The sequence below is a fragment of the Staphylococcus sp. aM genome (assembly GCF_052975125.1).
Genome location: NZ_CP121447.1, coordinates 1,211,101 through 1,326,443 on the forward strand (window position 1 = coordinate 1,211,101; position 115,343 = coordinate 1,326,443).

Sequence of the window (115,343 nt, forward strand, 5' to 3'; positions counted from 1 at the left end):
TACTAGTTACTCCTAAGTCACTAACACATATGGAAACACTAATAGACATAGGTGCGGATGCATTTGTTATTGGTGAACAAAAATTTGGTTTACGACTTCCAGGAGAATTTAATCGTGAAGATATGACAAAAGCTGTAACAATAGCACACAACAATAATAAAAAAGTGTACGCCGCAGTTAATGGTTTATTCCATAATTATCATTTAGCTGCATTAGAAGATTATATTCAATTTTTACATGAAATACGGGTGGATAGAATTATTTTTGGTGATCCAGCAGTTGTGATGTATGTAAAACAACAGTCCAATCCAATTCCATTACATTGGGATGCTGAGACATTAGTCACTAATTATTTCCAATGTAATTATTGGGGGAAAAAGGGAGCAACTAGAGCCGTCTTAGCAAGAGAATTAAGTCTTGAAGAAATTCTCAATATAAAAGCGCATGCCGACGTTGAAATCGAAGTCCAAGTGCACGGTATGACTTGCATGTTCCAATCAAAAAGAATGTTATTAGGTAATTATTACACATTCCAAGACAGACAAATGAAAATTCAACGTAGTGATAATCAAAATGATTTATTACTATATGATGAAGAACGTGAAAATAAATACCCGGTATTTGAAGATTACAATGGCACGCATATTATGTCTCCAAATGATATATGCCTTATAGAGGAATTAGAACCATTTTTTGAAGCAGGCATTGATGCATTTAAAATAGATGGTATTTTACAAACTGAAGAATATATAAACGTTGTCACACAACAATATCGTGAAGCAATTGATCTTTATAATGAAGACCCTGAGACATATGAAGATGAAAAATTTATGCTTGTAGACCCAATCGAAGAGATTCAACCAGAACATCGTCCATTTGATGAAGGTTTCTTATTTAAGCATACAGTATATTAGGAGGCTGAATCATGAAAACATTAGAAGACATTAAAGGTGCTTCAAAAACTAAAATGAAGATGCCAGAATTACTTGCTCCAGCTGGTAACTTAGAAAAATTAAAAATTGCAGTACATTACGGTGCAGATGCAGTATTTTTAGGCGGACAAGAATATGGCTTAAGATCAAATGCTGATAATTTTACTATGGATGAAATCGCTGAAGGCGTAGAATTTGCAAATCGATATGGCGCAAAAATATATGTTACAACGAATATTATTGCACATGATGATAATATGGAAGGCTTAGATGACTATTTAATGAACCTTGAAGCTACAGGAGCTACAGGGATAATTGTTGCTGATCCACTAATTATTGAAACATGCAAAAAAGTAGCGCCAAAGTTAGAAATACACTTATCTACTCAACAATCATTATCTAATTACAAAGCAGTTGAATTTTGGAAAGAAGAAGGTCTTGACCGAGTTGTTTTAGCACGTGAGACTGGTGCGATGGAAATGAAAGAGATGAAAGAGAAAGTTGATATTGAAATTGAAGCCTTTATTCATGGAGCGATGTGTATTGCGTATTCAGGAAGATGTACATTAAGTAATCATATGACTGCACGTGATTCTAACAGAGGTGGTTGTTGTCAAAGTTGCCGTTGGGACTATGATTTATTACAAGTAGACGATGATGGAGAATTAGATCTATTTTATGAAGATGGTGAAGTAGTTCCATTTGCAATGAGTCCTAAAGATTTAAAATTAATCGAATCTATTCCACAAATGATGGATTTAGGTGTCGATTCATTAAAAATAGAAGGACGAATGAAATCAATTCATTATATAGCAACTGTTGTCTCTGTTTATCGTAAAGTCATTGATGCTTATGCTGAAGACCCAGAACATTTCACAATTAATCCAGAATGGTTAATCGAATTAGATAAATGTGCTAATAGAGATACAGCACCTGCCTTTTTTGAAGGTACACCAGGTTATGAAGAGCAAATGTTTGGAGAACAACAATCTAAAAAATCACCATATGATTTTTGTGGCTTAGTATTAGACTACGATGAAGCAACGCAAATCGCTACTATCCAACAAAGAAATAACTTTAAACCAGGACAAGAAATTGAATTCTTTGGGCCTGAAATAGAAAGCTTTAAACAAATTGTAGATACAATTTATGATGAAGAAGGCAATCAACTTGATGCTGCACGTCATCCATTGCAAATTGTACAAATTAAAGTCGATCGTCCAATCTTTGCGAACAACATGATGAGAAAGGAAATCGGGTAATGACACAAACGACGATTATAGGGATTGCTGGAGGCTCTGGTTCTGGTAAAACAACTGTCACAAATGAAATTATGAAAAATCTAGAAGGTCATAGTATTGCATTATTAGCGCAAGACTATTATTATAAAGACCAATCACATTTAACTTTTGAAGAGCGTTTGGAGACAAACTATGATCATCCATTTGCATTTGATAACGATTTGTTAATTCAAAATCTTAAAGATTTAAGAAATGGTAAAGCTGTTGAAGTACCAACTTATGATTATGCAAGTCATACTAGAAGCGAACAAACAATTGCATTTGAACCTAAAGATGTTATCATCGTAGAAGGTATCTTCGCTTTAGAAAACAAGACGTTACGTGATATGATGGATGTTAAAATATATGTCGATACGGATGCAGATTTAAGAATATTACGTCGCCTAAAAAGAGACACTCATGAGCGTGGACGATCTATGGATTCAGTTATCAATCAATACTTAAATGTGGTGCGCCCTATGCACGAACAATTTATTGAACCAACTAAGAAACATGCTGACATCATTATTCCAGAAGGTGGCAGTAACAAGGTAGCCATTGATATCATGACTACTAAGATTCAATCTTTAGTTAGTAAACAATAGTATTAAAAGTAAAGGAAGATGACATAATGGAAAATCAAAAACAGTATCCAATGACACAAGAAGGATTTGAAAAGCTAGAACAAGAATTAGAAGAATTAAAAACGGTTAAAAGACCAGAAGTAGTAGAAAAAATTAAAGTTGCACGTTCATTTGGTGACTTATCTGAGAACTCCGAATATGATGCAGCAAAAGATGAACAAGGTTTTATTGAACAAGATATTCAACGTATTGAACATATGATTAGAAATGCTTTAATCATCGAAGATACTGGCGACAATAATACTGTTCAAATTGGTAAAACTGTGACTTTTGTTGAATTACCAGGTGATGAAGAAGAAAGTTACCAGATTGTGGGTTCTGCCGAAGCAGATGCTTTCAAAGGTAAAATTTCAAATGAATCTCCAATGGCATCAGCATTAATCGGTAAATCATTAGATGATGAAGTCCGCGTACCATTACCAAATGGTGGAGAAATGAACGTTAAAATTGTTGATATTAAATAATTAAAATAGCTATAAACATTGCAAGCATTGTTATTTTACAATGCTTGCTTTTTTATGTGGAAAAATACTTAATCTATACTTCGATTTTAGTTTGAGCAATAGAAAATGACATAATTAATAGCGACAAAAACAAAAGATTATGATTAAATAGAATATAGAAAATTTTGTATAATTAGTTTTATTGTTGAAATGAGCAATTTTTTGTTTATAGGGACAAATTGGTTATTAACAATAATTCGAATTACTTATTAAACATATATACAATGAAAATGATACAATAGAATGGTACAACAACTAAGTCCTATATAAAGGGGAGGAATTGGTAAGTTGGAAACAAGATTGATTAATGAACAATCACTAATGATTTATTTCGAAAATGAAATTAGTGAAAATACATATGAAAAAGTAAATAAGACAGTACAATATATTCAGAATCAAAAGCACAAGGATATTATTGATATTGTCCCATCTTACAGAGCTATTTTAATTACATTCGATAATATGAGTATCGATGGCACTAAATTGATTGAAAATTTAGAACTTAGTCAAATTTCGGACACAAATCTAAATAATCAGAATCAACGCAAGATTATTACCGTACCCGTTGTATATGGTGGAGAATTTGGTCCAGATTTAGATGAGGTTGCGTCTTATAATAATTTGACAAATGAAGAAGTGATAGATATACACACACAACAAGCTTATTTGATCTATATGCTAGGCTTTATGCCAGGGTTCCCATATTTAGGTGGATTAGATAAGCGCATTCATACACCACGTCGTTCTGAACCAAGAGTTAAGATTGACGCTGGTTCAGTAGGTATTGCAAATAACCAAACGGGGTTATATCCACTAGATTCACCGGGAGGTTGGCAAATTATTGGACGTACACCATTAAAAGTTTTTGATTTAAATAGAGATCCAATGACGATTTATGAGGCTGGCGATTATATTCAATTTAAGGCCATTACACAAAGTGAATACGACCAAATTGTATCAGATATTAATGATGAACATTTTGAAATAGATAAGTGGGTGACGTACGAAAATGAGTATTAAAATTTTGAAACCAGGTTTATTTACTACTGTTCAAGATATTGGTCGTAAAGGTTATATGAACGTTGGGTTTTCAGAAGCAGGTGCACTTGATCAGCATCATTATCAAATTGCATCTCATCTCATTGGCAATAATGGCCCAGCATTGGAGTTTACAATTATTGGTCCAACGATACAGTTTTTACAAGAGAATTCATTTACAATAGCAGGTGGTCGCTTCAATGCAACGCTCAATGGTGACGCAATCGAATCTCAGATTATATATGGTGTGAAACCAGGTGATATATTAGAGATTGGTAATGCGATCACAGGTGCTAGAGGGTATATTACGTTTGGACAACCACTTGATATACCACTAATTGCTGACAGTTATTCGACACACACAAGAAGTAAGATGGGTGGATACAAAGGACGATCTTTAAAGAAAGACGATGTTATTCAAACAATTGAGCACCCTTCTTATAAGAAAAATATTGGACGTGCTTCTCAAATTAATCTTGCAAATAAAGATAATGTAATACACATCATTGAAGGACCACAAATTGCATCATTTTCTGAGGAAGCAAAATCAAAATTAACTGAAAATGAATATGTAATTTCAGAGATGTCAGATCGTATGGGTTTCCGTCTTAAAGGAGAAAATATTGCACCTGAAGAAAGTGCCGATATTATTTCTGAGCCTGTAGCATTAGGTAGTATTCAAGTGCCTAATGATGGTAATCCTATCATTTTACTTAATGATAAACAGACTGTTGGTGGTTATACAAAAATTGCTACAGTTACACAATTAGGGTTAAATCTATTAGTTCAATTTCAACCAGGTGAGTCGATTCGCTTTAAATGGATATCAGTAGAAGAGGCTATAAATGAAACAAATCAATTTAATAAACAGTTTAAAGAAGAATTAATGAAAATAAATAGTCAGCCGCTATACGACATGAAAAGTATGAGAAGAACATCTAGAAAATTAGCGAATCTGATGAAAGGAGAATTTTAACAAATGAATACCAAAAAAATAGAAGAGATTATTAAATTAGTAAAAGCAAATGATGTTAAAAAATTTAAATATAAGGATTTTGAAAATGAAATAGAGTTAGATTTCACAGAAAGTCAAGTTATATCTCAAGCGCCTTCCGTTTCACAAGGCCCAAGCAGTAATTCAAATCAAAATGCTCAACAAGATACACAAAGTACAGATATTCAAACTGAAGAAAATGCTATTAAATCACCTATGGTCGGAACATTCTTTTTACAAGATAGTAAAGAATTAACTGAACCACAAATTAAAGTTGGAGACAAAATTGAAAAAGGTGACGTGATAGGTTTTATAGAGGCCATGAAAGTAATGAATGAAGTGACGAGTGATATTGCTGGAGAAGTGGCTAATATTGCTGTAGAACATGGTACAAATGTTGAATATGACCAAATATTAGTGACTTTGAAGTAAGGAGGCTTACATGATGTATCGATGTTTAATTGCAAACAGAGGGGAAATTGCTGTAAGGATTATTCGTGCCTGTAGAGAAATGGGTATCGAAACCGTAGCAATTTATGCTAAAGGAGATGAAGATAGTCTTCATGTAGGGTTAGCAGATCAAGCTATATGTATTGGTGAAGCAAACCCTCTTGATAGCTATTTAAATATTCCAAGAATAATTGGAGCCGCTGAGGTAAGTGGTGCAAATGCAATACACCCAGGTTATGGCTTTTTATCAGAATCAACTTCATTTGCTGAAGCAGTTGAAGATAATAATATTCATTTTATAGGACCCAATAAAACTACTATGGAAATGATGGGAGATAAGATAACCGCTAGACAAACAGTAGATGGCGCTGGCGTACCAGTGATACCTGGATCTACTGACGAAGTAAAATCAGTAGAAGAAATTGAAGAACTTGCTAAAGATATTGGTTATCCTGTTGTTTTAAAAGCTGCTAGTGGCGGTGGTGGTAAAGGTATACGAATTGTTAAAGAACGTGAACAATTAGCTAAGGCATTCAAAGAAGCCAAAAGTGAAGGGGAAAAATATTTCAACGATAATCGTGTATATGTCGAAGCATTTATACCAGTTGCTAAACATGTTGAAGTACAAATTATTGGTGATGGTAAAGATAACTTTGTGCATTTAGGTGAACGTGACTGCTCAGTACAAAGAAAAAATCAAAAATTAATAGAAGAATCTCCATGTGCTGCACTTACAGAAGAAAGACGAGAACGAATTTGTGAAGATGCGGTTAAAGTAGCAAAAGCATCAAAATATAGAAGTGCAGGAACAATTGAATTCTTAGTTACTGAAGATGCACATTATTTCATTGAAATGAATGCGAGAATTCAAGTAGAACATACAGTAACTGAAATGCGTGCGGATAGAGATTTATTAGTCGCACAACTTTATTTATTACAACATGATGAGTTACCGTTTAAACAAGAAGATATCAGATTTAACGGTCACGTCATTGAAGCTAGAATAAATGCTGAAAATCCGGAAAAACAATTCCAACCTACACCGGGTAAAGTTAATGCTTTGCATTTACCACAAGGTTTTAACGTCAGAGTAGACTCTCTGCTTTATCCAGGTTACAAGGTTTCTCCTTACTATGATTCATTAGTAGCCAAAGTAATTGTTAAAGGTGCGGATAGAAGTAGTGCAATCCAAAAATTAAAAGTGACGTTAGATGAAATGGTCATTGACGGCTTTACAACGACTGCTGATTTCTTATATGCAGTACTCAATTATCCTGCATATGCAGATGGTGATGCTAGGAATGTAGATATAAAATTCCTAGAAAAACATCAAATTATTAAAGGGGTGACTTTATAATGCAAATAGACTTAAATTGTGACTTAGGAGAAGCATTTGGTAACTATTCTTTTGGTGGAGATAAAGACATACTTCCACTAATCACTTCAGCCAATATCGCGTGTGGATTCCATGCTGGAGATGCCAATGTGATGAATGAAACGATTCAATTAGCAAAAAGACATAACATTGGCATTGGAGCACATCCAGGTTTACCTGATTTACAAGGCTTTGGTCGTCGTAAATTAGATATGTCACCTGAAGAAGTATATAACATTGTAGTTTATCAACTAGGGGCGCTAAATGGCTTTTGTCAGATTCATGATGTGAAAATGAATCATGTAAAACCACATGGTGCATTGTACCAAATGGGTGCTAAAGATAAGTCAATTGCAAGTGCGATTGCACAAGCAGTGTATGACTTTGATAAAACGTTGGTATTTGTTGGTTTGGCTAATACATTACTCATATCAGAGGCTAAAAAATTAGGCTTAAAAACTGCATCTGAGGTTTTTGCAGACCGTCGTTATGAAGATGACGGCCAACTTGTTAGTCGTAAAGAACCTGATGCTGTGATATCTGACTCTGACGAAGCATTAAATCAAGTCGTTAAAATGGTAACAGAAAATAAAGTTATATCTAAAAATAATAAAGAAATCACACTTCAAGCAGATACGATATGCGTTCACGGCGATGGTGCGCATGCTTTAGAATTTGTAACTAAAATTAGGGAAAAATTAACGAAAGAAGGCATTGATATTCAGTCCTTATAGGGGGTTCTAATATGGGAGAAAAATTATCATCAAACAATAATGGGAAAGCAACATTCACTAGAAATCATAAAAGATTATTGCTAGGATCAGTTTTCTTAATGGCAACGTCAGCTATTGGACCTGCCTTTTTAACTCAAACGGCAGTATTTACAGCACAATTTTATGCTAGTTTCGCGTTTGCGATTTTAATTTCTATATTAATAGATATAGGTGCACAAATTAATATCTGGCGAGTTCTTGTTGTTACTGGCTTAAGAGGACAAGAGGTATCCAATAAAATTGTTCCTGGTCTTGGAACAGTTATCTCTGTTTTAATTGCATTCGGTGGATTAGCCTTTAATATTGGTAATATCGCCGGTGCAGGTCTAGGACTAAACGCTATGTTTGGTATAGATGTAAAATGGGGTGCAGCGATTACTGCTATCTTTTCAATTTTGATTTTTGTTAGTAAAAGTGGTCAAAAAATTATGGATGTCGTATCTATGATTTTAGGTGTCGTTATGATATTAATCGTAGCATATGTCATGGTTGTATCTAATCCACCATATGGAGATGCCTTGGTACATACTTTCGCACCTGAACATCCAATCAAATTAATTTTACCTATAATTACATTAGTGGGTGGAACAGTAGGTGGTTATATTACATTTGCTGGAGCACACAGAATTTTGGACTCTGGTATCAAAGGTAAAGAATTTTTACCATTTGTTAACCATTCAGCTATTGCAGGTATTTTAACTACGGGTGTGATGCGTACATTATTATTCCTAGCAGTATTAGGTGTTGTTGTAACTGGTGTTACTCTTAGTTCTGAAAACCCACCAGCGTCAGTGTTTGAACATGCTATAGGACCTATTGGGAAAAATATATTTGGTGTTGTTATTTTTGCAGCAGCAATGTCTTCAGTAATCGGTTCAGCTTATACTAGTGCTACGTTCTTAAAAACAATGCACAAATCACTTTTCAACAAGAATAATTTAATTGTTATTACATTTATAGTTATTTCAACAATCATTTTCTTATTCATTGGTAAACCTGTAAGTTTACTTATAATCGCAGGTGTGATTAACGGTTGGATTTTACCAATTACACTATCTGTCATTTTAATTGCAAGTAGAAAGAAATCGATTGTTGGCGATTATAAACACCCTACATGGATGTTAGTATTCGGTATTGTAGCTGTTATCGTTACAATTTTAACTGGTATCTTTTCATTACAAGATTTAGCAAGTTTATGGAAAGGTTAAATAATAGTTTTTGTTTAATAACTAAATAATTAATGGGCGTTAATACAATGAGGTCCTGATAAAAGTAAATAGGATTATAGATGATTAAAAAGTCAAATGTTAAAACTTTGACTTGGTATAGTTAACCTATTAAACAATCCTATTTTCGGAGAACTGTTTTGTCTCAGTTCGAGCGATGAATTACTTTGTCATGTCTCCTCATAGTATTAGCGCTTTATTTTTGTAATATATAGGTAGCGTTTTTAATGCGAGTAGTATCGTTGAAATTATGAAAATGTGATAGAATAACAAATGCTAGTATAATATAAGTAAGGTGGGACAATAATGATTGGTATTATTGGTGCAATGGAAGAAGAAGTTGCCATTTTAAAAGATAAATTAGTGAATTTAAGTGAAATTACAGTTGCACATGTTAAATTTTATACAGGTGAACTTAATCATAAAGAAGTTGTCATTACTCAAAGTGGTATAGGTAAAGTCAATGCTGCAATTTCAACAACACTACTCATCGAAAAATTTAATCCTAAATACATTATCAACACTGGTTCTGCCGGTGCATTAGATGAAAGTCTAGAAATTGGTGATGTATTGATCAGCAATGATGTGACGTATCATGATGCTGACGCTACTGCATTTGGATATGCATTAGGACAAATTCCGCAAATGCCTGAAAAATATGAAGCTAATGAACAATTATTAAGTGAAACTGTTGAAGTGGTTCAACAACAACATTTAAATGCTAAAACAGGTTTGATAGTGAGTGGCGACAGTTTTATAGGTAGTGCAGAACAACGTAAATTAATAAAATCACGATTTACAGACGCTATGGCAGTTGAAATGGAAGCAACAGCAATTGCACAAGTATGTTATCAATTTAAAGTTCCTTTTATAATCACAAGAGCAGTATCTGATTTAGCAAATGGTGAAGCGGATATGACGTTTGAGGAATTTTTAGGTAAGGCTGCAGTTTCTTCAAGTGAAATGGTAGAATTATTAGTAAAAAAATTATAATAAATGAGTAAAGGTGACAGATTAATGGGTATTATTAAAAATTATTTTATGCCTAATGCATATGTTAAATCAGTATTCGAAATAAATATAGATAAATTAGCAGACACAGGTGTAAAAGGTATTATTACAGATTTAGATAACACGTTAGTAGGTTGGGATGTTGTGGCACCTACTGAACAAATAAAGCAATGGTTCAAAGAAGCAAGAGAAAAAGGGATTCAAATTACAATCGTTTCAAATAATAATGAACAACGTGTAGGCGAATTTTCAAAAGATTTAAATGTGGATTTTATTTGTAAAGCCAGAAAACCGATGGGAAAAGCATTTAAAAAAGCAATTAGTCAAATGAATATAAAACCTAATGAAACAGTTGTCATTGGCGATCAAATGTTAACCGACGTTTTTGGTGGTAATCGTAATGGTTTATATACAATTATGGTAGTACCTGTTAAAAGAACAGATGGATTTATCACTAAATTTAATCGACTCATTGAAAGAAGATTATTAAATCACTTTAAAAAAAAAGGTTATATCAAGTGGGAGGAAAATTGATTGAGTGAAGAATTAAAATGTATAGGTTGTGGAGCACCTTTGCAATCAGAGGATAAGAATGCTCCTGGTTATGTTCCAGAACACAATTTATTTAGAGAAGATGTTATTTGTAAAAGATGTTTTCGTCTAAAAAACTATAATGAAGTTCAAGATGTGGGCATGGACAGCGATGATTTCCTTAATTTACTAACAGGTTTATCTGATAAAAAGGGTATTGTAGTAAATGTTGTAGACGTTTTTGATTTTGAAGGTTCATTTATCAATGCGATTAAGCGAATTGTAGGTAATAAAAAAATTATCTTAGTCGCTAATAAAATGGATTTACTTCCAAAACAAATTAATCATCGTCGCGTAAAAGAATGGTTGAAACGTGCCGCTAAAAAATATGGACTTGAAGCCGAAGATGTTGTACTTATTTCTGCCGAAAAAGGGCAAGGCATCGAAGACTTATTATATTCAATCAATAAGTATCGTGACCAAGAGGATGTTTATATTGTCGGTACGACTAATGTAGGCAAATCAACATTAATTAATAAACTTATCGAATTAAGTGTAGGTGAAAAAGATGTTGTTACAACATCAAGATTCCCAGGTACAACTTTGGATATGATTGATATACCATTAGATGAAAAGTCCTTTATGTTTGATACGCCAGGAATAATACAATCTCACCAAATGACTCATTTTGTAACTGAAAAAGAATTAAAATTAATTATGCCTAAAAAAGAAATAAAACAACGTGTATATCAATTAAATGAAGGCCAAACACTGTTTTTTGGTGGTTTAGCGCGAATTGATTATGTTTCAGGCGGTAAAAGACCTTTAATATGCTTCTTCTCTAATGAGCTAAACATACACCGAACAAAAACTGAAAAAGCAAATGAATTATGGAAGAATCATATTGGCGATTTATTAACACCCCCTCATGATCCTAGCCAATTTAATATGAGTGAAATGAAAGCAGTTCGTTTAGAAACTGGTAAAGAGAAAAGAGATGTAATGATTTCTGGTTTAGGCTTTATAACGATTGATGCTGGTGCAAAAGTGATTGTTAGAGTCCCTAAAAATGTAGATGTCATCTTAAGAAATTCAATTTTATAGGAGGGATAAACGTGAAATTTGCAGTAATTGGAGATCCAATTTCACATTCCTTATCACCACTAATGCATAACAAAAATTTTGAGTCGTTAGATTTAAAATTTACTTATGAAGCTGTTAATGTTCCAATTGAAAATTTTAAACATATCAGAGAGATTATTGAAGAAAAACATTTAGATGGTTTCAATATCACTATTCCACATAAAGAAAGAATTATACCTTATTTAGATGAAATTGATGCGCAGTCATCTTCTGTTGGTGCAGTTAATACTGTATTAATTCGTGACGGAAAATGGATAGGTTATAATACAGACGGGATAGGTTATGTTACAGGCTTAAAACAAGTATATAATGATTTAGAAAATGCTTATATTTTAATATTAGGTGCTGGCGGTGCTAGTAAGGGAATAGCGAATGAACTCATTAAGTTTGTTAATACCAAATTAACCGTTGCTAACCGTACGATGAAACGCTTTGAGACATGGGATTTAGAGGTCAATCAAATTTCACTCGAACAAGCGGAATCACATTTAGATGAATTTGATATTATCATCAATACTACACCTGCAGGTATGGATGATAATCAAGATATACCTATTGATTTAAAATACTTAAACCCAGAGACATTAGTAAGTGATATTGTATATATACCATATAAAACGCCTATTTTAATAGCAGCAGAGAACAAAGGTAACCCAATATATAATGGTTTAGATATGTTTGTATATCAAGGAGCTGAAAGTTTTAAAATTTGGACTGGATTACAAGCAGATATAAAGACAATGAAAAAATCAGTTTTAAACAAACTAAAAGGAGTTAAATAATGTTAACAGGAAAACAAAAAAGATATTTACGTAGTTTAGCACACAATACTGATCCCACTTTCCAAATTGGTAAAGGTGGTATTAATGAAAATATGGTAAATCAAATTGATGAAACACTAGAAAAACGTGAGCTAATTAAAATCCATGTTTTACAAAATAATTTTGATGATAAAAATGAACTTGCAACTACATTAAGTGAAGCTACTAATTGTGAAATTGTTCAAGTAATCGGGTCTATGATTGTCTTGTATAGAGAATCCCAAGAAAATAAAGAAATCACTTTACCATAATGCCCAAAAAAGTAATTCTGTATGGTGGACAATTCAACCCGATTCACACTGCACATATGATGGTAGCAAGTGAAGTATTTCATAAAATTCAACCGGATGAATTTTATTTTTTACCTAGTTATATGGCACCTTTAAAAGATCACAAAGATTTCTTGGACGCACCCCAACGAATTAAAATGATTGAATTAGCCATTGATACACTAGGATTTGGTAAAATTAGCTATGAAGAGATAGAAAGAAAAGGACAAAGTTATACGTATGACACGCTTTTATCTCTAATACATTCACAACCCAATTCAGATTTTTATTTCATAATAGGAACCGACCAATATAATCAATTGGATCGGTGGTATAACATCGACGAATTAAAACAATTGATTACCTTTATTGTTGTTAATAGAGAAAAAGAAGTACAACAGGTTGAGGATAATATGATATCTATTACAATTCCACGTATGGATATTAGTTCCTCTATGATACGAGAACGTATTAAAGCTAAACAATCTATTCAAATATTAGTTCCTCAAAGTGTTGAACATTATATTCGAGAGGAAGGATTATATGAAAATTGAAAATGCTAAAGAATTAGTAAAAGCAAAATTACCTGAAAAACGATATAAACATTCATTAAGAGTAGCAGAGACAGCAGTAAAATTAGCAGAGATTTATGATGGAGATAAAGATAAGGCTGAGTTAGCTGGTGTCTTACATGACTACTGTAAATACGATGATTTAAGTACAATGTATCAAGTGGTTAGACAATATGAATTAGAATCTGATTTATTAAGCTATGGTGGCGAAATACTACACGGACCTGTTTGTTCTGCAATAATGGAAAATGATTTTGATGTTAAAGATGAAGAAGTTCTTTTAGCAATCAAATATCATACAACTGGTCGTCAACAAATGACTAAAACTGAGAAATTAGTGTTTATAGCCGACTATATAGAACCTGGTAGAAAGACCCCAGGAGTTGAAGAAATAAGAGATATGGCATACAATCAAGGTAGCTTAGATAAAACAATTTATGAAATTTCTAAGCGTACAGTGTTGTTTTTAATTCAAAAAGATATTACGGTTTATGGCGCTACGATTGCTTGTTTAAATTATTATAATTATAGTGATGAAAGAATAAAGGATGATTAAATGAACTCAGACAAATTGTTAAATATTGCTGTAGATGCAGCAGAAAACAAAAAAGCAGAAGATATTATTTCTCTTAATATGCAAGGAATTAGTGATATGACAGATTACTTTGTAGTTTGTCACGGAAATAATGAACGTCAAGTACAATCCATTGCTAGGGCTGTAAAAGAAGCAGTTCATGAACAAGATATTGATGTGAAACGTATGGAAGGCTATCAAGATGCAAGATGGATACTTATTGACTTAGCCAATGTGGTTGTTCATATTTTCCATAAAGACGAAAGACCTTATTATAATATCGAGAAATTATATCAAGATGCACCAATTGAATCATATGGACAGGTTGTTCACTAATTATGTCTCAATATGAAGAAATGAGCTTGGTATATGATCAGCTTACTCGAGATCAACCTTACCATTTATGGTTCGATATAGTTCAATATTATGCACACAATCATCCCGATATACTTGATATTGGATGTGGGACGGGTACACTTACATGCATGCTAAATGAATTAGGTAACATTCACGGTATGGATATTAGTTCTGATATGTTGGCAATTGCTTCTCAAAAGTCTAATCAAATAAATTGGTTAGAAGGCGATATGACACGCTTTGAGTTAGATCATCAATTTGATATCATAACTATATTTTGCGACTCATTAAACTATTTGCCTACTTTTGAAGATGTAGAAAACACATTTATACATGTCTATTCCCATTTAAAAGAGGGAGGATTATTAATCTTTGATGTTCATACTGTAGAAAAAATGAACACGCTATTTAATAATCAAAGTTATATCGATGAAACTGATGATTTGTATTTAGGTTGGGATGCAATTAGAGGTGAAGAACCTTTAAGCGTATATCATCAAATGTCCTTCTTTATTGAACATGAGAACGGTTTATATCAACGATTTGATGAAGAACACTACCAAAGAACATTTGAAAAATCGGTTTATTTAAAATTATTGGACCAATGTGGTTTCAAAATTATTAAAACATTTACCGATTTTGATATGAATTCTGATAATGAACAAGCAGATCGCTTATTTTTTATAGCCCAAAAATAAATTTAAATAAAGTAAAATCACTCTGGCATGCGTTAGTTAGTATGAAAGGGTGATTTTTTGTTATCTAAATTAAATCAATTTAAAACTTACATAGGCAACAACAAAATGTATATTATTATTGGTGCACTGATAATATTTTTGTTGTTACTTTATATTATGAATTCAAATCAATCGGACGATAAATCAGCTTATATAGAATCTACAACTCACAGTTATGTCGATAAAGACAAGCAAAATTTAAAAAAAATCAAATATGGCAAAATCGACTAATAAAGAGGAAGGAAAGAAAGATAATCAAGTTATATATGTAGATATTAAAGGTGCAGTGAGGCATCCTAATGTATATAAAATGAATAGTTCGGATAGAATGATTGATATTTTGAATAAAGCTCAATTATTAAAAAATGCCGATACTAAGCAACTCAATTTTTCAGAAAAACTTATAGATCAAAAGTTAATATACGTACCTGAAAAAGGGGAAACAATTGCTAAACAAGTGCAAAGTCAAACTCAACAGACAAGTGGAGATGGAGCTAAGACACCTATTAATTTAAATTCAGCCACAGAAGAACAATTAATGAAAGTACCAGGTATTGGCCCATCTAAAGCAAAAGAAATCATTGAATTTAAAAATCAAAAAGGATCATTTAATAGTATAGATGACTTGAAAAACATCAAAGGTTTTGGTCCAAAAACATTCGAAAAACTCAAAGAATATTTTACTGTTTAATCATAATTGCATTTGCAATATCGTTTTAAAATGATTAAGCTATAATTATTATTTTAATTATGTACGATGGAGGCACAGAACATCATGGAGAGAATCAAATGGGAAGAATACTTTATGGCACAAAGCCACTTGTTAGCATTAAGATCAACTTGTCAAAGATTATCAGTAGGTGCCACGATTGTGAAAGATAATCGTATTATCGCTGGTGGTTACAATGGTTCAGTTGCTGGTGAAGTTCATTGTATAGATGAAGGGTGTTTAATTGAGGATGGACATTGTATTCGCACTATTCATGCTGAAATGAATGCATTGTTACAATGTGCAAAACAAGGTGTTTCTACAGAAGGTGCAACAATTTATGTTACACATTTCCCTTGTTTGAATTGCACTAAATCTATTATTCAAGCTGGTATTAAAACTATATACTATGCAGAAGATTATCATAATCATGAATATGCTATGCAGTTATTAGATCAGTCTGGTATAGAGTACAAAAAAATACCTTTCTCACCTGAATATGTAGCTCAATATTTAACACAAGGCTAAGTCATTGTTTTATATTGCATTATCTTTTTTAGTAGGGATTCTATGGTTTTCTAACCGTGTATTCTCTACTTTTATATTATGTTGTCTTTTATTTATACTAATGCGTAAGAAATTATTGAAAAGATATGTTTTAGCCGTATTTATCTTCATTTTAATAAGTTTGGTCACATTAAACACTTCTAATGATAAAAAGTATCAAGAAGAACAATATCTATATAAAAATAGAATCATAATCGATAATGTGTCTATTATTAAGTGGAATAAAAAATTGGTGTCATATAGGGGGATTCTTAGCTGGAAGGGAAACAAATATAAGTATATATATAAAACCAAAGATATAAATAAACCCATAAATATCGAAAATCAAACCTGTTTGATAAAAGGTGAATTCTCTTTAAACAATACTTCTCAACCATTTATATTTATTAGCCAAGTCGATTTAAGCAGTTGTCAATCCAACAAGACTCTTTCTTTTATAACTAATTATCAAAGTTATATTCATAATCAAATGCAAAAGTCTCATAATATTTATTATGATCGAATATTAGCCTTAATATCCGGAGATACTAGTGTATTAAATCCAATTTTTATAGAAGATGTAAAAGAAATAGGTATTTATCATTTACTTGCAGTAAGTGGTTCACATGTAGCTGCAATAATATATTTGATATATCAGATATTTGTTAGATTCAATACGCCCATTATTATCATTAAGTCAGTACTTCTTATACTTTTACCTCTTTATGCTTTATATACCGATTTTGCCCCTAGTGCGGTTAGAGCTATTTTAGCTGCTATCATTTTACTTTTACTTCCTAAATCTTTAAAAATAAATCCACTTGAATTGTTGTCTATCGTTTTTATTTTAATGTTTTTTATTAATCCACAAATAGTCTATGATATTGGTTTTCAATTTTCATTCCTCATTTCACTATTTCTAGTGATATCCTCACCTTTATTAAAACAATTATCCGGATTAAAACTAATAATTGAAGTTACATTTATTGCACAACTTGGTGCCTTACTCATTAGCATCTATCATTTTAATCAAATACAATGGATTGGTTTAATTTCTAATTTAGTTTTTGTACCTTTTTATAGTTTCTTTATATTTCCATTAGCTATTCTGTTTTATATTCTTTCTCATTTTACTATTCATTTAAGTATTTTAAATGCTATTATTAGCGTTATTTTTAAATTACATGATTGTTTAGTATCTATATTTTTAAAGTTAAAGTATCTAAGAATTTTTGTACCAGACCTTAGTACAATTAGCTTAATTTTTATTATGATATTCACATTTCTATCTTTGTTTTTATTTGTTAAAAAGCATTTTATTAAAGCTACGCTTATTATATGTATGGGTATTTTTCTTATCATATATTACTCTAGTAGTACTGAAGGGCAATTAACTATGTTAGATGTCGGACAAGGAGACAGTATATTATTTCAAACTGATAGTAAACAAAATATTATGATTGATACTGGAGGGAAACGATCGGAAAATCATAAGCAACCTAACTTTAATATTTCGAAGTACAAAACAATTCCGAGTTTAAAATCAAAAGGTATTTCTAAAATAGATTATCTTATTATTTCTCATCCTCATCTCGACCATATGGGGGAATTACCCTATTTAGCATCTCATATTAATATTAAGAACATCATTTTATTTAAAGATAGTTTTTCTAGATCAGAATTATATAATATAGAGAAAATCAGTAATACCAATCATATAAATGTATTAGACGCTAATCGATTACATACACTAAATTTAAAAGATACAACACTTCGATTTTTGGATACATATATAAAAGATAGTGATGATAAAAATGAGCAGTCCATTGTTATCCTTTTATCATATAAACATAAAAATATATTGTTAACAGGTGATATGACTATTCAAAACGAAACGTTACTTCTACAACGTTATCAATTACCTAAAATTGATATTTTAAAAGTAGCACACCATGGTAGTAAAACGAGTAGTTCTTCGAATTTAATTGAGTTGATCAAGCCAGAAATCAGTCTCATATCGAGCGGTAGAGGTAATAAATATCAATTACCTAATCAAGAAGTGATTCAAAGACTATACGAAAATGGTAGTAAAGTATATGATACTCAAATAAATGGAGAGATAACCGTTAAGCTAAATTCAGATTTAAATATTACTACGAATCAAACTAATTAAATGACTAGTGATTGATGCTTGTATCATGATATAATTTTATAATGTGAACTAATTTGAAAGGGTGTAATATATGTCTGATAATATCATTACGGTATATGGAGAAGTGCCAGACCTAGTAGAGAAAAAAAGTTCTGAAATGATCAATAAATACTTACAGACAGAGAAAGACGACTTTAATTTTATAAAGTTTAATTTATACGAAACAGAAATTACACCAATCATTGAAGAAACTTTGACTATGCCGTTTTTTTCAGACAAAAAGGCTATTTTAGTTAAGAATGCATACGTATTTACTGGAGAAAAAGTAACTAAGGAATTAAATCAAAATACTGACCAATTAATAGAATTCCTAGAGAAATATGATGGTGATAACCTTATAATATTTGAAGTTTACCAAAATAAATTAGATGAGCGAAAGAAACTAACTAAAGCACTTAAAAAAAATGGTCAACTTAAAAAAGTAGAGCAAATGTCTGAAGAAGAAATAAAAAAATGGATACAGTCTAAACTGAATGAGAATTATAAAGATATTAAACAAGATGCACTTAATTTGTTTATAGAATTAACAGGAGTTAATTTTAATATTGTTTCTCAAGAACTAGATAAACTCATGTTATTTTTAGGTGATAGACCTACAATCAATAAAGATGATGTTCATCAAATTATTAATCGAAGTTTGGAACAAAATGTGTTTTTATTAACTGAATATATTCAAAAGCGTCAAAAAAACAAAGCGATTCAATTAGTTAAAGATTTAATAAATATGAAGGAAGAACCAATTAAATTACTTGCTCTTATTACAAGTAATTATAGGTTGTATTATCAATGCAAGATTTTAAATCAAAAAGGCTATAGCGGGCAACAAATTGCTAAAACAGTCAATGTTCATCCTTATAGGGTTAAATTGGCATTAGGTCAGGTCCGTCATTATCAATTGGAAGACTTATTGAATATCATTAATTCTTGTGCTGAAACCGATTATAAATTGAAATCTTCATATATGGATAAACACCTTATATTAGAATTGTTTATTTTATCATTATAACTATGAGTTTAAATACCTATACACAAATAAAAGCTAGTTCAACCAAATAGGTGAACTAGCTTTTATTGATTATTATTTGTTAGCGCTCATCAATTGTGATTTTACGCGGTCAGCTTTGTTTGAGTGGATTAAGTTGCTTTGAGCAGCTTTATCTAATTGCTTAATTGCAAAGCTTACTAATTCATTTTTGTTATCGGCATTTGTCTCAATAGCTGATTTCGCACGTTTAACTGCTGTACGCATAGTATTTTTCTTAGAAATATTACGCTCTTCAGCTGTTTGAGTTGTTTTAACACGTTTAACTGCAGATTTAATGTTTGGCATTACTGTCACCTCCTAAAAGTGAACTAACTTATCAAATTTAATTATATTTGATTACAACAAGAAATATTTTATCAAATGTACTAGCTTTGTGCAATCATTTATTTAATGCGTATCTTAATGAATGAATATCACATTATAGTATTGGAATTAAGTTCGTAACACTTTATAATAAAGTATGCATTAATAATACTTAAACCAATATAAGTATTAGTTTATCAAAGTAATTGATTTATTTAAACGTTTAATTAGAAGTTTGCAATTGCAATTTAAAAACGTTATCATATCAAAGATATACAAATACGGGTTACTAATATGAAAGTGAGAAGGATACAATGGATAAGCAAGAACGTTTTAATAGAAGAGAGAAAATTAGAAATTTCTCCATTATTGCTCATATAGACCACGGTAAATCTACTCTAGCAGATAGAATCCTTGAAAATACAAAATCAGTTGAAACAAGAGATATGCAAGATCAATTGTTAGATTCAATGGATTTAGAAAGAGAACGTGGTATTACAATTAAATTAAATGCTGTACGTTTAAAATACGAAGCTAAAGATGGAGAAACATACACATTCCACTTAATTGATACACCAGGGCACGTCGATTTTACATATGAAGTATCTCGTTCATTAGCAGCATGTGAAGGAGCTATTTTAGTTGTAGATGCCGCTCAAGGTATAGAAGCACAAACTTTAGCTAACGTTTATTTAGCTTTAGATAATAATTTAGAACTATTACCTGTAGTTAATAAAATTGACCTACCAGCAGCTGAACCTGATAGAGTTAAACAAGAGTTAGAAGATGTGATTGGTTTAGATCAAGACGATGTCGTTCTAGCTAGTGCCAAATCTAATATCGGTATAGAAGAAATTCTAGAAAAGATTGTTGAGGTTGTACCAGCACCCGATGGTGATCCAGATGCACCATTGAAAGCTTTAATTTTTGACTCTGAATATGATCCTTATAGAGGTGTAATTTCATCTATTCGTGTTATAGATGGGGTAGTCAAAGCAGGGGACAAGATTAAAATGATGGCTACCGGTAAAGAATTCGAAGTTACTGAGGTTGGAATTAATACACCTAAGCAATTACCAGTCGACGAATTAACTGTTGGTGATGTTGGCTATATTATTGCTAGTATTAAAAATGTTGATGATTCGCGTGTTGGTGATACGATTACACTTGCAAACCGACCTGCTGAACAACCATTACAAGGGTATAAGAAAATGAATCCAATGGTTTATTGTGGACTCTTCCCAATTGATAATAAAAATTATAATGATTTGCGTGAAGCACTTGAAAAACTACAATTAAACGATGCTTCATTAGAATTCGAACCTGAGTCATCTCAAGCACTTGGATTTGGCTATAGAACTGGATTTTTAGGTATGTTACACATGGAAATCATTCAAGAAAGAATCGAACGAGAATTTGGAATTGAATTGATTGCGACAGCACCATCTGTAATTTACCAATGTATCTTAAAAGATGGTTCAGAAGTTACAGTTGATAACCCTGCGCAAATGCCTGAACGTGATAGAATTGAAAAGATATACGAACCATACGTTCGTGCAACTATGATGGTGCCGAATGATTATGTTGGTGCAGTTATGGAACTATGTCAACGTAAGCGTGGACAATTCGTTAATATGGATTATTTAGATGACATTCGAGTTAACATTGTTTATGAAATTCCATTATCTGAAGTAGTATTTGATTTCTTTGATCAACTTAAATCCAATACAAAAGGATATGCTTCGTTTGACTATGAATTCATTGAAAATAAAGAAAGTGACCTAGTTAAAATGGACATATTGCTTAATGGTGAAAAAGTTGATGCATTAAGCTTTATCGTGCATAAAGAATTTGCTTACGATAGAGGAAAAGCATTAGTTGAAAAACTAAAAACATTAATTCCAAGACAGCAATTTGAAGTTCCAGTACAAGCAGCGATTGGTCAAAAAATTGTTGCACGAACAAACATTAAATCCATGGGTAAAAATGTACTTTCTAAATGTTACGGCGGAGACATTAGCCGTAAACGTAAATTATTAGAAAAACAAAAAGCCGGTAAAGCTAAAATGAAAGCTGTTGGTAACGTGGAAATTCCGCAAGATGCATTCCTTGCAGTACTAAAAATGGACGAAGAATAATCTTGAAATTGTAAACACTTATTTAAATTTGTGTTAGATATAAAAAGCTAAGTATTTGAACTGAGGTGGGAAAAGAATGATGTTTCTGAAACTAATTCTATCCCGCCTCTAATTTTTTATAATTTTAAACCATAATTTTGGAGGAGTTAAAGTGACAATACAAAGCGCATATATTCATATACCTTTTTGCGTTCGCATATGTACTTACTGTGACTTCAACAAGTATTTTATCGATAAGCAACCAGTTGATGAATATTTAGATGCATTAATTTTAGAGATGGAACGACGTACCCAAAATGCTAATACGAAATTAAAAACAATGTATGTAGGTGGAGGTACTCCAACAGCTCTCAATATAGACCAATTAAATAAATTCTTATCAGCAATTAATAGAATTTTCACTATTGAAGGTGAATTTAGTTTTGAAGCGAACCCTGATGAATTAACATTCGAAAAAGTAAAATTACTTAAAGCATTTGGTGTGAATCGAGTATCTATGGGAGTACAAACATTTAAACCTGAATTGTTAGAAATTCTTGGAAGAACACACAAAACAGAAGATATCTATGATGCTGTAAGAAATGCTAGAGATGCCGGGATCGAATCTATTAGTTTGGACTTAATGTATCATTTACCTCAACAAACCTTAGAGGATTTTGAAAAAAGTTTGAATTTAGCTATGAAAATGGATATTGATCATATCTCAAGTTATGGATTAATTCTAGAGCCCAAAACTCAATTTTATAACATGTATAGAAAAGGTCATTTAAAATTGCCTAATGAAGATTTAGGCGCAGAAATGTATCAGACTTTAATGCATAAAATTGAAGACTCAAAATTCCATCAATACGAAATTTCAAATTTTGCTATAGAAGGTCATGAGTCAGAGCATAATAAGGTATATTGGTTAAATGAAGAATACTATGGTTTCGGAGCAGGAGCGAGTGGTTATACAAATGGCGTACGTTATACAAATGTAAATCCTGTCAATCACTATATAAAAGCTATTGCTAATCAAGAAGAACCCATATTAACAGAGACACGTCCAACTACAAACGAACAAATGGAAGAAGAAATGTTTCTAGGATTAAGGTTAAATTGCGGTGTTAACAAAAATAAATTCAATGAAAAATTTAATACAACGATCGACCGAATATTTGGTCAAACTATTATTGAGTTAAAAAATAGAAAGTTAATTGAAGAAACTCAAGATTATATTTATCTAACCGAAAGAGGAAAAGTCATTGGTAATGAGGTTTTTGAAGCATTTTTATTAAATAGTTAAAATAAATTTAAAATTCTAGAGCTTTAACATTGACTTACTTTGACCAATTTGATAAATTATAATTAGCACTTGAGAGAAAAGAGTGCTAATGAGGTGAAAACATGATAACAGATAGACAATTAAGCATTTTAAATGCAATTGTTGAAGATTATGTTGATTATGGACAACCCATTGGTTCTAAAACACTGATCGATCGTCACAATTTAAATGTAAGTCCTGCGACGATACGTAACGAAATGAAACAACTTGAGGATATGAATTTCATTGAGAAAGTCCATACTTCCTCGGGACGTTCACCATCTGAATTAGGTTTTAGATATTATGTTAATCAATTATTAGAACAAACATCTCATCAAAATTCAAACAAAATTCAACGTTTAAATCAATTAATGGTTGAGAATCATTATGATACATCATCTGCTTTGTCTTACTTCGCAAATGAATTATCAATGATGTCTCAATATGCAACGTTGGTTGTTCGTCCTAATCATAATCAAGATATTATAAATAATATTCATTTGATTCGTGCTAATACACATTTAGTGATTATGGTTATCGTATTTTCATCAGGTCATGTTGAAAATGTGCATCTAACATCCGAACTACCTTTAACCAATGATGAATTAAATAAAATATCAAACTTCTTGTCACAACAATATGATGAGTTAGTTAAAGGTCAGATTGAAGAGATAGATAGATTTGCACAAGATCAAAATGAAGCTCATTTTATTAAACAACTAATTAAAATGATGAATTTACACATTTCCAATCAAAGTAATAGCATTTACATGGGTGGAAAGGTTAAACTGATTGATGCATTGAATGAATCAAATGTATCTTCAATTCAACCCATCCTGCAATATATCGAATCAAATCGAATTGTAGAGCTATTAGATGATATATCTACATCTCATATCAATGTAAAAATTGGTAAAGAGATAGATGAAAATTTAAGCGATATATCCATCGTAACAACTCAGTATCACTTTGATGAGAAACTCAAAGGTCAAATTGCGGTTATTGGACCAACTGCGATGCATTATCAAAATGTGATTCAATTACTCAACCAAATTTGGTAATGTAATTAGAATTGTATTGGAGGGCACAAAATGACAGAAAAAGACGAATCAGTGAAACAAAATGCTGAATCACAAACAGAAGAAACAACAGAAAACAACTCTGAAGAAGCATCTAATTCAGTAGAAAACACTGAATCTAATAATTCGCAAGATGTTGAAACAAATGAAGAAGCGACAAAAAAGGATGCTTCAAATGAAGATGATGAAAATGTAGATCCAAAAGATCAAGAAATTGAACGTTTGCAACAATTAGCAAATGATAATGAAGAAAAATATTTAAGATTATATGCAGAATTCGAAAATTATAAACGTCGAATTCAAAATGAAAACAAAATCAATAAAACCTATCAAGCTCAAGGCGTCTTAACTGACATATTACCAACAATTGATAATATTGAACGCGCACTTCAAATTGAAGGAGATAATGATTCATTTAAATCACTTCAAAAAGGTGTTCAAATGGTACATGAAAGCCTATTAAGAGCTCTGAAAGATAATGGTCTTGAAGAAATTGAATCTGAAGGTCAATCTTTTGATCCAAATGTACATCAAGCTGTAGTTCAAGATGATAATCCTGAATATGAATCAGGTGTTATCACACAAGAATTACAAAAAGGGTACAAATTAAAAGATAGAGTATTAAGACCATCAATGGTTAAAGTAAACCAATAAAAATTGGCGAAAAAACATTGAACAAAATGATTAATCAAAATGGAGGAATTTTATTATGAGTAAAGTAATCGGTATAGACTTAGGAACAACAAACTCTTGTGTATCAGTATTAGAAGGAGACGAACCAAAAGTAATTCAAAACCCTGAGGGTGCACGTACTACTCCATCAGTAGTTGCATTTAAAAATGGCGAAACTCAAGTTGGTGAAGTAGCTAAAAGACAAGCAATCACTAACCCAAATACTGTACAGTCAATCAAACGTCATATGGGTACAGATTATAAAGTAGATATTGAAGGTAAATCATATACACCTCAAGAAATTTCAGCAATGATTTTACAAAACTTAAAAAATACTGCTGAAAGTTATTTAGGCGATAAAGTTGAAAAAGCTGTAATTACAGTTCCAGCTTACTTCAATGATGCTGAACGTCAAGCAACTAAAGATGCTGGTAAAATTGCTGGATTAGAAGTAGAACGTATCATTAACGAACCTACTGCAGCAGCATTAGCATATGGTTTAGATAAAACTGAACAAGATCAAAAAGTATTAGTATTTGACTTAGGTGGCGGTACTTTCGACGTTTCAATCCTAGAATTAGGTGACGGTGTATTCGAAGTACTTTCTACAGCAGGTGATAATAAACTAGGTGGGGATGACTTTGACCAAGTTATTATCGACTACTTAGTTTCTGAATTCAAAAAAGAAAACGGTGTAGATTTATCACAAGATAAAATGGCATTACAACGTCTTAAAGATGCAGCAGAAAAAGCTAAAAAAGACTTATCAGGCGTATCTCAAACACAAATTTCATTACCATTCATCTCTGCAGGAGAAAGTGGTCCATTACACTTAGAAATCAACTTAACTCGTTCAAAATTTGAAGAATTAGCAGATTCATTAATTAAACGTACAATGGAACCAACTCGTCAAGCTATGAAAGATGCTGGATTATCAAATTCTGATATCGATGAAGTAATCTTAGTTGGTGGTTCAACACGTATTCCAGCAGTTCAAGATGCAGTTAAAAAAGAAATTGGTAAAGATCCACATAAAGGTGTTAACCCAGACGAAGTTGTTGCAATGGGTGCAGCAATTCAAGGTGGCGTAATCACTGGCGATGTTAAAGACGTAGTATTATTAGACGTAACGCCATTATCATTAGGTATTGAAATTATGGGTGGTCGTATGAATACGTTAATTGAACGTAATACAACAATCCCAACTTCAAAATCACAAGTATATTCTACAGCGGCTGATAATCAACCAGCAGTAGATATCCACGTATTACAAGGTGAACGTCCAATGGCGTCAGACAATAAAACACTTGGTAGATTCCAATTAACTGATATTCCACCAGCACCACGTGGTGTACCTCAAATCGAAGTGACTTTCGATATCGATAAAAACGGTATTGTTAACGTAACTGCTAAAGACTTAGGTACTAATAAAGAACAAAATATTACAATCCAATCAAGTTCTTCATTATCAGATGATGAAATCGATCGTATGGTTAAAGACGCAGAAGAAAATGCTGAAGCAGATAAAAAACGTCGTGAAGAAGTAGACTTAAGAAACGAAGCAGATAGTTTAGTATTCCAAGTAGAAAAAACAATCAATGATTTAGGTGAAAATATCGGTGAAGATGATAAGAAAAATGCTGAAGATAAAAAAGATGCATTAAAATCAGCACTTGAAGGTGAAGATATCGACGATATTAAAGCTAAAAAAGAAGAGCTTGAAAAAGTTGTTCAAGATTTATCAGCTAAAGTATATCAACAGGCTCAACAAGCACAACAACAAGCTCAAGGTGCAGCTGGTGAACAAAACCAAGATAGCACTGTTGAAGATGCAGAATTTAAAGAAGTTAAAGATGACGAAGATAAAAAATAATATCTAATTCAATTGAATTAACTTCTTGCAAAGCTATTAAAAAAGTCAAAGTCAATTGCACATTGGCTTTGGCTTTTTATTTGGATAGTTAATATGAATTAGTTAAACTAATCTTGTTAGTATAAAAAGGAGAGGTTACTGTGGCCAAAAGAGATTATTATGAGGTCTTAGGAGTAAGTAAAGGTGCTTCTAAAGACGAAATTAAAAAAGCTTACAGAAAATTATCGAAAAAATATCATCCCGACATCAATAAAGAAGAAGGCGCAGATGAAAAATTTAAAGAAATATCTGAAGCATATGAAGTGTTAAGTGATGATAATAAAAGAGCAAATTATGATCAATTCGGACATGCTGGCGCTCAAGGTGGTTTCGGTAGTCAAGGCTTTGGCGGAGGCGACTTTGGCGGATTTAGTGGAGGTGGCTTCGAAGATATTTTCAGTTCATTCTTCGGCGGTGCCTCAAGACAACGTGATCCTAATGCACCACGTAAAGGTGATGACCTACAATATACGATGACTATCACATTTGACGAAGCAGTATTCGGTGGTAAAAAAGAAATTTCAATTCGCAAAGATGTCACTTGTCATACATGTGATGGTGAAGGTGCAAAACCTGGAACTAATAAGAAAACATGTAGTTATTGTAACGGAGCAGGATCAGTTTCAGTAGAACAAAATACGATTCTAGGTAGAGTTAGAACAGAACAAGTTTGTCCTAAATGTGAAGGTAGCGGTCAAGAGTTTGAAGAACCATGTCCAACATGTCATGGTAAAGGAACTGAAAATAAAACAGTCAAATTAGAAGTCACTATCCCTGAAGGTGTTGATAATGAACAACAAATACGTCTTGCTGGCGAAGGTTCTCCAGGTGTTAACGGTGGTCCTAGTGGCGACTTATATGTTGTTTTCAGAGTTAAACCTTCTGAAGTATTCAAACGTGATGGCGATGATATTTATTATGATTTAAATATTAGTTTCCCTCAAGCCGCATTAGGTGATGAAGTTAAAATCCCTACTTTAAATAGTAATGTCGTATTAACAATTCCTGCAGGTACACAAACTGGAAAACAATTCCGCCTAAAAGATAAAGGTATTAAAAATGTACACGGATATGGACATGGTGACTTATTTGTTAATATTAAGGTGCTAACACCAACTAAAATGACGGAACGTCAAAAAGAATTAATGAAAGAATTTGCAGATATAAATGGTGAAGAATTAACTGAGCAACCATCTAATTTTAAAGATAAAGCAAAAAGATTCTTTAAAGGAGAATAAAAATAATGAATTGGACGGAACTATCAATCGTAGTAAACCATGATGTTGAATATTTGGTTACAGATATACTAGAAAATTATGGATCAAATGGAGTAGTTATAGAAGATTCCAATGACTTAATCAATCCACCAGAAGATAAATTTGGCGAGATTTACGAATTAAATAGCGAAGATTATCCATCAGAAGGTGTTAGATTAAAAGCTTACTTTAATGAAATGACCTTTGATGATACAATGCTATCTAATATAGAGAAGGACATTTTATCGCTACAAGATATCGATCAGAACATTTTAAATATTTCACATCAAACAATTGCAGAAGCAGATTGGGAAAATGAATGGAAAAATTATTTTCATCCTTTCAGAGCATCTGAAACATTTACGATTGTTCCTAGTTGGGAAACCTATACTAAAGAATCAGCAAATGAACTTTGTATAGAATTAGACCCTGGAATGGCTTTTGGTACTGGAGATCATCCCACAACAAGTATGTGTTTAAAAGCAATTGAGCACTTTGTAGAGCCTCAACATTCTGTAATCGATGTAGGTACTGGGTCAGGTATTTTAAGTATTGCAAGTCACTTGATTGGTGTTAAAAGAATTAAAGCTTTAGATATCGATGAGATGGCAGTCAATGTAGCCAAAGAGAATTTCGAAAAGAATCATTGTTTAAACGCGATCGAAGCAGTTCCTGGCAATTTGTTAAAAGATGAAAAAGAACATTTTGATATAGTTATTGCAAATATTTTAGCTCATATTATTGATGAAATGATAGAAGACGCTTATAATACAGTCAATGAAGATGGTTATTTTATAACTTCCGGTATTATTGAAGAAAAATACGAAGATATTGAATCACATATGAAGCGTGTAGGTTTTAAAATTATTTCAGTTCAACATGACAACGGTTGGGTTTGTATCGTTGGTCAGAAAGTGAGTGACTAATTTGCAAAGATATTTTATCAATCAAAACGCTGATGAAAGTCAGCGTTTTTTTATTACAAATAAAGAAGATATACATCATATTAAGAATGTGATGAGACATAGTGAAGGCCAACTGATAGTCATCACATTTAATGATCAAAATGTCTATACATGTAAAATCATCCATTTAGCAGATCAAGAAGTAGAAGTTGAATTAATAGAAAAGCAAGATATTGATACTGAGTTACCGCAGCATATTACGATATGCAGTGGGTTAATTAAAGCAGATAAATACGAATGGATGATTCAAAAGGCAACTGAACTAGGTGCTAGTGGATTTATAGCTGTTGAAATGCAACGTTCTATAGTTAAATTAAATCATACAAAGGTGTCAAAAAAGCTTGAAAGATGGCAAAAAATTATAAAAGAAGCGGCTGAACAAAGTTATCGATTAACTATTCCACATATCAGTTATCTATCGAATTCAAAGTCAATTTGTGATATTATAAATCAGTATGATTATGTCCTTGTTGCTTATGAAGAAGAAGCTAAACATGGTGAAATCAGTCATTTTAAGCATATGTTAAAGCAATTTAAGCCACAAGATCGTGTATTACTTATATTTGGTCCTGAAGGCGGACTATCTGATGAAGAAGTGTCAATGTTAAAATCTCATTCACAGTTAGTTGGTTTAGGACCAAGAATTTTACGGGCAGAAACAGCGCCATTATATACATTAGGCGCATTAAGTTATGAAAAAGAATTAATGGGGTGAACAATATGTCCACAGTTGCGTTTCACACTTTAGGTTGTAAAGTTAACCACTATGAAACAGAAGCAATTTGGCAATTATTTAAGGAAGCAGATTACGAGCGAGTTGATTTTGAAACAAATGCAGATGTATTTGTTATCAATACTTGTACTGTAACTAATACTGGTGATAAAAAAAGTAGACAAATCATTAGAAGAGCAATCAGAAAAAATCCAGACGCTGTCGTTTGTGTTACTGGTTGCTATGCGCAAACATCTTCAGCAGAAATTATGGAGATTCCTGGCGTAGATGTCGTAGTAGGAACACAAGATAGACATAAATTACTAGATTATATAGATGAGTTCCAAAAAGAACGTCAACCAATTAATGGTGTAGGTAACATCATGAAAAACCGTAAATATGAAGAATTAGATGTACCATACTTCACAGATAGAACAAGAGCATCCTTAAAAATACAAGAAGGTTGTAATAATTTCTGTACATTCTGTATTATTCCATGGGCACGTGGTTTAATGAGATCAAGAGATCCTGAAAAAGTTGTAGAACAAGCTACAACATTAGTTAACGCGGGTTATAAAGAAATTGTTTTAACTGGTATCCATACAGGTGGATATGGTCAAGATCTTAAGAATTACAACTTAGCACAATTATTAAGAGATTTAGATCAAGTGGATGGTTTAGAACGTATTCGTATTTCTTCTATTGAAGCAAGTCAACTGACTGATGAAGTCATTGATGTCTTAGAACGTTCAAACAAAATCGTAAGACATTTACATGTACCGTTGCAATCTGGTTCTGATACGGTTCTTAAACGTATGAGACGTAAATACACTATGGAACATTTCTCTGAAAGAATTACTAAACTACATGAAGCATTACCAGATGTTGCAATAACGAGTGATGTTATCGTAGGTTTCCCTGGTGAAACTGAAGAAGAATTTCAAGAAACGTATGACTTTATTGTTAAACATAAATTTTCTGAATTACACGTTTTCCCATATTCATCTAGAATTGGAACACCAGCAGCAAGAATGGACGATCAAATTGATGAAGAAATCAAAAATGAACGTGTTCACAAATTAATTGCATTAAGTGATCAACTTGCAAAAGAGTATGCTTCAAAATTTGAAGACGAAGTACTAGAAGTTATTCCTGAAGAAAAAGGCGAAAAACCAAATACATTAGTAGGATATGCTGATAATTACATGAAAGTAGAATTTGAAGGTTCTGAAGATTTAATTGGTCAAATTATTAAAGTAAAAATTCAAAAAGCTGATTATCCTTTAAACTACGGGAAAGCTATCCGTATCGTAGAACATGCAACAAATAAATCAGAACATGAAGTACTAGTTTAATTATTTTAAAAATATAAATTTTAGTAATTGACCGGATATTGGAGATATATTATACTAATTAAAGCATAGTTTTACCTATGCACTTGAATATATAAATTTCCGTTGATATTTGGAGGGAGGGAAATACAGATGTCTAAAACAGTAGTACGTAAAAATGAATCACTTGAAGATGCTTTACGTCGATTTAAGCGTTCAGTTTCAAAAAGTGGTACTATCCAAGAAGTACGTAAACGTGAATTTTACGAAAAACCTAGTGTTAAACGTAAAAAGAAATCAGAAGCTGCACGTAAACGTAAATTCAAATAATTAATAACTCTGTTGACTCCCTCAACAAGAATGTTAATTATAAATATGAAACACCTCAGTTTGTAATCTGAGGTGTTTTTTGTTTGCTTTTTACAGTAAATTAAATTCATTGTTTATAACAAATCCCTCTGTAATTACTATTAATTTATACAAATTATTTTTTTATATATTAGTGAATCACTATAATATGACTGCGTTTTCATGTATAATTATTTTGAGAGCGAGGTGAAAGAATGGGATATCTAAATGAAATACATACGTTACTCTTAACTCATTTTTCATCAGAGAATAATTGGGTTAATGACATTGCTAATATTATTGTTCATCCATTGGTATCACTTATTCTTACATGTATTATATTTTTAGGCTTTTTATATCAATTGTATTCTAAAAGGATTAATTTTATTGGTATTATCGCTTCGTTAGCCTTATTAATCATGTTTTTAGGCTTTCTAATGCAAGGTGATGTCAATATTTTATCAGTCATATTATTTGCAGTGGGTGTTATTTTCGTCATTATTGAATTATTTGTCGTGGGAGCAGTCATTGGTATGATTGGCATGATTTTAATAACAATAAGCATAGTCATGTTAGGTAATAACTTATTACTCATGCTAGGTAATGTCATCGTAGCCTTAATATTATCAATCATTGAATGGGTGATTTTAGTTAAATTATTCAAAAGAAAGATTCCATTTTTGGAAAAGGTCATTTTAAAAGATTCAACAAATACTGAATCTGGATATACGTCTCATGATGATCGCTCTCATTTAGTTGGTAAAACAGCTCGAACTATTACTGATTTAAGACCAGCTGGTATCATAACTTGCGATGATGATCGTATCGATGCAGTTTCTGATGGTACGTTTATATTAAGAAATAGACAAGTCAAAATACTAGAGGTTGAAGGTACACGAGTTGTTGTAAGAGAAATAGAATAATATAAAAGGAGAGATAAAATGTTTAGTATAGGATTTATTATAATTGCAGTTGTAATTATTGTAGCCTTATTAATACTTTTCTCATTTGTACCGGTAGGTCTTTGGATTTCTGCTTTAGCTGCTGGTGTACATGTTGGTATTGGTACATTAGTAGGTATGCGTTTAAGAAGAGTATCACCTAGAAAAGTAATTGGACCATTAATTAAAGCGCACAAAGCTGGATTGAATTTAAAAACAAATCAACTTGAATCACATTATCTTGCTGGAGGTAATGTAGATAGAGTTGTAGACGCTAATATCGCCGCGCAACGTGCTGATATAGATTTGCCATTTGAACGAGGTGCAGCAATAGATTTAGCAGGTAGAGATGTATTAGAAGCAGTTCAAATGTCAGTTAACCCTAAAGTTATTGAAACACCATTTATTGCCGGTGTAGCTATGAACGGTATCGAAGTTAAAGCGAAAGCCCGCATTACTGTTCGCGCTAATATTGCTCGTTTAGTAGGTGGTGCTGGTGAAGAAACTATCATCGCTCGTGTAGGTGAAGGTATTGTTTCAACAATTGGTTCTAGTAAACATCATACAGAAGTACTTGAAAATCCTGACAATATTTCTAAAACAGTTTTAAGTAAAGGATTAGACTCAGGGACTGCTTTTGAAATACTTTCAATTGATATTGCCGATGTAGATATTAGTAAAAATATTGGTGCAGATTTACAAACTGAACAAGCACTTGCCGATAAAAATATTGCGCAAGCTAAAGCTGAAGAACGTCGTGCTATGGCTGTAGCTTCTGAACAAGAAATGAAAGCACGAGTACAAGAAATGCGTGCTAAAGTTGTAGAAGCTGAATCAGAAGTACCTCTAGCAATGGCAGAAGCTCTAAGATCAGGAAATATTGGCGTTAAAGATTACTATAATCTTAAAAATATAGAAGCCGATACTGGTATGAGAAATGCTATTAATAAGCGTACTGATCAAAATGATGATGAATCACCAGAACAATAACTGTGGGGTGATTAAATGAGTATTGGGGTAATTATTTTTGTCATATCTGTGATAGCGACAATCATTAGTACCATACGTGATAATAGTCATAAAGAAAGACAGAATCAAAAGCCACCACAATCACCTAAAGATAATCAACAACCCAAGACAGGTGGTTTCTTTGAAGAAATTGAAAAAACATTCAAAGAAATAAATGATGAGATTAATGGAGATACAACTACTGAAAAGAAAAAGAAATACGAAGATACATTGCCACCCATTAATCAAGAATTAGATAAAACCGAACAGACAACAGAAGAGAAGCATAGAAGGCCAACAGATTATGATGATTCAATTCCTAAACCAGATCCGACACCATATCATAATGAAAAAGATATACGTGAGCCAGTTAAACAATCATCAACAAGAGATGAAAATTCTGAGAACTTACGTAAAGCATTAGAGAAAAATCTTCATCAAGATCTTAAAAATGTTAGAAGTGAAATTGATAGAGAGAAAGAAAAACAACTTGCTCTTATCGAACAAAAAGCGCAGGATATTATCAATGATAAATATTTATCTGAACGCACTAAACGAATAAGATTAAAACAATTACTTAATTCTCAAAATATAGAACGTAATATGTCTAAATCAGCATTTCAATTCGACAATGATGAAGTCGTTAATGGTATCATCTGGTCGGAAATTTTGGCCAAACCTAAACAACTTTAATGATCTACCTATTGGATTCTATCCAATAGGTTTTTTTATTTTTTAATTTCGAATGTAATACTGATTAAAATATAATTTGAGTCACTTTAAAGAATTTAGTAATATTTAATTAAGAATGATTGAATCAATTAAATCTACCGAATTAACCGACTTGATTGAATTATTTAAAATAAAACGAAATAGAATCAATGTAAGTCTAACAATGGTATAATATAAGTATATTAACCCATATATGGGTATAGTGAATTATAAATATGTTTTTTGAAAAGGAGCGCGTTTATGCCTGGTATAATTCAAATCGACGACATTAATCAATCCCAAGCTTTAATAGGTAACAATGATGAACATTTAAAAGCTATAGAAGATAGTTTTGATGTCGTAATACATGCTCGTGGTCAAGAAATTGCGGTTAAAGGTGAAAAAATTGAGCATGTAGAAAAAGCCGAATTAGTGCTTACCAATTTATTGAAAGTGATTGAATTGGGAAATAATATAACGCTAAAAGATGTAGAAGCTGCTATTAAAATGGCGGAAAATGGAACAATTCAACAACTTTTAGACTTATATGATGAAGAAATTACTAAAGATGCTTTTGGCAAAACCATCCGCGTTAAAACTATGGGTCAGCGAATGTACGTAAATGCTATGTATCGAAATGATTTAGTCTTTGGTATAGGTCCTGCAGGAACAGGTAAAACATTTTTAGCAGTGGTCTATGCTGCTAAACAATTACGTAAAGGAAATGTTAAACGTATCGTATTAACACGTCCAGCAGTTGAAGCGGGTGAATCATTGGGATTTTTACCTGGTGATTTAAAAGAGAAAGTCGATCCATATTTAAGACCATTATATGATGGATTAAATACCGTGCTAGGTAGAGAACAAACCGCACGATTTATAGAACGTGGTATTATAGAAATTGCACCATTAGCATACATGCGTGGACGTACGTTAGACGATGCTTTTGTTATTTTAGATGAAGCACAAAATACAACTCATGCTCAAATGAAAATGTTTTTAACTCGTTTAGGATTTGGTTCTAAGATGGTAGTTACAGGTGATCAAACACAAATCGACTTACCAAAAGGTGTTAAAAGTGGATTGAAAGAAGCAGTTAAAAAGTTACATGGTGTTAAAGGGATTAATATTATGAAACTTGATCAAGATGATGTAGTGAGACATCCACTTGTAAGTAAAATTATAGATAGATACGAGGGAGAGGACTAAATGTTTACTATAGATTTTAGTGATCATACTGAGTTAGTTAAAGACGAATGGTATGAACAAATTGAAAAGCTACTTAATTTTGCTAAGCAGGAAGAACAAATAAACGAAGATGCTGAATTATCTATTACCTTCGTAGATAAATCTGAAATTCAAGAGATTAATAAGATGTATAGAGACAAAGACAAAGTTACGGATGTCATATCTTTTGCACTTGAAGAAGATGAGCCAGACATTGATATGAGTGAATTTAATATACCTAGAGTATTAGGAGACATCATTATTTGTACTGATGTCGCTCAAGAACAATCAGAATCATATGGTCATTCTTTTGAAAGAGAGCTTGGATTTTTAGCATTACATGGCTTTCTTCACTTACTAGGCTATGATCATATGAATGAGGAAGATGAGAAAGAAATGTTTGGTCGTCAGGATGCTATTTTAAATGCATATGGATTGACGAGAGACTAGTGATGAGTCGTTTTAAATATGCACTAGATGGTTTGAAAACACTTTTAATAAAAGACCAAAAATTCTCACTTCATATTTATGCTAGTATTATAGCAATTGTTTTTGGGTTTTTACTTCATATTAATCGTTCTGAGTGGATATTTATTTTATTAGCAATTAGTTTAGTTTTAGCATTTGAAGCAATAAATACAGCAGTTGAATATGTGGTTGACTTAGTTACTACTGAGTATCATGATTACGCTAAATATGCGAAAGATATTGCTGCTTTTAGTGTGATGATTGTTTCCATCTTAGCATTAATCATTGGCTTAATCGTCTTCATACCACATTTAATTAATTTAATATAGGAGGGCGAATAAATGAGTTATCAATCTCATTATTTTAAAGAAGTTAGAGAAGCACAACGACGATCATATTCACCATATAGTAACTTTAAAGTTGGCGCCTATTTGAAAGCTAAAGATGGACGAACATTTTATGGAACCAATGTAGAAAATGCTGCTTATTCAATGTGTATATGTGCTGAACGCGCAAGTTTAGTAGCTGCGATATCAGCTGGATATCAACCTGGAGATTTTGAGTCTATTACAGTTACAGTAGATTCAGAAGTACCATCATCACCATGTGGTGAATGTCGACAAGTATTAAAAGAATTATGTGACGATGATATGCCTGTTTATATGACTAATCATAAAGGGGATATGATCGAATCAACAGTGAAAGAATTACTACCATACGGATTTTCTGGAAAGGATTTAAATAAATGACAGAACATAAATCAGGATTTGTTTCAATTATAGGAAGACCAAATGTAGGTAAATCTACATTTGTGAATAGAGTTATTGGGCATAAAATTGCGATTATGTCTGATAAAGCACAAACAACGCGTAATAAAATACAAGGCGTTATGACTAGAGATGATGCTCAAATTATATTTATTGATACTCCTGGTATCCATAAACCTAAACATAAGCTTGGAGACTATATGATGAAAGTAGCCACAAATACACTTTCTGAAATAGATGCGATTATGTTTATGGTAAATGTTAATGAAGATATAGGTCGTGGCGATGAATATATTATGGATATGTTAAAAGATTTAAAAACGCCAGTATTTTTAGTATTAAATAAAATCGATTTAGTACATCCTGATGCATTAATGCCTAAAATAGAAAAGTATCAAGAATATATGAACTTCACTGAAATCGTACCTATTTCTGCACTTGAAGGTTTGAATGTCGACCACTTTATCGATGTATTAAAGTCATACTTACCTGAGGGACCTAAATATTATCCAGACGATCAAATTTCGGACCATCCTGAACAGTTTGTGGTTGGTGAAATTATTCGTGAAAAAATATTACATTTAACAAGTGAAGAAATTCCTCATGCTATTGGAGTTAACGTTGACCGTATGATTAAAGAAGATGAGGATAGAGTTCGAATCGAAGCTACGATATATGTAGAACGTGATTCTCAAAAAGGAATCGTCATTGGTAAGGGTGGTAAGAAACTTAAAGAAGTGGGTAAAAGGGCAAGACATGATATAGAGATGCTCCTAGGTTCAAAAGTATATCTTGAACTATGGGTCAAAGTGCAAAAGGATTGGAGAAATAAAGTTAACTTTATTCGTCAAATCGGTTATATCGAAGACCAAGATTAACTCAGAGAGATGGTGAGTTAGTATGCTAATGAAGCAAAAAGGTATCATAATTAAATCAGTGGAGTATGGCGAATCAGATAAAATTATTACAATTTTAAATGAATATGGTAGCAAAGTGCCATTGATGGCTAGAAGAGCCAAGAAAATAAAATCAGGTTTACAAGCGCATACACAAATGTTTGTGTATGGCTTATTTATTTATAATAAATGGCGAGGTATGGGTACGCTTAATTCTGTAGATGTGATTAACCAACATTATGAATTACAACTAGATTTGTATGAAAGTAGTTTTGCTACTTTATGCGCTGAAACGATTGATCGTTCGATGGAAGAAAATGAAATATCGAAATATAATTACGATTTATTAAACTTTGTTTTAACCAAGATATCATCTGGTCAGTCCGCACAATTAATGTCTATTATTGTATTACTCAAATGTATGAATAAATTCGGTTTTTCTGCTTTATTTAATAAATGTGTCATAAGCGGGAACACTGATCAGTCAAAATTAGTTAGATATAGTTTCAAATTTGATGGTGCAATTTCTCAATCTGTAGCTTACCAAGATCCACATGCATTACAATTATCCAATAAAACATTGTATTTATTAGATGTTCTTTATAAACTCCCCATAGACAAAATGAATGAATTAAATATTCATCAAGATATTTTAGACGAAATGTCAGAATTGATGATGATGCTATATAGAGAATACGCAGGTATGTTCTTTAAAAGTCAAAAGTTAATCAACCAGTTGAAGAGGTTAGAAATGAAAGACTAAGCTTTAACTTGCTCAAAAAAGACCGAACCACATTCACATGTGATTCGGTCTTTTTATAGATTATATATCATAGATGAATTAGAATTTAACTTTTTCAGCTAAGAATGCTTCTAATTCTGATATTGGCATACGAACTTGTTCCATTGAATCTCTGTCACGTACAGTAACTTGATTATCTTCTAAAGAATCAAAGTCGAATGTAATGCAATAAGGCGTACCAATTTCATCTTGTCTACGATAACGTTTACCGATAGATTGTGATTCATCAAAATCTATTGAGAAGCTTTGACTTAATTGTTCAAAGATTTTAATTGCTTCACTTGATAATTTCTTACTTAATGGTAAGATAGCCGCTTTATATGGTGCTAAAGCAGGGTGGAATTTAAGTACAGTACGTTCATCCTTACTTCCTTCAACACCTTCTTGTGAATACGCATCACATAAGAATGCTAATGTCACACGATCGGCACCTAATGAAGGTTCAATACAATACGGGATATATTTTTCATTTGTTTCAGGATCGTGATATTTGAAATCTTCACCAGAATGTTCACTATGTTTTTTCAAGTCAAAGTCAGTACGACTTGCGATACCCCATAGTTCGCCCCAACCAAATGGGAATTTATATTCGATATCAGTTGTAGCATTTGAATAATGAGATAATTCATCAGCATCATGGTCTCTTAAACGCATGTTTTCTTCACTGATATTTAAGTCTTTTAACCATTGGCTAGCAAATGTCTTCCAGTAGTTTTGCCATTCAATTTCTTCACCTGGTTTACAGAAGAATTCAAGTTCCATTTGTTCGAATTCACGTGTTCTGAAGATGAAGTTGCCTGGCGTAATCTCGTTACGGAATGATTTACCAACTTGTCCAATACCAAATGGTAATTTTTTACGCATTGATCGTTGAACATTTTTGTAGTTTACAAAAATACCTTGGGCTGTTTCTGGACGTAAGAAAAGTTCATTTGTTGAATCTTCAGTTACACCTTGGAATGTTTTGAACATTAAATTGAATTGACGAATATCAGTCCAATTAGCAGTACCACTTACAGGACAAACAATACCTTCATCATCAATAATTTTTTTCATTTCATCAAAGCTTAAACCATCAGCAATGAAGTTTTCGTCGCCTTTTTCATGTTGCATGTAATCTTCAATTAATTTGTCAGCACGATAACGAATTTTACTATCTTTGTTATCGATCATAGGATCATTAAAGTTACCTAAGTGTCCAGAAGCTTCCCAAGTTTTCGGGTTCATTAAAATCGCAGCATCTAGACCTACGTTATAAGGTGATTGCGTAATAAATTTTTGCCACCATGCTTTTTTGACATTATTTTTTAATTCAACACCAAGTGGACCATAATCCCATGTATTAGATAAACCACCATAAATGTCACTACCTGGGAATACAAAACCTCTGTGTTTTGCTAATTGTACAATTTGTTCCATATCATTTGCCATAATTTTTCTCTCCTTACACATAAAAACGCCCCAAGACAACAAAGCATCATAAATATACTTTATTATCTTGGGACGAGTTAATCATTTTTTATTTAGTATAAATCATATACATTAAAATATCATTTAACCCGCGGTTCCACCCAAATTAGTGTAGCCACTCACTTTAAAATTAATTAAATTTTTTATGCCAAAATTTTTATGCTAAGCTCACACCACCCTTAGCTCGCTTTATAATTATTCTAATTGATTAAATATTTAATAGCAAGCGTTTATATGTGTTTGTGGCAAATAAAAATAACAGTTATAATATGTAATGTATATAAGAGGGGTGAGGACCTATAGAATTAAATCAAAGACAAGAACAAATTATTGAAATCGTTAAGCAACATGGACCAATAACTGGTGAGCATATTGCTGATCAATTAAATTTAACACGTGCTACATTACGACCTGACTTAGCTATTTTAACTATGTCTGGCTTTTTAGAAGCACGACCAAGAGTGGGTTATTACTATTCAGGTAAATCAAAAAATAAAATTATACATGAACAGTTACGACAATATGTTGTAAAAGATTACATGTCTCAACCTGTTGTGGTTAAAGAAGATATGTCAGTGTATGACGCAATTTGTACGATATTTTTAGAAGATGCTGGAACATTATTTATTACAAATGACGATAATGACTTTATCGGTGTTTGTTCTCGTAAAGACCTTTTAAGAGCATCAATGATTGGAAATGATATTCATACAATGCCTATAAGCGTCAATATGACTCGTATGCCAAATTTAACATATCTTGAAGAAAGTGAACTAATTATTTATGCGGCAAATCAAATGATAGATAAGGAAATAGATGCAATCCCCATCGTTAGATCTAAAGATAACCAAAAATTTGAAGTAGTTGGTAGAATATCTAAAACGACAATTACAAAATTATTTGTATCATTATTTAAAGAATAGGTGGTTAATAGATGGATAATATAAATATTATTGTTGCTTCTGATTCAATCGGGGAAACAGCAGAATTAGTAGCGAGGGCTGGTGTTTCTCAATTTAATCCTAAGCAATGTAAACATGAATTTTTACGTTACCCATACATAGAATCCTTTGAAAACGTCGATGAAGTGATTCAAGTTGCTGAAGATACAGACGCAATTATTGTATATACTTTAGTCAAACCAGAAATCAAAAAATACATGGTTGCTAAAGTTAAAGAGCATCAATTAAAGTCAGTTGATATTATGGGACCACTTATGGACTTATTATCTGGTTCAATAGAAGAAACACCTTACTATGAACCAGGTATTGTACATAGATTAGATGACGCTTATTTTAAAAAAATAGATGCTATAGAGTTTGCCGTTAAATATGATGATGGTAAAGACCCTAAAGGTTTACCCAAAGCTGATATTGTTCTATTAGGTATTTCAAGAACGTCTAAAACACCTTTATCACAATACTTGGCACATAAAAGTTATAAAGTGATGAATATACCGATTGTTCCAGAAGTGACACCTCCAGATGCATTGTTTGATATTGATCCTTCAAAATGTATTGCTTTAAAAATTAGCGAAGAAAAATTAAATCGTATTCGTAAAGAAAGACTCAAACAACTTGGATTAGGTGACTCTGCTAGATATGCTACAGAAACTAGAATTAAAGAGGAATTAGAATACTTTGAATCATTAGTAGAAAAAGTAGGGTGTCCAGTTATCGATGTAACTGATAAAGCAATAGAAGAAACAGCAAATGATATCATTTATTTTATCGAAAACAATAAAACAAAATAATTTCAATTAATGCATAAAAAAGGTATAATATTAAGACTAATATGTCATAGGTGATTTAATTTGCGTATAGAACAATCAGTTATAAATGAAATTAAAGATAAGACAGATATACTCGACTTGGTAAGTGAATATGTAAAGTTAGAAAAGAGAGGGCGCAATTATATAGGTTTGTGTCCTTTTCATGATGAAAAAACACCTTCGTTCACAGTTTCTGAAGACAAACAAATTTGTCATTGCTTCGGATGTAAAAAAGGTGGTAATGTATTTCAATTTACTCAAGAAATAAAAGATATTTCGTTTACAGAAGCAGTAAAAGAACTTGGTGAACGTGTTAATATTACGGTTGATGTTGGAAATAACGAATATCAGAATACTAATACTCAAATTGCTTCAGATGATTTACAAATGATAGAAATGCATGAGCTAATGCAAGAATATTATCACTATGCACTTATGAAAACAGTGGAAGGTGAAAAAGCTCTTACCTATTTAAAAGAAAGAGATTTTCCAGAACAGTTGATCAAAGAAAGAGGTATAGGTTATGCACCTAATTCATCACATTTCTGTCATGATTTCTTAGAAAAAAAAGGGTATGATATTGAATTAGCTTATGAAGCTGGACTTTTATCAAGAAATGAAGAGAATTTTAGTTATTACGATCGCTTTAGAGATAGAATTATGTTCCCATTAAAAAATGCTCAAGGCCGAATTGTTGGATATTCTGCAAGGACGTATACTAATCAAGAACCTAAGTATTTAAATAGCCCGGAAACACCAATATTCCAAAAAAGAAAATTGTTATATAACCTCGATAAAGCACGTAAAAGCATTAGAAAAAATGATGAAATCATATTACTTGAAGGTTTTATGGATGTTATAAAATCAGATCATGCAGGTTTAAAAACAGTCGTTGCGAGTATGGGTACCCAACTTTCAAACGAACATGTTACCTTTATAAAAAAGTTAACTTCTAATATTACATTAATGTTTGATGGTGACTTTGCAGGTAGAGAGGCAACCTTAAAAACTGGTCAAGCATTATTAGAACAAGGATTAAATGTGTTCGTTGTACAATTACCGTCAGATATGGATCCAGATGAATATATTAGAAAATATGGAAATGATGCATTTATAGAATTTGTTCAAAAAGATAAAAAATCATTTGTAATGTTTAAAGTCAATACACACAAAGATGAAATTCAAAATAATGATTTAGCATATGAAAAATATTTAAAAGAAGTAACTCAAGATATTGCGGCTATGACTTCACCTATACTACAGAAAAAAGTATTGCAAGACGTTGCAGAATTGTTTAAAGTAAGTTTTGAGACTCTAGACTATGAAGTGGGATTACGTCAGCAATCTCAAGGAAACGTACCTTCGTATCCAGACTATGCATACGCATACGAAGGACAACCTCAGCAAGTTATTCAATTTAACCAACTCACTCGTCATGAAAAAGCTGAACGAGCACTCTTAAAACATTTCTTGCAAGATAAAGATACGTTCCTAAACTATCATCAACAGATAGAAGTAGATGACTTTACAAATGCTTATTTCAAGCGTATATTTAATATTTTGCATGATTATTATTCAAATAATGATACGTATCAACTCAGTTCTATGATTCAATATATAGATTCTGATGATTTAAGAGAAGCGCTAATTTCTTTAGACTCACATGTTTTAAATGAAGAACCATTTGAACATGAATTAGAAGATTACATCAACATATTAAATGAGAATAAAAATGAAGATTCATTAGAAGTCTTGAACCATAAACTGCGTGAAGCAACGAGAATAGGGGATATTGAACTTCAAAAGTATTACTTGCAATTAATAGTAAATAAAAACAAAAGTAGAATGTAATATTATAAAAATTTATGGTATTGTTATACTTTAGGCATTGAATAATGGTTATTACACTCATACATTGGGTAAATATGTAATATCGAATATTGCACAATATGACCTAACCATTAAATTATTAGGGAGTTTAGAATAGAAACTTATTTGATTGGTGTTGAATTAAAAATTAATTAGGCCACATCTCATACAATAAGTTATGATGAATGCGTTATTAAAAAAGTAATATATTGAGTTTCGATAATTAGATGCATCATCAAATAAAATGAAGTAATTACAAATAATTATATGAATAAATTGAAAGTTTATATTAATACCAGGAGGCCTTTTCATGTCTGATAAAGTTAAAATTAAAAAACAAACAATTGATCCGACTTTAACATTGGAAGATGTTAAAAAACAATTAATTGAAAAAGGGAAAAAGGAAGGTCACTTAAGTCACGAAGAAATTGCAGAAAAATTACAGAATTTCGAAATGGATTCTGATATGATGGATGATTTCTTTGATCAATTAAATGATAATGATATCACATTAGTAAATGAAAAAGACCATTCAGATACAGATGCTAAATTAAATCCTAATGATTTAAGTGCACCTCCAGGAGTTAAAATTAATGACCCTGTGCGTATGTATTTAAAAGAAATAGGTCGAGTTGACTTATTAAGTGCCCAAGAAGAAATTGAACTTGCTAAAAGAATTGAGCAAGGTGATGAAATCGCTAAATCAAGACTAGCAGAGGCCAATTTACGTTTAGTAGTAAGTATCGCTAAAAGATATGTCGGAAGAGGTATGTTATTCCTTGATTTAATTCAAGAAGGTAATATGGGCCTTATTAAAGCCGTTGAAAAATTCGATTTCAATAAAGGATTTAAGTTTTCTACTTATGCAACGTGGTGGATACGACAAGCAATCACACGTGCAATTGCTGACCAAGCACGTACAATTCGTATACCTGTACACATGGTTGAAACTATTAACAAATTAATTCGTGTTCAACGTCAGTTATTACAGGATTTGGGTCGTGATCCAGCACCTGAAGAAATTGGGGAAGAAATGGACTTACCACCTGAAAAGGTAAGAGAAATTCTTAAAATTGCACAAGAACCTGTGTCATTAGAAACTCCAATAGGTGAAGAAGATGACAGTCACTTAGGAGACTTCATTGAAGACCAAGAAGCACAAAGTCCTTCAGATCATGCTGCCTATGAATTGTTAAAAGAACAACTTGAAGATGTTTTAGATACATTAACAGACCGTGAAGAAAACGTTCTTCGTTTAAGATTTGGACTAGATGATGGAAGAACTAGAACATTAGAAGAAGTTGGTAAAGTATTTGGTGTGACTAGAGAACGTATTCGTCAAATCGAAGCAAAAGCATTAAGAAAGTTAAGACATCCAAGTAGAAGTAAACGTCTAAAAGACTTTATGGATTAATATATTTAGGCTGGGGCATAATGGTTGTCCCAGCCTTTATTTCATTTATAAGTGATATAACATACATACAATTATATACATTTAAATACATGTAAAAAGGAGACCATCTTAATGATTACGATAAATCATAGATTACGAACTGTATCAGAATTTATCAAACCTGGTAAACTTGCTGATATTGGTTCAGATCATGCTTATTTACCTATTTACGCTATTCAAACAAATTTAATTTCGCAAGCTATTGCTGGTGAAGTTATAAAAGGGCCTTTCGAAGCTGCAAAAAAGAATGTTCGAGAATACGCGCTAAGTAACCAAATTGATGTGCGTCTTGGGGATGGTTTAGAGGTAATAAAACATAATGAACAGTTAGACAATATCACAATTTGTGGTATGGGCGGTCCTTTAATAGCAAAAATATTAAAAGAAGGACAACAAAAACTTAAATCAAATCCTAGACTTATCCTCCAGAGTAATATACAAACACAAAATTTAAGAACGTTATTACAAGACATTCAATATCAAATCATTGATGAAAGAATTATGGAAGAGAAAGGACATATTTATGAAATTGTAGTAGCTGAGCATCAACCCAAAATGTTCAAATATAACGAATTTGAACTTAAATTTGGCCCAGTTTTACTAGAAAACAAAAATGAATGTTTTTATAATAAGTGGGAAAGAGAATTACAAGCTTTAGAAAAGATAAAACAACAACTTAATCCAGACATTCATCAACATCGATATCAAGAGATTGAGACAGAAATAGAAATGATCAAAGAGGTGCTTACAAATGAAAATCAATGAATTAATGGTTATGTTAGATGAACATGTGCCTTTTAACACTGCAGAATCATGGGATAATGTTGGACTACTTATAGGTGATGAATCGCAAGAAGTTACTGGGATTTTAACTGCACTAGATTGTACGTTAGAAATTGTAGAACAAGCAATAGAAGAAAATATCAATACTATTATTAGTCATCATCCATTAATTTTTAAAGGTGTCCAATCCATTACTAATCAAGGCTATGGTGAAATAATAAGATTACTTATACAAAACAATATCAATTTAATAGCAATGCATACCAATCTAGACGTTAATCCTAGAGGTGTCAATGCTATGCTTGCTTCTAAGATTGGTCTGAAAAATACTAGTTTAATTAATAAAGAACCTGAACGATACTTCAAAGTTCAGACTTTTATTCCCGAGAGCCATGTTGAAACATTTAAACAACAACTCAATAATATTGGTTTAGCTAAAGAAGGTAATTATGAATATTGCTTCTTTGAAAGTAAAGGTAAGGGACAATTTAAACCTATAGATGATGCCAATCCTTATTTAGGTGAAATCGGTGAAATTGAATATGTAGATGAAGTGAAATTAGAATTTATGATTTCATATCAACAACAACAACTAACTGAAAAAGCGATTCACCAATATCATCCATATGAAACCCCAGTTTATGATTTTATTGAATTAACAAAAGAAGGTTCGTATGGTTTGGGCATTATTGGAGAATTAAATGAACCAATGAATATAGAGGATTTTGTTTCGTTAGTAAAATCTCGATTACAAATTCCTAGTGTACGTTACGTTGGTAGTTCAAATACACTGATTAATAAAGTAGCTATGATTGGTGGTTCTGGTATTGGTTTTGAATACGAAGCTTCACAATTAGGTGCAGACATATTTATTACGGGCGATATCAAACATCATGATGCACTTGATGCCAAAATTGCAGGTGTCAACTTACTAGATATCAATCATTATAGTGAATTTGTGATGAAAGAAGGACTAAAACAATTATTAGAAGAATGGTTAGTTGAAGAAAATGAAAATAACATAAAATTAGTAGCGTCAAATATTAATACAGATCCATTCACATATATTTAAAGTATAATTATAAATCTGATAATCGTTAATCAAGCAATTATAACTGGTATCAAAGATGAATTATATTTAAAAACACCATTAATTACTTTATAATAGTAAAGATGAACTTATAAGGAGGCCATACAATGGCAAAACATCCATTTGAACACTTCGGTTTAAACTCAAGTATGATCGAAGCTGTAAAAGATTTAAAATTTGAGAAACCTACTGAAATTCAAAATAGAATTATTCCAAGAATATTAAAAGGAACTAACATTATTGGACAATCACAGACGGGGACAGGTAAATCCCATTCGTTTTTATTACCGTTAGTTAATCAAATTGATACGGACATTCATGAACCTCAAGCTATCGTTGTTGCACCTACAAGAGAATTAGCACAACAACTTTATCAAGCAGCTAACCATTTAAGCGGTTTTAAAGAAGGCGTCAATGCTAAACTATTTATCGGCGGTACAGATATTGAGAAAGACAGACAACGTTGTAACCAACAACCACAGCTAGTCATTGGTACACCAACAAGAATTAATGATTTAGCTAAAAGTGGTCATTTACACACACATTTAGCCTCATATTTAATCATAGATGAAGCTGATTTAATGATAGATTTAGGATTGATTGAAGATGTAGACTTTATCGCTTCACGTTTAGAAGAACATTCAAATATTGCTGTATTCAGTGCAACAATTCCAAAATCATTACAGCCATTTTTAAATAAATATTTAGAGCAACCTGATTTTGTAGAAGTTGATAGCCAATCACAAAATAAAAAGAATATTGAATTTTATTTAATTCCTACTAAAGGAACTGCAAAAGTTGAAAAGACACTTAAATTAATTGATATACTAAACCCTTATTTATGTATTATTTTCTGTAATAGTAGAGACAGCGCAGATGAATTAGCACGAACACTCAATGAAGCCGGTATCAAAGTGGGTATGATTCATGGTGGATTAACACCTCGTGAACGTAAACAACAAATGAAACGTATTAGAAATCTAGATTTCCAATTTGTGATTGCCAGTGATTTAGCATCAAGAGGTATTGATATTGAGGGTGTAAGCCATGTCATCAATTTCGATGTACCAAATGATATTGATTTCTTTACTCATAGAGTAGGACGTACTGGTCGAGGAAACTATCGAGGTGTAGCAATTACCTTATATAGTCCAGATGAAGAGGAAAATGTTTCTGCGATTGAAGATAGAGGTTATGTCTTTGAAAATGTGGATATTAAAAACGATGAACTTACACCTATCAAAGCACATAATACTAGACGCACTAGACAGCGCAAAGATGACCATTTAACTAATGAAGTTAAAAACAAAGTCCGTAGCAAAACAAAACGCAAAGTTAAACCAGGTTATAAAAAGAAATTTAAACAAGAAGTTGAAAGAATGAAACGACAAGAACGTAAACAATTTAGTAAACGTCAAAACCGTCAAAATAGAAAGAGTAGAAAAGGATAGGTGGATTATATGTTACTTGGATCACATGTATCAATGAGTGGTAAAAAAATGTTAGAGGGATCTGCAGAAGAAGCACACAAATTCGGTGAATCTACATTTATGATTTATACAGGTGCACCTCAAAATACTCGTCGAAAAAGTATTGAAGATTTAAATATCACAAAAGGTCATGAAGCTATGGAAAAATATGGCTTATCTAATATCGTGGTACATGCGCCTTATATTATAAACATTGCTAATACTACTAAACCAGAAGTTTTCGAATTAGGCGTTAACTTTTTACAAAATGAAATTGAACGTACTCAAGCCATAGGAGCTAAAGATATCGTCTTACATCCAGGATCACACGTTGGTGCTGGTGCAGAAGTAGGTATTAAAAAGATTATCGATGGATTAAATGAAGTATTAACCAATGACAATAATGTCAGAATCGCATTAGAAACAATGGCTGGAAAAGGATCAGAAGTAGGTCGTACATTCGAAGAAATCGCGCAAATTATTGATGGCGTAACACATAATGAACGTTTATCAATATGTTTTGATACTTGCCATACACATGATGCTGGTTACAACATTAAAGATGATTTTGATGGTGTATTAAACGAATTTGATAAAATTATTGGTGTAGATAGAATTAAAGTCGTTCATGTCAATGATAGTAAAAACGAACAGGGTGCACATAAAGATAGACATGAGAATATTGGATTTGGTCATATCGGCTTTGATGCACTCAATTATGTAGTACATCATGATACATTTAAAGATATACCTAAAATTTTAGAAACACCATATGTTGGAGAAGATAAAAAAAATAAAAAGCCTCCATATAAACACGAAATTGAAATGTTAAAATCACAAACATTTGATCCAAATTTAAAAGAGAAAATTTTAAATCAATAATTAAGTAAACTGGCGTTACAGATAATTCTGTAACGCTATTTTAGTCGTAAACATTACTATTTACATTACGTATATCAAGATGTATAGTATAAAATGAGGTGAAAAAATGACAACACCAGTATTTGAACTCAAAAACATTGATTATTATTTTGATCATAAGCAAGTACTCGAAAATATAAATATTAAAATTAATAAAGGGGAATTTTTAGCAATAGTAGGTCCTAATGGTGCTGGAAAATCGACTCTTTTAAAAATCATTTTAGGATTATTACCTTTACAATCTGGAGAAATTTTTATTGATGGTCATCCAATAAAAAATAATAAATCTTCCTTGAAAATAAGTTATGTTTCTCAAAAGGCCTCTTCATTTACTGCCGGTTTCCCAGCAAGTGTTAAAGAAGTAGTTCTTAGCGGACTAACTAAGACGAAAAAACTCTTCCAACGTTTTAATCAAAATGATGTGAAACAAGTTGAACATGTTTTAGAACGATTAAATATTTCACATTTAATTCATAAAAATATTGCGGAGCTTTCAGGTGGTCAACAGCAACGTGTTCTCATTGCTCGTGCTTTAATTTCTAACCCGAGTGTATTGGTTTTAGATGAACCAACTAATGGAATTGATGCTAAACACGTCAATGAGTTTTATGAAACTCTAGATCGCTTAAAAAAAGAAGGCATAACTATTATTTTAGTTACACATGATATTGGTGTAGTTGCTGATACAGCTACAGAAGTTGCATGTTTAAACAAACATTTACATTTTCATGGTACTACAGAAGATTTTAAATCTCTTGACGAAGTTGAAATTTCTAAAATATATGGTCATCCTATTCAATTCGTTGATCATCAACACAATAGAGAATGTTGTAACTAATATTATTATTAATGTTTATATATCTAATTAGAAATATTTTTGAGGAGTGTAACTCATGATAGATGCATTATTAAATTTTGATTTTATGAGATACTCCTTAATTAGTGGTATCTTAATAGGTTTTATTGCACCTTTAATTGGTGCTTTTATAGTAGTACGAAGGCTTTCACTTATTGCTGATGCATTGAGCCATGTTACATTAGGTGGAATATCATTTGGGATGTTTGTGATTACTGTTATACCTGCACTAACTTTAATTAACCCAATGTGGTTTGGTATATTATTTGCTATTATTGGTGCATTATTAATAGAAAAATTACGTACATCTTATACAAATTATCAAGAAATCGCAATTCCGATTATTATGAGTGCGGGTATCGCATTAAGTGCTATTTTTATTTCATTGGCAGATGGATTTAATCAGGAAATTGTTGGCTTGTTATTTGGTTCTATCAGTGCAGTAAACCTAAGTGATTTAACAACTATCATTTTCATTACTATATTAGTATTATTATTTATTACATTATTTTACAAAGAACTGTTTATATTATCTTTCGACGAAGAATATAGTAAAGTGATTGGTATTCCAAAATGGATTCAGTTTTTATTTATTGTCGTAGTGGCAATGGTTATTTCTGCATCCATGAGAGTAGTTGGAATATTATTAGTTAGTGCGTTAATCACATTACCTGTAGCAATTGCTATGCGTTGGACGAAAGGATTTAAACAATTAATTGTGTTAAGTATTATTATTGGTGAACTTTCAGTTATATTAGGACTTATTGTAGCTTTTTATATCAATATTTCACCTGGTGGCGTGATTGTAGTACTATTAGTCATTATGCTAATGATAACGATGACTTATCAAAAATTAAAAACAAAGTCACAAAAGGGAGATCGAAAATATGAATACTAGTGATGCAATAAAAATTTTAAAAGATAACGGTTTGAAGTATACAGATAAACGTAATTATATGCTTAATATTTTTGTTAAGGAAGATAAATATATTAATGCTAAATATATTCAACAAGTGATGGATAAAGATTATCCAGGTATTTCATTTGATACTATTTATCGAAATCTTCATTTATTTAAAGATTTAGCCATTATTGAAAGTACTGAATTAGATGGCGAAATGAAATTTAGAATTGCTTGTACGAATCATCACCATCATCACTTCATCTGTGAAAAATGTGGTGACACAAAGGTGATCGATTTTTGTCCAATTGATCAAGTCAAACAATATTTACCAAATGTCGATATTCATACACATAAACTTGAAGTTTATGGTGTTTGTGAAAAATGTCAAAAGGTAGCTAAATAATTAAACGATACTTTAATATTAAGATGGAATCATCAATAGGCTTTAGTAATTAGTCTAACTGATTCCATCTTATTTATTGTGAAAGTACACAAATATTCTCAATATGCATACTCCATTAGTATGAAATCGATTAATATGCATTTTTTATTATGTTTTAATGTTTAAAATAAGCCATTTTGAGATATATAATGACTGTAACGATAATTAGTAGCACATAAGTAAGCACATTAATTGTCGAAATTGTGACTGCTTGTTATGATGAAATTACAGACATTTTAGGAGGATGATTATTTATGGCATTTGAATTACCAAAATTACCATATGCATTTGACGCATTAGAACCACACATCGATAAAGAAACTATGGAGATTCACCATGATAAACACCACAACACTTATGTAACAAAATTAAATGCAGCTGTAGAAGGTACTGACTTAGAAGCTAAATCAATCGAAGAAATTGTAGCTAACTTAGATAGTGTTCCTTCTGATATTCAAACTGCAGTAAGAAATAACGGTGGCGGACACTTAAACCACTCATTATTCTGGGAATTATTAACACCTAATTCAGAAGAAAAAGGTGAAGTAGTAGATAAAATTAAAGAACAATGGGGTTCTTTAGATGAATTCAAAAAAGAATTCGCTGACAAAGCTGCAGCTCGTTTTGGTTCAGGTTGGGCTTGGTTAGTTGTTAATAATGGTCAATTAGAAATCGTTACAACTCCAAACCAAGATAACCCATTAACTGAAGGTAAAACACCTATCCTAGGCTTAGATGTTTGGGAACATGCTTATTACCTTAAATATCAAAACAAACGTCCAGATTATATCAGTGCTTTCTGGAATGTTGTTAACTGGGAAAAAGTTGACGAATTATACAACGCTGCTAAATAATTTAACAGTATTTACTAGAGTCTGGAACTTTAATAGTTTTCCAGACTCTTTTTTTATCAAAATGATAGAAAAATTTCTGATTTTCATATATCATTTTAAAGAGATACTTTGAATAGAGGTAGGTTGTTTTGCTTAAAAGATTAAAGGAAAAATCAAATGATGAAAAAGTAAGAAACACCATGAATCGAAGAATAAATTTTATCTTTGGTTTAGTTGTGTTTATTTTTGCAATTATGGTATTAAGGCTTGGCTATTTACAGATTGCACAAGGTTCACATTATAAACAGTTAATTAAAAATGATGAGAATATTACCGTGAATGAATCTGTACCTAGAGGACGCATTGTAGACCGTAATGGTAAGGTCATAGTAGACAATGCATCTAAGATGGCTATTACATATACAAGAGGACGTAAGACATCGCAAAAAGAGATGCTCGAAACAGCTAAAAAGTTATCTTCATTAATTAAGATGGATACAGACAAAATTACTGATCGAGATAAAAAGGATTTTTGGGTCACTTTACATCCCCAAAAAGCCAAAGACTTAATGAAAAAAGAGCAGTCTATGTTAGAAGATGGAAGCATCTCTCAAGAACAATATGATGAACAACAACGTAAGAAAATCGGTAAAAAGCAATTAAGCGAATTATCCAAAAAAGATTTACAAATTTTAGCTATTTATCGAGAAATGAATGCGGGTAGTACATTGGACCCTCAAACAATTAAAAATGAAGATGTTACAGAAAAAGAATATGCAGCAGTATCTCAACAATTATCTAAATTGCCAGGTGTTAATACATCTATGGATTGGGATAGAAAATATCCTTATAAAGATACGCTAAGAGGTATTTTTGGTGATGTATCTACGTCAACAGAAGGTTTACCAAAAGAACTAACCGAGCAATATTTATCTAAAGGCTATTCACGAAATGATCGAGTAGGGAAATCATACCTAGAATATCAATACGAAGATGTACTTCGTGGTAAAAAGAAACAAATGAAGTATACAACTGATAAATCTGGTAAAGTCATCAATTCTGAAGTCGTTAATCCTGGTTCAAGAGGACATGATTTACAGTTAACAATAGATATTGACCTACAGAAAAAAGTAGAATCTCTTTTAGATAAACAAATTGCAAAGCTACGTAGTCAAGGTGCTAAAGACATGGACAATGCAATGATTGTTGTCCAAGACCCTAAAAACGGGGATATCTTAGCTATGGCAGGTAAACAAATTAGTAAAAACGGTAAATTAACGGATTATGATATCGGAAACTTTACAGCACAATTTGCTGTAGGTTCTTCTGTTAAAGGTGGTACATTACTTGCCGGATATCAAAATAAGGCTATTAAAGTTGGAGAACAAATGGTTGATGAACCATTAAAATTCCAAGGTGGACTAACAAAACGTTCTTACTTTAATAAAGATGGTCGTGTAACTATTAATGATAAAGAAGCGTTAATGCATTCATCTAACGTTTATATGTTTAAAACAGCCTTGAAATTAGCAGGAGATCCATATTATTCAGGCATGCCATTACCTAATGATATCTCAATTGCAGGGCAAAAACTTCGTAAAGGGCTAAATCAAGTTGGTTTAGGTGTTAAAACAGGTATCGATTTACCAAATGAAACAAATGGTCAAATTGAACCATTAACAAATAATCCAGGTAATTATCTAGATTTGTCTATTGGTCAATATGATACGTATACACCTTTACAATTGTCACAATACGTTTCAACTATTGCTAATAATGGATACAGAATTCAACCACATATTGGACTTTCTATACACGATGCAACAAATAAAGATGAATTAGGTCCAGTAAAAAGAAAAGTAAAAGGAAATGTATTAAACAAAGTTAATAATTCTCAAAAAGAAATTGATGAAGTGAAAGATGGCTTTAAAATGGCATTTAACGAAAAAGATGGAACAGGATATGCTAGTTTCAAAGATACAGTAGTACCTTCAGCAGGTAAGACAGGAACAGCTGAGGTATTCCAAGATGGTGAACCAAGAGTAAATTCGACATACATTGGTTATGCACCAATTAAAGATCCAAAATTAGCTTTCTCAATAGTTTATACGAATCAACCTGTACCGCCTCCTTGGTTAAATGGTGGAGATTTAGGAAGAGATGTCATTAATTATTACTTTAAAGATAAAGATAAAAATGGTGATAGTACAGAAAACTAGTCGTTTCATTTAATTCTATTTAGTATTATTTTCAAAAGTATTACTATTGATTCTTAAAATTTACTTTGCATTTAATAAACTAATTGGTATAATGTAAAGGTCGTATTTAGAAAAGGTAAGGAGGAATAATCATGCGCGTTAATGTTACATTAGCTTGTACAGAATGTGGTGAAAGAAACTACATCTCTACAAAAAACAAAAGAACAAACCCAGAACGTATTGAAATGAAAAAATACTGTGCACGTGATAATAAACAAACTTTACACCGTGAAACTAAATAATTAATTTATTTAACTAAACAAATATTCAATACAAAAAGACGGAAATCTAAATTTAGATTCCGTCTTTTATTTTTAAGCAATGCTTAACATTAGTTAAATTTTGACAATCATTCTACAGAATTTTGAACAATATCTTCAATATAGAAATGGTATTCACTAATATACGATTCAACTTAATGACATAAAATTATATAAACGTTATAATATGGAATAGTAAAAGTAGGTGAAAAAATGAATAAAAAAGATATAAGATCGTCTATTTTAACCACAATGAAAAAACATTCTAATACTGAAAAAAATATTGCTGATGATTGGTTAGCCAATCAATTTTTTAATTCTCAATCATATCAAGAGGCAACATCAATTGGTATAGTTTTATCCTTACCGCATGAAGTTAATACATATATAATTATTCAACAATCACTGAAAGATCATAAAAAAATATTTGTTCCTGAAGTAGACTACAAATCCAAATTGATGACTTTTAAACAATTATTAGATTTGAATGAAATAGAACGTGATGCAAAAGGGATTTATCATTCCATTTCAAATACTCAAACCACAGATCAATTAGATTTAGTTGTCGTCCCCGGTGTCGGATTTAAAAGTGATGGATATAGGATAGGATATGGGGGCGGTTTTTATGATCGTTTTATTTCAAATTTTAATCCGAAAACAATTAGTTTATTATATGATTTTCAATTAATTGATTTTGAACCGGATAAACACGATCAGCCTGTAGATGAGTTGATTATATATAAAAGCCGCAAATGGAGGCAAAAATGAACATAAAAAAACAATTTTGGAAAACCATATATTACTGGATTAGATATTTAAATTATGATGTTATAAGTAGGGAAAAAGATGACCAAGAAATATGGTTAAGTAATAAAAAGAAAAAAAGTATAGTCATATTTTCAAATTATGTTACTACCACGCAAGAAATTCGTTTTGATAAAAGTAAAATAATTGAAAATAAAGAAAAAATTGAATCAAATGTTGGATACAAACCTTCATCCATTCAATTTTATTACTTTACAGACAAATCAATAACAACAGATGCTTTAGACGGAACATATCCTTTAAAATTGAAATTCAAAATTATAAATGAAGATAGAGATTTAGAACGCGCGATGCCTAATGTTTTCTTAACTAAATTGTTTAAACGTGATGATTCAAAAAAAACAGCTATCTCATATAGAAATAAAGTACTATCGAACAATATTTTAGATAAACATATGCAACGTTTTTCACCCGTTACTTATATATTAATTATATCGAATGTTATCTTATGGTTATGTATGATACTTTATTTCAACCGCTTTTCTGATATAAAATTACTTGATGTAGGTGGGTTAGTACATTTTAATGTTGTTCATGGTGAGTGGTATCGATTAGTGACATCAATGTTTCTACACTTTAATTTTGAACATATTTTGATGAATATGTTATCACTTTACATTTTTGGTAAAATTGTAGAATCAGTGTTAGGATCCTGGAAGATGTTGGCTATTTATTTATTTGCTGGCATTTTCGGTAACTTCGTATCATTATCTTTTAATACAACTACAATTTCCGTTGGTGCTAGTGGTGCAATCTTTGGACTAATAGGTTCAATTTTTGCCATTTTATATTTAAGTAAAACATTTGATAAAAGAGTAATTGGTCAATTATTAATTGCATTGGTTATTTTAATTGGTCTATCATTATTCATGTCAAATATTAATGTTATGGCTCATTTAGGAGGATTTATTGGTGGACTACTAATCACCTTAATTGGCTATTATTTTAACGTAAACCGTAATATATTTTGGATATTATTGATTGTCTTATTAGTGCTTTTTGTGGCAATGCAAATTAGAATATTTAGTATTAAAGAGGATAATATTTATGACAAATTAATACGAGATCAAATGTTATCAGGACACTATGATGAAGCCAAAAAAATTGTTAATCAATCTATTAAAAAAGATTATGCAGATGATCACACATATTATTTAAGTGGATTGATCACTGCTACTAAAAGTTCTAAAGCCGAAGCTATGGCAGACTGGGAACGTGGGTTAAGATATTTTCCCAATTCGGCTACATTAAATTATGAAATGGCAATAGCCAACCGTTCATTAAAAGATAATGATAAAGCTTTAAAATATATAAAAAAAGCGGTAAAAGCTAACCCTAAAAATTCTCAATATAAAAATTTAGAAAAAGAGTTGAGTGAAAAAAGTGACTCGTAAACTTAATAATTTTTATGATGTTTTACAGTTATTAAAAAAATATGGATATATCATCTATTTCAAAGATCCTCAAGATATGTATGAAATGATGTTACAAGAAATCAAATCTTTATACCATTTTGAGTTATTAACCAAAGATGAATATCTTAAATGTATAATGATAATAAACCAAAGAAGGAATGAACATAAATGACGAAAATTATTTTAGCTGCAGATATTGGTGGGACTACTTGTAAATTAGGTATATTTAATACTAATCTCGACCGTATTGAAAAATGGTCAATCCATACAGATACAACTGATCATACAGGAAAATTACTTTTAAAAAATATACATGAATCATTTGAAGAAAAAGTTGCTGAACTAGGTTATGAGATGTCAAATGTTATCGGAGTGGGAATTGGTGTTCCTGGACCGGTAGACTTTGAAACTGGCGTAGTTAATGGTGCTGTCAATTTACATTGGGAAGATAGTGTTAACGTTACTGAAATTTATCAAAGTTTCATAGATTGCCCAGTCTATGTTGATAACGATGCGAACGTTGCAGCATTAGGTGAAAAACATAAAGGCGCAGGTAAAGGCGCTGATGATGTTGTTACCATCACTTTAGGAACAGGCCTTGGTGGCGGCATTATTTCAAATGGTGAATTGGTACATGGCCATAATGGTTCTGGTGCTGAAATAGGTCACTTTAGAGCTGACTTTGATCAACGATTCAAGTGTAATTGTGGTAAATCCGGTTGTATAGAAACTGTTGCCTCTGCTACTGGTGTTGTTAATTTGGTTAATTTTTATTATCCTAAATTAACTTTTAAATCATCAATCCTACAACTCATTAAAGATAATAAAGTAACAGCTAAAGCAGTATTTGATGCAGCTAAAGAAGGTGACCAATTCTGTATTTTCATTACTGAAAAAGTCGCTAATTATATTGCATACTTATGTAGTATTTTAAGTGTAACTAGCAATCCTAAATACATTGTATTAGGTGGAGGCATGTCTACAGCAGGACTAATCTTAGTAGAAAATATTAAAACTGAATACCGTAACTTAACATTTACGCCTGCACAACAAGATACTGAAATTGTACAAGCAGAGTTAGGAAATGATGCAGGTATAACTGGCGCAGCTGGCTTAATTAAAACATACATTTTAGATAAAGAGGGTGTGAAATAATGGCAATTGTTGACGTTGTAGTTATTCCAGTAGGTACTGAGGGTCCAAGTGTTAGTAAGTACATTGCTGAGATTCAAACAAAATTAAAAGAATATAAAGATCAGGGCAAAATAGATTACCAATTGACTCCTATGAACACGCTTATCGAAGGTGATTTAAAAGATTTATTTGAAGTAGTACAAGCAATTCACGAATTACCATTTGATAAAGGTTTAGATAGAGTTTGTACCAACATCAGAATTGACGACCGCAGAGATAAATCTAGAAAAATGAATGATAAGTTAAAATCTGTACAAAAACATTTAGATAATGGTGGGGAGTAAATCATGAGAATCTCTAGTTTAACTTTAGGGTTAGTAGATACCAACACGTACTTTATAGAAAATGATAAAAAAGTATTACTTGTGGATCCATCTAGTGAAACAGATAAAATTGTTAAAAAGTTAAATCAAATTAACAAACCTTTAGAAGCAATAATACTTACTCATGCACATTATGATCATATCGGGGCATTAGACGATATTATAAATAAATACAATGTACCAGTATATATGCATAAAGAAGAATTTGACTTCTTAAACGATCCAGAAAAAAATGGTGCATCAAAATTTAAACAATACGGTATGCCACAAGTAATTAGTCAGGCGAATCCTGAAGCACTTGATGAAGGTCAGGCACAAATAGGGGATTTCACATTTAATGTATTGCATACACCTGGACACTCGCCTGGAAGTTTATCATTTGTATTTGATGAATTTGCAGTCGTAGGCGATACTTTATTTAATAATGGTATTGGTAGAACTGATTTATATAAAGGTGATTATGAAACCCTAGTTGATTCTATTAAAGATAAATTATTTGAATTAGATGGCGATTTACCATTATTCCCTGGACATGGACCATATACCACAGTCGACGATGAACAATTGAATCCATTTTTAAATGGTTAAAGTAAATTTAACACCTCCTACGTAAATATAAGTAGGAGGTGTTTCTTTGAAGATATTATTTCAAGAAATAATTAATAAAGCTATAGTTTATAAAGCAAGTGATGTACATTTTATTCCAATGGAACATTATGTTCATATAAAATTCAGAGTGAATGATACTTTAACATCATATGAAACTCTTGATATCGGAATTTATCGTAAATTACTTGTTTTTATGAAATTTCAAGCAGGATTGGATGTGTCGACGCAGCAAATCGCTCAAAGTGGTCGTTACACATATAAATTAAGATCAGTTTATTACTTACGTATTTCAACTCTCCCTTTATCAATCGGTAGTGAAAGTTGTGTAATTAGAATAGTGCCTCAATATTTTCAAAATAAAAAGGAAACTTATGAATTTAACGATTTTAAACATTTAATGAATAAGAAACAAGGATTATTGCTTTTTACAGGACCAACTGGTTCAGGTAAAAGCACACTCATGTATCAAATGGTTATGTACGCGCAAAAAGAATTGAATCTCAATGTCATATCTATCGAAGACCCCGTAGAACAAATTTTAAAAGGTATTACTCAAATCTCAGTGAATACTAAAGCCGGTATTACTTATGCAAGTTCATTTAAAGCCATACTTCGGTGCGATCCAGATGTTATTTTGATTGGAGAAATCAGAGACGCTGAAATAGCAAAATATGTGTTTCAAGCAAGCTTGAGTGGCCATTTAGTATTAAGTACATTACATGCTAATGATTGCAAAGGGGCATTGTTAAGATTATTAGAGATGGGTATTACGATTCAAGAACTATCACAAGCTATCAATTTAATATCTAACCAACGTTTAATAACCACTTCAAGCCAACGACGCCAATTAGTTTGTGAACTTATGTTCAAAAATCAAATCAATTACTTTTTTGAACATAATCAAACAATGCCTAGATCTTTTAAGCGACTATCTTCAAAACTAGATGATATGACTAAAGAGGGAATTATATGTGAAACAATTGCTGATAAATATATTTAATCAATCTAAGCGAAAATGTTTAACCAAAGTCGAACAGTTAGATTTGATGCAACGATTACATCAATTACTAACAAATGGATTCACATTATACGAATCCTTTAAATTTTTGAACTTGCATTTTAAATATAAAGGCGACAAAACTCAAATGGAACTTATGGCGAAGATAGAAAATGGTGCACATTGCTATGAAGTCTTTCAATATTTAGACTTTTCCAATGATATCATTACTCAAATATACCTAGCTGAAAGATTTGGAAATCTGGAGGCTACTTTACATGAATCAATACTTTTTTTAAAAAAGCAAATTCAAGTTAAACAAAGTGTTATTAAAACGATTCAATACCCTGTTGTATTAATGATTATATTTTTCCTTATCTTAATGCTTTTAAATTTCACTGTAATACCTCAATTCAAAGAACTATATCAATCAATGAATATTGCATTATCACCACTCCAATTAGTACTTTCCTCATTTATATCTGGACTTCCATTTTTCATTTTATTTCTCACTTGTATTATTTTAGTTATTGTTATCCTCATTCATACTAGTTATAGAAATATGCCTACAATCAAACAAATTCATTTAATGAGCAATCTACCTATTATAAAAAGCTACTATAAAATTTTTAAAACATATCAATTATCTAATGAACTTGCTCATTTTTATAGAAATGGAATTAATCTTCAACTTATCGTAGAAATCTTTCAGCAATCAAATAGTAATCAATTCCACCAATATTTAGGCGATATAATTTTAAAACAGTCCAATCAAGGTGAAAAACTTCCTAATATTTTAAAGCAATTTAAGTGCTACGAAAGTGATTTGATCAAATTCATAGAACAAGGTGAAAAGAGCGGAAAGCTTGATATTGAATTAACACTATATAGTCAAATACTTGTACATCAATTTGAAATATTAGCGAAACGACATATCAAATTCATCCAACCAATAATATTTCTAATGCTAGGTATATTTATTGTTACTTTATATTTATCTATCATGCTACCAATGTTCGATATGTTGCAATCAATTAATTAGAGGTGTCATATAATGAGAAAACATAAATACTCACTTAAAACTAAAGCTTTCACCTTAATAGAAATGCTTTTAGTATTATTAATCATAAGTTTATTACTTATTTTAATTATACCTAATGTCGCCAAACAGACGGCACATATTCAATCAACTGGCTGCGATGCACAAGTTAAAATGATAAATAGCCAAATTGAAGCGTATACTTTAAAACATAATAGAAATCCAAATACTATTCAGGATTTAATTACAGAAGGATATATTAAAGAGAATCAAAAAAGTTGTAAAACAGGTGAAACAATTTCAATAAGTAATGGCGAAGCGATTGCAAATTAAAGCGTATAATTACATAGAAATATTAATGGTATTATTCATTTTGTCTATACTATTGTTGTGTACTTTAAGCAGTAAAAATCTTTTAACATTATCAATGTCTAATGATGAAATGAATATTAATCTACTAATAACTCAATTGAATTATATAAAATCAAAAGCAATTAGCGAAAAACAATCAATCACTTTAATGTTTAATCATCAATCTTCTCATATAAATGTTAAAGAAGAACATGGTAAAAAGTATCAAATAAAAATAAAAGATGGGAAGATCATAAAGATAACGAAAATAAATCTAATTACCTTTGATAAAAATGGCAATGTTAATCATTTTGGTTCGTTAAATATAAAAATGAAACATTCAATATACAAAGTCATATTTCATATTGAGAAAGGACGAATAAGGTATACCAAACTATAAAATAAAGGGCAGTTTCATGCTGGATAGCTTATTTGCATTTTTTATTATGAGCATAATCACCTTAACATTTATTGAAATGATCAATCATTTAATGATTAATTATCAAAATCAATTAGATAATATCGAGATGCAAAAAATAACCATTGTAAGCTTAAATAAATTTGATTTAGATCATTTGAAGCAAGGAGTTAAAATAGATGATTTTACAATTAAATTGTCTAATAAGGAAATTTGTACCACAAATAACCAAAATCAAAAGCGCTATTGTATTAAAAAATAAACTACCTAGTTTTACATTTATTGAAATGATTTTTTCATTATTGATAACTATAGTCCTACTAAGTACAGTACCATTGACTATCAAAATTATTAGTCAATATAAACAAATTGCTTTAGAAAATAGTTCAATAGAATTTGAATTATTTCATAGCGATTTGTTAAAAGAACAAAAAAAGGATGCACTTAAACCAATTATTAAAGATAAACATACTTTACACTTAATCAATAAAGAAAAGAATGCAGAATATATTTTCAAAAACAATAAAATATATAAACAAATAAATGGTAAAGGCAATATTACATTGCTGAATCAAGTCAGTATGGTAAAAATGATAAAGTCGAACGATAATATCATCAAAATAATTTTGAAAGTAGGAAATCCGAATTATAATCAATACAAAACATTATTTTTATAAACAAAAAGCCTTTATTAGTCCATTCTTGATGATTATTTTTTCTTTATATTTAACAGTTATATCTTTTTATATTACTCAATATAGTTTAAAATTAAAGACAACACATAACTTAGAAAAAATATATAAAGAAGTTATCGTTAATAAGCTTATAGAGGTTGATGTTGTTGAAAAATCTAGAAATACCAATCATTCTAATAGGATTCATGGGAACCGGTAAAACAACAGTAGGTCAATATTTGATGAATCAATTACATCTAAGTTATGTAGATCTAGATGAGTATATCGAGCAAAGAGAAAGCATAACTATTCCTGAAATATTTGATGAAAAGGGAGAATCTTACTTTAGAAAATTAGAATTTAAATATTTGAATGAATGTATCAACCAATTTGATATCATTTCTACTGGTGGTGGAATAATAGAAAATGATGCTTCATTAGATCTTTTAAAAAAACAGAAGCAAGTCATATGGTTAGATTGTGATATTAAGATTGTCTTTAATAGAATAGTGAATGATCCCCATCGTCCTAATGCGAATAATAAGTCCCTAGAACAACTAAAAAACTTGTATTTATCAAGGATTTCAAGATATAATGAAATCGCATTCATGAAAGTGAATAGTAATCAAAATGTATCTGAAATTTATCAAGAAATAACAACTTTATTAAGTAGCGATTGATCAGTATTAGAGAGCATAAAAAGATAACTTTTTATCGCCGAAGGTGCAAGTAATTTTATTACGAAACTCTCAGGCAAAAGGATAATACTGTAACGCGTTCCTGGAAAAAATATTTAAACAGGGTAGCAAGTTTTGCTATCCTGTTTTTAAATAAATATAGGGGGTTTTCAAATGACAAGTGAGTTAAAAAAGACGCCATTATATCAAAATTACGTAGACAGTGGTGCTAAAATAGTAGAATTTGGTGGATGGGCAATGCCTGTTCAATTCTCAAGTATTAAGGAAGAACACAACGCTGTTAGATATGAAATCGGACTTTTCGATGTAAGTCATATGGGAGAAATTGAAATTCAAGGTAATGATGCGAAATCTTTTGTACAATATATTTTATCCAATGACACTAATAATCTAACAGATTCTAAAGCACTATATACTGCATTATGTAATGAAGAAGGTGGCATTATTGACGACTTGGTTACATATAAACTAGCAGATGATGACTATTTATTAGTGGTTAATGCTGCCAATACTGATAAAGACTTTAAATGGATTGAAAAACATGTTAAATCTTTTGAAGTTGAAGTTAAAAATGTATCTGAACAATATGGCCAATTAGCACTTCAAGGTCCTAAAGCTAGAGACTTAATGCAAAAATTAGTAGATATAGATATTTCTGAAATGGGAATGTTTGAATTTAAAAAAGATGTTCAATTATTCAATAAAAATGTAATTCTTTCACAATCTGGCTATACTGGTGAAGATGGCTTCGAGATATATTGTGATGCCAATGATACAGTAGCAATCTGGGAAGGTTTACTTGAATATGATGTAACACCATGTGGTCTAGGAGCCAGAGATACTCTTAGATTAGAAGCAGGACTTCCATTACATGGTCAAGATTTAACAGAATCTATAACACCATATGAAGGTGGTATCGCATTTGCTGCTAAACCATTAATTGATGATGACTTTATTGGTAAATCTGTTTTAAAAGATCAAAAAGAAAATGGATCATCTAGAAGAACAGTTGGTTTAGAACTTTTAGATAAAGGTATCGCTAGAACTGGCTATGAAGTATTAGACATAGATGGTAATCAAATTGGAGAAGTCACTTCAGGAACAAAATCTCCTTCGTCTGATAAATCAATTGCATTAGCTATTATTAATAGAGATGCATTTGAAATGGGTCGAGAGTTATTAGTACAAGTAAGAAAAAGACAGGTAAAAGCTAAAATCGTTAAGAAAAATCAAATCGAAAAATAGAACAAAGGGGTGGACAAGTTGAGTCATCGTTATATTCCATTAACTGATCAAGATAAGCAAGACATGTTAGACACTATTGGTGCGAAATCTATTAATGAATTATTTGGAGATGTGCCTTCTGACATTTTATTAAATAGAGATTTAGGTATCGCCAGTGGAGAAGCAGAAACTACTTTACTTAAACGACTAAACAAAGTTGCAAGTAAAAATATTACTAAAGAAACACATACTTCTTTCCTTGGCGCAGGTGTTTATGATCATTATGCACCATCAGTTGTAGATGCAATGATTTCTAGATCTGAATTCTATACTGCTTATACACCATATCAACCTGAGATTTCTCAAGGAGAATTGCAAGCAATTTTTGAATTCCAAACATTAATTTGTGAATTAACTAATATGGATGTAGCAAATTCATCAATGTATGATGGTATGACTAGTTTTGCAGAAGCATGTATTTTAGCATACAGCCATACTAAGAAAAATAAAATTGTCGTTTCAAAAGGACTACATTACCAAGCTTTACAAGTTTTAAACACATACGCTAAAACTCGTGAAGAATTCGAAGTTGTAGAAATTGATTTAGATGGTACGATTACTGATTTAGAAAAATTAGAACAAGCTGTAGATGATAATACTGCAGCAGTTGCCGTTCAATATCCTAACTTCTTTGGTTCAATAGAAGATCTTGAAAAAATTCAAAGCTTTATTGAAGGTAAAAAAGCATTATTTATCGTGTATGCAAATCCATTAGCATTAGGTTTATTAACACCACCAGGTTCATTCGGTGCTGATATTGTTGTTGGTGACACACAACCATTTGGTATCCCTGCACAATTTGGTGGACCACATTGTGGTTATTTTGCAACTACAAAAAAATTAATGCGTAAAGTACCAGGTAGACTCGTGGGTCAAACACAAGATGACGAAGGAAATAGAGGTTTCGTTCTCACTTTACAAGCTCGTGAACAACATATCCGTCGTGATAAAGCGACATCAAATATTTGTTCTAACCAAGCATTAAATGCATTAGCTTCGTCAATCGCAATGTCTGCATTAGGTAAACAAGGTGTTTATGATATTGCTGTGCAGAACTTTGAACATGCAAATTATGCTAAGCAAGCATTTAAAGAAGCTGGGTTCAATGTATTAGAAGGTACTTCATTTAATGAATTCGTTGTTGAATTTAATAAATCAATCACTGAAGTTAATAAGGCATTAGCAGAAGAAGAGATTATTGGAGGCTTCGACCTAAGTGTTGTTTCTAATGAGTTTGAAAATCATATGTTAATAGCTGTTACTGAGTTAAGAACAAAAGATGAGATTGATACATTTGTTAAGAAAGCTGGTGAAATTAATGGTAAGTAAATCAAGCCCACTTATTTTTGAAAGATCTAAAGAAGGAAGATATGCCTATTCTTTACCGCAAAGCGATATTAACAATAAATCATTTGAATCTATTTTAGATGATAAATTTATTAGAAAAGAAAAAGCAGAATTTCCTGAAGTAGCAGAATTAGATTTAGTACGTCACTATACAGAATTATCTAATAAAAACTTTGGTGTAGACTCAGGATTCTATCCTTTAGGATCTTGTACTATGAAATACAATCCTAAAGTAAATGAAAAAGTAGCTAGAATTCCTGGATTTAGTGAAGCACATCCATTACAAGATGAAAATCAAATTCAAGGTTCTCTTGAAATTATTTATAATTTACAAGAAGAACTTAAAGAAATAACAGGTATGGATGAAGTGACGCTTCAACCAGCTGCTGGTGCACATGGTGAATGGACTGCACTAATGATTTTTAAAGCGTATCATCAAAATAATGGAGAAGGACATCGTGATGAAGTTATTGTACCTGACTCAGCTCACGGAACAAACCCTGCTTCAGCATCATTTGCAGGTTTTAAATCAGTAACGGTTAAATCAAATGAACGCGGCGAAGTAGATATTGATGACCTAAAACGTGTTGTTAATGAAAACACTGCAGCTATTATGTTAACAAATCCAAATACTTTAGGTATTTTTGAAAAGAATATTATGGAAATCAGAGAAATTGTCCATGAAGCAGGAGGATTATTATACTATGATGGTGCTAACCTAAATGCCATCATGGATAAAGTACGTCCTGGTGATATGGGATTCGATGCTGTACATTTAAATCTCCATAAAACATTTACAGGCCCTCATGGAGGTGGCGGCCCTGGTTCAGGACCAGTCGGTGTCGTGAAGGAATTAGCTAGTTACTTACCTAAGCCAATGGTTATAAAAGAAAATGACTATTTCAAATATGATAATGATATTAAAAACTCAATTGGACGAGTAAAACCATTTTACGGTAACTTTGGAATCTATTTAAGAGCCTATACTTATATTAGAACAATGGGTGCTCAAGGATTAAAAGAAGTTTCTGAAGCGGCAGTATTAAATGCTAATTATCTTAAAGCAAGATTAACTGATCATTTTGAAATTCCATATAAACAATACTGTAAACATGAATTTGTATTAAGTGGAATTAAACAAAAACAATATGGTGTTAGAACTTTAGATATGGCCAAACGATTATTGGACTTTGGTGTACATCCACCTACAATTTACTTCCCATTAAATGTTGAGGAAGGAATGATGATTGAACCTACTGAAACAGAATCTAAAGAAACGTTAGATCATTTTGCTGATACGTTAATTCAAATTGCTAATGAGGCGAAAGAAGACCCAGATAAAGTACTTGAAGCACCTCATACTACAATTATCGATAGATTAGATGAAACGACTGCAGCAAGAAAACCTATTCTTAAATTTGAAAACTTGCACGCTGAAAAATAATATATTACTTCAAAAACCATTCCTTTACCTAGTTAATTGTAGAGGGATGGTTTTTTGAATAAAAAAATGAGTGAAAAGTATAAGGCATTAATTTGCCTCAAACGTTTCACTCATAATTCATAAATATTATTCTAGGCCGAGCCTAACTATTTTTTGGACTTGATTTTGCCAGTCCATTTTTTATAGCCGCCTTTAAGCATATAAAGATCTGTATAGCCGTTTTTTCTTAACATACGAGCAGCACGATAACTAGCAATACCATTTGCATCACAAAGATAAATAGGTTGGTCTTTTCTTAGACCTTGAAATCTTTGTTTAAACATAGTAATGGGAATATTTCGAGCGCCATTGATGTGACCATAATCATAGTCAACTTTTTCTCTCACATCAACCACTTGTGCTTTACGTAAGCCTTTATGAAAATCATTTTGGTCTAATTCTTTAACAGCTCGCTTATTAAGAATTTGTTGAACGACCATATAACCAATTATTATAACTAATATAATAATTGCAATATACAAAGAGATACTCATGTTGCATCCTCCCTAATTTACCGATATTATAATTATAAGACTGTTAGAACAAATTATCAAAATATTTTTATGATATCACAGATGTTTTAATAATTTATTCAAAATTAATAAGCAAAATAGCAAATTTTGTTACTAAGCATTCATTTAATGGGGGATTTTAATCATGACAGAAAGATGGAACTTTATTAATACTGGTAGTCACGATCCATATTATAATATGGCAATGGATGAAGCATTACTTAATTTCGTATCTAGAGGTGAAATTGATCCTGTCATTCGTTTCTATACTTGGGACCCAGCCACATTATCAATCGGCTATTTCCAACGATTAACTAAAGAAATTGATATCGAAAAAGTGAAAGAAAAGGGCTATGGACTTGTAAGACGCCAAACTGGTGGTAGAGGCGTATTGCATGACAAAGAGTTAACTTATAGTGTTATAGTACCTGAATCACATCCTAAAATGCCATCAACGATAACAGAAGCTTATAGAGTAATTTCACAAGGATTATTAGAAGGATTCAAAAACCTAGGCTTCGATACTTATTTTGCTGTTCCTCGTTCTAAAGAAGAAAGAGAGAAATTAAAGCAACCTCGTAGCTCTGTATGCTTTGATGCACCAAGTTGGTATGAGCTTGTAGTAGAAGGCCGCAAAATAGCTGGTAGTGCTCAGACACGTCAAAAAGGTGTCATTCTACAACATGGATCTATATTACAAGATATAGATATCGATGAACTATTTGATTTGTTCATTTTCAAACATGATCGTTTAAAAGCAAAAATGAAAGAAGCTTTTGTAGACAAAGCAGTGGCCATCAACGACATATCAGAACAACATATTACTTTAAATGAAATGGAAAAAGCATTTGAAGATGGCTTCAAAAAGGGATTACAGATTACGTTTAAACCACTAACATTAACTGATGCACAATTAGAAGAAGTAAGAGCATTGGAAGAAAAATTCCGTTCAGACGATTGGACCTATAGAAAATAAAAAATGAATCAATACAAAAAGCAGTAGTCAATCAAATCTATTTGATAATGATGACTACTGCTTTATTATAATTTGTTTATTATTTACGTTTACGATACTTACGTTGCGCTCTTTTATACTTACGCTGTTCTTCTGTTAAGAAGAAGAAATAATATATAAGATATATCACTAAAACTAAAATTGCAAAGCTAATTAACATTCTAACGATTGAAAATAGAAACACATCTAAATTCATAATTAAACCAAATGCTGCAATAGCTAGTACAATATAAAACCAAATATTTTTCATTGAAATTCACCTAATTCTAATTTGCATCTGTTTGTATAGTCGATAATTTTTGTTGACCTTTTTCTATTTTCTTTTTATCTTTTTCTTGATATCCTGTTTCAATTTTATCAAAGGCAGAAGTAATATCTTTATTTAAACTGCTAATATTTTTTTTAGTTTGTTTATCTTCACTAGTCATAGAATCTTCATCGATATCAGAATTATACGTATTATACGCATCTTCTAAATCCGAAGATATCGTCGATAATTTCTTTCGGATTGATTGACTACCTTTATTTTTAGTTACATCAGGTTTAATGTTATTATACTTATCAACCGCACTTGCTACATTGTCATAATACGTAGAACTCGCCTTTAAATTTTTCTCTTTTTTCTTATTATCTGCTGTTTGTTTGCCATTCTCTTTATCTTTTTGTAATCCTGCAATCGTCGACTTTTGATTACTAATGTCTTGATTTAATTGTTGAATATCTAATTTTAATTGATGATTGTCATCTCTTAATTTTGTAGTTTTATCTTCGAGTGGTGCAAGATTTTGACTACCACAACCAGCTAATAAACAAGATGCGCCAATCACGATTATATATCTCTTCATGATTATCTCCCTAAACTAAAAACTATTATATTATTTATTGATTATGCTATCATTTTAATGTATTCATATAAAATGTACAAACGTTATACAAGATTTGGAGGGGATTCTATGAACAAATTAGGACAAGTACATGAACTTTTAGAACAAAAAAAGCTAGATGCAGTTGTGATTCTTTCAGATTTTAACAGAAGATATTTATCTGAGTTCACAGGCACAAGTGGTGCATTAATTATTTCACCAAACCATCAATATTTGGTTACAGACTTTAGATATATTGAACAAGCAAAAAATCAAGCTTCAGAATTTGAAATCATAAATAGAAAATCTGATTTAATTTCTGAAATAAAAGCAATATTAAAAAAAGAGAACTTAAGTAACGTAGGATTTGAAGGTCATGAAGTTAGTTATGATACTTATATAGAATTAAATAAAGGTATGATAACTTTAATCAGCATTTCTGATGCTATTGAAAAAATCAGAGAGGTAAAATCACAATCAGAAATCGAAATAATCAAAAAAGCTGCTCAAATTGTTGATGAAACATACGATTATATTTTAACAATTGCTAAAGCAGGTATGACAGAACGTGAAGTAAAAGCTGAACTTGAAAGTAAAATGTTACATTTAGGTGCGGATGGTCCATCTTTTGATACAATTGTAGCATCTGGCCATCGAGGCGCTTTACCACACGGTGTTGCAAGTGATAAAATTATTGAGCAAGGTGATATGGTTACATTAGATTTTGGTGCATACTATAAAGGTTATTGTTCAGATATCACAAGAACTTTTGCGATAGGTGAACCAGATCCTAAAATGAAAGAGATTTATGATATAGTATTAAAAGCACAACAAAAAGCGCTCGATGAAATTAAACCGGGTATGACTGTAAAAGAAGCTGATGCTTTATCCCGAGATTTCATTGAAGCACATGGATATGGTGAGGAATTTGGCCATTCATTAGGTCATGGTATTGGTTTAGACATACACGAAGGACCATTACTATCTAAAAATGCATCCGGTCAACTTCAAGTTAATAACTGCGTCACTATCGAACCAGGTATATATGTTGATGGTTTAGGTGGCGTTCGAATTGAAGATGATATATTGATGACAGAAAATGGTTGTGAAGTCTTTACTAAATGCACAAAAGACCTTATTATTTTAAAATAAGCGTGTATATTGAGGAGGAAACTGAATGATTTCAGTAAATGATTTTAAAACAGGTTTAACAATTTCTGTAGATAATGGCATTTGGAAAGTAATTGATTTCCAACATGTAAAACCAGGTAAAGGATCTGCTTTCGTACGTTCAAAATTACGTAATCTAAGAACAGGTGCTATACAAGAAAAAACATTTAGAGCTGGTGAAAAAGTAGAACAAGCTATGATTGAAAATCGTCGTATGCAATACTTATATGCTGATGGAGATAATCATGTTTTCATGGATAATGAAACATTTGACCAAACAGAATTACCAGGTGACTACTTAAAAGACGAATTAAATTACTTAAAAGCCAATATGGAAGTTCAAATTCAATCATATGATGGTGAAGTAATTGGATTAGAATTACCGAAAACAGTAGAATTACAAGTAACTGAAACTGAACCAGGTATTAAAGGTGATACTGCCACAGGTGCTACTAAATCAGCTACTGTTGAGACAGGATATACATTAAATGTACCTTTATTTGTTAACGAAGGTGACATTCTTGTTATCAACACTGGTGACGGAAGCTACATTTCTAGAGGTTAATCTAGAAAGGCAGTTTTAACATTAAGCACATAACTTACAATGTTGTAGGTTATGTGTTTTTTTATGCGAACAATTGGGCGTGCATCTTGCCAATTATTAAATTGTGCACTTGCTTTTTTATATTTTATACTATAAAATTGTATAAAAATACGAAAAGAGGTTTAAGTATGCGTATAAGTATTGTAGGAATCACTGGATATTCAGGGCTAGAACTATTGCGTCTTATACATCATCATCCTCATATTGAGGTATCATCAATACATGCTACTCAATCAATTGGTAATCCTATTTCAGATCTATATCCACATTTAAAGGGGATATGCGATTTAACTGTACAACCATTTGATGCAAATGAAATTATGAAACATAGCGATCTAGTTGTATTCGCAACTCCTAGTGGTATTGCTAGTCAATTATCTCCAGAATTTGTCATTTCAGATTTTCCAGTAGTTGATATTTCAGGCGATCATAGATTACCACCAGATGAATATAAATTATGGTATAAAAAAGAACCAGTTGATTATCATATTCAAAAGCAATTCACATATTGTTTGCCAGAGTTTAATACATCTAAGAACCATCGCTTTATATCAAATCCTGGGTGTTATGCAACTGCAGTTGAACTGGCACTCATTCCTTTGTTACAAAACAAATTGATACAGTTAGACTCAATTATCATTGATGCTAAAAGTGGTTTGTCAGGTGCTGGTAAAAATCCTACAACAGCTAGTCACTTTGTTAATATAAATAACAATTATTTAACTTATAAATTAAACGAACATCAGCATATACCTGAAATAATACAGATGTTAAAACATTACGATCATAATTTACAGAATATTCAGTTTTCCACTTCTTTAATACCTGTTAATAGAGGTATCGTTGCAACCATTTACTGTAAATTAAACAATCCGACATTCACTAATCAGATTACAGCAACATATGAATCAATTTATAAAGATAAGCCATTTATACGCATTCTAAGAACCATGCCACAATTAAATGAAGTTGTCGGAACTAATTATGTAAATTTAGGATTTAGATACAATGATAAAACAAATGTTTTAACAGTTATGGTAGTACTAGATAATTTAATCAAGGGCGCTTCTGGACAAGCACTACAAAACATCAACCTTATGTATGGTTTTGATGAAACTGAAGGACTATGCAGTGTACCTCCATTAGTGTAGTAAGGAGTTTAAAAAATGAAAGAAATTTTAGGGAATATTGCGAGTCCAAAAGGTTTTTCTGCAGATGGAATTCATACTGGTATCAAAAAAAGAAAATTGGATTTAGGTTGGATTGTGTCCGAATGTCCATCAAGTGTCGCTTATGTTCAAACAACAAACAAAGTCAAAGCAGCACCTTTAATTTTAAATAAAAGAACAATACAAACTAAAGGAAAAATTCAAGCTATCATTGCCAACTCAGGGATAGCCAATGCATGTACAGGAGAAAAGGGTATGGAAGATGCCATTTCAATGCAACAGCAAACATCAGAATCATTAAGTATCAATCAGGATTTAATTTGTGTTGCTTCTACCGGAATTATTGGTCAACGTTTACCAATGGTTAAAGTTAAAAAAGGTATACAACAACTTAACATAGATGGTAATGCTAATCATTTTGCAAAAGCAATTTTAACTACTGATTTAACAACTAAAACATGTGTCGTAAATGAAACATTTGACCAAACGACTGTGACCATGGCAGGTGTTGCTAAAGGTTCTGGCATGATTCACCCAAATATGGCTACAATGCTAGCTTTTATAACATGTGATGCTAATATTTCTACTGAAACATTGCAAGTTGCATTAAAAACAAATATAGATAAAACGTTTAATCAAATTACTATCGATGGCGATACATCTACTAATGATTTAGTGTTAGTTTTATCAAATGGCTTAGCTAAAAATAAAGAAATTTTACCGAACACTGAAGAATTCACAACATTTTGCAATATGTTAGAACATGTCATGCGTTCACTTGCGATACAAATTGCCAAAGACGGTGAAGGCGCTACAAAATTAATTGAAGTGACTGTAGACGAAATGCCAGATGAAATAACCGCAAGAATGATAGCCAAGACAGTTGTGGGTTCCAATTTAGTAAAGACTGCTATTTATGGAGAAGATCCTAATTGGGGACGCATATTCGCAGCAATAGGTTATACACAATCCAACTTTGACATCAATAACGTTGATATTTTAATAGAAGGTATCCCTGTTATGAAAGGTTCAACACCTATCACTTATAACATTGATACGATGCAAAATAAATTAAAAAATAAAGATATTCATATCAACATTAATATGCATCAAGGTAATACCTCAGGTACTGCATGGGGTTGTGATTTAACTTATGATTACGTAAAAATTAATGCATTATATACAACATAGAGGTAACAAAATGAAACAAATTATAGTAATTAAAATGGGTGGCATAGCTATAAAACATTTAACCGAAGATACTCTTATACAAATAAAGCATTGGATTCAACAAAACTATCAAATAATCATCGTCCACGGTGGAGGTAATGTTATAGAATCATTATTGATAAAAGCTAAACACCCCACAATCAAAAAAGATGGATTAAGAGTAACTGCTAAGGAAGATTTACCAATTATTAAGGATGCCCTGTTTAATTATATTGGTAAAGGGTTAGCTAGTAATTTAAAAGCTGTAAACTTAAATGTTAAGCAGTTAAGAGAAGAACAATTTTTAATCATTCAAGCTGATTATTTGGATTATCATCAATACGGTTCAGTAGGTAAAAATATACAAGTAAATGTAAGTGCAATTCAGAAATATTTAAATCAAAATATGATTCCTGTTATAAGTTCTATCGGTTCACATCAAGATGATGATTTAATTAATATCAATGCCGATCATTTAGCAACAGCAATTGCCATCGCAATGAAAGCACAAAAATTAATATTAATGACTGACGTTCAAGGTGTGATAGAACATGGAACTTTGATAAAAAGGTTAAATATTAGCGATGTGCAATCTAAAATAGACAACCGTATCATTACTGGTGGCATGATACCTAAAGTTGAAAGTGCAGTAGCAACAATTAAGGCAGGAGTTAATGAAGTCATAATTGGAAATAATTTATTAACAGGAACCATCATAGAAGGGAACAACAAATGAGTTATTTATTTCAAAATTACAAAAGAACAAATGTCGAATTCGTAAGAGCAGAAGGAAATGAGTTAATTGATACAAACGGTAATAAATATCTCGATTTTTCTTCAGGTATAGGTGTAACAAATTTAGGATTTCACCCATACGTTAAAGAGCAATTACAGATACAAGTTGCCAGTATTTGGCATACACCTAATTTATATTTAAATACGCTACAAGAAGATGTGGCTCAATTATTAGTACGTCAATATGACTATTGTGTATTTTTCTGTAATAGCGGTGCTGAAGCAAATGAGGCTGCTATTAAATTAGCACGTAGATATACGGGCAAACAATCTATTATATGTTTTGACCAATCATTTCATGGCAGAACATATGGTGCAATGTCTGCTACAGGACAAGGAAAAATAAAAGCAGGCTTTGGAGATGTAGTTCCTCACTTTAGTTATGCAAAATTTAATGACATCAATAGTGTGAAATCACTAATCACTAAAGATACAGCAGCTATCATGTTAGAACTTATTCAAGGTGAATCTGGTATACACGTTGCTAAATCAACCTTTATTAAACAATTAAGTCAACTATGTAATGAACATGATATCTTATTAATCGTAGATGAGGTACAAACTGGTATTGGACGAACGGGTAAATGTTTTGCTTTTGAACATTACGATATAGAACCTGATATTATTACTTCTGCTAAAGGACTTGCTAATGGCGTACCCGTAGGCGCTATGTTAGGAAAGCGAAGTTTATCATATGTTTTTGATTATGGTAGTCATGGGTCTACATTTGGTGGGAATAAACTTGCAATGACAGCTGCCAAAGCCACCTTAGAAACCATTAATGATGCACAATTTTTAAATGACGTTTCAAAAAAATCAGAAGAATTATTTACTAAATTAAACAAAGCTTTATTTGACAACCCTCGTATCATTGACATACGTGGCAAAGGATTAATGATAGGTATTGAAACAGATTTAGACTTGTCTCAACTTGTAAACAAAGCACGTCAGCATGGTTTAATCATTTTAACTGCAGGTCAAAACGTTATACGATTATTGCCACCACTAACCATTAGTTCTCAAGAAATTAATCAAGCAGTATGTGTGTTAAAAGACATCTTTAATGAATCATAAATAAAGTTTAATGTGAGGATATGATTAGCTATTATATCCTCACATTTTTATACTTTTAATGAGTTATCTTAACTATCGTCCTTTGATTTGGATTATCTCTCGATACTGTGATTTTAAGCTAACCATTTTATTTCATAATATAGGATATCTTATCATGCTTGAATTGAAAGGTTGTCTCAAGTAAAATAGACGGGTAGATGAAAACAAACTGAAGGAGTCAGTAATAATTATGAACTTTAAAGAAATAAAAGAATTAATAGAGATTCTTGATCAATCAAACTTAACAGAAATTAACATTGAAGATAATAAAGGTAGCGTAGTTAACTTAAAAAAAGAAAAAGAAACTGAAATTATCACACCTCAAGTAGCACAACAACCAGCACCCTCTGTAGCTCAACCTCAAGTTGCTCAATCTGCACCACAAGTGAGTGAAGATACACAATCACAAGAAGTTGTGGCAGATAATTACGAAACTATTAATGCACCAATGGTTGGTACATTTTATAAATCACCATCACCAGAAGAAGGTGCTTACGTACAAGTTGGAGATAAAGTCTCTAATGACACAACTGTTTGTATTTTAGAAGCAATGAAACTATTTAATGAAATTCAAGCAGAAATCTCAGGTGAAATTGTTGAAATATTAGTAGAAGACGGACAAATGGTAGAGTATGGCCAACCGTTATTTAAGGTGAAATAATGAAAAAAGTACTTATTGCAAATCGTGGCGAAATCGCAGTTAGAATCATCAGAGCTTGCCACGAGCTAGGTATTCAAACAGTTGCTATTTATTCAGAAGGAGACAAAGACGCTTTACATACTCAAATTGCTGATGAAGCATATTGCGTTGGTCCAACTCTGTCTAAGGATTCATATTTAAATATTCCTAATATCTTATCAATTGCTACATCAACAGGATGTGATGGTGTTCATCCAGGTTACGGTTTCTTAGCTGAAAATGGTGATTTTGCTGAATTATGTGAAGCTTGTCAATTAAAGTTTATCGGGCCAAGCCATGAATCTATTCAAAAAATGGGTATAAAAGATGTCGCTAAAGCTGAAATGATCAAAGCCAATGTTCCTGTTGTTCCAGGTAGTGAAGGTTTAGTTCATAATATTGACGATGCGAAAAAAGTTGCAAAGAAAATTGGTTATCCTGTCATAATTAAAGCCACAGCTGGTGGTGGTGGAAAAGGTATACGTGTAGCTCGTGATGAGAAAGAACTAGAAACAGGCTATCGAATGACACAACAAGAAGCGGAAACTGCATTTGGTAATGGCGGGTTATATTTAGAAAAATTCATTGAAAATTTCCGTCATATTGAAATTCAAATCATAGGTGACAGTTATGGTAATGTAATTCATTTAGGTGAACGTGACTGTACAATTCAAAGACGTATGCAAAAATTAGTAGAAGAAGCACCTTCACCAATCTTGTCAGAAGAAACACGTCAAGAAATGGGTAACGCTGCTATAAGAGCTGCTAAAGCCGTTAACTATGAAAATGCTGGAACGATAGAATTTATATATGATTTAAATGATGATAAATTCTACTTCATGGAAATGAATACCCGTATTCAAGTTGAACACCCAGTTACTGAAATGGTTACAGGTGTGGACTTAGTTAAACTGCAATTAAAAGTGGCGATGGGTGAAGCATTACCATTTAAACAAAAAGATATCAAAATTAATGGTCATGCGATTGAATTTAGAATTAACGCCGAAAATCCTTACAAAGATTTCATGCCATCTCCTGGTAAAATCACACAATATTTAGCACCAGGTGGATTCGGAGTCAGAATTGAATCTGCATGTTATACTAATTATACAATTCCGCCATATTATGATTCTATGGTTGCTAAACTTATCGTACATGAGTCAACAAGAGATGAAGCAATCATGACAGGTATCAGAGCGTTAAGTGAATATTTAGTTTTAGGAATTGATACTACGATTCCATTCCATTTAAAATTATTAACAAATGATATCTTTAGAAGTGGTGAATTTAATACAAAATTCCTAGAAAAATATAATATTATGGCTGATGACAACCAATAGGAGGTTAAAACAATGGTCAATGTTGCGGATTATTCTCATACAAATTTAGGCAAAATCGAAATTGCTCCAGAAGTTTTATCTGTTATTGCTAGTATTGCTACATCAGAAGTAGATGGCATTACAGGACATTTTGCAGAATTAAAAAATACTAACTTAGAAAAAATTAGTCGTAAAAATTTAAATAGAGATTTAAAAATAGAAGCTCGAGAAGATGGTATTTATATCGATGTTTATTGCGCTTTTAAACACGGTATCAATATCTCTAAAACAGCTAATCAAATTCAGTCTGCTATTTTCAATCAAATTTCTACAATGGCAGCAATTGAACCAAAACAAATTAACGTTCATATTACACAAATTGTAGTAGAAAAATAAATATTAAATTAAGTTAGGTACTAGTATAGAGATGTCATCAATTTAAAATACATCTCAATAGTACCTAATCTTTTATAAATACGTTTGAAGGAGTTATTTATGAGTCGTAAAGAATCAAGAGTTCAAGCTTTTCAAACTTTATTTCAATTAGAAATTAAAGACACTGATTTAACTATCAAAGAAGCAATTAACTTTATTAAAGATGACTACCCAGATTTAGACTTTGATTTTATTAATTGGTTAGTGACTGGTGTTAAAGATCATGAACCCGTATTAGATGAAAAAATCAAACCATATCTTAAAGATTGGTCACTCGAAAGATTACTAAAAACAGATCGTATTATCTTACGCATGGCAACTTTTGAAATATTACACAGTGATACACCAGCTAAAGTAGTCATCAACGAAGCCGTTGAATTAGCAAAACAATTTAGTGATGATGATCATTATAAATTTATCAATGGCGTACTGAGTAACATAAACTAATAAAATTGAGTGATATATATGACTGATTACTTAACAGTTTCGACATTAACAAAATATATTAAGTATAAATTTGATCAAGACCCACATTTACAGTCTGTTCTTATAAAAGGAGAACTTTCAAATTTTAAAAAACATTCAAGTGGGCATTTATATTTCAATGTAAAAGATAAAGAAAGCGTTATTAGTGCAATGATGTTTAAAGGTAGTGCTTCTAAACTCAATTTCGAACCTAAAGAGGGCGATGAAGTACTATTAGAGGCACGTGTATCTGTCTATGAACGTAGAGGCAACTATCAAATATATGTAAATAAGATGCAGCTTGATGGTATTGGTAATCTATATCAAAAATTGGAAGAACTAAAGAAAAAACTTTCAAAAGAAGGTTATTTTGATAATAGTAATAAAAAACCTATACCGCGTTTTCCCAAAAGAATTGCTGTCCTTACTGCAAGTACAGGTGCCGCTATCAGGGATATACATTCAACAATCAATAGTCGCTATCCACTTGTGGAACAAGTACAAATTAGTACATTAGTACAAGGGAAACAAGCCAAAGACGACATTATAGAAAAGATTAAGTATGCAGATCAATTAGATGTAGATACCATTATTGTTGGACGTGGTGGAGGATCAATTGAAGATTTATGGAACTTTAATGAAGAAGAAGTTGTTAAAGCTATATTTGAATGTCAAACGCCAATTATCTCAGCAGTTGGACATGAAACCGATTTTACATTAAGTGATTTTGTGGCTGATGTAAGAGCGGCTACACCAACACAAGCTGCAGTTATGGCAACGCCAGATCAGTACGAATTATTGCAACAAATCAAGCAATATCAATTCACTCTAACTAGACATATTAAACAATATGTGGAACAACATAAAAAGCATCTTGAACATCTAGCCTCGTACTACAAATTTAAACAGCCATCTCTCTTATATGATCAACAAATTCAAAGAAGAGATGATCTTGAGAAGCAATTAAATCAAAAGTTGGCTAGTAAGTTAGAGCAACAACAACATCAATTAAATATTTTGAAACAAAGATTTAATCCAAAACATCTCGAAACGTCTATTGTTAGAAATCAACAACAAAATGGTCAACTTAAATCACGACTAACTCAAAAGATAAATAACGATTTATCACAATATAAAAATGCACTTAAATCAAAAATTGAACAACTGAATCAATTAAGCCCAACAAATACTATGTTACGTGGATACGCAATTGTAAACAAAGATGATGACGTAGTTACAAGTACCAAAGATATGTCGGAAAATGATGAAATTGTTTTAACTATGAAAGATGGACAAATTGATGCTATTGTTAAGAAAGTAAGGTGTAATGATGAGTAAAGAAAAACAAAGCTTTGAAGAAATGATGCAAGAACTTGAGAGCATTGTACAAAAATTAGATAATGAAACTGTATCATTAGAAGAATCTCTAGATTTATATCAACGAGGAATGAAATTATCTACAGCATGCGATTCAACATTAAAAGATGCCGAGAAAAAGGTAAATAAATTAATGCAAGAAGAAGCAGAGGAACAAGATAATGAAGAAACTACAAATGAATGATTTAATTAATGAAATAAATGACGCTCTTAAGAAGTCAATACCAGAGTCTACTCTAAATACGAATTTAGAAGAAAGTATGCTTTATTCTCTTAATGCAGGTGGAAAAAGAATTAGACCTGTATTATTGTTACTTACTTTAGATATGTTAAATGAAGATTATCGTCAAGGTATGCAAAGCGCTTTAGCCTTAGAAATGATTCATACATATTCACTTATTCATGATGATCTTCCAGCAATGGATAATGATGATTATCGTAGAGGCAAGCTTACTAACCACAAAGTATATGGTGAATGGAAAGCCATTTTAGCCGGCGATGCACTTTTAACTAAAGCTTTTGAACTCGTATCTTACGATTCAGCTTTAAGTGACACCAAAAAAGTTAAAGTCATACAAAGACTAGCTTTTGCTAGTGGACATCTTGGTATGGTTGGTGGACAGACACTAGACATGCAAAGTGAAGATAAAGCTATAGATATTTCAACATTAGAATCTATTCATAGAACAAAAACAGGTGCACTACTTACTTTTGCAATTATGAGTGCAGTAGACATTGCCGACACTGATGAACATACATCTGCAATGTTAAATGAATTTAGTGACCATCTTGGATTAATGTTTCAAATCAAAGACGATTTATTAGATATATATGGCGACGAACAAAAGCTAGGTAAAAAAGTGGGTAGTGATTTAGAAAATGATAAAAGTACTTATGTCTCATTATTGAATAAAGGCGGCGCAGAGGATAAATTAAATTATCATCGTAATGAAGCACTCAAATGTTTAGATAAAATAAGTGATCAATATGAAACTACAAATTTAAGAGACATAGTAGATTTATTCTACCATCGTGATCATTAATTTTATTTATTTTTCCATTTTAATCACATAATAGAGGTTAACAGAAATTATTTTCAATTTTTGTTAACCTCGTTTTATGTTCAAAATTAAATTCAAAATTGTTATACAATAATTATTCATCAATATCATCAAAATGCATATAAAGTACGATTAATTTATTTGTATAATAATATTCTTAAAAAACTATATTAACAGTTTTTTAACGTGCTTTATTACCTTGTTTAAAAGGGTGATGAGTAGTAGTTAATAAATGCATATGTTAAAATAACTGTATAAATATTCGTAACTAGAGGTGTTAATTTTGCCAAAAAAATCGGTAAGACATATAAAAATCAGAGAAATAATATCGAATGAACAAATTGAAACACAAGATGAATTAGTTAAACGATTGAATGAATATGAATTAAATGTGACACAGGCGACAGTCTCTCGTGATATTAAAGAATTACAACTAATAAAAGTACCAGCTGCATCAGGCCAATATGTTTATAGTTTACCTAATGACCGTAAATATCATCCTCTTGAAAAACTCGGAAGATATTTAATGGACTCATTTGTAAATATAGAAGGTACCGGTAATCTACTAGTATTAAAAACATTACCAGGTAATGCACAATCTATAGGCGCAATATTAGACCAAATCGATTGGGAAGAAGTGTTAGGTACAATTTGTGGTGATGATACTTGCCTTATTATTTGTCGTAATGATGAAGCGAGTGAAGAAATCAAAACTAGAATTTTCAATTTATTATAAGGATGCGATGAATTTATGTTACAAACCTTATCAATAAAACAATTTGCAATCATCGATGAATTAGAAATTCAATTTTCAGATGGTTTAACTGTTTTAAGTGGTGAAACAGGTTCAGGTAAATCAATTATTATAGATGCTATTGGACAACTTATTGGTATGCGCGCGTCATCAGATTATGTTAGACATGGTGAGAAAAAAGCAATCATTGAAGGGATATTCGATATCGATAATAGCAAAGATGCGATACATGTGTTACAAGATTTAAATATAGATATCGACGAAGACTTTTTATTAGTTAAAAGAGAAATTTTTAGTTCTGGCAAAAGTATCTGCCGAATTAATAATCAAACAATTACGTTACAAGATTTAAGAAAAGTGATGCAGGAACTTTTAGATATTCATGGTCAACATGAGACGCAATCATTGCTTAAACAAAAATATCATTTACAATTACTCGATGATTACGCTGGCGATCAATATAGTGATCTTTTATCACAATATCATGATGTCTTTAATCGATATAAATCTAAGCGCAAAGAACTCGAAGAACTAGAATCTGCTGACCAAGCATTACTACAAAGATTAGACTTGATGAAATTTCAATTAGAAGAATTGACTGAAGCATCTTTAAAAGAGGGAGAAGTCGATCAGCTAGAAACAGATATTAAAAGAATTCAAAATTCAGAAAAACTAAGTTTAGCATTAAATAATGCACATATGACTTTAACAGATGAAAATGCAATTACTGATCGACTCTATGAGCTAAGCAATTTCTTAAATGAAATTAATGACATCGTTCCAGATAAATATGTGAAATTAAAAGAAGAAGTCGATCAGTTTTACTATACGTTAGAAGATGCCAAGCATGAACTTTATGATGAAATGACTAACACTGAATTTGATGAACAAGTCCTTAATGAACTTGAATCACGTATGAACTTGCTTAATAACTTAAAGCGCAAATATGGTAAGGATGTTTCTGAGTTGATTGCATATCAAGGCAAACTTGAAAATGAAATCAATAAAATTGAAAACTATGAACAAAGCACATCTCAATTACGTGAAGAGATTAACGATTTATACAAACAAGTGATTAAAGTAGGTAAATCGTTATCTGCTAAAAGAAGGAAAGTTGCAAGAGAATTAAGAGACCACATTGTATCAGAAATACAAAATTTACAAATGAAAGATGCCAATTTAGAAATTTCATTTAAACCACTCGATGAACCAAATATTGAAGGTATTGAATTTGTGGAATTTTTAATTAGTCCAAATAAAGGTGAACCTTTAAAAAGCTTAAATAAAATAGCTTCAGGCGGAGAACTATCTAGAATTATGCTTGCATTAAAAAGTATATTTGTTAAATCAAGAGGACAAACAGCTATTTTATTCGATGAAGTTGATTCTGGTGTTTCAGGTCAAGCAGCTCAAAAAATGGCTGAGAAAATGCGTGATATCGCTGAATATATTCAAGTTATATGTATTTCACACTTACCTCAAGTAGCTACAATGAGTGATCATCATTTACTTATTTCGAAACATACTACAGAAGATCGAACAACCACTCAAGTTAAAGAACTTGAAAATGATGATCGGATTGATGAAGTAGCTCGTATGATTTCTGGCGCAAGTGTTACAGATTTAACGAGAGAAAACGCAAAAGAAATGATTGCTCAAAATCAAAGAAAATAATGTCTTAGATTTAAGTAAGTAAAACTTCTATTTAAAAAGTAACCTTAATCTTTGATGAATTGTTAGTCTGTATATTTTCCGGTAGTATTGATTAGTCACTTTTTATACAAAAAAATGAAGTTTTTAGAATTTCGAAAATGTTTTAACTGATGTAGAATATTATAGTATTGATTAATTTTGAAGATGCAAAGAAAGATAACCATTTATTATCAGAGAATTTTTAATAAACTTAGTTTTATTAATGTTCTCTATACATATAGTTAGGAGTAAGCAAATGTCTGAAAAGCAATATGATTTAGTTGTATTAGGTGGTGGCACTGCAGGTTATGTAGCAGCAATACGTGCTTCACAGTTAGGTAAAACGGTTGCTATTGTTGAAAAATCGCTATTAGGAGGTACGTGTTTACATAAAGGATGCATTCCTACTAAATCACTACTAAAATCTGCAGAAGTAGTCCATACTATAAAAAATGCGAAACAATTTGGTATTGAAGTTCCTGAGTATCATTTGAATTATGAACGTATTTTAGATAGGAAAGATGAAATCGTAAATCAAATGTATCAAGGTGTTCAGCATTTAATGAAACAGAATCACATTGATGTGTTTAACGGCACTGGTCGTATTTTAGGAGAATCTATATTTTCTCCACAAAGTGGTACGATATCAGTAGAATTTGAAGATGGAGAAAATGAAATGATTCCAAATCAATTCGTACTTATAGCTACTGGTTCTTCACCACAACCGTTGCCATTTTTAAACTTTGATCATCAAGTAATATTATCGAGTGATGATATTTTAAATATGGATATTTTGCCAGATAGTATCGCAATTATTGGTGGGGGTGTCATTGGTTTAGAATTCGCATCGTATCTTACGGATTTAGGTGTCGATGTGACAATTATTGAAGCTAATGAACGCATTTTACCAAATGAAAGTGCTCAAATTGCAAAAACAATTAAACGAGAATTAGAAAATCGCGGAGCAAAATTCTTTGAAAATGTTGCCTTAGATGAACAAAGTGTTGAGATTAACAAAGATAACAATAGCGCAACAATTCATATGAATAATCAACAAATCTCTGTAGATAAAGTCTTGTTATCGGTTGGACGTAAACCAAATACTTCTAATATCGGATTACAAAATACAAAAGTGAAAACGACTCAATCAGGTCACATTATCACAAATCAATATCAACAAACTGAAGATAAGCATATATATGCTGCAGGTGATTGTATTGGTAAATTGCAATTAGCACATGTAGGGTCAAAGGAAGGTATCGTTGCAGTTGAACACATGTTTGATGATTCACCTTTACCTATCAACTATGATTTGATGCCAAAATGCATTTACACTTATCCTGAAATAGCTTCAATAGGGAAAAATTTAGAACAGGCTAAAGAAGCTAATATTAATGCTAAAAATTACAAAGTTTCATTTAAAGCAATTGGTAAAGCAATGATAGAATCTACTGGTCCACAAAATGGCTTTTGTGAAGTGGTAGTTGATCAGGATCAAGATGAAATAATTGGATTAAATATGATTGGCCCACATGTAACAGAATTAATCAATGAAGTATCATTATTACAATTTATGAATGGCTCATCATTAGAATTAGGTTTAACCACTCATGCCCATCCATCTCTATCTGAAGTATTGATGGAACTTGGCCTAAAAATTGAAAACCGAGCAATTCACGTTTAAATAGGAGGAAATAACATGATTGACTATAAGTCAGCAGGCCTTACAGAAGAAGACCTAAAAAATATGTATAAATGGATGGACCTTGGACGCAAATTAGATGAAAGACTTTGGTTACTCAATAGAGCTGGAAAAATTCCTTTCGTCGTTAGTGGTCAAGGACAAGAAGCAACTCAAATTGGTATGGCGTATGCTATGGAACAAGGCGATATTTCATCTCCATATTATAGAGATTTAGCTTTTGTAACATACATGGGTATGACGCCACTCGATACAATGTTAGCTTCTTTCGGTAAGAGAGACGATATTAACTCAGGTGGTAAACAAATGCCATCTCACTATAGTCATAGAGAAAAAGGTATTTTATCTCAAAGTTCTCCAGTAGCTACTCAAATTCCGCATTCTGTAGGTGCAGCATTAGCGCTAAAAATGGACAAAAAGCCAAATATCGCTACTGCAACAGTTGGTGAAGGTAGTTCTAACCAAGGAGACTTTCATGAAGGCTTGAACTTTGCTGGCGTACATCAATTACCTTTTGTATGTGTCATTATAAATAATAAATATGCAATTTCAGTACCTGATTCCTTGCAATATGCTGCAAAAAATTTATCAGATCGTGCCATTGGTTATGGTATAGAAGGTGTACAAGTTGATGGTAATGATCCAATTGCAATGTATAAAGCTATGAAAGAATCGAGAGACAGAGCACTTAATGGTGAGGGTGCAACTCTAATTGAAGCAATCACAACTCGAATGACAGCACATTCATCAGACGATGATGATAAATATAGAACACAGGAAGAACGTGACGGATTAAAAGAAGCCGATTGTAATATCCGCTTTAAAAATCATTTATTAGATTTAGGAATCATTGACGATGCTTGGTTATCGGAAATAGAACAAGAACATAAAGACATTATTAATCATGCGACAAAAGCTGCAGAAGAAGCACCATATCCTTCAGTTGAAGAAGCTTATGCCTATGTTTATGAAGAAGAAGGGAGTATCAATCATGACTAAGCTATCTTATTTAGATGCAATTCGCCAAGCACAAGACTTAGCTATGGAAAAAGACCAAAACACTTTTATTCTTGGTGAAGATGTTGGTAAAAAAGGTGGCGTATTTGGTGCTACTTTGGGATTACAAAGTAAATATGGCAAAGAACGCGTCATTGATACACCATTAGCTGAATCAAATATCGTTGGTACTGCAATAGGTGCAGCCATGTTAGGTAAACGTCCTATTGCCGAAATTCAATTCGCAGATTTTATTTTACCAGCTACAAATCAAATTATTAGCGAAGCAGCAAAAATGCGCTATCGTTCCAATAATGATTGGCAATGCCCGATTACAATCAGAGCACCATTTGGTGGTGGCGTGCATGGTGGATTATATCATTCACAAAGTATTGAAAGTATCTTTGCTTCAACACCGGGATTAACAATTGTTATACCATCATCCCCATATGACGCCAAAGGATTACTGTTATCTTCAATTGAATCTAACGACCCAGTGCTTTACTTTGAACATAAAAAAGCATATCGCTTCTTAAAAGAAGAAGTACCAGAAGATTACTACACAGTCCCTTTAGGTAAAGCTGATGTAAAACGTCATGGCGATGACATAACAGTATTTTGTTATGGATTAATGGTTAATTATTGTTTACAAGTTGCTGATATTCTTGCAGAAGATGGTATCAACGTTGAAGTAGTTGACTTAAGAACTGTTTATCCACTAGATAAAGATACTATTATCGACCGTACCAAAAAGACAGGAAAAGTCTTATTAGTCACTGAAGATAATTTAGAAGGTAGCATTATGTCAGAGGTATCCGCTATTATCGCTGAAAACTGCTTATTCGACTTAGATGCACCTATTATGCGATTAGCTGGTGCCGATGTACCTTCAATGCCATTCTCACCAGTTTTAGAAAATGAATTAATGATGAATCCTGAGAAAATACAGGCGAAAATGCGTGAACTCGCAGAATTTTAAGGAGGCTTTACAATGGATATTAAAATGCCAAAATTAGGCGAGAGTGTTCATGAGGGTACAATTGAGCAATGGCTCGTATCTGTTGGTGACCATGTCGATGAATATGATCCACTTTGTGAAGTAATTACTGATAAAGTAACAGCAGAAGTACCATCTACAGTTTCAGGTACGATAACAGAATTAACTGTAAGTGAAGGGGAAACTGTAGAAATCAATACAGTCATTTGTAAAATTGAATCACCTGATGAGAGTAATGCAAATACATCCTCAAATGAGGATAAACAAAATGAGTCACACTCTCAATCGCAAAACGTAGCAGATGAGACAGCAACAAAACAACATCATACTGCTCAACATCATAATGATAATCAACCTAAAAATAATGGTCGCTTTTCACCTGTAGTATTTAAATTGGCGTCTGAAAATCAAATTGATTTATCACAAGTACCAGGAACTGGATTTGAAGGTAGAGTTACCAAAAAAGATATCTTAGCGTATATCAATTCAACAGATTCACATTCAACACAAACTAACACGTCACAATCATCAGTTAACGCACAACCAAAAGTTACAACAGAAGCAAACGATTCACAACAATGGGACGGTGATCAAAGTACAATACCTGTTAATGGTGTTCGTAAAGCGATTGCTAATAACATGGTAACAAGCGCAACTGAAATACCACATGGTTGGATGATGATTGAGGCAGATGCTACTAATTTAGTTAAAACTAGAAACTATCATAAAAATAGTTTTAAAAAGAATGAAGGCTACAATCTTACATTCTTTGCTTTCTTTGTCAAAGCAGTCGCAGAAGCATTAAAAGCTTACCCTATGTTAAATAGTAGTTGGAATGGCAATGAAATTGTCATTCATAAAGATATCAATATTTCCATTGCAGTTGCACATGAAAATAAATTATATGTACCAGTCATTAAACATGCTGATGAAAAATCAATTAAGGGTATCGCTCGAGAGATTAATGAACTAGCTCAAAAAGCAAGAAATAATCAATTAACTCAAGAAGATATGCAAGGTGGCACATTTACTGTTAATAATACAGGTTCATTTGGTTCTGTATCCTCAATGGGTATTATCAACCATCCACAAGCAGCTATTTTACAAGTTGAATCTGTCGTTAAAAAACCTGTGGTCATCGATGATATGATAGCAATTAGAAGTATGGTTAATCTTTGCATATCCATCGACCACCGTATCTTAGATGGTTTACAAACTGGCCAATTTATGAATCATATTAAACAACGCGTAGAACAATACACAGTAGAAAACACTAATATATATTAGTCACTATTTTATTCGTAGACATAAGTACTTTCTCATTTACGAAAGTATTTATGTCTATTTTAATTTCCAATAATCATGCATGTTGAAGTATCGAAGTTTAATTAGTAAAATAAAGACAGTTAAATTAATAACGAAAGGTGATTCTAATTTATGGATTTAAACTTTGATTTATATATGAACGGGGTCGTGGACCAAGCAAGAAACGAAATTGAAGAAGCTGGCTATGAGCAACTAACAACAGCTGATGAAGTTGATAAAGTATTAAAACAAGATGGTACAACACTTGTTATGGTTAACTCTGTGTGTGGTTGTGCAGGTGGTATTGCACGTCCAGCAGCTGCACATGCACTACATTATGATAGATTACCAGATCGATTAGTAACTGTATTTGCTGGACAAGACAAAGAAGCTACACAACAAGCTAGAGATTATTTTGAAGGTTATGCACCTTCAAGTCCTTCATTCGCATTGATTAAAGATGGTAAGATCACAGAGATGATTGAACGTCATCAAATAGAAGGTCATGATGTCATGAATGTGATTAATCAATTACAAAACTTGTTCGATCAATATTGTGAAGAAAGATAAGAGGTCCTAGTCAGATGCTCAAGTTAAATCCGTATAAGATTGGATTTAGAACACTCAAGACAGCAGTAGGAATGACATTAGGTGTTATAATTTGTAAGCTTTTGGGCCTCGATAACTATGCTTCAAGTGCAATACTTGTTGTACTTTGTATTAAACATACTAAAATGCATTCACTAACGGCAATTGTTTCTCGCTTAGTATCATGCTTATTAATCCTATTTTTAGGGTCAGCAATATTTTCAATACTAGGACAACATGCCGTCGTATTAGGTTTAATTGTATTATTGTTTATTCCATTAACAGTTGTATTAAATGCGCAAGAAGGTGTTATTACAAGCTGTGTTATATTACTACATGTTTTCAATGCTAAAACAATCAATGGACATCTGATTCTTAATGAAATAATGTTGTTAATTGTTGGACTCGGCATTGCCTTTATAATGAATTTAATCATGCCAAGTTTAGACAAAACGTTAAAACATTTTAAGAATGAGATAGAACATCAAATTACTGATGTTTTTATAGCTTTTGAAAATGCATGTAAACACGATAACCATGAACTCAATATTACTTTTGAACCGCTTGCATTAAATATTAGAAAAGCCAAATCATTAGCATTTAGAGATGTTAAGAATCACTTTGTAAGAAATGAGAATTCATATTATCATTATTTTGATATGCGCGAAGAGCAACTAGATTTATTAAAAAGAATGAAATTTTTAATTGAAAATATACAAACTAAAGATCCAATTTTAGACCGAATTTCACAATTACTCTCTGAAATAGGTAGTAATGTTAATAGCAATGACTATACTGCTTTACGTTTACATTCATTGTATGAAATAAGATTATCTTTAGATGAATTACCATTGCCGACTTCACATCAAGCTTTAAATTCGCGTGCTAATATTATTCAATTACTTAACGAATTAGAAGAGTATTTAAATATTAAATCTCAATTTGGCTCATTAAAATTGCATAGTGAAATTAAAAATTATGCTTAAAAATATAAATTTCCATATACAAAAGCCAGAGACATCAATCATAGATGTCTCTGGCTTTTTAAATATTTTAAAAGATTAGTTCAACATTGGGACTAAACTAGTAAGTAGTAGGGCTAATACTACCGCTACTAACATCACTACTATAATTACACGTAATACTTTATTCGTCATATGAAGTTCCTCCAATTGCATAAAACGTATTTAAGACTTAATTCATAATACAAAATCTAGGTATAGATTAACATTATATGATTTAATTCTGAATTGCAATCAATTTATTTTTGATATATTCAGAATTCAGTTAAACTGTAGTTATAGGATTAAGGGGGAATGACAATGATGAATAAAGAACGTCTCTTAGATACATTTTTAGAATTAGTAAAAATCAATTCAGAAACTGGTAATGAAGAGAAAATTCAACCCATTTTAAAACAAAAATTTGAAGCACTCGGGTTAAAAGTTGAGGAAGACCAGGCAAGTCAAACAGATGGTTTAGGTGCTAACAATCTTGTTTGCACGATGCCAAGTAATATTTCAAATAAAGATGTACCTAAATTATATTTTACAAGTCATATGGATACTGTAGTTCCTGGTCTTGATATCAAGCCCCATGTTGCAGAAGATGGCTACATATACTCAGATGGAACTACCATTCTAGGTTCTGATGATAAAGCAGGTTTAGCAGCTATTATTGAAGCAATTACTACTATAAATGAACAACACTTATCCCATGGACAAATTCAATTTGTAATTACAGTAGGTGAGGAATCAGGTCTATTAGGTGCTCAAGCTCTGGATACATCTTTATTAGATGCTGACTTTGGATATGCTATTGATGCCAGTGTTGACGTCGGTACTACTGTTGTCGGCGCCCCAACACAAATGAAGATTAATACAACAATTAACGGGAAGACTGCGCATGCAAGTACACCAGATGAAGGTATTAGTGCTATTAATATAGCCGCTAAAGCGATTAGTAAAATGCATCTAGGTCAGATCGATGATTTAACTACTGCAAATATAGGTAAATTTCATGGTGGTTCAGCAACAAATATTGTAGCTGATGAAGTAATTATCGAAGCAGAGGCACGCTCACATAATGATCAAAGTATTGAAAAGCAAGTACAACACATGAAAGATACCTTTGAACAAACTGCTAAAGATTCAGGTGGTCAAGCTCACGTAGAAATAGAGAAAAGTTATCCTGGATTTAAGGTTAATGATGATGAACTGGTAACTAAAATAGCTAAAGAAAGTGCTGTTACTTTAGGGCTAAAAGGTAATACAGTAATCTCTGGCGGCGGTTCAGATGGTAGTATCATTAATACGTATGGTATTCCATCCGTTATTTTAGGGGTTGGTTATGAAAATATTCACACTACAAGTGAAAGAATTGCCGTTAAAGATCTTAATATGTTAACTAGCCAAGTACTAAAAATTATTGAACTCGTTGCAGATTAGCACGGCCAATTTAGTGAAGTATGTACACAATTTGTGATACAATATGAATGAAATATTCGAATAAGAGAGGTAAGTAATATGACACAACAAATAGGTGTAGTAGGTTTAGCCGTAATGGGTAAAAACCTTGCATGGAATATTGAATCACGTGGTTATAGTGTATCTGTTTATAATCGTTCTAGACAAAAAACGGATGAAATGGTGGAAGAATCAAAAGGTAAAAGCATCCACCCAACATATTCTTTAGAAGAATTTGTTAATTCATTAGAAAAACCCCGTAAAATTTTATTAATGGTTAAAGCTGGTCCTGCTACCGATGCAACAATAGATGGTTTATTACCTTTATTAGATGATGATGATATTTTAATTGATGGTGGTAATACAAAGTATCAAGATACAATTCGTCGAAATAAAGCATTAGCTGAAAGTGGCGTTAATTTCATTGGTATGGGTGTATCAGGTGGTGAAGTAGGCGCTTTAACTGGTCCTTCATTAATGCCTGGTGGTCAAGAAGCCGCTTATAATAAAGTCAGTGATATCTTAGATGCCATTGCAGCTAAAGCGCAAGATGGCGCATCTTGCGTAACATACATTGGCCCAAATGGTGCAGGTCATTATGTGAAAATGGTTCATAACGGTATTGAATATGCAGATATGCAATTAATCGCTGAAAGTTATGCAATGATGAAAGACTTATTAGGTATGAGTCATACTGAAATTTCTCAAACATTCAAAGATTGGAATGCTGGAGAACTCGAAAGTTACTTAATAGAAATTACTGGTGATATTTTCACTAAATTAGATGAAAATAATGAACCTTTAGTAGAAAAAATATTAGATACTGCTGGTCAAAAAGGTACAGGTAAGTGGACTTCTATTAATGCATTAGAATTAGGAATTCCATTAACAATTATCACTGAATCAGTATTTGCTCGTTTCATTTCATCCATTAAAGAAGAACGTGTTAACGCGTCTAAATCATTAAATGGACCACAAGCTTCATTTGATGGTAATAAAGAAGAATTCTTAGAAAAAATCAGAAAAGCATTATATATGAGTAAGATTTGTTCTTACGCTCAAGGCTTTGCGCAAATGAGAAAAGCGAGCGAAGATCACGAATGGAACTTAAAATTAGGTGAGCTTGCAATGATTTGGCGTGAAGGTTGTATCATTCGTGCACAATTCTTACAAAAAATTAAAGATGCTTACGATAATAATCCAGAACTTGAAAACTTATTATTAGATCCATACTTCAAAAATATTGTTACAGATTACCAAGATGCATTAAGAGACGTCGTAGCAACAGGCGTTAAAAATGGTGTACCAACACCAGGATTCTCTGCAAGTGTGAACTACTATGATAGTTATCGTTCTGAAGATTTACCTGCTAATCTTATCCAAGCACAACGTGACTATTTTGGTGCACATACTTATGAACGAAAAGACCGTGAAGGTGTATTCCACACACAATGGGTTGAAGATTAATCATACAATGTTTTGATTTATAACGTCTTACACGAAAGTGTAAGGCGTTTTTTTAAGTTAATTTACCTAAGTTTTACATCAAAAATTTTGACCATCGCTTATATTATCGATAAAATAATTAATAAAGAAACCGGTTTCATTTATAAACAATATATTAGAGGTGTACATATGATGACTAAAAATTGGTGGAAAGAAGCAGTTGCATATCAAGTTTACCCAAGAAGTTTTAATGATAGCAATGACGATGGTATAGGGGATTTACCTGGTGTTATAGACAAGTTAGATTACTTAAAAGATTTAGGTATAGATGTAATCTGGTTAAGCCCAATGTACAAATCGCCTAATGATGACAATGGCTATGATATTAGTGATTATCAGGCAATTATGGATGAATTTGGTACAATGGATGACTTCGATCGATTATTAGAGGGTGTACATCAACGAGGAATGAAATTAATACTAGATTTAGTTGTAAATCATACATCTGATGAACATCCTTGGTTTATTGAATCAAAATCAAGTAAAGATAATCCTAAACGTAACTGGTACATTTGGAAAGATCCAAAACCTGATGGTTCGGAACCTAATAACTGGGAAAGTATTTTTAATGGTTCAACATGGGAATATGATGCCAATACGGATCAATATTATTTCCATTTGTTTAGTAAAAAACAACCAGATTTAAATTGGAATAATAAAGAGGTAAGAAAAGCAGTATTCGACATGATGAATTGGTGGTTTGATAAAGGGATAGATGGATTCAGAGTTGATGCTATTACGCATATTAAGAAAACATTTGAAGCAGGTGATTTACCCGTACCAAATGGGAAAACATATGCACCGGCATTTGACGTCGATATGAATCAACCTGGTATCCAAGATTGGTTACAAGAAATGAAAGATCAATCATTATCTAACTACGACATTATGACTGTGGGTGAAGCAAATGGCGTAACACCAGACGATGCTGATGAATGGGTCGGAGAGAAAAATGGTAAATTTAATATGATTTTCCAATTCGAACATTTAGGACTGTGGAGTACGGGAGATTCTCAATTTGATGTCAGTGCATATAAAAATGTACTAAACCGTTGGCAAAAACGCTTAGAAGGCGTTGGCTGGAACGCACTATTTATTGAAAATCATGACCAACCAAGGCGTGTATCAACATGGGGAAATGATACCGATTACTGGTATGAATCAGCTACAAGTCATGCAGTTGTGTATTTCCTTCAACAAGGTACACCATTTATTTATCAAGGACAGGAAATAGGAATGACTAATTATCCATTTGATAGTATAGAAACATTTAACGATGTAGCAGTTAAAAATGAATATCAAATCGTTAAAGAACAAGGTGGCGACGTTAATCAATTATTGGATAAATATAAAATGGAAAATAGAGACAATTCTCGTACGCCAATGCAGTGGAATAATGAGGAAAACGCAGGCTTTACAGGTGGAAAGCCATGGTTCCCAGTAAATCCTAACTATAAAGAAATTAACGTAGCTGATCAACAAGAAGATGAGCATTCTGTATTAAATTTTTACAAATCACTCATTCAATTGAAAAAATCGGCTGATATTTACACTTACGGTCAATTTGATTTAGTGGATGCTGATAATCCAAATATATTTGCTTATTCAAGAACACTTAACAATGATAAGGTACTCATCGTGGGTAATTTAACTGATAAAGTGAGTCAATTAAATATTGATATCGATGTAAAACATACAGAAACATTACTTCACAATTATGATAAAGATATTAATCTAAATCAAATTGAGCCTTATGAAGCCTTTGTATTAAAACTTTAATACAACTAAAAATCATGTCTACAAATATGACGCAATGTCATTCTGTAGACATGATTTTTTATGTCTATTATTCATTATTATAATGTTCTTGCTCAACAGGTAACCATAATTGAATTTTAGTAAAAGGATCATCAAATGAAATCTCTAAAGGATACACTTCTACGTATAAACTATTTCTTTCATATGGTAACGTCAACTGTAGACTTGTTTCGATATAATACCAAGCCTCATTTACCGTATAATCAATTTCCCCTTGTAAATTAAACTTAGCATAGTGTCTGCCAGGTAGAAATCTACTTTCTAAATGAGCTGGATAACGCTCACTCGGTACACCTACGAAAATTTCTAACCCAGAATCTAAAGGACAACTTATAACAAATAATTCGAATGGACTTATATCATTATAACGTCGTAACTCTTTTAAATGACCATCTAATAGCAAATCTTCTAAAAAGTCAGGAACATTAAAAGGGTTTGACAAATTCTTTGCATCGATATAGCGTGCATACCCAACTAAAGAAATATCATCTGTTTCTTCTAGTCGATAAGGATAAGGTGCTCTCTCTGTTGTTGTCAATTTAATGTATATGCGCTCTTGCATTTTAAGTTCATCTTTTTTAGTTGACGCTTGTATTGGTGAAACGCCGTGAAAATCACTAAAATCATTTGCAAAATCATTTGAATTTGCATATCTATACTTTTTAGCTACGTCTACCAAACGACTCGCACTATGTTTGACGTCGATAGCAGCTAGTGTTAGCTTTCTAGCTCTTGCGTACGCCTCTGGTGATAGACCTACAATCATTTTAAATGATTGTTCAAGGTGAAAGGGAGAGAGACCAACGTAATCACTTAATTCTTGCAAATTAAACGGCTCAAGAAGACGGTCTTCAATATAAACAATTGCCTGTTGTATTTGCTTGATAACGTCCAAAATATTCACTCCAATTATTTTCAATCATTAACTTTTATTCTACATTATTTTGTCTTAATATACACCTGAAAGCATAGCAATAAATGAATTTAATAAAAAAAGTGAACGACTACAGGTACTCAATGCTATTATAATGAACACAGTGATGAGTGCTAATATAACTATCATTTCACATACCATATAATCATTCACTATTTGATTGATTTAATCATACATTTTATTACATCTTCTTATTGAATATCGTCCCACCAGTGATTACCATCTCTACTTAATAAAAGGTCACTTTCTAACGGGCCGTTTGTACCAGAAGTATAGTTAGGGAAATCTGGTTCTACCATATTCCATTGTTCTTGAATCGCATCAACAAATTTCCAAGTTGATTTTAATTCTTCCCAGTGTGTAAAGTTTGTTGCGTCACCTTTAAGACAATCAAATAATAGATTTTCATATGCATCGACAGTATTCATTTTATCTTGTGCACCCATCGCATAAGATAATTGTACTGGTTCAGTATCAATGCCTTGAATATTTTTCTTAGCATTTAAATGAAGTGATACACCTTCATTTGGTTGAATATTAATGACTAATAAATTAGAATCCAATAATTTATCTGTTTGATAGTATAAGTTCATAGGTACTTCTTTAAATTCAACTACTACTTGAATTGTTTTAGATTTCATTCGTTTACCTGTTCGAATATAGAATGGTACGCCTGCCCATCTAAAATTATCAATAGTTAATTTACCAGACACAAACGTTGGAGTGATAGAATCTTCAGCAACTCGATCTTCTTCACGATATGATTTTACTTCTTGACCTTCAATGACACCTCGGTCATATTGTCCACGCACAAAGTTCTTTCTCACATCTTGTGGACGTAATTGACGTAAAGATTTTAATACTTTTACTTTTTCAGCTCTAATATCTTCACTATTTAAACTGATAGGGGCTTCCATTGCTAATAAGGCAACCATTTGTAACATATGGTTTTGAACCATGTCTTTTAAGGCACCACTAGATTCGTAATAACCACCACGATCTTCCACACCTAAAATTTCAGAAGATGTTACTTGGATATTAGAAATATATTTATTATTCCATAGTGGTTCGAACATAGCATTAGCAAAACGTAAAACTTCAATATTTTGAACCATATCTTTACCTAAATAGTGATCGATACGATAAATTTCTTCTTCTTTAAATGAACGTCTTATTTGGTTGTTTAATGATTCAGCTGATTTCAAGTCACTTCCAAATGGCTTCTCTATAACAAGACGTTTAAAGCCTGAAGTATTGGTTAATCCAGATGATTTTAAATAATCTGAGATAACACCAAAGAATTGTGGAGCCATAGCAAGATAGAACAGACGATTACCTTTTAAACCGAATTGAGTATCTAACTGATTACTAAACTCTAATAATGATTGATAACTTTCTTCATCACTTACATCATGCTTGTGATAAAACACATGTTCCATGAATTCATCAATTTTATGTGTTTCCTTAACATGTGATTGGATTGACGCTTTAACTTGCTCACGGAACGTATCGTTACTAATATCGCGGCGACCAATTCCAATAATAGCTATGTGTTCATCTAAGTTATCTTGTTGAAAAAGGTGAAAAATGGAAGGGAACAATTTACGATGACTCAAATCACCAGTTGCTCCGAAAATTGTAATTAAACAAGGTATATGTTTTTGTTTTGTACTCAAGATTAAAACCTCAATTCTATAAAAAGATATATGATTGTTATATTATATGATAAAGAAAACTTATGGTCATATAATATGCTTTGTAAAAAAGTCATAAAACGTAACTATGATTTATTTAAATGATAATCGATATTGACAATAATTACCAAATTATTCGACTTACGTATAGCGCTACTAAATAGTGAATTTACATCAGGAATGACTAATAAGCATTAGTATTTATACTTATAATCATTCTTGTTATATATACATTTTATTTCTTATTATAAAAATTGTCATTATATATGATAAAATAAATCGAAGAGAAGGAGGTGTGAGCATGGAAGTCACATTTTTCGGTACTAGCGCTGGACTACCAACCAAAGAGAGAAACACACAAGCAATTGCATTAAATCTTGAACCTTATTCTAATTCAATATGGCTTTTTGATGTAGGTGAAGGCACACAACATCAAATTCTTCATCATTCGATTAAATTAGGAAAAATCGATCATATCTTTATTACACATATGCATGGTGATCATATTTTTGGACTTCCAGGATTACTAACAAGTAGATCCTTTCAAGGTGGAGAAAATAAACCTCTCACACTCGTCGGACCTAAAGGTATTCAAAAATATATTGAAACAACATTAACTTTATCCGAATCACATCTCAATTATCCAATTACATACATAGAGATAGACGAATCCTTAAATTATCATCATAATGGATTTATAGTACAGGCTGAAATGTTAAATCATGGTATTAAATCTTTTGGTTATCGTATAGAAACGCCTACAACACCAGGTACTATTGATGTGGATGCACTAAAAGCAATCGGACTGGAACCTGGACCTAAATATCAAGAAGTAAAAACAAATAATACCTTTGAATTTAATGGGAAAGTTTATCAATCTGATGAATTCAAAGGAGAGGCAAAGTCCGGACCTGTTGTCGCTATATTTGGTGACACAAAGCCATGTCCTAATGAACACATTATAGCGAATGAAGCTGATATTATGGTACATGAAGCCACGTATATTGAAGGTGAAAAAACGCTAGCCAATAGTTATCACCATAGTCATATCGATGATGTTTTCAATTTAATTCGTCAAGCAAATGTCAAACAAAGCTTAATCACACATATGAGTAATCGCTATACTAAAGAAGAAATCGAAAATATTGATCAGGAACTCAATGCATTAGCAGATACACCAGATTTTACTTTCGTTACTGATTTTGACTCTTTTAAAATTTAAAACATCGCCACTGATTTATGGTCAGTGGCGATGTTTTACTATTTAATCATCTGTATTGGATAATTCAACACTTCGATTAACTGCTGCACTTAAACAATCTTCAAATACAGCAACCAAATCATATTGAGATAGGGCATCTAAACCAGCTTGTGTTGTACCGCCTTTAGATGTAATATTTTTTCTTAGTTGTTCCATGCTTAAATCAGATCGTTCAATCATCTTACTCGTTCCAATTATTAAATTACGAATAGATTCTTCAACTTGATCTTTTTCTAAACCGAGTTGCGTACCAGCTTTAACATATTGTTCAAATACATGGTATAAAAATGCAGGCCCGCTTCCTGTAATAGCCGTTACTTGATGTAAGTGATCTTCTGATACCTCAATGACTGAACCAAATGCATTAATCAATTCATTCACTTCATCTTTAGCTTTAGGACCAAAATTATTTGAGAAACTAATACCTGTTACAGAATGACCTACTTGTGCATTAGTATTAGGCATAATACGAGCTAATGGATTATTAGTATTTAATTGCTCTCTTATATAATCAATGGATAAACCAGCCATAATTGAAATAAAACGATTACTATCAGTGATTGAATCTTTAATTCTATCAGCTAAAGCTTCGAAATCATGTGGTTTCGTGCCTAAGAATACGTAATCAGCATCCTTAAGTAATGCTTCATCATCATAGCTATAATTCACACCTAATTTTTCGGCAAAATCTTTAAGTGCCGCTTCATTCGATTTGTTTGTTAAATAAATATCATTAGGATCTAAATTATTAGAATTAATAATGCCTGTAAAGATTGCTTGTGCCATATTGCCTGCACCATAAAATACAAGTTTCATATACTTCACATCACCTTCATTTTAGTTATAAAATAATGATACCTTATAAATATAACTACATAGTAACATATATTAGAAATATTCAATATTAAGTATACAATTTATCGACATTTTTATATGAAATGAGATATCTCTATATAAGAAAGAGAGTGAATACCATGATAGGCCAACATTATATTGTTACAGGTGGTACAAGTGGCTTGGGATTAGATATTGTACATGAACTTATTAAAAGAGGAACTCATGTAACCATTCTTGCACGTAACATTAAGAAGTTTCGACAAATTAATTTCGGTAGTCAATCCTCATTTGTCGATGTTATAGAATGCGATTTGCAAAATAGGCAAGACATTATTCATATTACATCTCAAATTAAAACACCTATACACGGATTGATATATAGTTCAGGATTAGGTTATTTTAAATCTATTGCTATGCATACAACAGAAGAGATGATTGAAACATACGATGTTAACTTAATTAGTTTTAATTTACTATACAATACGATAAAGCCATATTTAGTAGATCATGCGCATGTAATTGGTATATCTAGTCAAGCTGCATTTGTCACACAATCGCACGCTGCGCACTATGGTGCGTCTAAAGCTGCTTTTAATCAAGTTCTAAATGCACTGAGATTAGAAGAACCAAAATTACACGTCATGTCAGTAAATACGGGACCGATTGACACTCCATTTCATCAAAAAGCAGACCCATCCTTATCGTATTTCAACCAATATCGTTCAATAATGATTCATTCCAACCAACTTGCTCAACATATCGTGGAAGGTATTATTAAAGAAAAGCAAGAAATCAATGCACCTACATGGATGCATCAAATGTTAAAATTATATCAATTAGCACCAAGATTTTTGGAAAAACATTTTTCTCATTTGTTTAATAACAAAAGTAATCATTAATTATAAGTGTTTGATAGAATCAGAAAACAAATTATATTACAAAAGCCACTAAATGAATTATCGTCATTTAATGGCTTTTCCTATATCTATTATTATTTTAAATGTTGTGTATACTGTAAATCTTTGACGCGTTCTCTAGACGCTTTAATTTGATCTAAACTTACATCTTTATAATAATTTTCAACATTTTCTTCTAGTTGTTCTACGCTACTTGCACCTACGATGATAGAGCCTAAAGCATCATGTGAAGTGAGATAATTAAATGATAGCGCAGTTAGATTACTTTCAATTTCTTTAACAGAAGCAATCGTTTCACCTAATTCATCTTGTGTATAGTCGAATATACCATCAGCGAATTTTTTATCTAATGCTTCGTTACTATTTGACGTTAATAAACCTTTAAATACAGGTCCACGTGCTAATACTTTAATTTGCTTTTCATGTATGTCATCTAATAAGCTTTCAGGTCGATTATCAATGAGGTTAAATTGAGACATTAATGTTTCAATTTGACTATGTTTTAAATAATAATCAATCACATTTGGACGAATAGATGAAATACCATATGCGCGAATGATACCTTCTTGTTTTAACTCATCAAACGCACTTATTGTTTCATCTAATGGATCATCAATAGTACCACCATGTAATTGATATAAATCAATATGATCTAAACCTAAACGTTGTAATGAGCCTTTCACACCTTCTTTAATATGTTTTTTTGAAGGATCCCATGTGATACTGCCATCTTCAGTTAATCGGTTACCAACTTTAGTGCCAATAACTATATCATCACGATTTTGATATCTTTTTAATGCTTTACCAACGATTTCTTCATTAATACCTTGGTCATACATATCAGCCGTATCAAAATAAGTAATACCATTTTCAATTGCACTTTCAATTATCGGTTGTGCAGTTTTATAATCTGTACCTAAACTCATACAACCTAATCCTAATTCTGAAATTTCTATACCACTTTTCAAGATATTCTTTTGCATGTATTTTCTCCTTTCGATACACTTTAACTAACGCATTCAGTTTATCAATTTATTAAAACATTTAAAAGGAACGTGATTATAAATGGAATTTAACGAAAAAACGATAGATAGAACAGTGATTTATAATGGGAAAATAGTCGATTTAGAAATCCATGATGTAGAACTACCTGACGGACGTACATCTAAACGTGAACTCATTTATCACAATGGCGCAGTGGCAGTATGTGCCATAACACCTGAAAATGAAGTACTACTAGTAAAGCAATTTAGAAAACCAGCCGAAAAACCATTATTAGAAATTCCTGCTGGTAAATTAGAGAAAAATGAGGAACGAGAGGAAGCAGCTAAACGTGAATTAGAAGAAGAAACTGGATATATTGCGAAAAACTTGCAATTTGTTACACATATGTATGGTTCTCCAGGCTTTTCAAATGAGAAGCTTACCATTTATTTTGCTGACCAATTAGAAGTAGGGGAAATGAACCTTGATGACGATGAATTTGTGGAAGTTCATAAATTCTCAATTGAAGAAGTAAAAGAAGCGCTTCAAAATGCAGAAATTGAAGACGCAAAGACAATCATTGCACTTCAACATCTATTATTAAATTATAATCATTCTAAATAATGAACGAATATCCTTGCGTTTCATTGAGAATACTGGTAATTTATATATTGAATCATGCTTTAGATTAAAATGATTATAATTCTTAGTAGAGGAGTGAGGCTTCCGTGGAAGAACGATTAAATCGCGTGAAGCAACAATTACAACAGTCTTCATATAAGTTAACTCCACAACGTGAGGCTACTGTAAGAGTTCTAATAGAAAACGAAAAAGACCATTTAAGTGCAGAAGATGTATATTTAAAAGTTAAAGACAAATCATCAGAGATCGGATTAGCTACCGTTTATCGTACCTTAGAATTATTAGCAGAATTAAAAGTATTAGATAAAATTAATTTTGGTGATGGTGTTGCTCGTTTTGACTTAAGAAAAGAAGGAGCTAAACATTTCCATCACCATTTAGTATGTATGGAATGCGGTAAAGTCGAAGAAATCGAAGAAGACTTATTACCAGAAGTTGAAAATCGTGTTGAAAAAGAATTTAATTTTAAAATTTTAGACCACCGATTAACATTCCATGGTGTATGTTCAAATTGCCAAGCTAAAAAAAGTGAAGAGAATAAATAAAATTACTTTATCTGAATAAATGTACAAATGTTTGAGTATTTTAGATTCTCCACACATATATGATATTAAGAAGCCACCGCTTCAAAAGAGGTGCTTTATGATGGAAACAATTATAGAAGAATATTTAAAATTTATTCAAATTGAGAAAGGATTAAGTGTCAATACAATTGGTGCTTATCGTCGAGATTTGAATAAATATAAAGAATACTTAACATTACAAAAGATTTCAAATATCGATTTTGTAGATCGTCAAACAATTCAAGAATGTTTAGGTTATTTAATCGATCAAGGTCAATCATCTAAATCTATCGCTAGATTTATTTCAACAATACGTAGCTTTCATCAATTTGCGTTACGCGAAAAATATGCAGCTAAAGATCCAACAGTATTAATAGAAACACCAAAATATGAAAAGAAACTCCCTGATGTTTTAGAAGTAGATGAAGTCATTGAATTACTCAATGCACCAGATTTAAATAAAAACAATGGATATCGAGACCGCACAATGCTTGAGTTATTATATGCTACAGGTATGCGTGTATCTGAAGTGATACAAATTGAAGTTGAAGACGTCAATTTGATGATGGGATTTGTTCGCGTATTTGGTAAAGGAGACAAAGAACGTATTGTGCCATTAGGAGATACGGTTATAGACTATTTAACTACCTATATCGAAACCGTAAGGCCACAATTACTTAAGCAAACTGTGACCAACGTCTTATTTTTAAATATGCATGGTAAACCTTTATCTAGACAAGGTATATGGAAGATGATTAAACAAAATGGTCTAAAAGCTAATATTAATAAAACACTCACGCCACATACATTAAGACACTCATTTGCAACACATTTACTTGAAAATGGTGCCGATTTACGTGCAGTACAAGAAATGTTAGGACACTCTGATATTTCAACTACACAATTATATACACACGTTTCAAAATCACAAATTAGAAAAATGTATAATCAATACCATCCTAGAGCTTAATAAACGTTAAAACCAATGATACCTAAGATATAGAAGCGTATCATTGGTTTTTATTATTATCTATTTGAAGTCTTTGATACTGTTTATCCTTTAATGCGAGTTGTCGTGCTAAAATAACATCACTTCGATCTCTTAATAAATGGTGATGAACAATCTCATCATTTAAAATAGGTGATGAAACAAAATGATAATCTGAATAATGTAATTGAATTCGATTCAACATGTCAACATTAATAGGCAATTGAATAGGTTCAAATGGTTGTCGTTGTGCTACGCGTGTCATTTGTTGGTCAAGTAACGTGATATACCGTTGAATATTCAAATGTAATTGCATTTGATCTTCTTTATTAGCGTTTTTAATGACTTGTTTTGCTTTGTCAAAAGACTTAGCAGCACCTTTTAAATTACATCGTCGAAAGTGATAGCAAGCCGTAGCACATAAAATCAAACTCACGACAGCATCTTGTTTGCTAAAATGGTTATTTTCTTTCCAAGCCTCTTCAAGTATGTCATGACATAAAAAATAGTGCTGACTTGTATGAAAGTGATAATAAAATTGAATTAATGCTTGTTCCATCTGAATTTCACCTTAATTTTAAAAGTTATATAAATTCATGCTATAATATTTTAGTGAAATATGCACATAAGTTGCAACATGAGGTAGATACTATGTATGAAGTAAAACTGGATGCATTTAACGGTCCACTCGATTTGTTATTACATTTAATTCAAAAATTTGAAATAGACATTTATGATATTCCTATGAAGTCATTAACTGAACAGTATATGCAATATGTTCATGCAATGAACCAATTAGAAATCAACGTTGCAAGTGAATACTTAGTCATGGCTTCAGAATTGCTGATGATTAAAAGTAAACTATTGTTACCACAATCAGAAGATAATCTCGACCTAGAAGAAGATCCACGTGAAGATTTAGTTGGTAGATTAATAGAATATCAAAATTACAAAGAGTACACAGAAATCTTAAATGAAATGAAAGCTGAACGTGATCACTATTATACTAAGCATCCAACTGATTTATCACATATGGAGACTGATGAATCTTGGGACCCATCGAATACCATTGATTTAACCGAATTAATTGTTGCTTATCAACGTGTTAGAAACCGAGTAGAAATCAACAAACCTCATTCCGTAGAAATTAAGAAAGAAACATTTACCATTCAACAAGCAACGGCACAAGTCACGGACAGATTAAAAACAAAGTCATCCTTCAATTTCTTTAGTCTGTTTACATTTACAGAACCTATAGAACAAGTGGTAACACACTTTTTAGCCATATTAGAAATGTCAAAGTCAGGGATTATTAATATTGAACAACATCAAAACTTTGATGACATTAATATATTAAGAGGAGTGAATTACGGCGTTGAATAAGCACGGTATATTAGAAGCACTGCTATACACATCAGGAGATGAAGGCCTTGAAGTCAAACAATTGCTTGAAATTCTAGAGGTCAATGAAGCTGAATTAACTGACCTAATCGACACGTACGAATCGAACGGTCTCATGATTCAACAATTTGGAACAACATGTGTTATGACAACTAAAAAAGACGCTGCACAATACATCGAAGCCTTAATTGAACAAAAATCTAAAATGAAATTATCACAAGCCGCAATGGAAACATTATCGATTATTGCGTATAATCAACCATTAACTCGAAGTGATATCGAACTTATTAGGGGTATTAATTCTGATGGTGCAGTTAAAACACTCATTGCAAGAGGTTTAGTAGAAGCAAAAGAAGTCCAGAATTCACGGAGTCAACAATTAATCACGACAGACCTATTTTTAAATGTATTTGGTATAGAAAAATTAGAAGATTTACCAGCCACTCAAGAAGATGAAGAAGAAATGGACGCGTTCTTTAGTAACTTGGTAAATCAAAAGGGAGATACAAATGAGTAAAGAATTAGAAAGATTACAAAAAAGAATTGCAAGCAGTGGTTATACATCACGTCGTAAAGCTGAAACTTTAATTACTGATGGCAAAGTAAAAGTTAATGGACAAGTCGTCACTGAACTGGGTACAAAAGTTTCAAATTCAGATACTGTTGAAGTTGAAGGTATCAAATTAGAGCAAGAAGATAAAATTTATATTTTATTTAATAAACCTGCACAAGTAATTACAAGTGTATCGGATGATCGTGGCCGTAAAGTCGTGACTGATTACTTCAAAGATATAGAAACACGTATATATCCAGTAGGTCGATTAGATTATGATACATCGGGATTATTATTGTTAACGAACGATGGAGAGTTCACGAATTTAATGACACACCCTCGATATCATATTAAAAAGAAATATGTCGCTAAGCTTAAAGGGTATCTAATGAGAGAAGAAGTGAAAGCTTTAGAAAAGGGTATCGAACTTGAAGATGGTTTCACACAACCTGCTCAAGTTAAAGTGAAAAACCAAGACAAAGATAAAAATACTACTCTTGTTGAAATCACGATTAGTGAAGGTAGAAACAGACAAGTGCGTCGTATGTTCGAACATTTTGGACACCAAGTAAGCAAATTAACGCGTATCCAATTTGGCCCGCTTGACATAAAAGGTTTAAACGCAGGTGAAGGTCGAGTACTCACACCTCATGAAGTTAAAACAATCCGCCATTTAGCTGAAAATGGGAATGATTAAACTATACCAATGATATTTAAATCTTTGAGATTTTTTTCACAAAGATTTCTTTAACACTAACTTAATGACTATTTCATATGCTATAATAACTATTGAAATGAACAGCATGTGTAGGAGGTAATTTAGTATTATGACGAATGAAATACTTATCGTTGATGACGAAGACAGAATCAGAAGATTACTTAAGCTATACCTAGAAAGAGAATCTTTTGAAACACATGAAGCAAGTGATGGTAAAGAGGCATATCAACTTGCTATGGAAAATGACTATGCGTGCATTCTTTTAGACTTAATGTTGCCAGAGATGGACGGTATCGAAGTAGCCACTCAATTAAGAGAGCATAAAGATACACCTATTATCATGCTCACTGCAAAAGGTGAAGAGACGAATCGTGTCGAAGGGTTTGAATCAGGTGCCGATGACTATATTGTAAAACCATTCTCCCCAAGAGAAGTTGTCTTAAGAGTCAAAGCATTATTAAGAAGAACGCAATCAACAACACCTGAACAAAGTGAACCTCATGCAAGAGATGTGATTGAGTTCAATCACTTAGTCATCGATAATGATGCACATAGAGTACTAGCTGATAATGAGCAGGTTAATTTAACACCAAAAGAATATGAACTATTAATTTATTTAGCTAAAACACCTAATAAAGTATTTGATCGTGAACAATTATTAAAAGAAGTTTGGCATTATGAATTTTATGGCGATTTACGTACGGTAGATACGCACGTGAAAAGATTAAGAGAGAAGCTCAACAAAGTATCGAGTGATGCAGCTCATATGATACAAACGGTTTGGGGCGTCGGCTATAAATTCGAGGTTAATACAAACGATGAACCGGCTAAATAGTGTAGTAATAAAACTGTGGTTAACTATAATTTTTATAGTAACGACAGTTTTAATTTTATTAAGTGCTGCGTTAATTACTTTTATTCAATATTATTATACACAAGAAGCTGAAGATTCCATTAAAGAAGACGCCAAACGTATTAGTTCATTGGTAGAAAGCTCTAAAAATCAAAATATAGCCATTAAAAATAGCCAAACATTGATAGATAATCCAGGTGGATTAATTATTATGAAAAATTCATCTACCGCTTATCAACAAACAATTTCACCGGATAAAAAAGCAATGTTAAAAGAAATCAAAGATAATAAAGATTTTAACCGTGTTTTCAAACATGGTGAGTCAATGACACGTAATGTCACGATTAAAGAACAAGGTAATTCACATCCCTATATATTAGTGGGTTATCCAATGAAAGCTGAGCCAGGAAGTCACTCAGAATATAGTGGTGTCTTTATTTTTAAAGATTTAAAATCAATTGAAGATACTAACAATGCGATTACAATTATCATCTTAATTACCGCAATTATATTTTTAGCAGTGAGTACTATTTTTGCATTTTTCCTATCATCTAGAATTACGAAACCGTTAAGAGAGTTAAGAAATCAAGCTCAAAAGGTATCACAAGGTGATTATTCACATATCACATCAGTATCAACAAAAGATGAAATTGGAGAACTGTCACGAGCGTTTAATAATATGAGTTTTGAAATTCAAGAACACGTAGAAGCATTATCTACATCTAAAAATATACGTGATAGCTTGATTAACTCAATGGTCGAAGGTGTTATAGGTATTAATGAACAAAAGGATATTATTTTATCAAACAAAATGGCAGACCAAGTCTTCTATACATTAGATGATAACGCGGTTGAATTAATAGAAAATCAAATTGAACAAACCTTTAATACTAAAGAAACGCAATTCCAAGAAATTGAAGCAAACACACGTTATTATGTGATTATCATGAGTTATATTGAACGTATCCAAAATGATGGCAGAAGTGGCATCGTTGCTATAATACGTGACATGACAAATGAACATAATCTTGATCAAATGAAAAAAGATTTCATCGCAAATGTGTCTCATGAGTTACGAACACCAATTGCATTACTACAAGGCTATACAGAATCTATTGTAGATGGAGTTGTCACAGAACCAGATGAAATACATGAATCACTCGCTATTGTCTTAGATGAATCTAAACGTCTAAACCGCTTAGTAAATGAATTATTAAATGTAGCGCGTATGGATGCTGAAGGATTATCTGTAGAGAAAGAGACACAACCAATTTCTGATTTACTTAACAAAATGAGAATAAAATATCGCCAACAAGCCACTGATTTAGAACTTAACATGCAATTTGAAGTGAACAATCAACAGTTATGGAACTATGATATGGACAGAATGGATCAAGTCTTAACCAATTTAATTGATAACGCATCAAGATATACACAACCTGGAGATACAATTTCAGTAACTACAGACGAAGATAATAGCTATAATATTTTAAGAATAACAGATACGGGTACTGGCATCGCACCTGAACATTTACAACAAGTCTTCGATCGTTTCTATAAAGTAGATGCATCAAGAAAAAGAGGTAAACAAGGTACTGGATTAGGATTATTTATCTGTAAAATGATTATAGAAGAACATGGCGGTATAATTGAAGTTGAAAGTCAAGTAGGCGAAGGAACAACCTTTATCATCAAATTACCAAAATAAACATAATAAAACCTGTTAGAGTCAGTTGATTACTTTAACAGGTTTTTTATTTATTATTAAATCTATAGATTAATCATCAACTTGATTATTTTAATGACAACTTATATCTATATAAATATATCGGAGCAAACTCATTGTACATAACAGAGTTATCATGTATGATATATTTAAAATAAAATTATAGTTAATTCATCTTCGGGGTCGGGTGCAATTCCCAACCGGCAGTAAATTAAGCCTGCGACGTAAAATGTCTCATTTTACCTGATTCAGTGAAATTCTGAAGCCGACAGTATAGTCTGGATGGGAGAAGATGGAGGTTTTTTGTTGTGCAAATTTCCTCCTTTTCTAGCAAGATGAATGAAAGGAGAAAATCATATATGCAACAAAACCAAAATAGACGTTTAATCTTTATAAGTATGTTAAGTGCAGTCGCTTTCGTACTTACATTTATTAAATTTCCATTGCCATTTTTACCACCATACTTAACGTTAGACTTTAGTGACGTACCTACATTACTTGCTACATTTTTATTAGGACCAATTGCAGGAATTATAGTGGCATTTATTAAAAATTTACTCAATTTCTTTTTCAATATGGGCGATCCTGTAGGCCCCGTAGCGAACTTCTTAGCAATTGCAAGTTTCTTATTAGCTGCATATTATATTTATAAAAATAAACTTAGTAAGCAATCATTATTAATAGGTCTTGTAATAGGTACAGTTGTTATGACCATTGTATTAAGTATTTTAAATTATTTTGTATTGTTACCACTTTACGGCATGATATTTAACCTAGGTGACATTGTTCATAATCTTAAAGTAATTATTGTTTCAGGTGTCATACCATTTAATATTATTAAAGGTATTGTCATTTCAATCATCTTTTACTTTATATTCAATAGAATTAAAAATAACATTCACTTATAAATAACTAGCGCCCTTACACATAATGTGTAAAGGCGCTTTTAATACTATATATTATTCAAATTTAAGTGCGTCACCATCAAATGGTTCGTCTTCAATTTTAATTGAATCTGTTGGACAACCTTCTAGTGCATCTTCCATATCTTCATATAACTCTTCTGGCACCTCTGCAGTACCTTGGTTATCATCAAGGATTACGAAAGCAATACCTTCGTCGTCATAATCATAGATATCTGGAGCTGCTGCACCACATGCACCGCATGCTATACAAGTATCCATATCAACGATTGTATATTTAGCCAATTTCATTCGCCTCCTTTGAAAAAAATGCTACACTAGTAATAACAATACTACTATTGTAGACATCGATAGTGTGATTTTCAATATATTCGTTTTATAGAGTGAGGGTTTATCTTGTATCAAATTATCAAATATGCGTGTCAGCACGCATTCAACTACAAAACAAATAAAAGTATTTATAATATCTTAACAGGAAAAAAATCCCATCAAACATTTTTTGACGCAAGTAGTCAACAACTTTTGTCATTATATCATAGTTTACCGAGATTAAAATATCCGTCTTTTGAGCGATATTTAAATGAATTGAATGATGAGGAACCAAAAATAAATATCAAAACGCATCCAAGATGTACCTATGATAGCCTTATTAATACATTTAACTGTATCCAATTACTCATTCAAACGGTATCACAAAGCTTACATAACGATTTTAGGTTCATTCCTATTACTCAACAAACATACATTCAACAACGTGTTAAAGATATTTATCAACACATAAAGGTTAACGATTTAGAGTCAAATTTTATCACTGAAATAAAACAATTATTTGAAAAAATTGCTAGCAAGCATGAACATGTTTATTTGCATTATTATTTACAAGGATATGAAGAGGCGATGTATACCAGACAACAAGTCAGTTTAATTGAATCGAAGTCTCAACAAGAACTATTTGAATTAGAAATGAATCAATTGGTCGATGTCATGTTTGAAATTGAAGATATGCAAAAACATCCTTTATTAAATCAAACGATTATACGTCCAACATTACTTAATAAAACGAAGTTAACCTTACATCAATTAGAGCAAGGACACCCGATACAAGACATCTCAACTGTTCAAAATGTTAAATTAAATACGATTGAAGATCATCTTTTAGAGTTGTTTATCAAAGGTTATATCAATGACTATGACAGTTATTTAGACATCACAACAATTCAACCATTTATCGATTTTTACAAAAGTCATATAGGAATCAAATTGCGTGAGTACAAGCAACAATTTGATACATTAACTTATTTTCAAATTAAATTGGTAATTGTCGGTATTGAAAGGGGTGACTTAGTTGCTTCAACAGAAACTTAAAGATTGGTTTGGGTTTGATTCCTTTAAACCTGGGCAAGAGGAAATCATTACCAGTGTATTAAATCAAAAGCATACACTTGGTATTTTACCAACAGGTAGTGGCAAAAGCCTTTGTTATCAATTACCTACTTATATAATTGAAAAGCCAACACTTGTCATTTCACCATTAATTTCTCTTATGGATGATCAAGTCATGCAAATGAAGTTAAATGGTGAACGTGCAGTTTGTTGTATCCATTCAGGAATGGACAATACAGAGAAACGACAAAATCTTAGCAATATTCGACAAAGTAAATTTATCTATTTAAGTCCCGAATTTATATTACAACCTCAAAATTTTAAACTTATCGCCAATATAGATTTTGGTTTAATTGTTCTTGATGAAGCGCATTGTTTGTCTGAATGGGGATATGATTTCAGACCACATTATGCCTTGATTGGAAAAATAACGAATTCATTTAAGTCGGCTACAATTCTTGCATTAACAGCAACTGCACCACCTCATTTAGAAAGCGATTTATCTGAAATGCTCAATGTTAATTTCAGTACAATTAAAACAAGTATGAATCGTATGAATATTTCATTGAAACATCTCAATTTCGGATCTGACGAAGAAAAAATAGAATGGTTGTTACCACAACTTAATGAAACAGGTCCCACTATTATATATGTATCCTCTAAAAAATTATGTTTAACACTAGCTCAACTTATTTATGACTCAGGTTTTTTAACAGGGATATATCATGGCGATTTAAGTTATCAAGAAAGACAGACAGTACAACACCAATTTTTAAACAATGATATTCCAATCATAGTTGCGACAAGTGCATTTGGTATGGGAATAAATAAAAAAGACATCCGAACAGTCATTCATTTTCATTTGTCATCTAGTCCTTCTAATTATCTACAAGAGATTGGAAGAGCAGGTAGAGACGGTGAAGCGAGCCAAGCCATTAGCTTATTCCAACCCGACGACGCTTTTATATTAGAAACCATACTATTTGCTGATAGAATCACAACTGAAGATATTCATGCATTTGAATTAGGGCAATTTATCCCTCCTGAAAAAGAATCCATTTTATCCATACTTTATAATCAATATTCAATTAATCAAATGCAACGTATTTTTGATCAATCTTTCAGACGTAAAAAATTAGGTTATAGTCGCATGTTAGGCTACACACAACTTGACCAATGTCGCCGAAAATATTTGTTGGAATTTTTTAATGAACAACCTAAACTGCCAGATGTATGTTGTGACAATGATACTGAGTTACCTAGCATGAAAGTAATTAATCGCAAGAAAGTTAAACGTAAGCTATCATATAGTGAAAAACTTCAAAATTTATATGAACTATAGATTTTATTTTGCTTAACTCTTTATTCAAGCTATAATTAACTTATGAACAAAATCTTAATACCTAAAAAATTCTTGATTACTATACATAATCATTTAATAAATGGGTATAGTTTATGTATCATTATAAAATAAAATTAAACAGAGAGGATGATGATTGTGTCTAATAATAACTTCAAAGATGATTTTGAAAAAAATCGTCAAGCAATAGACCCAGAAGATCATAATGAGCAGACATCTTCACATGAAGAGCAAGAAGATAATGCAGTAGACAGAACTGAAGACAAAGCAAATCAACAATTCCCACCGAGAAATGCACAGAGAAGAAAGCGTCGTCGAGATATAGCGACAAATAATAACCGTCAGGCAGATTCACGTACAAAAGATAGCCAAGATGGTTCATTAGATGATAGACATGATGATACATCATTACATAATGGAGATAACAAAAATTATGATGCATCCAATCACAATGATGTAAATAGAGATCAAAAACAGGCACATCATCCTGAAAATCGTTCGACTCGTGAGTCAGAACAAGAATTAAATCACGATGAACCTTTAAAGCGTAGTGGTAAAAGTGACGATGTTCAACATGATGATCGTCATGACAAGAAAGACGGGCACGGTAAAGATGCCGCTCTAGCAGGTGGTGCTGCAGTTGGTAAAAAAGTGACTAGTGATCATAAACATGGTGACAATAATGGCCATGAGGATCGTGTACGTGAACATGACCATCACAAAGATAATGATCGACATGATGACTTTAATAAAGATGACCGTCGTCAAGATACATCTAAAGATCGCCAAGACGAACTTAATAAAGGTCATCATGATGAAGAACACCACGACTCAGGTAAAGGTAAAAAAGCTGCTGCAACTGGTGCCGGTGTGGCTGGTGCTGCGGGTGCTGCTGGTTTAGCTAAACATCATCATGATAAAAAAGACGATCATACTGGCGAAAATAGAATAAAAAATGACCGTCATCAAGATCATCATGATAACAAACATGACGACAAAGAGATTAAAGATAATCATCAATCAGATGATGAAAAATCAGGTAAAGGTAAGAAAGCTGCCGCAACTGGTGCAGGTGTTGCTGGTGCTGCAGGTGCCGCTGGTTTAGCTAAACATCATCATGATAAAAAAGAAAGCCATCATAGTGATAAAGATATCAAGGATGACCGCAAACATGATGATGACGACAAACATGATAATAAAGATAAACATCAATCTAATAAAGGGAAGAAAGCTGCTGCAGTAGGTGCAGGCGCCGCAGGTGTTGCTGGTGCTGCAGGTGCAAAACATCACCATGATAAAAAAGAAGCCAACCAACATGATGATAACAATAATCATCGAGACAATCATGATGGTAAGAAAAAAGGCGGCTTTATGAAAATCATCTTACCAATTATAGCTGCAGTATTAATCCTAGGTGCAATTGCTATTTTCGCAGGTATGGCCTTAAATAATCATAGTAATAGTGGCAATGATGATAACAAAGTAGCTAATGAAGATAGTAAAGATGGCAAGAAAAACAACGACACTAGCAAAGATAAAGACAGCAAAGATAAAGATAGTTCAAAAGACAAAGATAAATCAAAAGACTCTGATAAAGATAAAGCAACATCTAGTGACGAATCAAATTCATCAGACGCTTCAAATTCAGATAAAAATAGTTCTGGTGATAATGCTAATGGTGCTAACTCACAAGCAACTAATAACCAAGGTCAAAATGGCGGAAATAGCCAAAATGGTCAAGGCCAAAACTCACAACAAAATGGCCAACAAGGTAATAATAGCCAAAATAGCAATAGTAACCAACAAGGTAAACAAACACATACTGTAAATGGTAAAGAAAATCTCTACAGAATTGCCATTCAATATTACGGTAGTGGTTCACCTGCAAATGTTGAAAAAATTAGACAAGCTAATGGATTAAATGGTAACAATATTCATAATGGTCAAACATTAGTAATTCCATAGGTACAATTCAATCATCAAATTAACTGTAAGTAATGTTATCGCATTACTTACAGTTTTTTTGGTTTCCGTCAAATCAAGACGATTATTCAAAAAAGTCATAAATAATTTAAACTTTTCTAAAACAAGGACTTCGCGAAAATAGGATATAACTGATATAATAATTTGGTGATTAAAGGAGGCCGTTTTACATGCAAAAAATAGAAAGTATCATCATTGGTGGAGGACCTTGTGGCTTAAGTGCAGCCATTGAGCAAAAGAAAAAAGGTATTGAAACATTAGTGATAGAAAAAGGTAATGTTGTAGAATCTATCTATAATTATCCAACACATCAAACCTTCTTCTCATCTAGTGATAAATTATCAATTGGTGATATTCCATTTATCGTGGAAGAAAGTAAACCACGTCGAAATCAAGC

121 protein-coding genes, 1 pseudogene and 2 riboswitches (2 of these 124 only partly in view) are annotated in these 115,343 nt (G+C 31.8%); of the genes and pseudogenes, 111 read left to right on the forward strand and 11 right to left on the reverse strand.

Annotation, left to right across the window (positions count from 1 at the left end):
* The 23 genes and pseudogenes from P7F85_RS05995 to holA all read left to right on the forward strand — a co-directional run.
* Positions 1–914: the 3' portion of a peptidase U32 family protein gene (locus tag P7F85_RS05995; RefSeq protein ID WP_019235934.1), read on the forward strand. 10 nt of this gene lie to the left of the window's left edge; the window shows 914 of its 924 coding nt (coding positions 11–924); its start codon lies beyond the left edge, outside the window; it ends in the stop codon at positions 912–914.
* 11 nt (positions 915–925) lie between these two features.
* The gene (locus P7F85_RS06000) at positions 926–2,194 is read left to right on the forward strand and encodes a peptidase U32 family protein (RefSeq protein ID WP_015364946.1); all 1,269 of its coding nucleotides are present in this window, start codon (positions 926–928) and stop codon (positions 2,192–2,194) included.
* Positions 2,194–2,817 (forward strand): uridine kinase, encoded by a 624-nt coding sequence (gene udk / locus P7F85_RS06005; protein WP_002466211.1) that lies wholly within the window; start codon positions 2,194–2,196, stop codon positions 2,815–2,817. Before P7F85_RS06000 ends, udk begins: the two co-directional genes overlap by 1 nt.
* Before the next feature lie 26 nt (positions 2,818–2,843).
* A complete protein-coding gene (gene greA, locus P7F85_RS06010; RefSeq protein WP_002451829.1) occupies positions 2,844–3,320 on the forward strand; it encodes a transcription elongation factor GreA in 477 nt (158 codons plus the stop codon).
* A 327-nt stretch (positions 3,321–3,647) separates the two neighbouring features.
* Positions 3,648–4,379, forward strand: coding sequence for a 5-oxoprolinase subunit PxpB (gene pxpB / locus P7F85_RS06015; protein ID WP_002466221.1), 732 nt, complete (start codon positions 3,648–3,650; stop codon positions 4,377–4,379).
* Positions 4,369–5,373 (forward strand): 5-oxoprolinase subunit C family protein, encoded by a 1,005-nt coding sequence (locus P7F85_RS06020; protein WP_015364947.1) that lies wholly within the window; start codon positions 4,369–4,371, stop codon positions 5,371–5,373. Before pxpB ends, P7F85_RS06020 begins: the two co-directional genes overlap by 11 nt.
* A gap of 3 nt (positions 5,374–5,376) precedes the next feature.
* Positions 5,377–5,823 carry an acetyl-CoA carboxylase biotin carboxyl carrier protein gene (locus tag P7F85_RS06025; protein WP_002466209.1) on the forward strand — a complete coding sequence of 149 codons (447 nt, stop codon included), beginning with the start codon at positions 5,377–5,379 and terminating at the stop codon, positions 5,821–5,823.
* Between the two features lie 13 nt (positions 5,824–5,836).
* Positions 5,837–7,198 carry an acetyl-CoA carboxylase biotin carboxylase subunit gene (locus P7F85_RS06030; RefSeq protein ID WP_026088916.1) on the forward strand — a complete coding sequence of 454 codons (1,362 nt, stop codon included), beginning with the start codon at positions 5,837–5,839 and terminating at the stop codon, positions 7,196–7,198.
* Complete coding sequence (gene pxpA / locus P7F85_RS06035; RefSeq protein ID WP_002466216.1) at positions 7,198–7,950, forward strand: 5-oxoprolinase subunit PxpA; 753 nt, start codon at positions 7,198–7,200, stop codon at positions 7,948–7,950. Before P7F85_RS06030 ends, pxpA begins: the two co-directional genes overlap by 1 nt.
* 11 nt (positions 7,951–7,961) lie before the next feature.
* Positions 7,962–9,197 carry an NRAMP family divalent metal transporter gene (locus P7F85_RS06040; protein WP_002466218.1) on the forward strand — a complete coding sequence of 412 codons (1,236 nt, stop codon included), beginning with the start codon at positions 7,962–7,964 and terminating at the stop codon, positions 9,195–9,197.
* A 324-nt stretch (positions 9,198–9,521) separates the two neighbouring features.
* Entirely contained in the window at positions 9,522–10,208 is a 687-nt protein-coding gene (mtnN, locus tag P7F85_RS06045) for a 5'-methylthioadenosine/S-adenosylhomocysteine nucleosidase (RefSeq protein WP_002466220.1), read from the forward strand.
* A 24-nt stretch (positions 10,209–10,232) separates the two neighbouring features.
* Complete coding sequence (locus P7F85_RS06050; protein ID WP_046464396.1) at positions 10,233–10,760, forward strand: YqeG family HAD IIIA-type phosphatase; 528 nt, start codon at positions 10,233–10,235, stop codon at positions 10,758–10,760.
* A complete protein-coding gene (yqeH, locus tag P7F85_RS06055; RefSeq protein WP_002466210.1) occupies positions 10,761–11,861 on the forward strand; it encodes a ribosome biogenesis GTPase YqeH in 1,101 nt (366 codons plus the stop codon).
* Between the two features lie 11 nt (positions 11,862–11,872).
* Entirely contained in the window at positions 11,873–12,682 is an 810-nt protein-coding gene (gene aroE, locus P7F85_RS06060; protein WP_015364950.1) for a shikimate dehydrogenase, read from the forward strand.
* A complete protein-coding gene (gene yhbY, locus P7F85_RS06065; protein WP_015364951.1) occupies positions 12,682–12,972 on the forward strand; it encodes a ribosome assembly RNA-binding protein YhbY in 291 nt (96 codons plus the stop codon). The genes aroE and yhbY overlap by 1 nt, the downstream gene beginning before the upstream one ends.
* The gene (locus tag P7F85_RS06070; protein ID WP_171001914.1) at positions 12,969–13,544 is read left to right on the forward strand and encodes a nicotinate-nucleotide adenylyltransferase; all 576 of its coding nucleotides are present in this window, start codon (positions 12,969–12,971) and stop codon (positions 13,542–13,544) included. The genes yhbY and P7F85_RS06070 overlap by 4 nt, the downstream gene beginning before the upstream one ends.
* On the forward strand, positions 13,534–14,118 hold the full coding sequence (gene yqeK, locus P7F85_RS06075; protein WP_002465675.1) for a bis(5'-nucleosyl)-tetraphosphatase (symmetrical) YqeK: 585 nt from the start codon (positions 13,534–13,536) through the stop codon (positions 14,116–14,118). The genes P7F85_RS06070 and yqeK overlap by 11 nt, the downstream gene beginning before the upstream one ends.
* Positions 14,119–14,472: a ribosome silencing factor gene (gene rsfS, locus P7F85_RS06080; protein WP_002465663.1), complete on the forward strand. Its 354-nt coding sequence runs from the start codon at positions 14,119–14,121 to the stop codon at positions 14,470–14,472. It abuts the gene before it with no gap.
* A gap of 2 nt (positions 14,473–14,474) precedes the next feature.
* The gene (locus P7F85_RS06085) at positions 14,475–15,191 is read left to right on the forward strand and encodes a class I SAM-dependent DNA methyltransferase (protein ID WP_002465681.1); all 717 of its coding nucleotides are present in this window, start codon (positions 14,475–14,477) and stop codon (positions 15,189–15,191) included.
* A gap of 105 nt (positions 15,192–15,296) precedes the next feature.
* A pseudogene (locus tag P7F85_RS06090) lies at positions 15,297–15,921 on the forward strand (helix-hairpin-helix domain-containing protein).
* 84 nt (positions 15,922–16,005) lie between these two features.
* Positions 16,006–16,467, forward strand: a complete 462-nt coding sequence (locus P7F85_RS06095) for a ComE operon protein 2 (protein ID WP_002465657.1) — start codon at positions 16,006–16,008, stop codon at positions 16,465–16,467.
* Between the two features lie 4 nt (positions 16,468–16,471).
* Complete coding sequence (locus tag P7F85_RS06100; protein WP_046464395.1) at positions 16,472–18,658, forward strand: DNA internalization-related competence protein ComEC/Rec2; 2,187 nt, start codon at positions 16,472–16,474, stop codon at positions 18,656–18,658.
* 70 nt (positions 18,659–18,728) lie between these two features.
* Entirely contained in the window at positions 18,729–19,703 is a 975-nt protein-coding gene (holA, locus tag P7F85_RS06105; RefSeq protein WP_002465668.1) for a DNA polymerase III subunit delta, read from the forward strand.
* 72 nt (positions 19,704–19,775) lie between these two features.
* Here holA and rpsT read toward each other — a convergent pair whose 3' ends face one another.
* Positions 19,776–20,027 (reverse strand): 30S ribosomal protein S20, encoded by a 252-nt coding sequence (gene rpsT, locus P7F85_RS06110; protein ID WP_002451849.1) that lies wholly within the window; start codon positions 20,025–20,027, stop codon positions 19,776–19,778.
* A gap of 332 nt (positions 20,028–20,359) precedes the next feature.
* On the opposite strand from rpsT, the gene lepA reads away from it, so the two are divergent.
* The 19 genes from lepA to recO all read left to right on the forward strand — a co-directional run bounded on the left by lepA (position 20,360) and on the right by recO (position 38,542).
* Positions 20,360–22,183, forward strand: coding sequence for a translation elongation factor 4 (gene lepA, locus P7F85_RS06115; RefSeq protein WP_002465655.1), 1,824 nt, complete (start codon positions 20,360–20,362; stop codon positions 22,181–22,183).
* 151 nt (positions 22,184–22,334) lie between these two features.
* The gene (gene hemW, locus P7F85_RS06120; RefSeq protein ID WP_002465684.1) at positions 22,335–23,468 is read left to right on the forward strand and encodes a radical SAM family heme chaperone HemW; all 1,134 of its coding nucleotides are present in this window, start codon (positions 22,335–22,337) and stop codon (positions 23,466–23,468) included.
* 101 nt (positions 23,469–23,569) lie between these two features.
* Positions 23,570–24,547: a heat-inducible transcriptional repressor HrcA gene (gene hrcA, locus P7F85_RS06125; protein WP_002465661.1), complete on the forward strand. Its 978-nt coding sequence runs from the start codon at positions 23,570–23,572 to the stop codon at positions 24,545–24,547.
* Positions 24,548–24,577: 30 nt separating this feature from the next.
* Positions 24,578–25,219 (forward strand): nucleotide exchange factor GrpE, encoded by a 642-nt coding sequence (gene grpE, locus P7F85_RS06130; protein WP_002465679.1) that lies wholly within the window; start codon positions 24,578–24,580, stop codon positions 25,217–25,219.
* A gap of 55 nt (positions 25,220–25,274) precedes the next feature.
* Complete coding sequence (gene dnaK / locus P7F85_RS06135) at positions 25,275–27,110, forward strand: molecular chaperone DnaK (RefSeq protein ID WP_015364955.1); 1,836 nt, start codon at positions 25,275–25,277, stop codon at positions 27,108–27,110.
* A gap of 140 nt (positions 27,111–27,250) precedes the next feature.
* Positions 27,251–28,387 carry a molecular chaperone DnaJ gene (gene dnaJ, locus P7F85_RS06140; protein WP_002465686.1) on the forward strand — a complete coding sequence of 379 codons (1,137 nt, stop codon included), beginning with the start codon at positions 27,251–27,253 and terminating at the stop codon, positions 28,385–28,387.
* A 5-nt stretch (positions 28,388–28,392) separates the two neighbouring features.
* Entirely contained in the window at positions 28,393–29,331 is a 939-nt protein-coding gene (prmA, locus tag P7F85_RS06145; protein WP_002465674.1) for a 50S ribosomal protein L11 methyltransferase, read from the forward strand.
* A gap of 1 nt (position 29,332) precedes the next feature.
* On the forward strand, positions 29,333–30,085 hold the full coding sequence (locus P7F85_RS06150; RefSeq protein WP_002465678.1) for a 16S rRNA (uracil(1498)-N(3))-methyltransferase: 753 nt from the start codon (positions 29,333–29,335) through the stop codon (positions 30,083–30,085).
* Between the two features lie 5 nt (positions 30,086–30,090).
* Positions 30,091–31,437, forward strand: coding sequence for a tRNA (N(6)-L-threonylcarbamoyladenosine(37)-C(2))-methylthiotransferase MtaB (gene mtaB, locus P7F85_RS06155; protein WP_002465658.1), 1,347 nt, complete (start codon positions 30,091–30,093; stop codon positions 31,435–31,437).
* A 129-nt stretch (positions 31,438–31,566) separates the two neighbouring features.
* Positions 31,567–31,743, forward strand: a complete 177-nt coding sequence (rpsU, locus tag P7F85_RS06160) for a 30S ribosomal protein S21 (RefSeq protein ID WP_000048060.1) — start codon at positions 31,567–31,569, stop codon at positions 31,741–31,743.
* Positions 31,744–31,976: 233 nt separating this feature from the next.
* Positions 31,977–32,684: an NfeD family protein gene (locus P7F85_RS06165; protein ID WP_002465671.1), complete on the forward strand. Its 708-nt coding sequence runs from the start codon at positions 31,977–31,979 to the stop codon at positions 32,682–32,684.
* 18 nt (positions 32,685–32,702) lie between these two features.
* A complete protein-coding gene (floA, locus tag P7F85_RS06170; RefSeq protein ID WP_002465685.1) occupies positions 32,703–33,692 on the forward strand; it encodes a flotillin-like protein FloA in 990 nt (329 codons plus the stop codon).
* 15 nt (positions 33,693–33,707) lie between these two features.
* Positions 33,708–34,403 carry a hypothetical protein gene (locus P7F85_RS06175; protein WP_002465664.1) on the forward strand — a complete coding sequence of 232 codons (696 nt, stop codon included), beginning with the start codon at positions 33,708–33,710 and terminating at the stop codon, positions 34,401–34,403.
* Positions 34,404–34,682: 279 nt separating this feature from the next.
* Complete coding sequence (locus P7F85_RS06180; RefSeq protein ID WP_002465656.1) at positions 34,683–35,630, forward strand: PhoH family protein; 948 nt, start codon at positions 34,683–34,685, stop codon at positions 35,628–35,630.
* Positions 35,631–36,098, forward strand: coding sequence for an rRNA maturation RNase YbeY (gene ybeY, locus P7F85_RS06185; protein WP_002465659.1), 468 nt, complete (start codon positions 35,631–35,633; stop codon positions 36,096–36,098). It begins immediately after the preceding gene.
* Positions 36,099–36,100: 2 nt separating this feature from the next.
* Positions 36,101–36,445: a diacylglycerol kinase family protein gene (locus P7F85_RS06190; protein ID WP_002465669.1), complete on the forward strand. Its 345-nt coding sequence runs from the start codon at positions 36,101–36,103 to the stop codon at positions 36,443–36,445.
* A gap of 12 nt (positions 36,446–36,457) precedes the next feature.
* Entirely contained in the window at positions 36,458–36,865 is a 408-nt protein-coding gene (gene cdd, locus P7F85_RS06195) for a cytidine deaminase (protein ID WP_002465666.1), read from the forward strand.
* A complete protein-coding gene (gene era / locus P7F85_RS06200; RefSeq protein WP_015364958.1) occupies positions 36,862–37,761 on the forward strand; it encodes a GTPase Era in 900 nt (299 codons plus the stop codon). The genes cdd and era overlap by 4 nt, the downstream gene beginning before the upstream one ends.
* A gap of 28 nt (positions 37,762–37,789) precedes the next feature.
* Complete coding sequence (recO, locus tag P7F85_RS06205) at positions 37,790–38,542, forward strand: DNA repair protein RecO (protein ID WP_162987637.1); 753 nt, start codon at positions 37,790–37,792, stop codon at positions 38,540–38,542.
* Positions 38,543–38,620: 78 nt separating this feature from the next.
* Here the strand turns inward: recO and P7F85_RS06210 are convergent, their stop codons facing one another.
* A complete protein-coding gene (locus tag P7F85_RS06210; RefSeq protein ID WP_002465672.1) occupies positions 38,621–40,012 on the reverse strand; it encodes a glycine--tRNA ligase in 1,392 nt (463 codons plus the stop codon).
* A gap of 338 nt (positions 40,013–40,350) precedes the next feature.
* Here P7F85_RS06210 and P7F85_RS06215 point away from each other — a divergent pair, with 338 nt between their 5' ends.
* From P7F85_RS06215 to gcvPB, 29 genes are all read left to right on the forward strand, one after another.
* On the forward strand, positions 40,351–40,974 hold the full coding sequence (locus P7F85_RS06215) for a helix-turn-helix transcriptional regulator (protein WP_071561241.1): 624 nt from the start codon (positions 40,351–40,353) through the stop codon (positions 40,972–40,974).
* An 11-nt stretch (positions 40,975–40,985) separates the two neighbouring features.
* Positions 40,986–41,804: a pyruvate, water dikinase regulatory protein gene (locus tag P7F85_RS06220; protein WP_002465670.1), complete on the forward strand. Its 819-nt coding sequence runs from the start codon at positions 40,986–40,988 to the stop codon at positions 41,802–41,804.
* Between the two features lie 60 nt (positions 41,805–41,864).
* Positions 41,865–43,673, forward strand: a complete 1,809-nt coding sequence (gene dnaG, locus P7F85_RS06225) for a DNA primase (RefSeq protein ID WP_015364962.1) — start codon at positions 41,865–41,867, stop codon at positions 43,671–43,673.
* Between the two features lie 328 nt (positions 43,674–44,001).
* On the forward strand, positions 44,002–45,105 hold the full coding sequence (gene rpoD, locus P7F85_RS06230) for an RNA polymerase sigma factor RpoD (RefSeq protein ID WP_002451872.1): 1,104 nt from the start codon (positions 44,002–44,004) through the stop codon (positions 45,103–45,105).
* A 111-nt stretch (positions 45,106–45,216) separates the two neighbouring features.
* Positions 45,217–45,909 (forward strand): tRNA (adenine(22)-N(1))-methyltransferase, encoded by a 693-nt coding sequence (locus tag P7F85_RS06235; protein WP_002465739.1) that lies wholly within the window; start codon positions 45,217–45,219, stop codon positions 45,907–45,909.
* The gene (locus P7F85_RS06240; RefSeq protein ID WP_002465722.1) at positions 45,896–46,999 is read left to right on the forward strand and encodes a Nif3-like dinuclear metal center hexameric protein; all 1,104 of its coding nucleotides are present in this window, start codon (positions 45,896–45,898) and stop codon (positions 46,997–46,999) included. The genes P7F85_RS06235 and P7F85_RS06240 overlap by 14 nt, the downstream gene beginning before the upstream one ends.
* A 125-nt stretch (positions 47,000–47,124) precedes the next feature.
* The gene (locus P7F85_RS06245; protein WP_002465729.1) at positions 47,125–48,468 is read left to right on the forward strand and encodes a DEAD/DEAH box helicase; all 1,344 of its coding nucleotides are present in this window, start codon (positions 47,125–47,127) and stop codon (positions 48,466–48,468) included.
* Positions 48,469–48,477: 9 nt separating this feature from the next.
* The gene (locus P7F85_RS06250; RefSeq protein ID WP_002465749.1) at positions 48,478–49,368 is read left to right on the forward strand and encodes a deoxyribonuclease IV; all 891 of its coding nucleotides are present in this window, start codon (positions 48,478–48,480) and stop codon (positions 49,366–49,368) included.
* Positions 49,369–49,474: 106 nt separating this feature from the next.
* The gene (locus P7F85_RS06255) at positions 49,475–50,245 is read left to right on the forward strand and encodes a metal ABC transporter ATP-binding protein (RefSeq protein WP_002465755.1); all 771 of its coding nucleotides are present in this window, start codon (positions 49,475–49,477) and stop codon (positions 50,243–50,245) included.
* A 55-nt stretch (positions 50,246–50,300) separates the two neighbouring features.
* The gene (locus tag P7F85_RS06260; RefSeq protein WP_002465718.1) at positions 50,301–51,161 is read left to right on the forward strand and encodes a metal ABC transporter permease; all 861 of its coding nucleotides are present in this window, start codon (positions 50,301–50,303) and stop codon (positions 51,159–51,161) included.
* Positions 51,151–51,570, forward strand: a complete 420-nt coding sequence (locus tag P7F85_RS06265) for a Fur family transcriptional regulator (RefSeq protein WP_002465728.1) — start codon at positions 51,151–51,153, stop codon at positions 51,568–51,570. Before P7F85_RS06260 ends, P7F85_RS06265 begins: the two co-directional genes overlap by 11 nt.
* Positions 51,571–51,863: 293 nt before the next feature.
* Positions 51,864–52,463 carry a superoxide dismutase gene (locus P7F85_RS06270; protein WP_002451880.1) on the forward strand — a complete coding sequence of 200 codons (600 nt, stop codon included), beginning with the start codon at positions 51,864–51,866 and terminating at the stop codon, positions 52,461–52,463.
* Between the two features lie 128 nt (positions 52,464–52,591).
* Positions 52,592–54,661, forward strand: coding sequence for a peptidoglycan D,D-transpeptidase FtsI family protein (locus tag P7F85_RS06275; protein WP_046464393.1), 2,070 nt, complete (start codon positions 52,592–52,594; stop codon positions 54,659–54,661).
* A gap of 131 nt (positions 54,662–54,792) precedes the next feature.
* Positions 54,793–54,942 (forward strand): 50S ribosomal protein L33, encoded by a 150-nt coding sequence (gene rpmG / locus P7F85_RS06280; protein ID WP_002451882.1) that lies wholly within the window; start codon positions 54,793–54,795, stop codon positions 54,940–54,942.
* A gap of 231 nt (positions 54,943–55,173) precedes the next feature.
* Entirely contained in the window at positions 55,174–55,728 is a 555-nt protein-coding gene (locus P7F85_RS06285; protein WP_015364967.1) for a 5-formyltetrahydrofolate cyclo-ligase, read from the forward strand.
* Positions 55,725–57,179, forward strand: a complete 1,455-nt coding sequence (locus P7F85_RS06290; RefSeq protein WP_447158526.1) for a rhomboid family intramembrane serine protease — start codon at positions 55,725–55,727, stop codon at positions 57,177–57,179. Before P7F85_RS06285 ends, P7F85_RS06290 begins: the two co-directional genes overlap by 4 nt.
* Positions 57,169–57,372: a YqgQ family protein gene (locus P7F85_RS06295; protein WP_002451885.1), complete on the forward strand. Its 204-nt coding sequence runs from the start codon at positions 57,169–57,171 to the stop codon at positions 57,370–57,372. The genes P7F85_RS06290 and P7F85_RS06295 overlap by 11 nt, the downstream gene beginning before the upstream one ends.
* Complete coding sequence (locus P7F85_RS06300) at positions 57,369–58,355, forward strand: ROK family glucokinase (RefSeq protein WP_002465775.1); 987 nt, start codon at positions 57,369–57,371, stop codon at positions 58,353–58,355. The genes P7F85_RS06295 and P7F85_RS06300 overlap by 4 nt, the downstream gene beginning before the upstream one ends.
* Positions 58,355–58,678: an MTH1187 family thiamine-binding protein gene (locus P7F85_RS06305; RefSeq protein WP_015364969.1), complete on the forward strand. Its 324-nt coding sequence runs from the start codon at positions 58,355–58,357 to the stop codon at positions 58,676–58,678. Before P7F85_RS06300 ends, P7F85_RS06305 begins: the two co-directional genes overlap by 1 nt.
* Before the next feature lie 3 nt (positions 58,679–58,681).
* A complete protein-coding gene (locus P7F85_RS06310; protein ID WP_002465751.1) occupies positions 58,682–59,305 on the forward strand; it encodes an MBL fold metallo-hydrolase in 624 nt (207 codons plus the stop codon).
* Between the two features lie 46 nt (positions 59,306–59,351).
* The gene (gene comGA, locus P7F85_RS06315; protein ID WP_002465784.1) at positions 59,352–60,326 is read left to right on the forward strand and encodes a competence type IV pilus ATPase ComGA; all 975 of its coding nucleotides are present in this window, start codon (positions 59,352–59,354) and stop codon (positions 60,324–60,326) included.
* The gene (gene comGB / locus P7F85_RS06320; RefSeq protein ID WP_002465743.1) at positions 60,298–61,365 is read left to right on the forward strand and encodes a competence type IV pilus assembly protein ComGB; all 1,068 of its coding nucleotides are present in this window, start codon (positions 60,298–60,300) and stop codon (positions 61,363–61,365) included. Before comGA ends, comGB begins: the two co-directional genes overlap by 29 nt.
* A gap of 12 nt (positions 61,366–61,377) precedes the next feature.
* Positions 61,378–61,695 carry a competence type IV pilus major pilin ComGC gene (gene comGC, locus P7F85_RS06325; RefSeq protein WP_002465742.1) on the forward strand — a complete coding sequence of 106 codons (318 nt, stop codon included), beginning with the start codon at positions 61,378–61,380 and terminating at the stop codon, positions 61,693–61,695.
* On the forward strand, positions 61,673–62,113 hold the full coding sequence (gene comGD / locus P7F85_RS06330; protein WP_015364970.1) for a competence type IV pilus minor pilin ComGD: 441 nt from the start codon (positions 61,673–61,675) through the stop codon (positions 62,111–62,113). The genes comGC and comGD overlap by 23 nt, the downstream gene beginning before the upstream one ends.
* Before the next feature lie 197 nt (positions 62,114–62,310).
* The gene (locus P7F85_RS06335; RefSeq protein ID WP_002465737.1) at positions 62,311–62,808 is read left to right on the forward strand and encodes a competence type IV pilus minor pilin ComGF; all 498 of its coding nucleotides are present in this window, start codon (positions 62,311–62,313) and stop codon (positions 62,806–62,808) included.
* 158 nt (positions 62,809–62,966) lie between these two features.
* Positions 62,967–63,485, forward strand: coding sequence for a shikimate kinase (locus P7F85_RS06340; protein WP_037539765.1), 519 nt, complete (start codon positions 62,967–62,969; stop codon positions 63,483–63,485).
* Positions 63,482–63,580: riboswitch (glycine riboswitch) on the forward strand. Its footprint overlaps the gene before it by 4 nt.
* 76 nt (positions 63,581–63,656) lie before the next feature.
* Positions 63,657–64,748 (forward strand): glycine cleavage system aminomethyltransferase GcvT, encoded by a 1,092-nt coding sequence (gcvT, locus tag P7F85_RS06345; RefSeq protein ID WP_002465750.1) that lies wholly within the window; start codon positions 63,657–63,659, stop codon positions 64,746–64,748.
* Positions 64,749–64,766: 18 nt separating this feature from the next.
* Positions 64,767–66,116 carry an aminomethyl-transferring glycine dehydrogenase subunit GcvPA gene (gene gcvPA, locus P7F85_RS06350; protein ID WP_015364973.1) on the forward strand — a complete coding sequence of 450 codons (1,350 nt, stop codon included), beginning with the start codon at positions 64,767–64,769 and terminating at the stop codon, positions 66,114–66,116.
* Entirely contained in the window at positions 66,106–67,578 is a 1,473-nt protein-coding gene (gene gcvPB, locus P7F85_RS06355) for an aminomethyl-transferring glycine dehydrogenase subunit GcvPB (RefSeq protein WP_002465783.1), read from the forward strand. The genes gcvPA and gcvPB overlap by 11 nt, the downstream gene beginning before the upstream one ends.
* 146 nt (positions 67,579–67,724) lie before the next feature.
* On the opposite strand, the gene P7F85_RS06360 is transcribed toward gcvPB, so the two are convergent.
* Positions 67,725–68,111 carry a rhodanese-like domain-containing protein gene (locus P7F85_RS06360; RefSeq protein ID WP_002465797.1) on the reverse strand — a complete coding sequence of 129 codons (387 nt, stop codon included), beginning with the start codon at positions 68,109–68,111 and terminating at the stop codon, positions 67,725–67,727.
* 163 nt (positions 68,112–68,274) lie between these two features.
* Here P7F85_RS06360 and P7F85_RS06365 point away from each other — a divergent pair, with 163 nt between their 5' ends.
* Positions 68,275–69,105, forward strand: a complete 831-nt coding sequence (locus P7F85_RS06365) for a lipoate--protein ligase family protein (RefSeq protein ID WP_046464392.1) — start codon at positions 68,275–68,277, stop codon at positions 69,103–69,105.
* 79 nt (positions 69,106–69,184) lie between these two features.
* Here the strand turns inward: P7F85_RS06365 and P7F85_RS06370 are convergent, their stop codons facing one another.
* Both P7F85_RS06370 and P7F85_RS06375 read right to left on the reverse strand, forming a co-directional pair.
* On the reverse strand, positions 69,185–69,394 hold the full coding sequence (locus P7F85_RS06370; protein ID WP_002465740.1) for an SA1362 family protein: 210 nt from the start codon (positions 69,392–69,394) through the stop codon (positions 69,185–69,187).
* 16 nt (positions 69,395–69,410) lie between these two features.
* A complete protein-coding gene (locus tag P7F85_RS06375; RefSeq protein WP_046464391.1) occupies positions 69,411–69,989 on the reverse strand; it encodes a hypothetical protein in 579 nt (192 codons plus the stop codon).
* 108 nt (positions 69,990–70,097) lie between these two features.
* On the opposite strand from P7F85_RS06375, the gene P7F85_RS06380 reads away from it, so the two are divergent.
* From P7F85_RS06380 to P7F85_RS06495, 24 genes are all read left to right on the forward strand, one after another.
* A complete protein-coding gene (locus tag P7F85_RS06380) occupies positions 70,098–71,159 on the forward strand; it encodes a M24 family metallopeptidase (protein WP_015364974.1) in 1,062 nt (353 codons plus the stop codon).
* 25 nt (positions 71,160–71,184) lie between these two features.
* The gene (gene efp / locus P7F85_RS06385; protein WP_002465773.1) at positions 71,185–71,742 is read left to right on the forward strand and encodes an elongation factor P; all 558 of its coding nucleotides are present in this window, start codon (positions 71,185–71,187) and stop codon (positions 71,740–71,742) included.
* A 167-nt stretch (positions 71,743–71,909) separates the two neighbouring features.
* On the forward strand, positions 71,910–72,932 hold the full coding sequence (argC, locus tag P7F85_RS06390) for an N-acetyl-gamma-glutamyl-phosphate reductase (protein WP_002465791.1): 1,023 nt from the start codon (positions 71,910–71,912) through the stop codon (positions 72,930–72,932).
* 15 nt (positions 72,933–72,947) lie between these two features.
* Positions 72,948–74,141, forward strand: coding sequence for a bifunctional glutamate N-acetyltransferase/amino-acid acetyltransferase ArgJ (gene argJ / locus P7F85_RS06395; RefSeq protein ID WP_002465757.1), 1,194 nt, complete (start codon positions 72,948–72,950; stop codon positions 74,139–74,141).
* Between the two features lie 10 nt (positions 74,142–74,151).
* Entirely contained in the window at positions 74,152–74,895 is a 744-nt protein-coding gene (gene argB, locus P7F85_RS06400; protein ID WP_046464416.1) for an acetylglutamate kinase, read from the forward strand.
* Complete coding sequence (locus P7F85_RS06405; protein ID WP_002465803.1) at positions 74,892–76,028, forward strand: acetylornithine transaminase; 1,137 nt, start codon at positions 74,892–74,894, stop codon at positions 76,026–76,028. Before argB ends, P7F85_RS06405 begins: the two co-directional genes overlap by 4 nt.
* Positions 76,029–76,257: 229 nt before the next feature.
* Positions 76,258–76,728 carry an acetyl-CoA carboxylase biotin carboxyl carrier protein gene (gene accB, locus P7F85_RS06410; protein WP_002465760.1) on the forward strand — a complete coding sequence of 157 codons (471 nt, stop codon included), beginning with the start codon at positions 76,258–76,260 and terminating at the stop codon, positions 76,726–76,728.
* Positions 76,728–78,086, forward strand: a complete 1,359-nt coding sequence (gene accC / locus P7F85_RS06415) for an acetyl-CoA carboxylase biotin carboxylase subunit (RefSeq protein ID WP_002465754.1) — start codon at positions 76,728–76,730, stop codon at positions 78,084–78,086. Before accB ends, accC begins: the two co-directional genes overlap by 1 nt.
* Positions 78,087–78,098: 12 nt before the next feature.
* Positions 78,099–78,461 carry an Asp23/Gls24 family envelope stress response protein gene (locus P7F85_RS06420; RefSeq protein WP_002465721.1) on the forward strand — a complete coding sequence of 121 codons (363 nt, stop codon included), beginning with the start codon at positions 78,099–78,101 and terminating at the stop codon, positions 78,459–78,461.
* A gap of 99 nt (positions 78,462–78,560) precedes the next feature.
* On the forward strand, positions 78,561–78,947 hold the full coding sequence (gene nusB / locus P7F85_RS06425) for a transcription antitermination factor NusB (RefSeq protein ID WP_002465725.1): 387 nt from the start codon (positions 78,561–78,563) through the stop codon (positions 78,945–78,947).
* Positions 78,948–78,965: 18 nt separating this feature from the next.
* Positions 78,966–80,303, forward strand: a complete 1,338-nt coding sequence (gene xseA, locus P7F85_RS06430; protein WP_002465766.1) for an exodeoxyribonuclease VII large subunit — start codon at positions 78,966–78,968, stop codon at positions 80,301–80,303.
* Complete coding sequence (locus P7F85_RS06435) at positions 80,296–80,526, forward strand: exodeoxyribonuclease VII small subunit (protein WP_002465761.1); 231 nt, start codon at positions 80,296–80,298, stop codon at positions 80,524–80,526. The genes xseA and P7F85_RS06435 overlap by 8 nt, the downstream gene beginning before the upstream one ends.
* Positions 80,504–81,385 (forward strand): polyprenyl synthetase family protein, encoded by an 882-nt coding sequence (locus P7F85_RS06440; RefSeq protein WP_015364978.1) that lies wholly within the window; start codon positions 80,504–80,506, stop codon positions 81,383–81,385. Before P7F85_RS06435 ends, P7F85_RS06440 begins: the two co-directional genes overlap by 23 nt.
* A 301-nt stretch (positions 81,386–81,686) precedes the next feature.
* Positions 81,687–82,139 (forward strand): transcriptional regulator AhrC/ArgR, encoded by a 453-nt coding sequence (gene ahrC, locus P7F85_RS06445; protein ID WP_002451915.1) that lies wholly within the window; start codon positions 81,687–81,689, stop codon positions 82,137–82,139.
* 15 nt (positions 82,140–82,154) lie between these two features.
* Entirely contained in the window at positions 82,155–83,831 is a 1,677-nt protein-coding gene (recN, locus tag P7F85_RS06450; RefSeq protein WP_002465762.1) for a DNA repair protein RecN, read from the forward strand.
* A gap of 274 nt (positions 83,832–84,105) precedes the next feature.
* A complete protein-coding gene (gene lpdA, locus P7F85_RS06455; protein ID WP_117725878.1) occupies positions 84,106–85,533 on the forward strand; it encodes a dihydrolipoyl dehydrogenase in 1,428 nt (475 codons plus the stop codon).
* A 15-nt stretch (positions 85,534–85,548) separates the two neighbouring features.
* Positions 85,549–86,550: a thiamine pyrophosphate-dependent dehydrogenase E1 component subunit alpha gene (locus P7F85_RS06460; RefSeq protein WP_270251487.1), complete on the forward strand. Its 1,002-nt coding sequence runs from the start codon at positions 85,549–85,551 to the stop codon at positions 86,548–86,550.
* A complete protein-coding gene (locus P7F85_RS06465; RefSeq protein ID WP_002465763.1) occupies positions 86,543–87,526 on the forward strand; it encodes an alpha-ketoacid dehydrogenase subunit beta in 984 nt (327 codons plus the stop codon). The genes P7F85_RS06460 and P7F85_RS06465 overlap by 8 nt, the downstream gene beginning before the upstream one ends.
* 12 nt (positions 87,527–87,538) lie before the next feature.
* Complete coding sequence (locus tag P7F85_RS06470; RefSeq protein WP_447158527.1) at positions 87,539–88,831, forward strand: dihydrolipoamide acetyltransferase family protein; 1,293 nt, start codon at positions 87,539–87,541, stop codon at positions 88,829–88,831.
* Positions 88,832–88,981: 150 nt separating this feature from the next.
* Complete coding sequence (gene brxB / locus P7F85_RS06475) at positions 88,982–89,419, forward strand: bacilliredoxin BrxB (protein WP_002465745.1); 438 nt, start codon at positions 88,982–88,984, stop codon at positions 89,417–89,419.
* 14 nt (positions 89,420–89,433) lie between these two features.
* Positions 89,434–90,423: an aromatic acid exporter family protein gene (locus tag P7F85_RS06480; protein WP_002465753.1), complete on the forward strand. Its 990-nt coding sequence runs from the start codon at positions 89,434–89,436 to the stop codon at positions 90,421–90,423.
* 336 nt (positions 90,424–90,759) lie between these two features.
* Complete coding sequence (locus tag P7F85_RS06485) at positions 90,760–91,884, forward strand: M20/M25/M40 family metallo-hydrolase (protein ID WP_002465770.1); 1,125 nt, start codon at positions 90,760–90,762, stop codon at positions 91,882–91,884.
* 78 nt (positions 91,885–91,962) lie between these two features.
* A complete protein-coding gene (gndA, locus tag P7F85_RS06490) occupies positions 91,963–93,369 on the forward strand; it encodes an NADP-dependent phosphogluconate dehydrogenase (protein WP_046464389.1) in 1,407 nt (468 codons plus the stop codon).
* A gap of 171 nt (positions 93,370–93,540) precedes the next feature.
* Positions 93,541–95,187 carry a glycoside hydrolase family 13 protein gene (locus tag P7F85_RS06495; protein ID WP_015364983.1) on the forward strand — a complete coding sequence of 549 codons (1,647 nt, stop codon included), beginning with the start codon at positions 93,541–93,543 and terminating at the stop codon, positions 95,185–95,187.
* A gap of 67 nt (positions 95,188–95,254) precedes the next feature.
* Here P7F85_RS06495 and P7F85_RS06500 read toward each other — a convergent pair whose 3' ends face one another.
* A complete protein-coding gene (locus P7F85_RS06500) occupies positions 95,255–96,121 on the reverse strand; it encodes an AraC family transcriptional regulator (RefSeq protein WP_002465781.1) in 867 nt (288 codons plus the stop codon).
* 230 nt (positions 96,122–96,351) lie between these two features.
* The gene (gene zwf, locus P7F85_RS06505) at positions 96,352–97,836 is read right to left on the reverse strand and encodes a glucose-6-phosphate dehydrogenase (protein WP_002465779.1); all 1,485 of its coding nucleotides are present in this window, start codon (positions 97,834–97,836) and stop codon (positions 96,352–96,354) included.
* A 319-nt stretch (positions 97,837–98,155) separates the two neighbouring features.
* Between zwf and rnz the strand changes: the two genes are divergently transcribed.
* Positions 98,156–99,076, forward strand: a complete 921-nt coding sequence (rnz, locus tag P7F85_RS06510) for a ribonuclease Z (RefSeq protein ID WP_002465732.1) — start codon at positions 98,156–98,158, stop codon at positions 99,074–99,076.
* A 42-nt stretch (positions 99,077–99,118) separates the two neighbouring features.
* Here rnz and proC read toward each other — a convergent pair whose 3' ends face one another.
* On the reverse strand, positions 99,119–99,931 hold the full coding sequence (gene proC, locus P7F85_RS06515) for a pyrroline-5-carboxylate reductase (RefSeq protein ID WP_002465747.1): 813 nt from the start codon (positions 99,929–99,931) through the stop codon (positions 99,119–99,121).
* A gap of 158 nt (positions 99,932–100,089) precedes the next feature.
* Between proC and P7F85_RS06520 the strand changes: the two genes are divergently transcribed.
* Positions 100,090–100,851, forward strand: a complete 762-nt coding sequence (locus tag P7F85_RS06520) for an SDR family NAD(P)-dependent oxidoreductase (protein ID WP_019235920.1) — start codon at positions 100,090–100,092, stop codon at positions 100,849–100,851.
* 92 nt (positions 100,852–100,943) lie between these two features.
* On the opposite strand, the gene P7F85_RS06525 is transcribed toward P7F85_RS06520, so the two are convergent.
* The gene (locus P7F85_RS06525) at positions 100,944–101,852 is read right to left on the reverse strand and encodes an aldo/keto reductase (protein ID WP_002465738.1); all 909 of its coding nucleotides are present in this window, start codon (positions 101,850–101,852) and stop codon (positions 100,944–100,946) included.
* An 82-nt stretch (positions 101,853–101,934) separates the two neighbouring features.
* Between P7F85_RS06525 and P7F85_RS06530 the strand changes: the two genes are divergently transcribed.
* From P7F85_RS06530 to xerD, 3 genes are all read left to right on the forward strand, one after another.
* Positions 101,935–102,477, forward strand: coding sequence for an NUDIX domain-containing protein (locus P7F85_RS06530; RefSeq protein ID WP_002465769.1), 543 nt, complete (start codon positions 101,935–101,937; stop codon positions 102,475–102,477).
* Positions 102,478–102,581: 104 nt separating this feature from the next.
* A complete protein-coding gene (fur, locus tag P7F85_RS06535) occupies positions 102,582–103,040 on the forward strand; it encodes a ferric iron uptake transcriptional regulator (protein ID WP_270251482.1) in 459 nt (152 codons plus the stop codon).
* A gap of 100 nt (positions 103,041–103,140) precedes the next feature.
* Positions 103,141–104,028, forward strand: a complete 888-nt coding sequence (xerD, locus tag P7F85_RS06540; protein ID WP_002465792.1) for a site-specific tyrosine recombinase XerD — start codon at positions 103,141–103,143, stop codon at positions 104,026–104,028.
* Positions 104,029–104,068: 40 nt separating this feature from the next.
* Here xerD and P7F85_RS06545 read toward each other — a convergent pair whose 3' ends face one another.
* The gene (locus tag P7F85_RS06545) at positions 104,069–104,605 is read right to left on the reverse strand and encodes a DUF309 domain-containing protein (protein ID WP_002465789.1); all 537 of its coding nucleotides are present in this window, start codon (positions 104,603–104,605) and stop codon (positions 104,069–104,071) included.
* A 92-nt stretch (positions 104,606–104,697) separates the two neighbouring features.
* Here P7F85_RS06545 and P7F85_RS06550 point away from each other — a divergent pair, with 92 nt between their 5' ends.
* From P7F85_RS06550 to P7F85_RS06575, 6 genes are all read left to right on the forward strand, one after another.
* Positions 104,698–105,429 (forward strand): segregation and condensation protein A, encoded by a 732-nt coding sequence (locus P7F85_RS06550; protein ID WP_002465785.1) that lies wholly within the window; start codon positions 104,698–104,700, stop codon positions 105,427–105,429.
* The gene (gene scpB / locus P7F85_RS06555) at positions 105,422–105,964 is read left to right on the forward strand and encodes an SMC-Scp complex subunit ScpB (RefSeq protein WP_046464387.1); all 543 of its coding nucleotides are present in this window, start codon (positions 105,422–105,424) and stop codon (positions 105,962–105,964) included. The genes P7F85_RS06550 and scpB overlap by 8 nt, the downstream gene beginning before the upstream one ends.
* Positions 105,957–106,697, forward strand: coding sequence for a pseudouridine synthase (locus P7F85_RS06560; protein WP_002465723.1), 741 nt, complete (start codon positions 105,957–105,959; stop codon positions 106,695–106,697). The genes scpB and P7F85_RS06560 overlap by 8 nt, the downstream gene beginning before the upstream one ends.
* Before the next feature lie 130 nt (positions 106,698–106,827).
* Positions 106,828–107,553 (forward strand): response regulator transcription factor, encoded by a 726-nt coding sequence (locus tag P7F85_RS06565; RefSeq protein ID WP_002465735.1) that lies wholly within the window; start codon positions 106,828–106,830, stop codon positions 107,551–107,553.
* Positions 107,537–109,279, forward strand: a complete 1,743-nt coding sequence (locus tag P7F85_RS06570) for an ATP-binding protein (protein WP_015364986.1) — start codon at positions 107,537–107,539, stop codon at positions 109,277–109,279. The genes P7F85_RS06565 and P7F85_RS06570 overlap by 17 nt, the downstream gene beginning before the upstream one ends.
* A gap of 187 nt (positions 109,280–109,466) precedes the next feature.
* A riboswitch (FMN riboswitch) is annotated at positions 109,467–109,595 on the forward strand.
* Between the two features lie 61 nt (positions 109,596–109,656).
* Positions 109,657–110,205: an ECF transporter S component gene (locus tag P7F85_RS06575; protein ID WP_002465771.1), complete on the forward strand. Its 549-nt coding sequence runs from the start codon at positions 109,657–109,659 to the stop codon at positions 110,203–110,205.
* A gap of 51 nt (positions 110,206–110,256) precedes the next feature.
* Here P7F85_RS06575 and P7F85_RS06580 read toward each other — a convergent pair whose 3' ends face one another.
* Positions 110,257–110,505 carry a ferredoxin gene (locus tag P7F85_RS06580; protein WP_002433578.1) on the reverse strand — a complete coding sequence of 83 codons (249 nt, stop codon included), beginning with the start codon at positions 110,503–110,505 and terminating at the stop codon, positions 110,257–110,259.
* A 111-nt stretch (positions 110,506–110,616) separates the two neighbouring features.
* Between P7F85_RS06580 and P7F85_RS06585 the strand changes: the two genes are divergently transcribed.
* The 4 genes from P7F85_RS06585 to ypdA all read left to right on the forward strand — a co-directional run.
* Positions 110,617–111,585, forward strand: a complete 969-nt coding sequence (locus tag P7F85_RS06585) for a helix-turn-helix domain-containing protein (RefSeq protein WP_002465793.1) — start codon at positions 110,617–110,619, stop codon at positions 111,583–111,585.
* A complete protein-coding gene (locus P7F85_RS06590) occupies positions 111,566–112,945 on the forward strand; it encodes a RecQ family ATP-dependent DNA helicase (protein WP_447158528.1) in 1,380 nt (459 codons plus the stop codon). The genes P7F85_RS06585 and P7F85_RS06590 overlap by 20 nt, the downstream gene beginning before the upstream one ends.
* A 156-nt stretch (positions 112,946–113,101) precedes the next feature.
* Positions 113,102–114,928, forward strand: a complete 1,827-nt coding sequence (gene ebpS / locus P7F85_RS06595; RefSeq protein WP_270251480.1) for an elastin-binding protein EbpS — start codon at positions 113,102–113,104, stop codon at positions 114,926–114,928.
* Between the two features lie 188 nt (positions 114,929–115,116).
* A protein-coding gene (gene ypdA / locus P7F85_RS06600) for a bacillithiol disulfide reductase YpdA (RefSeq protein WP_002465727.1) crosses the window boundary here: on the forward strand, positions 115,117–115,343 show its start. It continues 760 nt past the right edge of the window; the window shows 227 of its 987 coding nt (coding positions 1–227); its start codon is at positions 115,117–115,119; its stop codon lies off the right edge, out of view.

Bases quoted from the DNA above. Each gene is read 5' to 3' on its own strand.
- P7F85_RS06000 (WP_015364946.1), top strand. From the start codon at position 926: ATGAAAACATTAGAAGACATTAAAGGTGCTTCAAAAACTAAAATGAAG.
- udk (WP_002466211.1), top strand. From the start codon at position 2,194: ATGACACAAACGACGATTATAGGGATTGCTGGAGGCTCTGGTTCTGGT.
- greA (WP_002451829.1), top strand. From the start codon at position 2,844: ATGGAAAATCAAAAACAGTATCCAATGACACAAGAAGGATTTGAAAAG.
- P7F85_RS06020 (WP_015364947.1), top strand. From the start codon at position 4,369: ATGAGTATTAAAATTTTGAAACCAGGTTTATTTACTACTGTTCAAGAT.
- P7F85_RS06025 (WP_002466209.1), top strand. From the start codon at position 5,377: ATGAATACCAAAAAAATAGAAGAGATTATTAAATTAGTAAAAGCAAAT.
- P7F85_RS06030 (WP_026088916.1), top strand. From the start codon at position 5,837: ATGTATCGATGTTTAATTGCAAACAGAGGGGAAATTGCTGTAAGGATT.
- pxpA (WP_002466216.1), top strand. From the start codon at position 7,198: ATGCAAATAGACTTAAATTGTGACTTAGGAGAAGCATTTGGTAACTAT.
- P7F85_RS06040 (WP_002466218.1), top strand. From the start codon at position 7,962: ATGGGAGAAAAATTATCATCAAACAATAATGGGAAAGCAACATTCACT.
- mtnN (WP_002466220.1), top strand. From the start codon at position 9,522: ATGATTGGTATTATTGGTGCAATGGAAGAAGAAGTTGCCATTTTAAAA.
- P7F85_RS06050 (WP_046464396.1), top strand. From the start codon at position 10,233: ATGGGTATTATTAAAAATTATTTTATGCCTAATGCATATGTTAAATCA.
- yhbY (WP_015364951.1), top strand. From the start codon at position 12,682: ATGTTAACAGGAAAACAAAAAAGATATTTACGTAGTTTAGCACACAAT.
- yqeK (WP_002465675.1), top strand. From the start codon at position 13,534: ATGAAAATTGAAAATGCTAAAGAATTAGTAAAAGCAAAATTACCTGAA.
- rsfS (WP_002465663.1), top strand. From the start codon at position 14,119: ATGAACTCAGACAAATTGTTAAATATTGCTGTAGATGCAGCAGAAAAC.
- P7F85_RS06085 (WP_002465681.1), top strand. From the start codon at position 14,475: ATGTCTCAATATGAAGAAATGAGCTTGGTATATGATCAGCTTACTCGA.
- P7F85_RS06095 (WP_002465657.1), top strand. From the start codon at position 16,006: ATGGAGAGAATCAAATGGGAAGAATACTTTATGGCACAAAGCCACTTG.
- holA (WP_002465668.1), top strand. From the start codon at position 18,729: ATGTCTGATAATATCATTACGGTATATGGAGAAGTGCCAGACCTAGTA.
- rpsT (WP_002451849.1), bottom strand. From the start codon at position 20,027: ATGCCAAACATTAAATCTGCAGTTAAACGTGTTAAAACAACTCAAACA.
- lepA (WP_002465655.1), top strand. From the start codon at position 20,360: ATGGATAAGCAAGAACGTTTTAATAGAAGAGAGAAAATTAGAAATTTC.
- hrcA (WP_002465661.1), top strand. From the start codon at position 23,570: ATGATAACAGATAGACAATTAAGCATTTTAAATGCAATTGTTGAAGAT.
- grpE (WP_002465679.1), top strand. From the start codon at position 24,578: ATGACAGAAAAAGACGAATCAGTGAAACAAAATGCTGAATCACAAACA.
- dnaK (WP_015364955.1), top strand. From the start codon at position 25,275: ATGAGTAAAGTAATCGGTATAGACTTAGGAACAACAAACTCTTGTGTA.
- prmA (WP_002465674.1), top strand. From the start codon at position 28,393: ATGAATTGGACGGAACTATCAATCGTAGTAAACCATGATGTTGAATAT.
- mtaB (WP_002465658.1), top strand. From the start codon at position 30,091: ATGTCCACAGTTGCGTTTCACACTTTAGGTTGTAAAGTTAACCACTAT.
- rpsU (WP_000048060.1), top strand. From the start codon at position 31,567: ATGTCTAAAACAGTAGTACGTAAAAATGAATCACTTGAAGATGCTTTA.
- P7F85_RS06165 (WP_002465671.1), top strand. From the start codon at position 31,977: ATGGGATATCTAAATGAAATACATACGTTACTCTTAACTCATTTTTCA.
- floA (WP_002465685.1), top strand. From the start codon at position 32,703: ATGTTTAGTATAGGATTTATTATAATTGCAGTTGTAATTATTGTAGCC.
- P7F85_RS06175 (WP_002465664.1), top strand. From the start codon at position 33,708: ATGAGTATTGGGGTAATTATTTTTGTCATATCTGTGATAGCGACAATC.
- P7F85_RS06180 (WP_002465656.1), top strand. From the start codon at position 34,683: ATGCCTGGTATAATTCAAATCGACGACATTAATCAATCCCAAGCTTTA.
- ybeY (WP_002465659.1), top strand. From the start codon at position 35,631: ATGTTTACTATAGATTTTAGTGATCATACTGAGTTAGTTAAAGACGAA.
- P7F85_RS06190 (WP_002465669.1), top strand. From the start codon at position 36,101: ATGAGTCGTTTTAAATATGCACTAGATGGTTTGAAAACACTTTTAATA.
- cdd (WP_002465666.1), top strand. From the start codon at position 36,458: ATGAGTTATCAATCTCATTATTTTAAAGAAGTTAGAGAAGCACAACGA.
- era (WP_015364958.1), top strand. From the start codon at position 36,862: ATGACAGAACATAAATCAGGATTTGTTTCAATTATAGGAAGACCAAAT.
- recO (WP_162987637.1), top strand. From the start codon at position 37,790: ATGAAGCAAAAAGGTATCATAATTAAATCAGTGGAGTATGGCGAATCA.
- P7F85_RS06210 (WP_002465672.1), bottom strand. From the start codon at position 40,012: ATGGCAAATGATATGGAACAAATTGTACAATTAGCAAAACACAGAGGT.
- P7F85_RS06220 (WP_002465670.1), top strand. From the start codon at position 40,986: ATGGATAATATAAATATTATTGTTGCTTCTGATTCAATCGGGGAAACA.
- rpoD (WP_002451872.1), top strand. From the start codon at position 44,002: ATGTCTGATAAAGTTAAAATTAAAAAACAAACAATTGATCCGACTTTA.
- P7F85_RS06235 (WP_002465739.1), top strand. From the start codon at position 45,217: ATGATTACGATAAATCATAGATTACGAACTGTATCAGAATTTATCAAA.
- P7F85_RS06240 (WP_002465722.1), top strand. From the start codon at position 45,896: ATGAAAATCAATGAATTAATGGTTATGTTAGATGAACATGTGCCTTTT.
- P7F85_RS06245 (WP_002465729.1), top strand. From the start codon at position 47,125: ATGGCAAAACATCCATTTGAACACTTCGGTTTAAACTCAAGTATGATC.
- P7F85_RS06250 (WP_002465749.1), top strand. From the start codon at position 48,478: ATGTTACTTGGATCACATGTATCAATGAGTGGTAAAAAAATGTTAGAG.
- P7F85_RS06255 (WP_002465755.1), top strand. From the start codon at position 49,475: ATGACAACACCAGTATTTGAACTCAAAAACATTGATTATTATTTTGAT.
- P7F85_RS06260 (WP_002465718.1), top strand. From the start codon at position 50,301: ATGATAGATGCATTATTAAATTTTGATTTTATGAGATACTCCTTAATT.
- P7F85_RS06265 (WP_002465728.1), top strand. From the start codon at position 51,151: ATGAATACTAGTGATGCAATAAAAATTTTAAAAGATAACGGTTTGAAG.
- P7F85_RS06270 (WP_002451880.1), top strand. From the start codon at position 51,864: ATGGCATTTGAATTACCAAAATTACCATATGCATTTGACGCATTAGAA.
- rpmG (WP_002451882.1), top strand. From the start codon at position 54,793: ATGCGCGTTAATGTTACATTAGCTTGTACAGAATGTGGTGAAAGAAAC.
- P7F85_RS06285 (WP_015364967.1), top strand. From the start codon at position 55,174: ATGAATAAAAAAGATATAAGATCGTCTATTTTAACCACAATGAAAAAA.
- P7F85_RS06290 (WP_447158526.1), top strand. From the start codon at position 55,725: ATGAACATAAAAAAACAATTTTGGAAAACCATATATTACTGGATTAGA.
- P7F85_RS06300 (WP_002465775.1), top strand. From the start codon at position 57,369: ATGACGAAAATTATTTTAGCTGCAGATATTGGTGGGACTACTTGTAAA.
- P7F85_RS06305 (WP_015364969.1), top strand. From the start codon at position 58,355: ATGGCAATTGTTGACGTTGTAGTTATTCCAGTAGGTACTGAGGGTCCA.
- P7F85_RS06310 (WP_002465751.1), top strand. From the start codon at position 58,682: ATGAGAATCTCTAGTTTAACTTTAGGGTTAGTAGATACCAACACGTAC.
- comGC (WP_002465742.1), top strand. From the start codon at position 61,378: ATGAGAAAACATAAATACTCACTTAAAACTAAAGCTTTCACCTTAATA.
- comGD (WP_015364970.1), top strand. From the start codon at position 61,673: ATGGCGAAGCGATTGCAAATTAAAGCGTATAATTACATAGAAATATTA.
- P7F85_RS06335 (WP_002465737.1), top strand. From the start codon at position 62,311: ATGATTTTACAATTAAATTGTCTAATAAGGAAATTTGTACCACAAATA.
- P7F85_RS06340 (WP_037539765.1), top strand. From the start codon at position 62,967: ATGTTGTTGAAAAATCTAGAAATACCAATCATTCTAATAGGATTCATG.
- gcvT (WP_002465750.1), top strand. From the start codon at position 63,657: ATGACAAGTGAGTTAAAAAAGACGCCATTATATCAAAATTACGTAGAC.
- gcvPB (WP_002465783.1), top strand. From the start codon at position 66,106: ATGGTAAGTAAATCAAGCCCACTTATTTTTGAAAGATCTAAAGAAGGA.
- P7F85_RS06360 (WP_002465797.1), bottom strand. From the start codon at position 68,111: ATGAGTATCTCTTTGTATATTGCAATTATTATATTAGTTATAATAATT.
- P7F85_RS06365 (WP_046464392.1), top strand. From the start codon at position 68,275: ATGACAGAAAGATGGAACTTTATTAATACTGGTAGTCACGATCCATAT.
- P7F85_RS06370 (WP_002465740.1), bottom strand. From the start codon at position 69,394: ATGAAAAATATTTGGTTTTATATTGTACTAGCTATTGCAGCATTTGGT.
- P7F85_RS06375 (WP_046464391.1), bottom strand. From the start codon at position 69,989: ATGAAGAGATATATAATCGTGATTGGCGCATCTTGTTTATTAGCTGGT.
- P7F85_RS06380 (WP_015364974.1), top strand. From the start codon at position 70,098: ATGAACAAATTAGGACAAGTACATGAACTTTTAGAACAAAAAAAGCTA.
- efp (WP_002465773.1), top strand. From the start codon at position 71,185: ATGATTTCAGTAAATGATTTTAAAACAGGTTTAACAATTTCTGTAGAT.
- argC (WP_002465791.1), top strand. From the start codon at position 71,910: ATGCGTATAAGTATTGTAGGAATCACTGGATATTCAGGGCTAGAACTA.
- argJ (WP_002465757.1), top strand. From the start codon at position 72,948: ATGAAAGAAATTTTAGGGAATATTGCGAGTCCAAAAGGTTTTTCTGCA.
- argB (WP_046464416.1), top strand. From the start codon at position 74,152: ATGAAACAAATTATAGTAATTAAAATGGGTGGCATAGCTATAAAACAT.
- P7F85_RS06405 (WP_002465803.1), top strand. From the start codon at position 74,892: ATGAGTTATTTATTTCAAAATTACAAAAGAACAAATGTCGAATTCGTA.
- accB (WP_002465760.1), top strand. From the start codon at position 76,258: ATGAACTTTAAAGAAATAAAAGAATTAATAGAGATTCTTGATCAATCA.
- accC (WP_002465754.1), top strand. From the start codon at position 76,728: ATGAAAAAAGTACTTATTGCAAATCGTGGCGAAATCGCAGTTAGAATC.
- P7F85_RS06420 (WP_002465721.1), top strand. From the start codon at position 78,099: ATGGTCAATGTTGCGGATTATTCTCATACAAATTTAGGCAAAATCGAA.
- nusB (WP_002465725.1), top strand. From the start codon at position 78,561: ATGAGTCGTAAAGAATCAAGAGTTCAAGCTTTTCAAACTTTATTTCAA.
- xseA (WP_002465766.1), top strand. From the start codon at position 78,966: ATGACTGATTACTTAACAGTTTCGACATTAACAAAATATATTAAGTAT.
- P7F85_RS06435 (WP_002465761.1), top strand. From the start codon at position 80,296: ATGAGTAAAGAAAAACAAAGCTTTGAAGAAATGATGCAAGAACTTGAG.
- P7F85_RS06440 (WP_015364978.1), top strand. From the start codon at position 80,504: ATGAAGAAACTACAAATGAATGATTTAATTAATGAAATAAATGACGCT.
- recN (WP_002465762.1), top strand. From the start codon at position 82,155: ATGTTACAAACCTTATCAATAAAACAATTTGCAATCATCGATGAATTA.
- lpdA (WP_117725878.1), top strand. From the start codon at position 84,106: ATGTCTGAAAAGCAATATGATTTAGTTGTATTAGGTGGTGGCACTGCA.
- P7F85_RS06460 (WP_270251487.1), top strand. From the start codon at position 85,549: ATGATTGACTATAAGTCAGCAGGCCTTACAGAAGAAGACCTAAAAAAT.
- P7F85_RS06465 (WP_002465763.1), top strand. From the start codon at position 86,543: ATGACTAAGCTATCTTATTTAGATGCAATTCGCCAAGCACAAGACTTA.
- P7F85_RS06470 (WP_447158527.1), top strand. From the start codon at position 87,539: ATGGATATTAAAATGCCAAAATTAGGCGAGAGTGTTCATGAGGGTACA.
- brxB (WP_002465745.1), top strand. From the start codon at position 88,982: ATGGATTTAAACTTTGATTTATATATGAACGGGGTCGTGGACCAAGCA.
- P7F85_RS06480 (WP_002465753.1), top strand. From the start codon at position 89,434: ATGCTCAAGTTAAATCCGTATAAGATTGGATTTAGAACACTCAAGACA.
- P7F85_RS06485 (WP_002465770.1), top strand. From the start codon at position 90,760: ATGATGAATAAAGAACGTCTCTTAGATACATTTTTAGAATTAGTAAAA.
- gndA (WP_046464389.1), top strand. From the start codon at position 91,963: ATGACACAACAAATAGGTGTAGTAGGTTTAGCCGTAATGGGTAAAAAC.
- P7F85_RS06495 (WP_015364983.1), top strand. From the start codon at position 93,541: ATGACTAAAAATTGGTGGAAAGAAGCAGTTGCATATCAAGTTTACCCA.
- rnz (WP_002465732.1), top strand. From the start codon at position 98,156: ATGGAAGTCACATTTTTCGGTACTAGCGCTGGACTACCAACCAAAGAG.
- proC (WP_002465747.1), bottom strand. From the start codon at position 99,931: ATGAAACTTGTATTTTATGGTGCAGGCAATATGGCACAAGCAATCTTT.
- P7F85_RS06520 (WP_019235920.1), top strand. From the start codon at position 100,090: ATGATAGGCCAACATTATATTGTTACAGGTGGTACAAGTGGCTTGGGA.
- P7F85_RS06525 (WP_002465738.1), bottom strand. From the start codon at position 101,852: ATGCAAAAGAATATCTTGAAAAGTGGTATAGAAATTTCAGAATTAGGA.
- P7F85_RS06530 (WP_002465769.1), top strand. From the start codon at position 101,935: ATGGAATTTAACGAAAAAACGATAGATAGAACAGTGATTTATAATGGG.
- xerD (WP_002465792.1), top strand. From the start codon at position 103,141: ATGGAAACAATTATAGAAGAATATTTAAAATTTATTCAAATTGAGAAA.
- P7F85_RS06545 (WP_002465789.1), bottom strand. From the start codon at position 104,605: ATGGAACAAGCATTAATTCAATTTTATTATCACTTTCATACAAGTCAG.
- P7F85_RS06550 (WP_002465785.1), top strand. From the start codon at position 104,698: ATGTATGAAGTAAAACTGGATGCATTTAACGGTCCACTCGATTTGTTA.
- P7F85_RS06560 (WP_002465723.1), top strand. From the start codon at position 105,957: ATGAGTAAAGAATTAGAAAGATTACAAAAAAGAATTGCAAGCAGTGGT.
- P7F85_RS06565 (WP_002465735.1), top strand. From the start codon at position 106,828: ATGACGAATGAAATACTTATCGTTGATGACGAAGACAGAATCAGAAGA.
- P7F85_RS06570 (WP_015364986.1), top strand. From the start codon at position 107,537: ATGAACCGGCTAAATAGTGTAGTAATAAAACTGTGGTTAACTATAATT.
- P7F85_RS06575 (WP_002465771.1), top strand. From the start codon at position 109,657: ATGCAACAAAACCAAAATAGACGTTTAATCTTTATAAGTATGTTAAGT.